This is a genomic window from Ruegeria sp. 6PALISEP08, assembly GCF_001238295.1.
Lineage (GTDB): Bacteria > Pseudomonadota > Alphaproteobacteria > Rhodobacterales > Rhodobacteraceae > Ruegeria.
On the sequence record NZ_LGXZ01000001.1, the window covers coordinates 503,405 to 608,162 of the forward strand.

The window sequence follows — 104,758 nt, forward strand, 5'->3', positions numbered from 1 at the left end:
GATCTTCATCTCATTGCTACCCTTTATCATAACACCTGTGATCGGGGTGCTGTCGGTCAACTGGCTGTTCCGTGGTGACGGTATCCTGACTGCGTTGCTGGAATGGTGGCTGAACCGCGATATAGCCCTGTTTGCGCAGGCCTGGACCATTGAAGTCCTGATGATGCTCTACCGCGTCTGGCACGTAGCGCCCTTTGCCGCCATCGTGTTTTATGCCGGTTTGCAAACGGTCAATCAGGACAGCCTGGAAAGCGCGGTGATCGACGGTGCGACCCGTTGGCAACGGATGAAGTACATTGTCATCCCACACCTGATGCCGCTGATTATCTTTGTGTCGATGATCCACTTGATGGACAGCTACCGAGTGTTCGAAGAGATCGTCGGGTTCGCCAGCCAAGGGTATGTCATATCGCTGCAATGGCTGACCTATGACTTCCTGGTGCCCGATCAGGCGGGCAACCGCTCGATCAGCCGAGCCTCGGCCAGCGCCATGCTGACCATGATCGGCATTGCCATACTGCTAATCTTCCCGCTGCGCCGGACATGGCGCGATCACAAAGGAGGTCACTGACATGTCCTCGCGTGCGCTTCGCCAACCGCTCAGCCTGCGGCTGACCTCGAACATCTTCCTGGCCTTTTGGTGCCTTGTTGCCATCTTCCCGATCTTCTGGATAACGGTGATGAGCTTCAAATCCCCGGTCGACGCCTTTGACAGCAATGCCCTCAACGTGATCTTCGGGCCAACAACTCTGTCCAACGGAAACGGGCTGTCACTGCTGGATATCATCCTCGGCATAGCGGTGATTTGGGGCACTATTGCTCTGGTATTCAAGAAGATGCCGGCAATGATCAGAGCTTATTCCAGGGAAGGTCTGGAATGGTTTGGCTGGGTGATCGGAATTCTGGCTGCCGCAGTGGGCTTTCTGGTCGTATTCTTCGTGATCCTGCCCGCCATTTTGAACGTTTTGAACCCGCTCTTAGGCCCGTTGGGGCGCGACATACTGGGTCTGACAACTGAACACTACAAAACAGTCTGGATCGACCGAGGCTTCTCGAACAACTTCAAGAACTCGCTGATCGTGACCTCGGGCGTCGTCATCCTGTCACTGTCGGTCGGGACTCTGGCGGGTTATGGGCTGGCGCGGTCGGGGTCGAATTTGGCTTTCTGGCTTTTGATCGTCGCTTTGATCTTCCGTGCCTTGCCGCCGTCGGCACTGGTTGCCAGCTACCTGCCGGTCTTCATCAGCTCATCCGAATGGTTGGCCCCGATCCTGGGTGAAAACGCACCGACGCTCTATGGTAAGCCTTTCGCTGTGATCGCGGTATTGGTGGCGATCAACCAGCCGTTCACAATCTGGATGCTGCGCTCCTTCTTCCAGAACATTCCGGCCGAGCTGGACGAGGCCGCACGTGTGGACGGCTGCAACCATTTTCAGGCCTTCCGCCGGGTGATCATGCCTGTGATGTGGCCGGGGGTGATCACCACCGGGCTGTTTAGTTTCCTTTTGGCCTACAACGACATCCTTGTGACTTCGTTGCTGTTGGATGCACAAAACCAAACAATGGTTCCCGCCATCGTCGGCATGTTCAACCGCGAGACGACCACAACAGACCAAGTGGTTGCCGTGGCCGCCGCCGTTTCGATCACCGCGCCGTTGATTTTTCTTGTTCTGATCTTCCAGCGTCAGATCGTGAGTGGCCTGACAGCCGGAGCGGTCAAGGGCTAATGAGCAATCATGCCCGACATAACGCCATGTCGCGCCACCCGGCGCTGAACAGGTTGCCGAGGGACTTTCTGAGTATTGGGGCTGCGACCCCCAAACTCTCCCACTGGCAACCTGAAAGGATATAGGCATGAAAGGTTCTCGCCCCGAACAAGCGGTTCTAACTCGCGGCACGGACATGAGCAAAACCGAAGACACGCGCCGCGTGATCGAAACCATGGTGGATGGTCTAAATGACCACCGCATCAACGATATTGGGGAATTTTTCACCCAGGGCTTCCGTTGGATGGGTAATCAAGGCTGCGGAACCAAAACCGGTCTGAAAGAGTTTCAGGATAACTGGCAGCGTCCATTCCAAGCGGCGTTTTCGGACAAGACCTGCATAGACGAGGCGCGTCTTTACATGGGGGAATGGGCAGCCGCCTTTGGCCGTCAGGAAGCCACGCATTCCGGTGAGTTTCTGGGCATCGCGCCCACCGGCAAGCGTGTCGAGATTAGGTACATGGACTTCTGGAAAGTAGTCGACGGCAAGATTGTCGACAACTGGGTGAATGTCGACTTTGCCCACGTTGCGGCTCAGCTGGGTGTGGACCTGTTCAACGGCGAAGGCTGGGAAGCATTTGACCGGGGTGAAAAACTTCCGCCCCGGCCCGAAAACTGAGGATTGGAAACATGGCAATCGACTATCTAAAACGCGGCAAATCCGATGCGGACCGGGCTGAAGACGATGCCAAGACCCGCGCCGTGGTTGAGGCGACGCTGAAAGACATCGAAACCCGCGGTGATGCTGCGGTGCGTGAGTTGAGTGAGAAGTTCGACAACTACTCGCCCGCCTCGTTCCGCCTAAGCCAACAAGAAATTGATGACTTGATCGGGCAATTGTCCGACCGTGAATTGGCCGATATCAAGTTCGCGCAGGAGCAGGTGCGCAACTTTGCGCAGGCTCAGCGGGATTCAATGCTGGACATCGAAGTCGAGACCCTGCCCGGTGTCATTCTTGGCCACAAAAACATCCCCGTTCAGTCTGTGGGCTGCTACGTGCCCGGCGGCAAGTTTCCAATGGTGGCTTCGGCGCATATGTCGGTGGCGACGGCTTCGGTTGCGGGTGTGCCGCGCATCATCGCCTGTACGCCTCCGTTCAAAGGCAAGCCCAACCCGGCGGTGATTGCGGCGATGCATCTGGGTGGCGCGCATGAGATTTATGTCATGGGTGGCATTCAGGCCATCGGAGCGGTGGCGCTGGGAACTGAGACTATCGACCCGGTTCACATGCTGGTTGGCCCGGGCAACGCATTTGTGGCCGAAGCCAAGCGCCAACTGTTTGGGCGTGTCGGCATCGACTTGTTCGCAGGCCCCACTGAGACGATGGTCATCGCGGATGAGACCGCAGCAGATGCTGAGCTGTGCGCAACAGATCTTTTGGGGCAGGCCGAACACGGCTATAACAGCCCCTGTGTGTTGCTGACCAACTCTCGCAAGCTCGCCGAAGAGACACTGATCGAGGTGGACCGTCTGTTGGGTATCCTGCCAACCGCCGACACCGCTAAAGTGTCCTGGGAAGAATATGGCGAAGTGATCGTCTGCGACACGTATGATGAGATGCTGCAAGTCGCTGACGATATTGCCTCGGAACATGTTCAGGTGATGACGGATCGCGACGATTGGTTCCTTGAGAATATGACTTGCTACGGCGCGCTGTTTCTTGGGCCGCGTACCAATGTTTCGAACGGGGACAAAGTGATTGGTACGAACCACACGCTGCCAACGAAAAAGGCAGGTCGCTATACCGGTGGGTTGTGGGTAGGGAAGTACCTGAAAACGCACAGCTACCAAAAGGTTCTGACCGATGAGGCGGCGACGTTGATTGGCGAATACGGCTCGCGCCTCTGCATGCTGGAAGGTTTCGTGGGCCATGCGGAGCAGTGCAATGTTCGCGTACGGCGTTATGGCGGAATTAACGTACCCTATGGAGAGCCCGCTCCATATCGGGATGCTGCTGAATGAGTGACAGGCATACCCAACACAAAGCCCTGATTGCTCCGCTCAGGGCCGCGATGTACGACTTTTCGGAGGCCGGTGTTCGCACGGCACTGGCCGGGGTGACGGCGCAGGACGTCGTGTTCCACCTGTGCCATCCCTTCGGCGACAGCATCGGCAGCGATGCTTTCTATGACTGTGCCTTCAAGAATCTGTTAACCGCCTGGCCCGATCTGGAGCGCCGCGATTACATCGTCATGGCCGGGCCGGACGAAGATGGCGCGGACTGGGTCGGCTGCGGTGGTTACTACACAGGTACGTTCACTGGCCCGTGGCTGGATATTCCGCCAACTGGCCATCAGGTCACCATGCGGTTCCACGAATTCTATCGGTTCGAGGACGGTAAGGTTGTTGAAATGCAGGCGCTTTGGGACATCCCCGAGGTGATGATGCAGGCAGGTGCATGGCCGATGGCACCCAGCCTGGGGCGCGAATGGCATGTGCCCGGACCGGCCACGCAAGACGGTTTCGTACCCGGTCCCAATGATGCGGCCAAGGGCAGGGCGACCTGCCAGCACATCGTCGACATGCTGGAACATCTCAAGAAACACCCTTCGCAAGGCGGCCCCGAGGTGATGGAGATGGACCGGTTCTGGCATCCGCGGATGAACTGGTACGGTCCTTCGGGCATCGGTACCGGGCGCGGGTACTCGGGCTTTCGCAACTGGCATCAGATCCCGTTCTTGAACGGGATGCCGGACCGGGGACAATACGTGGATGACATCACCTATCACTTCTTCGGTGATGGCGAATACGCAGCCGTGACTGGCTGGCCCAACATGATCCAGACTGTAACTCACGACGGTTGGCTGGGGATCGCCCCTTCTGGCGAGAAGATCACCATGCGCAGCCTCGATTTCTGGCGGTTGGAAAACGGGCGCATCCGCGAAAACTGGGTCTTGGTCGATTTGCTGGATGCCTACCGGCAGCTTGGCGTTGACGTCTTTGCCCGTCTGAGGGAATTCAATAAAGCCCGAAACATGGGTCGCATTGAAATACCGGATGGAATGAGCTGATGACCGAACTGCCGCGCACCCCTTCGTTCTCCCTGACAGGAAAGACCGCCCTGGTGACTGGTGCCTCTTCAGGCATTGGGCAGGGCTGTGCCGTTGCGCTGGCCGAGGCGGGCGCGCATGTCGTCTGTGCGGCCAGAGGCGAAGATCGATTGAATGCAACTGTCACTGCTCTGCGGGCAAAGGGGTGGTCGGTCGAGGCGCTGGTTCTGGATCAGGGCGAGCTGGATGCACTAAAGCAGGTTTTCGAACCGCGCAGCTTTGATGTCGTGGTGAATTCCGCCGGGGTTGCACGGCACAGTGCTGCTATTGAGACAACGCCAGAGGATTTCGATGTTGTCACCGGCGTCAATCTGCGTTCGGCCTACTTCCTATCGGCCTATGCCGCTCGTGCTTTGATCGAGGTTGGCAGGCCGGGTTCGATCATCCACATCTCCAGCCAAATGGGGCATGTTGGAGGGGTCGAACGGGCGCTCTACTGTGCGACTAAGCACGGGCTTGAGGGGATGGTCAAATCGATGGCCATCGAGTGGGGCAAACAGGGCATTCGGATCAACACGGTCTGCCCGACTTTTATTCGAACGCCTCTGACTCAATCTACCTTTGACAACCCGGAACGCGCCGCATGGATCATGGACAAGATCAAACTGGGTCGCGTGGGCGAGGTCGAAGATATCATGGGTGCGGTACGCTACCTCGCCTCCGACGCCTCAGCGCTGGTTACAGGCACCTCGATGTTGATTGACGGAGGTTGGACGGCAGACTGATGGCTGAGAAAGTAACATCACTCCAGGTCGCTCAGCTTGCAGGGGTTAGCCAATCTGCGGTTAGCCGAGTCTTCACGCCCGGGGCTTCGGTCAGCAAGAAGACCGAAGAGAAGGTGCGCAAGGCCGCTGCCGAACTGGGTTATCGCCCCAATGTACTGGCGCGTGCGATGGTGTCAGGCAAAAGCCGCATCATCGGTTTGGTGGTCGCCTATCTGGATAACTATTTCTATCCCGAAGCGCTCGAGAAATTGTCGAACGAGTTGCAGGAGCAGGGCTATCACGTCCTTATCTTCATGGCCTCCAGAACAGCCGGAAACATCGACGACGTGATGGAGGAAATCCTCGATTATCAGGTTGATGGCGTCATTCTTGCCTCGGTCGCGATGTCGTCCGATATAGCAACCCGGTGCCAACAGGCTGGTGTGCCGGTGGTGCTGTTCAACCGTAGTCAGGACATCGATGGGATCACGTCGGTCACTTCCGATAACTATGCGGGCGGTCGAAAGGTGGCCGAGTTCTTTATCGCAGCCGGTCACAGCCGTATCGCTTACATCGCCGGATGGCAGGGTGCCTCAACTCAGCGAGACCGCGAAGCAGGTTTCCGCGCGGCGCTCAGCGATGCAGGCCAGGACCTGTACACTCATGAGATCGGAGAGTTTCACACCGAGAATGCGCGCTTGGCCGCACGTCGAATGTTCGATGTCGAGCCGCAGAAGCGGCCCGACGCGGTTTTCGTTGCCAATGACCACATGGCGCTTGCCGTGATGGACGTCATCCGGTTCGAGTTGGGAATGCAAGTACCCGAAGACGTTTCTGTCGTCGGATACGATGACGTCCCGCAGGCAGCTTGGCTTGCCTATAACCTCACCACCATTCGTCAGCGGGCCAATCTGATGGTTGCCGAGACCGTTGACGCATTGCTGGACCATATTGAAAACCCAGCAGCAGCCACTGCACGTAAGGTCGCGATTGATGGGCCTCTGATCGTGCGCACATCGGCACGGCTGCCCAAAGGCTGGACGCCGCAAAGGATGAAAACATGAAGGGCTTTGATCCCAAGTTTCGGGACTTCCCCGACTATATCATCGGTATCACCAAAGAGATTTGGGAAGACCGGGGTATTGCGACCCTGCACGACTATTACAGCGAAGATATCGTCGTACGCTCGCCCGGTTCGGTGGTTCTGGGCAATCAGAACGTGATCGGCGCGACCATGGCGACGCTGGCCGAGTTTCCCGATCGGCAGTTGCTGGGCGAAGATGTGATCTGGTCCGGCACCCCCGAAGAAGGGATGCTGAGTTCTCACCGTATCCTTTCAACGGCCACGCATCTGGCCGAGGGTGTTTACGGCAAGCCAACCGGAACCAAACTGCGTTACCGGATTCTGGCGGATTGTCACGCTATAAACAATCAGATCAACGACGAATGGCTCATCCGCGATCAAGGCGCCATCGTCCGCCAGATGGGATGGGCCCCGAAGGAATACGCCGCCGATCTGATTACCCGCGAAGGAGGTAAGGAGAACTGCGTCAAGCCTCTGACCCCCGAAATCGATCAGCCTGGGCCGTACAAGGGCCGTGGAAACGATAACGAGTGGGGGCAGCGCTATGCCGAAATTCTGACCCGGATCATGAATGCCGATATGGGTGCGATCGAAGCCGAGTATGACCGGGCCGTTCAGTCGGAATATGTGGGCGGCATGACTGGTCATGGCTGGGATGCGGTCGACCGTTTCTGGATGGGTCTGCGGGCGAGCTTCCCGAATGCTGATTTCAAGATCGAGCATCAAATCGGGCGCGACGACCCGGATATGCCACCCCGCGCCGCGATCCGTTGGAGCCTTTGGGGAAAACATGACGGCTGGGGCGTGTTTGGTGCGCCGACAGGTGCACAGGTTTATGTCCTCGGCATCAGCCACGCCGAGTTTGGCGCCCTGATTGGCGGCCAGCCGCAGTTGCGCCGCGAGTATACTCTGTTCGATGAAACCTCGGTCTGGAAGCAGATCCTGTTGCAGAGCGGTGAGGTCTGAATGGCGCGCCCGGTCGCATATCGCATTCTTGTGGATGGTCTGAATGAGACTAGGGTCCTTCGGCGTTACCATATGCACCGTCAAAGCCTGCGTTCACGCCGATTGAACCTGCGTCCGCCTGGAGAGTGAGAGAGCGTGCCGTACAAGCACGCAACCCACCACTCCAGAAAACGTTGTATCGGAACTTGCAAAATGTCGAAATCAACCATCTCTTCCCGCATTGTTCACTATGGTGAACTCCGGCCGTGCAAAACCGCATTTATCGACGCCCACACGCCGGGCAGCGATCAGAAAGAGAACTTCACAATCGTCGGCGGGGGGGTCTCGGAATCTCCGGATCAGCATGTGCATATCACTGACAAGGTCGGCTTCAACATCGGTGCTGCGGGCCAGCCGCCAAAATGCCGGAACTCTCTGCACAGCCACACGACGGCCGAGGTCTTCTTTGTCGCCAAAGGTCGTTGGCGTTTTTTCTGGGGCCGCTATGGCACCGCCGGTGAATTCATCGCCGAAGAGGGCGATATCTTCAACATCCCGACCGGTATCTTCCGGGGTTTTGAAAACGTCGGTCAGGATTATGGGATGATCATGTCGATCTTGGGCGGTGACGACGCGGGCGGCGGAGTGACATGGGCACCTCAAGTTATTGAAGATGCGCAGGCACATGGGCTGATGCTGGGCGACAACGGCGTGCTTTACGACTCCAAAAAGGGGCAGGAACTGCCTGATAACGTCCGACCAATGCCTTTGCTGACCGAAGAGCAGTTGAAAGGCTACCCCGAGGTTCCGGTTGAAGAGGTCGTCGGTAAATACGTCGCGCGGTATTGGGACCTGATGGCCCTGTCGGCCAACAAACCCGCACAGGTGATCGGGGAAAACGGAATGATCATGGACAAACCCGGGTTCGAGGTTGATTTCCTTGGGCGCGGATCCTCTGTGACCGAACCGGTTGTGGCAGAAAAACCTGTGGTTCTTATGCCAGCCAGCGGCCACTGGCGTGTTTCGATCGACGATCAAGAAACCACTTTGTCCAACGGCGACACGGCTTTGGTTCTGTCCGGTGAATCCTATAGCGTGCAACCTTCAATGACCGGGCAGGCGGGCCTGTATCGGATTACCGCAACCGATGACCCGGCAGGAGCGACCTGGACAGGATGAACGCTGACCCTAACGACACCCATGCCGTCTATGAGCGGCAAGCGACGGAGTATGACAAGCGTCGTTCCAAGGCCCTGTTCGAAGCGCGCTGGCTGGCGCGCTTCTCGGCCAGCCTCAAGCCAGGGGAACATGTGCTGGATCTGGGCTGCGGCACAGGCGACCCGATCGCACGCTGGTTCATGGCTGAGGGGTTCGCAGTAACAGGTGTCGATTTTGCCGATGCGATGCTGGCCATTGCCCGTGACCGCTGGCCTGATGGGGATTGGCGGCATGCTGATATGCGGGAATTCGAGCTGGACCAGCAATTCGATGGCATTATCGCTTGGAATAGCTTTTTTCATCTGACCGCAGGTGAACAAAAAGACTGTATCGCGCGCATGTCGCGTCATTTGCGACCTGGTGGAATGCTCATGCTGACCGTCGGACCTCGGGCCGGAGAAGTCAGCGGCACGGTGGGATCAGAGCTTGTCTATCACGCCTCGCTGTCCCCAGCCGGTTACGCGACGTGTCTTGAGGAAAACGGACTACATATGACCGGGTATCTTGCCGAAGACCCTGATACCCAAAGCCACACGATCCTGATGGCGCGCAAAATTTAGGGAGGTTCTGATGACTATCAAAACCACACATGTTGGGTCTCTGCCCCGAACGCAAGACGTGGTGGATTTCATATTCGCCCGTGAAAATGGTGAAATCTACGACGCGGAGGCGTTTGACGTCTGCATGACCGATGCGGTCTCTGAGACAGTGCGCAAACAGGTTGAAGCTGGTATCGACGTTGTCAGCGATGGCGAGACTTCGAAGATTTCCTACGCGACCTATGTCAAGGATCGATACACCGGTTTTTCCGGTGAGAGCCCCCGAAATGCGCCTGCAGACTTGAAGATGTTCCCAAGTTTTCTGCAGCGATTGGCCGATGACGGTGGCACGCCACAATACGCACGACCGATGTGCACCGGCGAGGTGCGATCAAAAGGGCAGGGTGAGTTGCAGAAAGACATTGCCAACCTCAAAGCAGCAAGGGAGCAGCACGGGGCAGAGCGCGGCTTTATGAACGCCGCGTCACCAGGCGTGATTTCGTTGTTTTTGCAAAACGAATTTTACCCAACACGTGAAGCCTATCTGGCGGCGCTGGCCGATGCCATGAAAGAGGAATACGAGACCATCGTGGCCGCGGGTCTGGATCTGCAACTGGATTGTCCCGATTTGGCTTTGTCGCGCCATATGCTGTTCACTGATCTCTCTGACGACGAGTTCGTCAAGATTGCCAACATGCATGTTGAGGCACTGAACCACGCGCTTCAGAACGTCCCGCAGGATCGCGTGCGGGTGCATATCTGCTGGGGCAACTACGAGGGTCCGCATTGCTGCGATATTGCGATGGACAAGGTATTCAGCACCCTGATGGCGACCAAATCGCGCTATGTCCTGTTTGAGACCTCGAACCCGCGTCACGCCCACGAGTGGACCGTGTTCCGCGACCGCAAATCTGAGATACCCAATGACAAGGTTCTGGTCCCCGGTGTCGTCGACACCACCACCAATTTCGTCGAGCATCCCGAACTTGTGGCCCAACGGATCGAACGTTTTACCGGAATCGTCGGCGCCGACCGGGTGATAGCAGGAAGCGATTGCGGCTTTGGCACCTTTGCGGGCTTCGGCGCGGTTGACCCTCAGATCGCCTACGCCAAGTTGGCCGCGTTATCTGAGGGGGCCAAGCTGGCCTCGGCATGACACCCTTGATCTTCTTGCCGGGTATGATGTGCGATGCCCGCCTTTTTGGTCCGCAGATCAATGCTCTGTCGGGCAGCAGGCCCGTGATGACATTCCCCTTGTCCCGGTACGACAGCGTGCAGGCCATGGCGCATGATATCCTAAAAAATGCGCCACCCGATTTCGCGCTGACCGGCTTGTCGATGGGAGGGATCGTGGCAATGGAAGTATTGCGTCAGGCTCCTGCACGCGTCTCGCGACTGGCTTTGCTCGACACAAACCCGCTCGCTGAAAATCCAGAGGTAAAGGCCCGTCGTACGCCCCAAATGGCGGCTGTTCGCGACGGCAAGCTGAGGTCGGTTATGCAAGACGAGATGAAACCCAATTATCTGGCCGACGGGCCTAACCGGGGCGCTATACTGGATCTTTGCATGGCGATGGCCTCCGACTTGGGTCCTGACGTTTTCTTGCGCCAGTCACAGGCGCTGATGGACCGCCCGGACCAAAGCGCGACTCTGAGGGCTTTTGCCGGAAACGTTCTGGTCCTGTGTGGACGCGAAGACAAGTTGTGCCCGGTTGAGCGCCACCAGATGATGCATGATCTGCTACCACACAGCACTCTGGAGATCATTGAAGGTGCGGGGCATCTCCCGACATTGGAACAACCACAATTAACCACAGCGGCATTGATCCGCTGGTTGGAGGACACATGACGCCATCTCTTTTGTCCCTGCTGCGCAAGGTCGACACCCCCACCGTCTGCAATGCCATCGAAGTGGCGCAAGGCAAGCGCGGGTTCGACGATTTTACGCGCGGCACCATGCTGTGTTCCGCGCCTGATGAGCCCGCGATCGTCGGCTATGCGCGCACGGCCAAGATCGCAGCAGTCAATCCGCCGACTGAACCGTCTGACGTCATCAAAACCCGGCGCATGGCCTATTACAAATACATGGCCGAAGCGCCAAACCCCTGTGTCGCTGTGATTGAGGACTTGGATTATCCCGATTGCATCGGCGCCTATTGGGGTGAGATCAATACATCTGTCCACAAGGGGTTCGGAATTTCCGGTGTTGTAACCAATGGTGTCATGCGCGATCTCGGGGACTTACCTGAGGGGTTCCCGGTTGTTGCCGGCTCCGTCGGGCCGAGCCACGGTTTCGTCCACATCCGCGAGATTGATACGCCGGTTTCAGTTTTTGGCCTGGCCGTCAATCCGGGCGAGTTGGTTCATGCCGACCGTCATGGTGCGTTGGTCGTGCCCGAGGACGTCGTCGATCAGTTAGAAGCTGCAATACAAAAGCTGTTGTCGACAGAACGAATTGTCTTGGATGCAGCCCGTCATCCAGAGTTTGATTTCGAAGCATTCGAAACCGCTTGGACAGCCTTTGAAAAAGCCAGAGTCTGAGTGCCGTTTGAGTGAAAAAGAAACGGCGTACCAAAGGTACGACTGCCTTCTTTTGGTGCCGCAATGACAAACTCTGAAAATGGTACGTCAGAACAAGCCGCGCTGCAGAAAGAAACTCAACTTTGAAAGCTCGGTTTGGGCCCGGAAATAGCCATTGGGAAGGAGGGTCCAGGGCTCAGTAGATTTTTTAGAGAAAAGAACATGAAAACTACTATGATCTATCTGAAAGCAGACCCAACTGTTGTTCTACGACAAGTGCACTCGGTCGTGGGTAGGGCTACGATACTGTATTCAGCGACTATGCTGGTCGCGAAATAATGGCGGAGAGACAGGGATTCGAACCCTGGGTGGGCTTGCACCCACAACGGTTTTCGAGACCGCCCCGTTCGACCACTCCGGCACCTCTCCGCGGGGGTCTGTGAGGGGGGGATTTAGTGAGGAACGGGCAGGGGTGCAAGCAGAAAATTCCAGAATTTGTCAAAGCCGGGTTTTTCCGTTGCCTGCGCGCGGAAAACACCTACTCTAAATGATATGACACAGCATGCACATCGCTTTGCGTTTCTTCTTTTGGCGCCGGTCCTGGCGTTTCTGCTTACTGCTGCTCCTTTGTCAGCGGCCAACCGCGATCGGATCGAGGCTTTTCTGACCACAACCGGATTTGACGTGGCGCTGGAAAGCATCGCACTCAGCTCTCGCTCGGCACCTCAGATGCTGGGCATTGATCCGAACGGGTTCGGCTCGGACTGGGCGCGCCTGACGGATGAGGTGTTTGACATCGAGACCATGCATGAGACCGCCGTTTCCATCCTTGAGGAAACACTGAGTAGCGAGGCCCTGACACATGCGGTTGAATTCTATGCGTCCGATCTGGGACAGCGTCTGGTGGAAGTGGAAAATGCTTCACATATGATTGAGGACGGCGAGGCCAAGCAATTGGAAGGTCAGCAGATCATTTCAGACCTTATCAAAGACGGGTCGCAGCGGGTCGAAAGTTTCAAGCGGATGAATTCGGCAATCGATTCTACCGAAACAGCGGTGCGGGCGTGGCAGGAGATACAGCTGCGCTTCCTTCTGGCGGCAAGCGCGTCGGGGGTGATCGAACTGCAATTGGATGCAGACGGGTTGCGCGCGTTTTTGAAGCGAAATGAGCCTGCGTTGCGCCAGTCGCTGCAACTGTCCAGCCTTGCAGCGGCGGCTTACACCTATCAGGACTTTTCGGATGAAGACGTGGATGCCTATGTCGAAGCGCTTGAACAGCCATTGATGCAGGAAGTCTATGAACTTCTGAACGTCATACAATTCGAGATCATGGCCAGACGGTTCGAGATTCTTGCCTCGCGGATGGCTGATATGCATCCCGCTCAGGATATTTGATGCGGAGTTTTGCGCCGGTCTTGGTCTTTGCCCTTTTGGGGTCGCCCGTGTTGGCCAATGAAAGGATCGACCGGCTGGCACAGGCCATGCATTTGTCCGACGTCATGGAGGTTCTGGTTCTGGAAGGGCAGCTGCACCGACAAAACCTGGATGAAACACTGCTGAACAATTCGGGTGGCGCGTATTTCGAGGCTCAGGTCAACGATATCTACGATCCGCTTTGGATGCAGGACCACCTGACCGATGCGCTTGAGGTCGGTATGTCGGACGCGCAGCTTGATCAGGCCATCGTGTTTTTTGAAAGCGATCTTGGTCAGACCGTCGTGACGCTGGAAAACTCGGCCCGTCAAGCCATGTCGGACCCCGCGATCGAAGATATGGCCCGTGATGCATTTGAAGCGACCGAGCGTACGACCATACAGTTTACTTTGGTCGAGGAATACATCGAAGCAAATGATCTTGTTGAGAAGAATGTTCAGGGGTCGTTGACGTCGGATTACAACTTCTTTCGCGGTCTTGATGTAGAGTCCAGAGCCGACACGCAGGATTTGTTGGCCGAGCTTTTGTCCCAAAAGGAAAGCAGGGCAGAGGACACCGAAGCCTGGCTTTATGCCTTTCTGCTGCTGGCCTATCGCCCGTTGGACGAGACACAGATGCGAGAGAATATTGCCTTTTCCAGAACGGATACCGGACAAGCCCTGAACGACGCGTTATTTGAGGGGTTTGATCGCATGTTCAACGATATTTCCTATCAGTTGGGGCAAGCGGTTGCACGCGCGCTCAGGGCGTCGGACTTGTAACGCTGCTTTGGTGTTGACTTTTCCCTTCAATCTATGGATAAGCGCGCATCCCGGCCGGTAATCCGCGCCGGGTATCGTTATTATTTGACCCTTAAGACATGTCGAAAGGGTCTGTCACACAGCCCGAAAAAAGGGCGCGCTGTTCGAGGTGGCGAAAGCCAGAAACACCCGGAAGGGGACCACAGAACGCGGGAATGAAAAGGAAAGACGCATGTTTGCGGTCCTCAAGACTGGCGGCAAGCAGTACAAGGTTCAGGCGGGTGATATCCTCCGCGTTGAAAAATTGGCTGCCGACGCAGGTGAAAAAGTTCAATTCAACGATGTTCTGATGCTGGGCGGCGATGCTCCGGTTGTTGGTGCACCTTTCGTTGAAGGCGCAGGCGTACAGGCCGAAGTGATCGAACAGATCAAAGGTGACAAGGTCATCAAGTTCGTCAAACGCCGTCGTAAGCACAGCTCGAAGCGTACCGTTGGCCACCGTCAGAAACTGACTCTGGTCAAGATCACCGACATTCTGGCATCTGGCGCAGACAAGTCGGGCCTGAAAGCTGCTACTGGTTCCGCGCCTGCTGGCGAAGCTGCTCCGGCAGCAAAGCCTGCCAAGAAAGCAGAAGCCAAGGCAGAAGCACCCGCCGCTGCTGCTGCGGACGATCTGACCGCGCTGACCGGCGTCGGCCCTGCCGCTGCCAAAAAGCTGAACGAGGCCGGTATCGAGAGCTTTGCCGCTCTGGCCGCCTTGTCGGACGAGCAGATTGCTGCTATCGAAACGGTCAAAGTGAAACCCGAATGGGTTGAGCAGGCCAAAGAGCTGGCTAAAGGCTAAGGAGAGAGAGAATGGCACATAAAAAAGCTGGCGGTTCCTCCCGTAACGGTCGCGACTCAGCTGGTCGCCGCCTTGGCGTGAAACTGTATGGTGGCCAGGCTGCCATCGCAGGCAACATCATCGTGCGTCAGCGCGGCACCAAGTTCTGGCCGGGCGAAGGCGTAGGCATTGGCAAAGATCACACCATCTTTGCAACCGTCGATGGCGCTGTGAAGTTCCACAAGGGGCTCAAAAACCGCACCTTCATTTCGGTCCTGCCAGTGGCGGAGGCCGCAGAGTAAGCCGAAACCCAGAAGGTTTAAGAAAATTTCATGGGGGACCGGCACAAAGTGCCGGTCCCTTTTTCGTTTTAACGCAGTCGTGATCAAACAAACCGATGACAGTCGCAACCACCAGTTTCCTGATCTTTGCCGCCTCTCAGGTCGGCACGCCGGGACCGGCCAATATGGTCCTGCTGGGAACAGGTGCGCGTTATGGGTTTCGGGCAGCATTGCCTTTTGTTGGGGGCGTTATTCTAGGCAAGCAACTGATCATTTGGCCGGTTGGTTTTGGTTTGTTGCATCTCGCTGAGCAGGCACCTGCGGTGTTTACGGCGCTCAAATACGTGTCGGCGGCCTATATAATGTGGCTGGCTTGGAAAATTGCCAATACGCGCTTGTCGCGGCAACAGGCTGACGGGAAAGCCCCTGGGTTTCTTGCCGGATTGATTGTTCATCCGCTCAATCCCAAGGCTTGGGCCATGATCATCGCCGGGTTCACCGGGTTTGTGGCTGCGGGGACACCCACTTTTGAAGCGACGATTACGATCGCTCTCTGTTTGTTGTTTTGTCAGGTGGTTCTTCATCCAATCTGGACTTTTGCGGGCGATAGAATTGCCCACGCGGTTGAAGGACAGCCAGTTGAAAAATATCTGATGTGGACGTTGGCCGGCCTTACGGTTGCGTCCGTACTTTTCGTGTTGTTCGGAGGAGGAACACACCAATGAAGCTTGAAGCAATAATAAATCAGCCGGTCATAGAAACCGAGCGGTTCGATCTGCGTCCTTTGCGTCGGTCGGATATGGGACTGATCGAGCACTACGCCGGTGACGAGCGTGTGGCGCGCATGACGACCAGTATCGCACATCCGCTGGCGCCCGGCTCGACCGAGGCCTTTGTGACCCGTTCAATGGCTGAAGACCGGGACGAGGATGTCTGGGTTATGGATGCCATCAAAGATGGCGGGCCGGAATTGATTGGTCTGATCACGCTGAAGCGGCTGGATAGGAATCAGTCCGAAGTCGGCTATTGGGTTGCTCCGATTTATTGGAATACGGGCATTGCCTCGATGGCTGTCGAAGCTCTGGTAAACGCCAACCCGCTGGAGAACGCCACCATGTTTGCCAGCGTATTTCAGGACAATCCAGCATCAGCTCGGGTTCTGACACATTGCGGGTTCCAGTATCTAGGCGATGCAGAAAGCTATTCGGTGGCGCGCGATGCGAATGTGCCCACCTGGACATACAGTAAAAAACTCTGACTTGTGGCCGATGGGGCCTTTGCAGTAGGGGACACACATGAAATTTCTCGATCTTGCAAAGGTCTACATCCGGTCCGGGGCCGGCGGTGGCGGGTGCGTCAGCTTTCGGCGCGAAAAGTACATTGAATACGGCGGCCCAGATGGCGGGGACGGCGGCAAAGGCGGTTCCGTCTGGGTCGAAGTTGTGGACGGGCTGAACACCCTGATCGACTTTCGCTATCAGCAGCATTTCTTTGCCAAGAACGGCCAACCAGGCCGAGGTCAGCAGCGTACAGGTAAGGACGGTGACGATATCGTTCTGCGTGTCCCTGTGGGCACTGAAATTCTGGATGAAGACGAAGAAACCGTCATCTGCGACCTTACTGAAGTTGGGCAACGGGTTCTGCTGGCCAAAGGTGGTAACGGCGGGTTTGGCAACCTGCACTTTAAGTCCGCCACCAATCAGGCGCCACGCCGCGCCAATCCGGGGCAGGCGGGTATCGACCGAACCATCTGGCTGCGGCTCAAGCTGATTGCGGATGTTGGATTGTTGGGTATGCCCAATGCAGGCAAATCCACCTTTCTTGCGGCGACGTCGAATGCGCGCCCGAAGATTGCGGATTATCCCTTTACCACGCTGCACCCCAATCTGGGCGTTGTGGGTGTCGACAACGTGGAATTTGTGGTGGCCGACATCCCTGGTTTGATCGAGGGCGCGCATGAAGGCCGCGGCATCGGAGACCGGTTCCTTGGCCATGTTGAACGCTGCGCAGTGCTGTTGCATCTGGTTGATGGCACCTCGGAATCGGTTGCCGAAGATTACCGTACGATTATTCACGAGCTTGAAGCCTATGGTGGCGAACTGGCTGAGAAACCTCGAATTACCGTTCTGAACAAGATCGATGCTCTGGACGATGAAGAGCGTGAATTAGCCAAAGCCGAACTGAAAGAGGCTGTTGGCGGCCCCGTCATGACCATGTCGGGTGTTGCGCATCTGGGTGTGACCGAGGTTCTGCGCGCGTTGCGGTCACAGATTGACGACAATCGAGTGCGCAAGAAACCTGCTGAGGAGGCGCAGTCTTGGCAGCCCTGACCTCAGCGCGGCGTCTGGTGGTGAAGATCGGGTCCGCTTTGCTGGTGGATCGCAACACCGGATTGCTTCGGTCGGACTGGTTGACTTCATTGGCTCAGGATGTGACCTGGCTCAAGGGGCAAGGGACAGATGTTATTCTGGTCTCTTCCGGGTCAATTGCGTTGGGGCGCGGTGTGCTGGGCTTACCGATGGCTGCGCTGCCTTTGGAAAAATCACAAGCTGCCGCCGCGGTGGGTCAGATCCGTCTGGCACGGGCGTATGAAGAGGCTCTGACACCGCATCAGATCACAACGGCACAGGTGCTGGTGACGCTGGAAGACAGCGAAAACCGTCGTCGCTATTTGAATTCACGGGCCACTCTGGAAACGTTGCTGGGCCTTGGTGTTGTTCCGATCGTGAACGAGAATGACACCGTCGCTACGGACGAAATCCGATATGGCGACAATGACCGCCTGGCCGCGCAGATTGCGGTAACGGTTGGGGCCGACCAACTGATCCTGCTGTCCGATGTAGACGGGTTCTATTCGGGCAATCCGAACGAAGACGCCTCGGCCACGCGGTTCGAGACTATTGATCGGATCACGCCCGAAATTGAGGCGATGGCAGGTGATGCAGGCTCGGGCCTGTCCAAAGGTGGGATGAAGACAAAACTTCTGGCCGCCAAGATGGCCACCGCGGGTGGGTGCGCAATGGCAATTACTGAAGGATCGACTCTGAACCCACTGAAATCGCTGGAAAACGGTGCAAATTCAACGTGGTTCACGGCGACTCTGGACCCTCACGCCGCCCGCAAACGTTGGATTTCTGCGATGAAACCACGCGGAGAGATCACAGTGGATGACGGGGCCGCGAATGCTCTGGCCAATGGCAAAAGCCTCCTGCCTGCAGGTATTGTCGAGGTGACTGGCGATTTCGGGCGCGGTGATCCGGTTGCCGTTCTCGATCCCAATGCCCGCCGATTGGCACAAGGGATCAGCCGCTATACCGCGCAAGAGGCTGACGCGATCAAGGGGCGCAAGTCTTCCGAGATTGAGGCGACGTTGGGCTACCCGGGCCGCGCGGCCTTGATCCACCGGGATGATCTGGCCCTGTAAGCACTGAGAAAGACGACCTGAAAGGCACGCGACATGAAAGATTTCGACAGCATTCCCGCTCTGATGGCCGATCTTGGGAAACGCGCCAAAGAGGCCTCGCGTGATCTGGCTTTTGCAAGCGCCGAACGCAAGCATGCCGCCTTGATTGCGGCAGCTGATGCGGTTTGGGCCAATCGGGCAAAAATCATCGAAGCAAACCAGAAGGATCTGGCGTTTGGCCGTGAAAAGGGCCTGAGCCCTGCGATGATGGATCGTCTGATGCTGGATGAGGGCCGTGTTCAGGGCATGGTCGATGGGTTGCGCACCGTGGCGGATCAAGCCGATCCGGTAGGTGAGGTTCTGGCCGAATGGGAACGCCCCACTGGATTGAAGATTGAGCGGGTACGTACGCCTTTGGGCGTCATTGGCGTGATCTATGAAAGCCGGCCCAATGTGACCGCCGATGCAGGTGCTCTGTGCCTGAAATCCGGCAATGCTGTCATCTTGCGTGGCGGGTCCGAGAGCTTTCATTCGTCGACCGCGATCCATGAATGCCTGGTCGAAGGGTTGAAGGCCGCCAACCTGCCCGAGGACGCCATTCAACTGGTGCCCACGCGAGATCGCGCGGCGGTGCAGGAGTTGCTAACCCTGACTGATTATGTCGATGTCATCGTCCCGCGCGGTGGCAAGGGATTGGTGGGTCTGGTGCAGCGCGAGGCCCGTGTGCCGGTCTTTGCGCATCTGGAAGGCATTGTTCACATCTACATCGATAAAGCCGCCGATCCGCAAAAAACGCTGGATGTCGTTCTGAATGCCAAGACCCGCCGAACCGGTATCTGCGGTGCGGCTGAATGCCTGTTGGTACATCAGGATGTCGTTGAAACTCTGGGCCGCGAGGTCATCTCGGCGTTGCTGGCTGCCGGTGTCGAGGTGCATGCCGAAGGTGCGCTGGCGGTTGAGGGCACACAGGCCGCGACGTCAGACGACTGGGGTAAGGAATTCCTTGATAGTGTGATTGCAGCCAAACCCGTGGCAGATATTGACGCGGCGATTGCACATATCCGGCAATTTGGGTCCAACCACACCGATTGCATCATGACCGAAGACGGCTCGGCGGCGGCACGCTTCTTTGAACGTCTCGACAGTGCCATCCTGATGCACAACGCCTCGACACAGTTCGCAGACGGCGGTGAATTCGGAATGGGGGCAGAAATCGGGATAGCTACGGGCAAGATGCACGCGCGCGGACCAGTGGGCGCGGCGCAACTGACCAGTTTCAAGTATCTCGTCCGTGGGGATGGAACGACCCGGGCTTAAAACCTGAGCGAAACGCGCGTTGCGGCGGTTTCCACCGCGATGCGCCGTCCTACCGCTTTGGCTGTGTCCGGCAACAAGGCAAACTGTACCTGCGCTGGGGTCAGTTTGTTCGGAAAACGCCCCGTGGTTACGTGTTTCCATAAGTCGCTGTCTACGTTCAGCTTGTCTGCTGAACCTGTGACGGTCCATGCCTCACCCTGGCTTGTGATGTCGACCGTGCCACCCAGCGGCATGGCGCTTTCGCAACACATCAATGCCAGAAAGGCCAGTTTGACCTGATTGCGCGAGACAGGCTTAGTCAGGTGCCAGTTGACCCGCACACGACCCGCGCGTTCGACATCATTAAGCAGTTCGGTGATTTCGGCCCGCCCAAGCGGTTGGTCGCTGGCCGAGCCGAAGGCCACGCGAAAAAAGCGGATGCGCGCGCCCGCACTGCCCACACTGCCCGAGATCAGTTCCATCTCGGGGCCTTGCACCGCGCCAACCATGTCCAACAGCTCAAGCCCGTTGGTGATGGCCCCAATCGGGCTGATCAGATCGTGGCAGATCCGAGAGCCGATCAATTCGGCCAGGTTGACGTCTGTAGCGCCCATGCGTACCTCCTGCTGTATCTGCCACCGGAACCAGGAGCCCCTATGACAGACATGAATGCTATTCTTGCACCGGGCATGTTTGTCCGCCACCCGGATTTTCCCGAATGGGGCGTTGGACAGGTTCAATCCAACATCGCAGGCAAGATCACCGTGAACTTTCGCGAGCAGGGGAAAGTGGTAATCGACGGAACGCGCATCGCCCTGATGCCGGTCTTTGATCCGTGAAACTGGTTTAGGAAAGGTTAACAACTGTGACCAAACCAGCAGTTGTTGCCTTCGACTGACCAACTGCTGTATCAGCGGCGAAAAGAAAAACGGACACACCCCTTATGCCGGATACAGGCCCATCTTTCACTATCAAGCTGGCTGAGACCGAGGCGGAGATACAAGCTGCGCAACGCCTGCGCTATGACGTCTTCGTGCGCGAGCTGGGTGGCGGCGGCGACTTGGTCGATCACGAGGCGGAGTTGGAGAAAGACCGGTTTGACCAGTTTTTCGATCACATGTTGGCCTATGATGACTGCACGGGTGAAATCATCGGTGTTTACAGGATGTTGCCGGGCGAACGTGCGGCGGATTTGGGTCAATTCTATTCGGAAGATGAATATGAACTGACGGTGCTGAAGAACAGCGGCCGCAAGTTGCTGGAACTGGGTCGGTCTTGTGTGCATCCCGACTATCGCGGCGGCACCGCCCTGTATCATCTGTGGAACGGTCTGGCGGCCTATGTCGCCGAGCGCGAGATTGAGGTGCTGTTCGGGGTGGCAAGTTTCCACGGCACGGATGTCACCGCATTGGCGCAGCCGTTGTCCATGTTGCATCACAACCATCTAGCTCCGCCAGAGTTGCGGGTGAAGGCGCAACCTGACGTTTTTCAGCCCATGGATTTGGTCGCAAAAGACTCGTTGGATCGGCGTGCTGCCATGGTTCAGGTGCCAGCTTTGATAAAAGCCTACCTGAGACTTGGCGGTTTCGTGGGTGAGGGTGCCTTTATAGATCATAAGTTCAACACCACCGATGTGTGCCTGATCCTAGACACCGCTCGTATGAACGACCGGCAGCGCCGCATCTATGGCGGAGCCTGACAATCGTGAACGATCCGACTTGGAACAGTGAGGATGCGCCAGATCCGGTCGACCCTGGAGTGATCCTTTGGATTTTGGTCATTGTGCGCGGGGTGCCGCTGGCTCTGCTGGTTTTTGGCGGCTTGATCGTTCTTTTGGCTGTCCGGTTGATCGAGTATCCGTTGTGCGGGGTGCACCGGCCCGTGACGCCGTTCATCTCGCAATTTGTCTGCCGGAATGCATTTCGCATTCTTGGTATGGGACTTCAAACCTCTGGCGTTTTGATGAAAGAGCAGGGGGCAGTGGTGGCCAACCATACTTCCTGGTTGGATATTTTCGCTCTGAACGCGCGTAAGAGGGTCTATTTTGTGTCGAAGGCCGAGGTTGCAAAATGGCCCGGAATCGGATGGTTGGCGCGTGCAACCGGAACCGTGTTCATCCAACGGGAACGGGCGAAGGCCAAAGAACAGACCAAAGTGTTTGAGACCCGTCTGAAAGCAGGTCACAAGCTGCTGTTCTTTCCAGAAGGCACCTCGACGGACGGGTTGCGTGTTTTACCATTTAAAACAACGCTCTTCGCCGCGTTCTTCGCAGATGAATTGCGCGATTTCATGTATATCCAGCCGGTTTCGGTCGTCTTTCACGCGCCCAAAGGGCAGCCCAAACGGTTTTATGGCTGGTGGGGAGATATGGAGTTCGGCCCGCATCTGTTGAAGACGCTCGGGGCGCGCAGACAAGGGTATGTCGAGTTGATCTACCACGCACCTGCGCGGGTCAGCGACTTTGATAGTCGAAAGGCGCTGGCGGCTCACTGCGAAGAGGCGGTCAGGCACGCCCATGCTTTGGCTTTGCTTGAAAAATAGGGGCAATTGGCCCTTGCGCTGCTTTCAATCCTGCCGTATACGCGCGCCATTCAAACCCGCAGGCGGGGTTTGGGCTTTGTAGGGGAGAAATCCCTATCTGGCCCGCCGGTTGGAGCATCCGCTTCTTTCACCCCCGCCGAGGCGTAAACCGGAAAAGGAAAATAGCATGGCTCTTCCCGAGTTCTCCATGCGTCAGCTGCTGGAAGCTGGCGTTCACTTTGGTCACCAGACACAGCGTTGGAATCCCCGCATGGGCCCGTTCATCTACGGCTCGCGCAATGGCATCCACATCATGGACTTGACCCAGACCGTTCCGATGCTGGATCAGGCTCTGCAGGCCGTTCGTGACACCGTTGCAAAAGGCGGCCGCGTTCTGTTCGTCGGTACCAAGCGTCAGGCGGCAAGCCCGATCGCTGAAGCGGCTGAGAAATCGGCTCAGTACTACATGAACCACCGCTGGCTGGGCGGCACGCTGACCAACTGGAAAACCGTTTCCCAGTCGATCAACCGTCTGAACCAGATCGATGAAGCGATGGAATCGGGCGCCGAGGGCCTGACCAAGAAAGAGCGTCTGGGCATGGAACGTGACCAGGGCAAACTGCAGGCTTCGCTGGGCGGTATCCGCGAAATGGGTGGCGTTCCGGACCTGCTGTTCGTCATCGACGTCAAAAAAGAAGCACTGGCCATCGCTGAAGCCAACAAGCTGGGTATCCCGGTTGTGGCTGTTGTCGACACCAACTGCTCGCCCGACGGCGTTGACTACATCATCCCTGGCAACGACGACGCAGCCCGCGCGATCTCTCTGTATTGCGACCTGGCCGCACGTGCCGCTCTGGACGGCATGACCGCTCAGATGGGTGCAGCTGGCGTTGACCTGGGTGCCTTCGAAGAAGCGCCGGTTGAAGAAGCCGTTGCTGAGGAAGCACCTGCAGAAGAAGCCGCTACGGAAGCCAAAGCCGAAGCGTAAGCTGCCCGTCACGTAAATGACATATGGGGCAGGGTATGACCTGCCCCAATTCCGTTTGAATTGAGGAGAGCCAAAGATGGCAATCACAGCAGCAATGGTTAAAGAACTGCGCGACTCGACCGGCGCAGGCATGATGGACGCAAAAAAAGCGCTGACCGAAACCGGCGGCAACATGGACGAAGCCGTTGACTGGCTGCGTACCAAAGGTCTGGCCAAAGCGGCCAAGAAATCGGGCCGTACCGCAGCCGAAGGTCTGGTCGCTGTTCACGTTAACGGTGGCAATGGTGTTGCTGTCGAGGTGAACTCGGAAACTGACTTTGTCGCGAAAAACGCAGAGTTCCAGGAAATGGTTGGCAAGATCGCTTATGCAGCTGAAGGCGTGGACAACGTCGAAGCTCTGCTTGCAGCTGATCTGGGCGGCAAGAACGTTGCTGACACGCTGACCGACAAGATCGCCACCATTGGCGAAAACATGTCGGTGCGCCGTATGGCCAAACTGTCTGGCGACACCGTTGTGTCCTACGTCCACAACGCTGCTACCAACGGCATGGGCAAAATCGGTGTTCTGGTTGCTCTGTCGGGCGGTGACGAAGCCATCGGTAAACAGGTTGCAATGCATATTGCAGCTGTAAACCCGGCGGCTCTGTCCGAAGCGGACATGGACCTTGCGGTTGTCGAGAAAGAAAAACAGGTTCAGATGGACATCGCCCGCGAATCCGGCAAGCCGGAGCAGGTGATCGAAAAGATGATCGTTGGCCGCATGAAGAAATTCGTCGCCGAATCAACTCTGCTGAACCAGTCCTTCGTTGTGAACCCTGACCTGACCGTTGAAGCCGCGGCCAAAGAAGCTGGCGCAACCATCACCGGTTTCATCCGTCTGGAAGTTGGCGAAGGCATCGTAGTCGAAAAAGAAGACTTCGCAGCCGAAGTTGCAAAAGCCGCTCAAGGCTAAACGTTTTTCGGAAACGCACCGCTTGGGGCCTTTTCCCGAAAAACAAAAGGGTTACGCCATGCGTGACCCTTTTTTGATTTCTACAAGCTGTGTCGGATCTGAGATTTAGGAAGTTTAAATGGAGGGCCCCGCTTGATGGGGATGGTCGGGGCCCCCCAAAATTCCGACACTGATGCGCTGACGAATAGACGCCCCTTTGTCAGAGTGATTGGAGAGCTCTGGTATTGCAAAGATCCAACCGAATGTTCCCAGGCTAAAGCCACCACTCACGGAACACTCTCACTTTGCAACTTTTGGGCTAGTCTTGAAAAGTAGTGTTTTCCTTACCTAGGGTAAACTGACGCGGGATGGCGTCAAAATGTAGCGATCAGGCTTCCATTATGAACATCTGATTGTGTAGCGATGCCTTTAGAACGGCTTGAGCCGTTGTTTCGACAGACAGTGCTTCTCGTGCGAGTCGCAGATGCTTTTCCACTGTGGCCGATGTCAGCCCCATCAGCAGCGCGATGTCCTGGGTGGTTTTTCCATCGCCGACCCATTGCAGAGCTTCCCGTTGCCGTTTCGTCAAAGCCCGGTTTGGCGGGTTGAACGGCAAGGTCAAAATTTTCAGATGTGCCACATTGTTCATCAACAGGATGTCTTCGCCATGCTCTTGCCAGATGGCGTCAATCTCTTCCTGGCTCATCCCGTTCTTTGCTGAAAGGGAAATCGCACCTTTGGAACGCATTGAGACGGAATTGAAACTAACCGTATAGCCAGCCACCACGTCCATAGATTTGTTGAACTCGAATACTCTGCGCTCTTCGTTGGTCAAAGTGCCGCTGGACTTCATGTCTTGCAGCATCTTCCAGCTTGCAGCGCCTTCATTGTTCAGCGCCCATTTCAGCATGGGGGCGTGAAAATAAAGTCCGTCTTTCAGAAACCCGTCCACATACGTGCGTTTGTGGTTGGTCAGGATCACAAAATCCTCGGGGTCGCCCAAGGACGTCGCCGTTCTATAAACCGTATAGCCGTAGATCAGTCGCCCAAACCCATACTCATTCATTTGTCGGCAGTGCGCATCCCAAAGATCTTCCAAAGTCTTGGTGTAGCTGACAAACCGCAGGTATTCTTTCAGGGTCATGCCGCACCACCTGCTCTCAAGTGCACGGCCAGCGCGTCCAGGGCCAGGATGTAACCCTGCGCGCCAAATCCGCAGATCTGGCCCAGAGCGACCGGAGCGATATATGATTTGTGACGGAACGCCTCACGGGCATGTATGTTTGACAAATGAACTTCGACCACTGGCAATTCTACTGACGCAATGGCGTCCATCAGCGCGATTGATGTATGCGTGAACGCACCTGCGTTCAGTACCAGACCGCTTTGAACTCCGCGTGCAGCGTGAATTGCGTCAAGCAAGACACCTTCGTGGTTGGATTGCAGATGCGTCACTTCCAACCCAACAGACACGCCATGCTGAACGCAGTGTTCTTCGATCATATGTAAAGTCGTGCTTCCGTAAACCTCGGGCTGACGTGTGCCCAGAAGATTGAGGTTTGGGCCATTTAATACCAGTACTTTATGCATGTCTTCACAATCCCCATTAATGGTTCATAGACGGCAAAAGGCCAGAATGTCCACCAGTCTCAACGCAACCAGGCCAGCGTTGAGGCTTTAAGGCCAGCCTTGGTAACACGCATCTATTCCATCGTTATAACCAGTTTTCCAAGGACCGAGCGCTTCGACACATGCTCTAATGCGTCAGGGGCCCGCGTCAGTGGGAAACGCGCACTGATGTGGGGTTTGATCAGCCCGGCGGCATACTGCGCGAACAGCTCACTGACGTTCCTGGCATGTCCTTTGGGATCACGGAAGACAGATGCGCCCCAGAAAACACCAACGATCTGGCAGCCTTTCAACAAGGGCAAGTTCAGCGGAATCTGCGGAATGCCTGCAGGGAACCCCACAACCAAGTACCTTCCATTCCAGGCCATACAGCGTAAGGATGGCTCGGCAAGGTCTCCTCCCACTGGGTCATAAACCACATCCATTCCATTTGGGCCCGCAATTCTTTTGACCTCCGCCGAAAAGGCTTTTTGTGCATCTTTGTCCAAATCATGCGGGTAAATCACGACTTCATCCGCACCAATCCGGCGGCAGAACTCTGCCTTTTCCGCTGAAGAAACACCCGCTATCACTTTGGCGCCCATAGCTTTTCCAAGTTCGATGGCGGCAGATCCCACTCCACCAGCTGCGCCCAGCACCAAGAGTGTTTCGCCTGTCTTCAGATTGGCCCGATCCTTGAGTGCGTGATAAGACGTACCATAGGTGAAGATGAAGCAGGCGGCCTCATCATAGGGCATTGCGTCAGGTATCTTGATGGCACTGTCGGCCCGGATTGTTGCGTGGGTCGCAAAGCCATCATGTCCTGTCAAAGCTAGAATGCGGTCGCCGACCTTGAACCCAGTGACATTTTCACCCAACGCCAACACGTCGCCAGCAATCTCACCCCCCGGAGCAAAGGGTCGAGGTGGTTTGATCTGATACAGATCCCGGATGATCAGCGTATCCGGGAAGTTCACACCAGCCGCTTTGACAGCAACCAACAACTGTCCCTTACCGGGTTGCGGATCGGGCAAGGTGGTGAGTTCCAGTGTTTCGGGCCCGCCCGGTGCGACGCTGAGTAACGCTTGCATACGACCTCTGTTCTGCCTGTAACTTGTCTTTGGGAAGTTTTGGTGCCGACGATGAGTTTGTCAACGTGAACGACCGCCGTTTGCCGTAACGGCAATAGGTGGGTCATAACAGGCTCTAACAGGCACAAACTAAAGCGAGGAGTACGATCATGACGCCAGACACCCTGTTTTCTCTTGAGGGCAAGACCGCACTCGTCACAGGTGGCGCGACAGGGATCGGGCGCATGGCGGCCGAGGCGCTGGTCAGGGCTGGCGCGCGCGTTTTGATCGCGTCGCGCAAAGGGGATGCGTGCGCCGAGGTGGCGGCTGAGCTGAACGCATTGGATGCACCCGGCAGGGCTGAGGGTTTTACCGGAGATATCGGGTGCGAGGAAGGTATCGCAAGCCTTGTCTCTGACATTCGAAAGCGTACGGAAAATCTTGATATTCTTATGAATAACTCAGGCGTGTCCTGGGGCGCTCCGCTGGGCCAGTTTCCCTATGACGCTTGGGACAAGGTGATGTCTGTCAATGTCGCAGGGATTTTCGAACTGACACAGCGGCTTTTGCCTTTGTTGATGAAATCGGGAACAGCCGATGATCCTGCCAGGATCGTCAATGTGGGGTCTGTGATGGGTGAAGTGCCTATGGGGGACGGAGCGTATAGCTATGCGGCCTCAAAAGCCGCAGTTCTGCATCTGACCAAGATCATGGCTAAAGAGCTTTCGCCATACCACATAACGGTTAACGCATTGGCGCCGGGACCGTTTGTCTCTCGCATGACAGCATTTGCCACGGCGGACGAGGGCACCCGCGAAAAGGTCGGCAAATCGGTTCCGCTGGGCCGGGTCGGGCGCGACGAAGACATTGCAGGTTGCATGCTGTTTCTGTGCGGGCGTGGCGGCAGTTATGTGACCGGAGCAGTGATCCCGGTTTCAGGCGGAATCAATGTGGTGACGGCGGGCAACATCTTTGCAGAAGCCTTGTGAGTGGAAGACAGGCCATGAGCACTGACACCAATCTGGATCTTGCTGCGGTAGACAGGTATCTCAGCGCAAATCTTTCCGGTTACGAAGGCCCGCTGGAGGCGAAGAAGTTCGCGGTTGGGCAGTCCAATCCGACCTTTGAGCTTCGAACGCCCAGCAACACCTATGTGCTGCGGCGAAAGCCACCCGGCGTTCTGCTGAAATCGGCTCATGCAGTCGATCGCGAGTTCAGAGTTCAAAGCGCGCTGGCAGGCAGTCAGGTGCCCGTGCCCAACATGTTCCTGCTGTGCGAAGATGACAGAGTTATCGGCTCAGCCTTCTATGTGATGGAGCGTCTGCACGGCAGGATCTTTCCTGAACCAACCCTGCAAGGCGAAAGCAACGAAACGCGCACGGCTGTAATGGATGAGATGAACAGGGTTCTTGCTCAGTTGCATATGGTCGACATTGATGCCGTGGGTTTGTCCGACTATGGGCCGTCGGGCAATTACTATGAACGCCAGATCGCACGTTGGACCAAGCAATATCGCGCGTCAGAGACTTCGGTGATTGAAGACATGGACGCTCTGGTGTCCGCGCTGGGTAATTCGGTGCCCGAAGATGATGGGCAGCGTACGCTTGTGCATGGGGATTATCGTATCGACAACCTGATGTTCGCATCAAATGGAACTGGCTGCATCGGTGTTCTGGATTGGGAACTGTCTACGATAGGTCATCCGTATGCGGATTTGGCGGCCGTGATCATGCAATGGCAGCTGCCTCCGGGAAACCAAGGACGCGGATTGGCAGGAATTGATCGCGAAAGCTTGGGCCTGCCCTGCGACCAAGACTTTGTCGCCCGATATTGCAAACGACGCGGCTTGGGAGGCATCGACAATTTCGGGTTCTACTTGGCTTTCAATTTCTTCCGCATGGCAGGAATATTGCAGGGTGTATACAAGCGGGCGCTGGACGGAAATGCCTCAGACCCGGAACGCGCCAAGGCGTATGGTGCCTACGTACCACTCTTTGCTCAGCATGGTTTGAAAGCGCTGCGCGGCACATAAGAATAACGTCGTAACAGCCTGATGTTAATCACTACTATTCTTCGAAAGCTCTGTCTCGACATTCGTTAGACTGTTCTTGCCAAAAAACATTTCAGACCCAACTAAAAGGCTGGGAACACCGAACACCCCGCGCCGAACATTGGCCTTGGTTTGTGCCTTCAAGTCTTGTTTGACTTCAGGATTGGTCATGGCCTCACGGATTTTGCGAGCGGGCAATTCGTTTTCCTGCAAAATGTCGATAAGCACGGCCATTTCGTCAGCCTTTTGCCCATGCACCCAAATAGCATCAAAAACAGCATTTATATATTTGGTTTCCCATGATTTTCCTCGCGCAAAATGTGCGCCACGCATCGCAAATTTCGTGTTTATCGGGAAATGTGGGCTCATATGAAAACTCAACCCGCGCCGCCGCGCGAAACGGTGTAGGTCATGAGTCAAATAGGCCGTTTTCTGGCGGTTCTCTGAGAAGGCTTGAAAAGGGCTTTGGTTGTGGGTCGCCTTGAAAACGATAGGTAGAAGAACAGGAACAAAGGTGATCTGAACATCGTGCCGCGCCGCAAGATCGGGCAGCATTTTGAACGCCAGAAAAGCGTTTGGGCTGCAAAAGTCATAAACAAAATCGATATTTTGCGTCATGTTTTACCTTTCCGGTTGTCTGGAGTGATCGTCCCAAAACACACCCTGCGAATCTGGGTTAACACAGTCTAACATTTCAACGTGTGGCAGGCTTGCTTCGTCTGAGACGAAACCAGTTTTGGCGTAAGATATCACTGTTAATTCAACTCTCAAGCCGACACACTCAGCACGGACAACCGGATGGAAAAGGTCTAATGCCGCAACAAGAATTGATGTTTGATCAGGCGCGTTTGGATCGGATTCGGATCTGGATGGACCGCTATGTTGAGCAACGGAAATACGCAGGTTCGTCTTTTCTGCTGCGCCAAAACGGGTCCGAGGTCTTTTTTCACAAAAGCGGCCTGCGCAATCTGGAAAGCAACCTGCCATTTCAACGCGACACGCTGGTCCGCATCTATTCCATGACCAAGCCGATCACGTCGGTTGCCTTGATGATGCTGGCTGAACGCGGATTGTTCCATCTGGATGCTCCGTTATCGGAATTCCTGCCTGAATTCAAACACATGCGCGCGCTTGTTCCAACGGCCGAAGCCTTGGATCAGACGGAACACGCGCCGTCGCCAACCTTGCATCAGGTGCTGACACATACCAGCGGTTTCAGCTATCCCTTCAACCCCGGAACTCTGCCCGAAGCCATGGATGAGCAAGATCTTATGTTCAAGCCTGATCGAGGGCTTCTGGAAGATCGCGTGCGAGACCTGTCAAAGTTACCATTGGCCTTTCAACCGGGGACGCGTTGGGAGTATTCGGTTGGCACAGATGTTCTGGGGCGCGTGATAGAAGTAGTATCAGGTCAGACGCTGAAGCAGTTCTTTCAGCAGCACATTTTTGAACCGCTGGATATGCGCGATACCGGCTTTTCAGTGCCATCTGGGGCAGGGGACCGATTTGCGTCGCTCTACACACCTCTGGCGGGAGATGCCATGGCGCTCAATTCGGTTGATCAGGGGGGTGACAGCCTGCGATTGGTCGACAGCTATAGAGGGTCGCCATTCATTCGCACAACGACCTTTTCGGGTGGCGGCGGGCTGATTTCAACACTTGATGACTACGCCAAGTTTGCAGACATGCTGCGCAATCGCGGCACTGCGAACGGGCACCGCTTGTTGGGTCCTAAGACCGTAGAGTTTATGATGCGCAATCACTTACCGGGCGATATCGCATCAATGGGCCCCAAGAGTTTTGCGGAACAACCGATGGAGGGCATGGGCTTTGGCCTCGCAGGATCGGTTGTTTTGAACCCCGGACGGGTGCGGGTGCCCGGTTCGATAGGGGATTTCAGTTGGGGCGGCATGGCCTCGACCTACTTCTGGGTCGACTGGCAAAACGATCTGACGGCCGTGTTTTTCACTCAATTATCGCCGTCAAGTTCCTACCCATCTCGGGCCGAGCTAAAGGCGTTGGTTCACGCTGCCATGATTGAATGATCGCAACCGGACTGATACCCGGGGGTCGAGTAACTGACTGTGCGAGCACAACATGACCGAAGCGGAACGTATCTTACTGGATCTTCTGGATATTGAACGGCTTGAAGTCGATTTGTTCCGTGGAACGGGGTCCGGCGGTGAAACGCCAACGCGCATTTTCGGTGGGCAGGTCATCGCGCAGGCTTTGGCCGCGGCGTACCGGACTGTGGAAGACCGTCTGTGCCATTCGCTCCATGCTTATTTCATTCGACCTGGTGATCCTGAACAACCTGTTATTTATCAAGTTGATAGAGCGCGAGATGGAGGTTCCTTCACAACCCGCCGCGTCGTTGCCATTCAGCACGGCAAGCAGATCCTGAACATGTCTGCGTCGTTCCACGTTCAGGATGAAGGTTGGGATCATCAGCACCCGATGCCACCCGTAAACGCGCCCGAGAACTATCCGTCCCGTTCCGAATTGCGGCAGTCCTATGTTGACCGAGTGCCCGAGCACCTGCGCGGCGAGTTGTTGCGCGAAAGACCAATAGAAGTACGCGAAGTGGACCATTTAGACCCATTTACTCCTAAAGTTTCTGATGACCGGAACCAGACCTGGTTTCGTATGGCCGCTGCGGCCTCCGCCGATGCGAGAACACAGCATCTTTTATTGGCCTATGCGTCCGACATGAACCTCATGTCCTCAGGCTTGCGACCACACGGCCTGAGTTGGTTTACCGGAGAGTTCAATGGCGCAAGCCTCGATCATGCGCTTTGGTTTCATGCGCCCGTCCAGTTTCAGAATTGGCATCTGTATGTGATGGATTCACCTTGGACGGGGCAGGGGCGCAGCTTCAATCGCGGCTCCATCTATTCTGAAGATGGCACTTTGATTGCCTCTGTGGCTCAGGAAGGGTTAATGCGTAAGGTTCAGAAGATTCGTTAAGAGATACTGTTAAACTTTTGATTTAACTTGCTCATTCCAGATAGCCACCTGTCATAATTCGCTGATTTATGCTGCATGTAGTCCAAAACTTGCGGATGCGGCAGAACCAGAAACTGTTCGGCGTTTATAGCTTCTATACAAGCCTCGGCGACATCACTGGGGTCAAGCATTCCGTCAATCGATGCTACTGACACTTCGTGTCCTTCGGTCATTTTTGACCGGACACCTTGTGGGCACAAAACCGAGACCCGTATCCCGTGCGATCCGTATGTTAACGCAAGCCATTCTGCGAAGCCAACGGCGGCGTGTTTGCTTACAGCATACGGAGCTGCACCTGGTTGGTTCAGCAAACCGGCGGCTGACGCGGTCGTCAAAATGTATCCGCCGCCGCGCGCAATCATGCGTGGAACCATATGCCGCGCTGTCCAAATATGCGACATCACATTGATTTTCCAAATCCGTTCCCAGTCTTCATCCGGTACGTCGAAACCGCCAAGCGTCAGAATTCCGGCATTTGCGCAAAACAAATCAATTGGGCCGACAGTGTCTTCTGAAAAGTCGATCAGTGCTTTGATTTGATCTTCGTCGGCCACGTCGCAGGGAAACGCATGGCCACCGATTTGATCCGCCAAAGTATGCGCGCCGGCATCGTCGATATCTGAACACACGACCTGTGCACCTTCATGGGCAAAGCGTTCTGCCATTCCTCGACCAATGCCGTGCGCGGCACCAGTTACGACAACAGTTTTGTTTTTTAAGTCCATTTACGTTCCAGGGCGCTCAGCTTGAGTGCAGGAACAATGTCTGCTTGCATGAAGTTTATCAAGTTTGCCAGACTTTACCATAATACCAATTATCCGTTACATCCGGTTGCAGCTGCAATGTTAGAATGTCTCACATTAGCAAAGTAGAAATGGCACACTTCCCTGTCGAGCAGGCAGGATCGGAGCGGACAGCTGGTTCTGTGACCCGCAGGCTCCCTGGCAGAAAGGCACCGTCGACAACACAAACAACAGGCTGAGAAAGTACCTGCCTCGCGCCACCGAACCGTCGCTCATTGTACTCGAACCAATGCCGCTCAGCCCAAAGCATACCCTGCGCCGCGTACGGTACGCACAGGATCTTCACCACCATGTTGTGTCAGCGCTTTGCGCAGCCGCCCGATGTGAACATCAACCGTTCGGGTATCCACATAGATGTCGCGGCCCCAGACACGGTCCAGCAACTGCTCGCGGCTCCAGACCCTGCCCGGCTTTTCCATGAAAGTGCTGAGCAGCCGGAATTCGGTTGGGCCCAGTTTCAGAGGTTTGCTGTCGCGACTGACTTTATGGGTCTCAGAGTCCAGAACGATGTCGTCAAACTCCAGCCGAATGCCAACCGTTGCCGGACGAACCCGGCGCAGCTGAGTGCGGACACGTGCCATCAATTCGACAACGGAATATGGTTTGACCACGTAATCGTCCGCACCCGTTTCCAGGCCACGCACCTTGTCGACTTCTTCGGTGCGCGCCGACAGCATGATGATCGGAATCGAACGTGTCTCGGGCCGGCTTTTTAGGCGACGGCAAACTTCGATGCCGCTGAGATTAGGCATCATCCAATCCAGCACGATGATATCCGGGCAATCTTCATCCACCAGCAACATGGCCTCGTCGCCGCTTGCGGCCTTGGACACGCGAAAACCTTCTGCTTCAAGGTTGTACGCCAGGACTTCACGCTGTGCCAGCTCGTCCTCGACCACCAGAACCGTGGGTTGTTCTGCGGACATCTTGATTGTCTCCTACAAGGTTTGCGAGGTGGTGTCAGCCTTCGGGCGCGCCTCGGCCGGACGTTCGCCGGTGACCAGATAAACCACCTGCTCGGCAATAGAGGTCACGTGATCGCCCATGCGTTCGATGTTCTTGGCAATGAAATGCAGGTGCATACATGATGAGATGTTACGCGGGTCTTCAGCCATGTAGGTCAGGAACTCGCGAAACAGACCATTGTACATCTGGTCGACATCTTCATCGCGATTAATGACATCGGTGGCCAGCTCCGCATCACGTTGAATATAGGCATCCAACGCGTCGCGCAGCATCCGTTCGACCTCGCGCGCCATGCGGCGCAGCGCTGCGGCACTACCGTTGATCTCTCCGGCATCAACCAACACCGTAGTGCGCTTTGCGATGTTCTTGGCATAGTCTCCGATCCGCTCAAGATTGCTTGAGACTTTCAGCACAGAAAGCACCAATCTCAGATCGCTGGCTGTGGGTGCACGCAACGCGATCAAGCGGGCCGTTTCCTCGTCGATGATATCTTCCAACGCATCGATGGCTTTGTCGCCCTGCCGCACTTGCTGCGCCAATTCCGCGTCGCGGGTTTCCAGCGAGCGCGCCGCGCTCATGATAGCGGCCTCGACCAGACCGCCCATCTTCATGATATGCGCTTGGATCGCTTCGAGATCGCGGTCGAAAACGGATGCAATATGTTGTTCGGTCAAATCGGACATTTGTGAATACCTGTGTTCAGCCGATGCGGCCGGTGATGTAGCTTTCCGTGCGCGGATCTACGGGGTTGGTGAAGATCTGGCCAGTCTCTCCGAACTCGACCAGATTGCCGAGATGGAAGAAGGCGGTTTTCTGACTGACACGCGCTGCCTGTTGCATCGAGTGGGTCACGATCACTACCGAATAGTTTGCTCGCAGTTCGTCGATCAGTTCTTCAACCTGCGCGGTCGCGATCGGGTCCAATGCCGAGCACGGCTCGTCCATCAACAGAACCTCAGGTTCAGTCGCAACGGCACGGGCAATACAAAGGCGTTGCTGCTGACCACCAGAAAGGCCGGTCCCGGGTGCGTACAGGCGATCCTTAACCTCATCCCAGATGGCGCCACGACGCAGGGATTTTTCAACGATACCATCCAGATCGGCTTTGTTTTTCGCTAAACCGTGAATGCGCGGTCCATAGGCCACGTTGTCATAGATCGACTTGGGGAATGGGTTGGGCTTTTGGAACACCATGCCCACCTTGGCGCGCAACTGAACCGGGTCAACGCGCTTGTCATAGATGTCTTCGCCATCCAGCAGGATATCGCCTTCAACCCGGCAGATGTCGATCGTGTCGTTCATCCGGTTCAGGCACCGCAAAAACGTGGATTTGCCGCAGCCCGACGGGCCGATAAAGGCGGTTACGGTCTTGTCTTCGATCGCTACATCCACGTCCTTGATGGCATGGGTGTCACCGTAATAGACCTGAACCTTTTTGGCGTTGATCTTGATATCTTTGGAGTCCACGGCTCTCTCCACTCGTGTCATGTCGTTCATTGTTGCCCCCTCTTACCAGCGGCGTTCAAAGCGGCGGCGCAAGATGATTGCGATGATATTCATGGTCAGCAGGAACATCAAAAGGATGATGATGCCGCCCCAGGCTTTCTCGTAGAACCCGACATCGGCGCGCGAGGCCCAAGTGTAGATCTGCGCGGGCATGGCCGAGTTCGGCTCGGTAAAGCCTGCGAGGAAGCCATCGGGATAACCGCGGGCCACGAAACCAACCATACCGATCAGCAGCAGTGGCGCGGTTTCACCCAGAGCTTGTGCCAGACCGATGATAGTACCGGTCAGGATGCCCGGCGCGGCGAGTGGCAGTACGTGATGGAACACAGCCTGCATTTTCGACGCCCCTACCCCAAGCGCCGCATCGCGGATGGACGGTGGAACCGCCTTCAGCGAGGCGCGGGTCGAAATGATGATCGTTGGCAATGTCATGAGTGTCAGGACCAGACCACCAACCAGTGGTGCAGATTGCGGCAAGTGCATGAACTGGATGAACACGGCCAGACCCAGAATACCGAAGACGATGGATGGAACCGCAGCCAGATTCGAGATGTTCACTTCAATCAGGTCGGTAAACCTGTTTTGCGGAGCGAACTCCTCGAGGTAAATCGAGGCGGCCACGCCAATCGGCAGCGACAGGCCCAGCACCACCAGCATCATGAAGAACGAACCAACGACCGAGGCACCGATACCTGCACCGCCCGGATTGTCCACACCCGAGTCAGCGCCAGTGATGAACGGCCAGTTGAACGCTTGTTTGATGATACCGGCCTCTTCCAGAGCGTCAACCAGATCCAGGTCACTTTTCTGCAAAAAGCGGCTGTCTTGCATGGTGTCACGGGACACGCGGCCTTTGAAATACCCATCAACACGGCTGGAGGCCGCCAGATCGAAATTGACCGGCTCACCCAGTTTGTCTGGATTGTCGGCATAGTATGTCCGGATCGTGCCGCCAACCTTACCCAGAAGACGCTCGATGGCGGCTTCGTCAAAATCGACGCTGATCCCGCTTTCTGCCAGTTCCTGATTCAACTGAGCGATGAACAGATTGGAATAGGCTTTGGTTTTGAACAACGTCCCTTCGGCCTCGTCCCGCTGAGGCTCGTTCAGGGTGAAGTCTACGCTGACAACAGTACGCTGAAAGGCCGGGATACCCTGCGACAGAATCGAGGTGAACAGAACAACCAGAAAGAACAGACCGGTTGCGATTGCGGCGATGCCATACGCGCGGAAACGTTTCTCAGCTTTGGCACGTTTCTTCGTGTGCTCGTCAGCAGCTGTGAGCGAGACCCCATGGCGACCGGTTTCGGGGCTTTGCATGCTTGCGTCGGTCATTCGTACTGCTCCCGGTACTTGCGCACGATATACAGGGCAAACACGTTAAGCCCCAATGTGAGAATGAAAAGTGTCATGCCAAGTGCGAAGGCAACCAGAGCCTCGGGCGAGGCAAAGTCGGCGTCACCAGTCAACTGACTGACGATCTTGGCGGTTACGGTTGTCATGGCTTCGAACGGGTTCAGGCTCAGGCGGGCTGCGGCCCCTGCCCCAAGAACCACGATCATTGTCTCACCAATGGCGCGCGATGCAGCCAGAAGGATCGCACCCACGATACCGGGTAGTGCGGCGGGCAGAACAACCTGACGGATGGTTTCAGATTGCGTTGCGCCAAGGCCGTAAGACCCGTCGCGCATCGCCTGCGGGACCGCGTTGATAATGTCGTCAGACAGTGAGGACACGAACGGGATCAACATGATCCCCATCACCAGACCCGCCGTCATCACGGCAGTACCCGCTTTCATCCACCCCAGGCCACTGTCACCGAAGATGTCCAACAGCAGCGGGCCAACGGTCAACAGCGCGAAGAGACCGTAAACAATGGTCGGAATCCCGGCCAAGACCTCTAGCAAAGGTTTGGCAACGGACCGCAAGCGGGGTGAGGCGTATTCACTGAGATAGATCGCGGCAAACAATCCGATCGGCACTGCAACCAGCAGCGCAACTATCGAAATGTAAAGCGTACCCCACAGCAGCGGAATGATCCCAAGTTCGGACAAACCTCCGCGGCCCGAGAAGCTGGGTGCCCAGGTCATGCCAAAGAAGAATTCTGATGCCGGGTATAGCTTGAAGAATTCCCAGGTGTTGAAAATTAGGGACAGGACAATGCCGACCGTTGTCAGAATGGCAATGGATGCAGCGGCCAGAAGAAGGACACCGACCCCTTTTTCGACAACGTTGCGGGCGCGGTAATCGGCGTTGGTTTGCAACCAGCCTATCGCGGCCCCGATCAATGCGACCACCAGAACGGCAACGGACATCATGGTATAGCCGGTTGAGCTCATGGCCCGATAACTCTGAGCCGCGCGCAGAACCGGCTGAGTGATGTCTGACGTCACCACCTGCCCTGCATCCTTCAGGCGCTGGGTCACGTCGACGACGTCTACTTGCGCATCACTGGCGGCACTCTCGGTCAGATTTCCCTGAGCGACCGCGTTGTCCAGACCGAAGGCGGTGCGGCGCACCTCGGCCATAACCAGACTGCGGGAAGAGCCTTCCTTGATGGCCGATTCCGGGATCATGCCCGAGACTTGCGAGTTGACAAAGAACGGCTGTGCCAAAAGCCAGACAATCAAGAGACCAACGGCTGGGACAAGTGTCTTCAGTGTAACGTTTGCACCATAAAATGATGGCAACGAATGCAGGTTCCGACTGTCACCGCCGGCGCTTTGCAGGGCGCGCGCTCGTCCAAGAACATAGCCGACAGCTGCGATCGCAGACACGATCAGAATGAGCCAAAGTATCGGCATGACACCCCCGTTTGCTCTCGATTGCGAATAGAATAAGAGACGATGAAGGGGCGACTGAACCGTCGCCCCTGATGCATTCCACCAGCGTCAGGCTTAGCTGCCCGAACCCATGGTGACTTCGTTGGCAATGGCGTCCTGAGTTTTTGCCAGCTCGGGATCTGCAACCAGACCATAGTTTGCCAAAGGACCTGAACCGCCAGCGATTTCGTCAGCAGTGAAGAACTGAGCATATTCTTTCAGGCCTGGGATCACGCCGATATGGGCTTTCTTCACGTAGAAGAACAGCGGGCGCGAAACAGGGTACTCACCGGTCGAGATGGTTTCGGTCGACGGTGCGACACCCGACATGGTGCCCACTTTCAACTTGTCTGTGTTGTTCTCATAAAACGCCAGACCGAAAATACCGATGCCGTTCGGGTTGGTGTCGATACGTGCCAGAGTCTCGGTATAGTCACCGTCGATGTCGACCGACTTACCGTCGGTGCGAACGGCCAGACATGCATCTTCTGCATCATCTTCGCTCATACCGCCCGAAATCATGGCTTCCATTGTGCCGGTTGCTTCACAACCGATCAGCAGGACTTTTTCTTCGAACACTTCACGGGTGCCGTGCTTGGTGCCCGGAATGAAACCAGCGATTTCTACGTCAGGCAGATCCGCGTTGAATTCAGACCAGTTGTTGTAGGGGTTATCAACAACTTCGCCGTCTTTCAGAACCTTCGCACCCAGAGCGTTGAATATGTCAGAAGGTTCAAACGCGGTGAAGGCGGGACCTGTCTGTTGGCTTGCAAAAACGATGCCGTCATAGCCGATGCGGACTTCCATGATGTCAGTCACGCCATTTTCGGCACAAGCTTTGATCTCTTTTTCGCGGATCGCGCGCGATGCGTTCGCAACGTCAATGGTGTTTTCGCCAACACCTTCGCAGAAACGCTTCAGACCAGCCGACGAGCCTCCCGATTCAACAACCGGGGTCGGGAAATCCGTGTTTTCACCGAACAGTTCCGCAACGATCGAGGCATAAGGCAGAACGGTCGACGAACCGGCAACCTGAACGTTGTCACGAGCTGCAGCAGTGGTTGCCGAGACGGCAGCGATTGCCAGCGCAGATGCCGACAGTTTTACAAAGGACATTTCAGTCTCCCTGAAAAAGGTATGCTTGATCACCCCCATGATGATCCTGTGGGCACCCCTATGGGGCGTGCGTAAGCCTTTTGTGACAAGTGTGTAACGCTTTTATGACAACCTGGGTTTTTTCGCTCTTTACCCGCCGTAAAGATTTCGAGCTTTGTGAACTGGGACTTCAGAAAATTCAGGCCGACAAGGTGTCACCTTGGTAAAATCACTGTAAAAACCGAGCCTTTACCCAATTCGCTCTCAACCCTTAACCGTCCTCGATGCCGGTTGACGATATGTTTGACAATGGCAAGACCAAGCCCGGTCCCGCCCAATTGCCGGGATCTATGGCTGTCCGCGCGATAGAATCGCTCGGTCAGACGTGGCAGGTGAATCGGATCTATGCCGGGTCCCTTGTCGATGACCTGAACTCGCACAGACGGACCCCTCAGCGCTGTGTCACGTTCCGAAGACAAAACGCAAACCGAAACGATCCCGCCACTGCCGCCATATTTTATTCCGTTCTCGATCAAGTTGGTGAACACCTGACGCAGCTGATCGCTGTCGCCGGTCACCGACACTGGCCCGTCCTGAGCCTCGAGCGAAAGGGCCACACCTGCGTCCTCGGCCAGTGGGCGCACCGAGTTCAGAATGGATTGTAGTAGGCCAGTAAGCTCCAGCTGTTCACTGGGTCGAACACGTTCTTCGCTTTCGACCCGGTTGAGGGACAGCAGATCGCCGACCAATCGGTTCATCCGATTGGCTTCGTCTGTCATGATCTGAAGAAACCTGTCGCGCGCGCTCGGGTCGTCGCGCGCCGATCCGCGTAGGGTTTCGATAAAGCCCATCAACGCGGTCAGCGGAGTGCGCAACTCGTGACTGACATTCGCCACGAAATCCCTCCGCATCTGACTGGCATGTTCCAGATGGGTGATGTCCTGAAATGTGACCAGAACAGCCCCGCCAGACACGGCGCCAACTCCGTTCATGTACCGGCAATCCACCTCGAACGTTGTGTCCTGTGCACCGTCATTGGACAGGTGACGCGTCTTTTTTGCGCCTTTGGACTGTAAACTTTGCTCAATGGCTTCCAGCACCTGAGGTTGCCGCAGGATGGTGGCGAAATGGCGTCCGACGATATTCTGGCCAAGCAGAGTCTTTGCATCGGTATTGGCGGTAATGATCCGTTCCGTATGATCCACCATCAGTGCGGGCATCGGAATCGCGCGGATAAATTCGTCTATTAGGTCTGTGGACATGCTTTGTTTCTCAAGTGGTCCAGACGCCTTAGGAGACGGATTTTAAAGTTTTGCGAAAATTGCGCATGTTTTCCTGATAGTGAAGCGCGCTGAGGGTGATGCGTTGCGCCGCGGTCTCATCCAACTGGCGTACAACCTTACCCGGCGCGCCCATGACAAGCGAATTGTCAGGAATCTCTTTACCTTCAGTGATCAGGGCACCGGCCCCAATCAAGCAATTCCTCCCGATCTTTGCGCCGTTCAAAACAATCGCACCCATGCCGATCAGAGAGTTGTCGCCAATAGTGCAACCATGCAGCATCACTTTGTGCCCGATTGTGCAATTTGCGCCTATGGTCAAAGGAAAGCCCGCGTCGATATGCATGACGCAGTTTTCCTGAACGTTGCTACCTGTGCCCACGCGGATTTCTTCGTGGTCGGCGCGGATCGTGCTGCCAAACCAAACTGAGGCCCCCTGCTCCAGCACCACCATGCCGATCAGGTTGGCGTCGGGCGCGACCCATGTGTCCTCGTGAATGACCGGTGTGTGATCCCCCAAGGCATAAATGGTCATGACAGGCCCTCGAATTCATTTTGCAGTTTGCGCACATGCTGTTGCAGCTTGGGTTGTTGGATACGGCGCATTCGTTCGGCGCTGACGATGGTCTTCAGCTTTTCTTCTGTCGCCTCAAGATCGTCGTTGACCAGGACATAGTCGTAATAACCCCAATGGCTGATCTCATCCCAGCTTTTGAGCATCCGCTTGCCGATGACGTCATCGCTGTCCTGCCCGCGGGTTTCCAGACGGCGGCGCAGTTCCGAGATGGACGGTGGCAGTATAAAGATCGACAAGGCGTGTTTGCCTAGGTCCGAGTTTCTGATCTGCACCTCACCTTGCCAGTCTACATCGAACAGAACATCCTTTCCGGTGTTGATCGAATTGCGCACGGGTTCAGCGGGTGAGCCGTAGAAATTGCCGAAAACATGGGCGTGCTCCAGCATCTGCCCTTCGGCCACGTGTTGCTTGAATTCGTCTTCTGACAGGAAGAAATACTCGCGCCCATGTTCTTCACCCGGGCGCGGTGCACGGGTCGTGGCCGAAACCGAGAATTTCAGATCCGTATCCCAGGCCATCAGCCGTTTGGCCAACGTGGATTTGCCCGCCCCGGACGGAGAAGACAGGATGATTAAAAGGCCGCGGCGATCCGCCATGTCAGGTATTCCCATTCTATTCTACGTTCTGCACTTGCTCGCGCATTTGATCGATCACCGCCTTCAGCTCTAGCCCAACCGCTGTCAGATCCGAGCTTTGGGCTTTGGAACACAGCGTATTGGCCTCGCGGTTGAACTCCTGCATCAGGAAATCCAGCTTTCGGCCCACTGCTCCGTTTTGTGCCAATAAGTCACGTGCGGCTGTGACATGCGCCGTCAATCTGTCGATCTCTTCCGTGATATCGGCCTTGACCGCGATCAGGGCAAGTTCCTGTGCGACACGCTCGGGGTCTGCACCCTGAGAATTGTCCAGGACCCGCGCCAGATTCTCCCGTAGGACCTGTGCGATCTTATCCCTGCGTTGTTCTGCCAGTTCAGCCGCCTTCGCGGTCAGCGTGGCGACCTGATCCAGTTGAGTGTTCAGAACTGCTGCCAGGGCGTCGCCCTCAGTTCGACGCATGTCGAGAAACGCGTCCACAAGGACGTCGAATTCAGCGGTAAGGTGTGCAACCAGTGGACCCGGGTCATCTGAGTCCGAACCAGTATCCAGCATTCCCTTCAGCGCCAATAGATCCGACGCCCGAGATGGCGCCAGAGTTATGCCACGCGCAGACGCCATCTGCTCTGTTTGCTCAACAGCCGTCAGTGCGGCGTTCATGGCGGCCTCATTCAAGGCCAGTTCCGTGGCCGAGTCCTCGCGACTTAAACGCATCGAAAGCGTAACGTTTCCACGGTTGAGAGATTTGGACAACTTTGCCCTCAGCGCGGCCTCAAGCCCGGTCAGCCAATCCGGCACGCGCAGGCGCATATCAAGCCCCTTGCCATTGACACTGCGCAGTTCCCACGTCCAGCTATGCGGGCCGTGCTGCCCCTTTGCCGAGGCAAACCCGGTCATGGATCTGATCATACCTGCCCTTTCTTCTGGTCCTGCCGCATCACACACATGCCGCACCTAATGCCATTGGCCGGTGCAGAGCAAGTATTTGCTGAAACCGCAATTGTTTGGTGCGAGTTAACCATTCGTTAAAGAATTGCTCCAAAATTGAATTAACCCGAGTCAAACTGCCCAAAGCAATGGTTTGCAGGCTGCGGATGCTCCCAATGTGTAGCATTTTATGAAAATGGCGGCCTTTTGGCGTAAGGGTAAAGAAGATGAAAACCTTTTTCGGGATTGGTTCCGGGTCAGAATTTGGAAAGATCGTCGCAATGGATCGCTTTGACAGTGGGCGCAGCCTTTCGCCGATCCGCCAGGCCGAGGCGTATTGGACCGCATTGCTGAGCGGTGACGGCGTTCCCACGCGGTCTCAGATCGATCCGCGTGGTTTGGAAAACATCCTGCAATATACATTTATACTGGAGCGCATTGCCCCCGGGTTGGCCCGGTTTCGTCTGGCTGGCAGCCATTTGAACGCGCTTACCGGGATGGAGGTACGGGGGATGCCTTTGACAGCGTTCTTTCAGCCCGATGACCGTGGAGGCGTCATGAATGTTCTCGAGCAGGTGTTCGCCGCCCCGGCCGTTGCAGAGCTGGGCGTGATCTCGGGTGGAATACTGGGCCGTACACGAATGCAGGCCCGGATGATCTTGTTGCCACTGAAAAGTGATCTGGGCGATGTCACCCGCGTTCTGGGTGTCATGGTCGCTGACGGGGCAATCGGAAAAACGCCGCGCCGGTTTTCGATCTCGGATACACGGATCAAACCGGTGGCTGACATTCAGGTCCAAACCCCTGCGGCACCGAAACCGGCCCATGGGTTTGCGGAAAAGGAAGACGAATTCAAACGCCCTGCCAAGCATCTGCGATTGGTCGTGTCACGCGACGACTAACGGTTCCTGAAACCAAGAACAGCGGACCAATGGCCCGCTGTTCGAAACAGTTCATCGGCGCTTAGCTTACGGCGCGTTTGCTGCCATTGCGGCGCAGATTTGTCAGTTCCTCTGCGACCAGGAAGGCCAGTTCCAGCGACTGAGACGCGTTCAAGCGCGGGTCGCAGGCGGTGTGATAGCGATCAGACAGATCCTCTTCGGTCACGGCGCGTACGCCGCCGGTGCATTCCGTCACGTCCAGACCGGTCATCTCGAAATGCACGCCGCCGGGGATGGTGCCCTCAGACTGATGCACACCGAAGAAGTCACGCACCTCGCGCAGGACCGAATCGAACGGACGAGTCTTGTAACCAGTCGCCGATTTGATTGTATTGCCGTGCATCGGGTCGCAGACCCAGGTGACATTGGCGCCTTCTTCCTTCACGGCTTTGACCAGGCGCGGCAGGTGCTCCCCCGCTTTGCCGGCACCAAAGCGCGCGATCAGGGTCAGGCGACCCTCTTCGTTCTCGGGGTTCAGTTTGGACATCAGAACCTTGAGGTCTTCCGCAGTCGTTGTCGGACCACATTTCAGACCAATCGGGTTCAGAACACCGCGGCAGAATTCCACATGTGCACCGTCGGGCTGACGTGTACGGTCACCGATCCAGATCATGTGGCCAGAACCAGCCAACCAGTTGCCCGAAGTTGAATCCAGACGGGTCAGCGCCTCTTCATACTCCAGCAGCAGCCCTTCATGGCTGGTGTAGAATTCAACGGTCGAGAATTCATGCGTGGTATCCGCCGTGATTCCCGCCGCTTCCATGAAGTCGATGGTGTCCTGGATACGATCTGCAATTTCGGAGTATTTCTGTACATCCTGTTCATCGGTGAACCCGAGCGTCCAGGAATGCACCATGCTCATATCCGCGAAACCGCCGGTTGAGAATGCGCGCAGCAGGTTCAAGGTCGCTGCGGCTTGCGTGTAAGCTTGCAGCATCTTCTGAGGATTCGGAATCCGCGCTTCGGGCGTGAAGGCCAGCTCGTTGATGATGTCGCCGCGGTAGCTTGGCAGCTCCACACCATCCACCACCTCGGTCGGTGCGCTGCGTGGCTTGGCGAACTGACCTGCCATGCGGCCAACTTTCACCACCGGCACCTTGGCGCCGTAGGTCAGAACCATCGCCATTTGCAGCATCACCTTAAAGGTGTCACGGATCGCATCCGCGCTGAATTGTTCAAAGCTTTCAGCACAATCCCCGCCCTGTAGCAGGAAGGCTTCGCCGCGACCGGCGGCACCCAAATGTTGCTTGAGACGCCGCGCCTCACCGGCGAAGACCAGCGGGGGATACTGTGAAAGCCGGGCCTCGACCTTGGCCAGAGCGGCCGCGTCGGTATAATCTGGCATCTGAACCCGGGCCTTATTGCGCCAGTTCGATTTTTGCCATTCGGTCATAGCTTTGATCTCCGCTGAAGTATTCAGGTGGCTTCTATACAAAATGCTTCGCAGAGTGGCCATATCCCATTTGCGCCTCTTGACGGCGTAAACAAGCTTTGATCATGGTGATTGGCAAATCTGTCGCTGGACCCGCATGAGTTCGGCGCCGAAGTAAGGACAACCCGCCATGCAAGTTCAACGCCAGGCAGTCACCGTGGAAGGCGCTGACGCCACTCCACGCCATTATGTTTTTATTCTCTTGGAGGGATTCTCATTGCTGTCCTTCGCTTCGGCGCTGGACAGTTTGCGGATTGCCAACCGCATGGCAGACCAAGAGCTGTATTCCTGGACGCTTTCTGGCGAAGGCGGTAATACGGTGACATGCTCGGCCGGGACCGAGTTCAAGCTCGACAAAGATCTGGAAGAATTGCAGCGGGATGATGTCGTCCTGATTTGCGGCGGCGTAGACGTTCAATCAGCGACCACCAAACGCGTCCTGAACTGGGTTCGGCGCGAGGCCCGGCGCGGGCTTCGAATCGGTGGTTTGTGCACTGCAGCCTATACGCTGGCAAAGGCCGGGTTGCTTGACAACAAGAAGGCTACGATTCACTGGGAAAACTCCGACAGTTTTATCGAGGAATTCGATGAGGTCGAACTGACGAAATCGGTCTTTCAGATTGACGGCAACCGTATGACTACGGCGGGTGGTACGTCGTCGATCGACTTGATGCTGAAACTGATCGCAGATGACTATGGCGAAGATCTTGCCAATGCTGTTGCAGATCAGATGATTTATTCGTCGATACGTACTGATCAGGACACCCAACGTTTGTCGACACCCACGCGGATTGGTGTGCGACACCCAAAACTGAGCCAGGTCATCCTGATGATGGAAAAGAACATCGAAGAACCGATCTCACCTTCGATTCTGGCCAAGGATGTCGGCATGTCGACGCGCCAGTTGGAACGTCTTTTCCGTAGGTATCTCAGCCGTTCGCCGAAACGCTACTACATGGAGTTGCGACTGCACAAAGCGCGGAACCTCTTGATGCAGACGGATATGAGTGTGATCAACGTTGCGCTTGCCTGTGGCTTTGCCAGCCCTTCGCATTTCTCAAAATGCTATCGGGCGCATTACAACACCACGCCCTACCGTGAACGTGGCGCACAAAGCGGTCGTTTGTCGGTCTAACGCTGCGGGGTCATTCGATACACCGCGCCCTGCCCGACTGAAATGAACCAGATCGATCCATCCGGACTCTCTACGATGTCGCGCACGCGTTCGGTTTCCCGCCCTTTGATCTGTTCAACCTCACGAAGCGGATTGCCTGCAAGTCGGGCGATGTAGTCGAACTTCAGGGAACCGACGAAGATATCACCCGTCCATTGCGGCCAGAGTTTGCCGGAATACACCAGCAAACCCGAAGGCGCGATGGATGGGTCCCAATACAACTTGGGCTGTTCCATCCCGGCTTTGGACGTACCCTCCCCGATTTTTTGGCCGGAATAATGTGTGCCATATGAAATGACCGGCCATCCGTAATTCCGGCCTGCGCGAGGTTGATTAACCTCGTCACCGCCCCGCGCCCCATGTTCCGACACCCATAACCGCCCCCGCGTGTCCAGCGCAGCCCCTTGAGGGTTGCGGTGGCCGAAGGACCAGATTTCAGGTTTGACGTTCGATTGCCCGACAAAAGGATTGTCCGCAGGGATCGATCCATTCCGGTTGATCCGAATAACCGACCCCATCGGGGAAGATTTGTCCTGAGCACTGTCGGGTTGGCCACGGTCACCGATGGTGACAAACAGCGTCCCATCCTGTGCTTCGACGACGCGGCTGCCAAAATGCCGCCCACCGGCTCCGCCGGGTGACGCTTCGTAAATCACCTTCAAATTGGTCAGGCGCTTTCCGTCTTCCGACAACCGTGCCACGGCGACTGCAGTGCCTGCCCCCCGATTCTGCGGTTTCGAGAAGGTCAGGAAAACCTCACGGCTTTGCCTGAAGTCGCGTGGAATCGTTACATCCAGCAGACCACCCTGACCCGTGGTCGCAACTTTCGGCACGCCCTGCACTGAATTTGCGGTACCGTCTTTAACGTATAGAAGGTCGCCCTCCCGCTCTGTCACAAGGAACGTCTCATCCGGTAGAATGCCTACGGCCCAAGGCGTATCCAGTCCGCTGACCATTTCGGTCAGTTCAATGCTTCCGGCTGACGTTGGCAAGGTCTGGGCCGCAGTCGAGATAGCACTGAGGACGAAAAACAAAATCGCAGCTGCACGTAACATGTCGGCCCTTTTCGGTGATCGTCACAGAAGAATTCTATCAAAACAGTTAGTTTCGCGACCGGTAAAAACACGTTTCCGTTTGGACTTTTCTTTTTGGACCAGCTTGCCTAGGGTCGAGATCAGAACAAAGACGTTCAAAACAGGGAGTAACCGTATGAAAAAGCTGCTTACTGCAACTGCAGCAACCGCACTTCTGGCCGGTGCGGCCATGGCCGAAGACGTGAAACTGGGCATTCTGCTCGGCTTTACCGGCCCGATTGAATCGCTTGCCCCAGCGATGGGATCCGGTGCCGAATTGGCGATTGCCGAAGTTAACGAATCTGGCAAGTTCATGGATGGCGCCAGTGTATCCGGTATGCGGGCCGACACGGGCTGTATCGACAATGGTCTGTCCACGTCGAACGGCGAGCGTATGATTGCGGATGGCATTGCCGGAATCATTGGCGGAGACTGCTCGGGCGTTACTGGCGCGATTCTGCAGAACGTGGCCATTCCAAATGGCATGGTCATGATCTCGCCGTCGGCCACCTCACCGGGCCTGTCGACTATGGAAGACAACGGTCTTTTCTTCCGCACCGCCCCGTCGGATGCGCGTGAAGGTCAGGTGATGGCGGACATCCTCAAGGATCGCGGCATCGAATCGATCGCTTTGACCTACACCAACAATGACTATGGCAAGGGCCTGGCAGACGCGATCCAGTCGTCGTTCGAAGCCGCCGGTGGCGAAGTGACCATCGTGGCCGCACACGAAGACGGTAAAGCCGACTATTCTGCTGAAGTTGGCGCTCTGGCTTCCGCCGGTGGCGACATCCTGGTGGTTGCGGGCTATCTGGACCAAGGTGGTCTTGGCATCATCCAGTCTGCGCTGGACAGCGGTGCATATGACACATTCGGTCTGCCGGGTGGCATGATCGGTGACTCGTTGCCAGCAAATGTTGGTCCCGACCTGAACGGTTCCTTCGGTCAGATCGCGGGTGCAGGTGGCGAAGGCCCCGAGAAGTACTTTGCCCTGGCCGAGGCTGCGGGTTTTGATGGCTCCTCGCCCTATTCACCTGAATCTTACGACGCTGCAGCGCTGTTCATGCTCGCCATGCAGGCAGCGGGCTCGGCGAGCCCTGCCGATTATGCAGGCAAAGTTCTGGAAGTGGCCAATGCACCGGGTGAAAAGATCTATCCGGGTGAACTGGCCAAGGGTCTTGAGCTTCTGGCAAGCGGTCAGGACATCGACTATGTCGGTGCGTCCGGTGTCGAGCTTATCGGCCCCGGCGAAAGCGCGGGTTCCTATCGTGAGATCGAAGTGACCGACGGCGAGAACAAGACCGTCAATTTCCGTTGATCCAGCATAAAAAGCCATAAGAACAAGCAGCCCGGGCCTTGTGTCCGGGCTGTTTCAATGACAAAAGGCTGCACCTCGTTTTTGCGAGGAAAAGGCAAGGGGATAACATGATCGTCGTCGAAGACGTGCACAAGCATTTCGGCGGGTTTCACGCGGTGGACGGGGCATCGCTGGAAATCCAGAAAGGGTCGATCACCGGCCTGATCGGGCCGAACGGGGCCGGAAAAACCACTCTGTTCAACGTGATCGCGGGCGTTCTGCCCCCAACCAGCGGCAAGGTCTTCATGGATGGTGAGGATATCACCGGCCTGCCCCCACATGAGTTGTTTCACAAGGGCCTGCTGCGCACTTTCCAGATCGCGCATGAGTTTTCTTCAATGAGCTGCCGCGAGAACCTGATGATGGTGCCCGGTGCACAATCGGGTGAATCGCTGTGGAACACATGGTTCGGGCGCAAGCGCATCGCGAACGAAGAACGCGCGCTGAGGGCCAAGGCCGATGAGGTGCTTGAGTTTCTGACCATCGAACATCTGGCCGACCACAAGGCCGGTCAGGTCTCGGGCGGGCAGAAAAAGCTGCTGGAACTTGGCCGCACCATGATGGTCGACGCCAAGATCGTGTTTCTGGACGAGGTCGGCGCGGGCGTGAACCGCACCCTGCTGAATACCATCGCCGATACCATCCTGCGCCTGAACAAGGAACGCGGCTATACCTTCGTGGTCATCGAACATGACATGGATTTCATCGGCAAGATCTGTGACCCGGTCATCTGTATGGCCGAAGGCAAGGTCTTGGCCGAAGGCACTCTGGACGAGATCAAGGCGAACGAGCACGTGATCGAGGCCTATCTGGGCACCGGCCTGAAGAACAAAGACAAGCTGGAGGCAGGCGCGTGAGCGACAATCCTTACCAGGACGACAAGGGGAACAAGGACGCTTCGATCACCAACACGCACGGCGTTGGCTCGATGACACCAGCGCATGCGAAAAGCGGTGAATCGCACTACGTCGGTGGCGGTCCCTTCCTAATCGGGGACACGATGACCGGCGGTTACGGAAAGGGTCCGGACATCCTGCACGACTGCACAATCGGCGTTGATAAGGGTGAGATTGCGGTGATCGTTGGCCCCAACGGAGCGGGCAAATCCACGGCGATGAAGGCGGTGTTCGGAATGCTGGATGTGCGTGCCGGTTCGGTACGACTGGATGGCGAAGACATCACCAATCTGTCTCCGCAGGACCGTGTGATCAAAGGTATGGGCTTTGTGCCGCAAACCTCGAATATCTTCACCTCGATGACGGTGGAAGAGAACCTGGAAATGGGCGCCTTCATCCGCCGCGACGACATCAGCCAGACAATGGAGCAGGTCTATGACCTGTTCCCCATCCTGCGCGACAAGCGCAATCAGGCCGCCGGAGAACTGTCGGGTGGTCAGCGCCAACAGGTCGCAGTGGGCCGCGCGCTGATGACCCAGCCCAAGGTGTTGATGCTGGACGAACCGACCGCCGGTGTCTCACCCATCGTGATGGATGAGTTGTTCGACCGGATCATCGAGGTGTCCCGCACCGGGTTGCCGATCCTGATGGTCGAACAGAACGCCCGCCAAGCGCTGGAGATCGCGGACAAGGGGTATGTGCTGGTCCAGGGTCGGAATGCTTATACGGGTACTGGCAAGGAACTGCTGGCCGATCCGGAGGTCCGGAAGAGCTTTTTGGGGGGGTGAGGGTGCTGCGGTTCGCCTAGCTTATCTTGATCGCAGTATTAACGCCATCGGCGATCTATGCAGTCACGGCAGCCGGACCTTCTCCATACTACTGCCATGTATCAGCAGTTTGCGACAGCGAAGGTTATTGCCTGTCCCCACAAGGCGTTCCAACGAAGTTTCTTGCCCTTCAAGTGCATAGTTTTTATGGGGAATCGTATCATTTTGAGGGCTTTGGAGGAGCCACAATAAAGGCACTGCTTTTCGATCACATTGACGAAGCAGAGGCATTCATCAACGCCACTGATGACGACATTGGAATTTATGCAGTCGCAATTCCTCGCAAGGACATAGCAGACGGCGTTGGCTTTATCGTTCATGGAATTTCGTTGCGCACAAACAAACGTGAAATTTCTAGCAACGCCACATTGGTTCATTGCAGTTCACTTTCCGACGGGGCGTACTAACGGGCACCGTCAATACCCTTGTAGCGATCTCCAACTTTGCCCTTTTTCCCGCTATCGCCTTTTGCAGAATCTGACCGTTCGGACGTATTGCAAACAAGTAAGCATGACTGACACACTATGTCAGCCTCTTCCGATGTTCGGGCATTTGGGACAGTTAACCCTCTCGCCCGTAGTTCCAGACGAACGTTGAAGGCGGCTACGACTTGCTTTTGGCCAAGGGTAACCGCCTTGCCAACCTTCACCCCGCCGGGTTGCTACAATACCCGGAGTCATTCACCGCGTGTGGGCCTTTGATCGACATGTCATAATGCAGGTTGTCGAAGTCCACCACAAAGGTCACGACGTCCTGATCCATGATATGCAGGAAGGTCAAAGAATTCAGGCCGGGAATGATCTGAGCCTCGCCCTTGATGTTGTCGGCCACAATGAACCCTTTGTCGGTCGCCCCGGACCGCGCCAGAGTCACCGCGCCCCCGTTGCCGTCCGACATGCAATTTACCACAAAGTCAGCGCCATTCAGGGGATCGCTTGTTGCGGAATGCGCCACCACCGGCAAGATCGCTCCCAGGGCAAAAGCCGCGAAAATCTTCATGTCGAACCTCTTTCATTTCATTCTGCGCCCCCACGCCTTGGACAAAATTCGTTACGAATCCGAAGGTTGCAATAGGTTGGACCTGCAACTTCACTTAACCTTGAAATCCGGTGATAAGGCGTGTGAACCAAAACCCTTGGTCAAAGTGCCTGACTTTGCCGCGGGGATGGATCGGAGATCCGTAACGAACCGTCACCTATGCGACACGAGCTAAAGGCTGCGAACGGGTTTAAAGCGCGTCTTGGTCGTGTTTTCCATGCCAAACACGACGTTAAGCACATAGGAAATATTGTCATTTCACCTGACCGCGTGCCATAAGATCGCACCCGGACAAAGAGATGGATTCATGGACTTACTCAACGCGCTTGTAGCGCTTGCAAATTTTGTGTTGGTGCCTGCTGTGGCCTATGGCAGCCAACTGGCGCTTGGGGCGCTTGGGGTCACGTTGATCTACGGCATCCTCCGGTTCTCGAACTTCGCCCATGGCGACACGATGGCCTTTGGCGCAATGATCGCCGTGCTGGTCACGTGGGGTCTGCAGGCTGCCGGGATTAGTTTTGGCCCGCTGCCAACCGCTCTGCTCGCCCTGCCCTTCGCCATTTTGGGCTGTATTGTTCTGGTGCTGATCACCGACCGGCTGGTCTATCGCTTTTATAGGGAACAAAAGGCCAAACCAGTGATCCTCGTGATCGTTTCGATGGGTGTGATGTTCATCTTGAACGGCCTCGTGCGCTTTATCATCGGGCCGGATGATCAGCGCTTTTCGGATGGCGCACGGTTCCTGATCAAAGCGCGGGATTTCAAAGAGATGACTGGCCTGCGTGAGGGGTTGGCGATCAAGACCTCGCAGGGCATCACGGTTGTCGTGGCTGTTGTTGCCGTGGTGCTTTTGTTCTGGTTCCTCAACAAAACCCGTACCGGCAAATCGATGCGCGCTTATTCAGATAACGAGGATCTCGCGCTGTTGTCCGGTATCAACCCGGAACGCGTGGTTATGATCACGTGGATCATCGTTGCGGCCCTCGCGACCACGGCGGGTGTGCTTTATGGTCTGGACAAAAGCTTCAAGCCCTTTGTCTATTTCCAGTTGCTGCTGCCGATCTTTGCGTCAGCGATCGTTGGAGGGCTGGGAAACCCATTGGGAGCCATCGCAGGTGGGTTCATCATCGCGTTTTCCGAAGTGACGATCACCTATGCCTGGAAGAAGGTACTGACCTATGTCGCGCCGGAAGGTCTGGAGCCGTCGGGATTGGTGCAGTTCCTGTCCACTGATTACAAATTTGCGGTCAGTTTCGTGATTTTGCTGATTGTGCTTCTGTTCAAGCCTACGGGTCTGTTCAAAGGAAAAGTGATATGAGCGAGCCCGTCAAAAACACGCTGCTGTTTGCTGTTGTTGCCGGTCTGATCCTGCTGACTGGATTCACGCAAAGCTGGAACACGGCCATTCTTATCCTAAACATGGGGCTGATCTCGGCCATCATGGCGATTGGGGTCAACCTGCAATGGGGCTTTGCGGGCCTGTTCAATGTGGGTGTCATGGGCTTTGTCGCGCTTGGCGGTCTGGCGGTTGTGCTGGTGTCAACACCACCTACGCCGGGGGCCTGGGTTGCAGGCGGTTACGGGATTGTTTTGTCGCTGCTGCTGGGGGCCGCAACCGTTGTGGCCGCCGTTCTGGTTGCTACGAAGATGCCTAAAGGCCGGATGCAGACCTTGACGATCATCGCCGTTCTGCTCGTTGGGTTCTTTGTCTATCGCGCGGTGTTTGATCCCAATGTTGCAGCGATCGAGGCCATCGATCCAGCAATTGCTGGCAATATCGGCGGTCTGAACCTGCCGGTCCTGCTGGCATGGCCTGCGGGCGGTTTGCTGGCTGCCGGTGCCGCGTGGCTGATCGGGAAAACCGCGCTGGGTCTGCGGTCGGATTATCTGGCCATCGCTACACTGGGCATTGCCGAGATCATCATCGCCGTCATGAAGAACGAAGACTGGCTGGCCCGAGGTGTGAAAAACGTCTACGGCATACCGCGCCCGTCCCCTGTGGTGGGGTATGAGGTCGATTTGCAGCAAGATCCAGCTTTCCTGGCGCGTGCGGATTGGTTCGGGCTTGACCCGATCACGGCCTCGACCCTGTCGGTCAAGCTTGGTTATTCCTTGCTGTTCATGATCGTGCTTCTGGTGCTGCTCTGGATGGCTCAGATGGCACTGAAAAGCCCGTGGGGCCGCATGATGCGCGCGATCCGCGACAATGAGGTTGCGGCTGAAGCCATGGGCAAGGACGTCACGCGCCGGCATCTGCAGATTTTTGTTCTGGGATCGGCCGTTTGTGGTATCGCGGGCGCGATGATGACCACGTTGGACGGCCAATTGACACCAAGCGCCTACCAACCGCTGCGTTTCACCTTCCTTGTTTGGGTGATGGTGATCGTTGGTGGATCAGGCAATAATTTTGGGGCTGTGCTGGGCGCATTCTTGATTTGGTTCCTTTGGGTTCAGGTTGAACCGATCGGCTTGTGGCTGATGAGTTTGATTACCTCAGGTATGCCCGATGGCAGCTGGTTGAAGGCGCATCTGATCGACAGTGCTGCCCACATGCGCCTGTTCACCATGGGCCTGATTCTGTTGATTGTTCTCAGATTCAGCCCGAGGGGCCTGATTCCAGAGAAATAGACCACAACGCTACGTAAAAAAGTTCAACCGCGCCTGAAAACGGGCGCGGTTTCTTGATTCTTGAAGGTATTGTGACTAAACGGGCACACCGCAGTGTTTTTCTTATGCGGTCTGTTGCTGGCACTCACACCCGCTCAAGCCGATCTTAAACGATCATTCTAACGTGTTGATACGAGTATAAAAATGAAAGCACCACGCTTCGGAACAGTTCTTTTGCTTTTGGTTGTTGTCGCCACAACAGCCGCCTGTATACCCAGACCCGAAGATCTTGAAACAACGCCGGTCAAGGTTCAGACGCCCCAAGGGGTCGTGACCTGCCAGTTGTATCGCCAGGATCGAGTGACTTGGGACCGCGCAATCGATTTTCCGGCCACAAAAATGTCGGTACCCCAGGCCGACGCTTATTGCCGCCAGGAAGGTCTGCGTCGTTTGAAATAATTGCGTCGGCGCCCGTTTTGGGCGCCGCGCCATTATCTGTTTTTGAATAAACCGCCCAGAATACCGCGCACAAGACGTCGCCCGGTTGTTCCTTTTAGTTCCTTGATCACGGCTTCGGTCATCGCCGTTGCAAACGTGTCTTTCCTGCGCTGCACACGAGAAGACGATCGACCCACCCGGCTGCCTGAGTATCTGCGTGCGGCAGAAAATTCGCGTTCCATCGGCGATTGCGCTTCAAGCACCTCATCAGCTTCTGCCTGTTCTGCAGCTTTGGCGGCCGCATCTGCCCGCGCTTGCAAGATTTCAAAAGCAGATTTTCGGTCTACGCCTTTGTCATATTTCGCTGCCATCGGGGACGCGGCTAGGATTTCTTTGCGTTCCGCCGCTGAGGCCGGCCCGAGCTGAGACCCCGGCGGGCGGATCAAGGTGCGCTCGACAATGCCCGGAACGCCCTTCTTTTGCAGCATCGAGGTCACGGCCTCTCCGACGCCAACCTCTCGGATCGCGGCTTCGGTGTCGAAAGCCGGGTTCTCTCGGTAAGTTTCGGCTGCCATGCGTAGGTTCTTGCGGTCACGTGCGGTGAAAGCCCGCAAGGCGTGTTGGACCCGATTGCCCAGCTGGCCCAGAATATCTTCGGGGATATCCGCCGGGTTTTGCGTGATGAAATACACCCCAACGCCTTTTGATCGGATCAGACGCGCCACCTGTTCAACCTTGTCCACCAAAACCTTGGGGGCATCGTCAAACAGCAGATGTGCTTCGTCAAAGAAGAACACCAGTTTGGGTTTCTCGGGGTCGCCCACTTCAGGTAGTTCCTCGAACAGCTCGCTCAGCAGCCAAAGAAGGAAGGTGGCATAGAGCCGGGGCGAGGCCATCAATTTGTCCGAGGCCAGGATGTTCACCATCCCCTGCCCGTTTTCATCTGTGCGCATCAGATCGGCCAGATCCAGCGCGGGTTCGCCAAACAGTTTCGTGCCACCCTGGTTTTCCAGCACCAGCAAACGTCTTTGGATTGCGCCAATCGAAGATGTCGACACGTTGCCATAGCGCAGCGACAGTTGCGCGCGGTTCTCTCCGATCCAGACCAGCAGTGCCTGAAGGTCCTTGAGATCCAGCAGCGGCATCCCTTCTTCATCAGCCACACGGAACGCGATGTTCAGAATACCTTCCTGCGCCCCGCTCAGTTCCATCAGGCGCGACAGCAGCAGGGGCCCCATTTCCGTGATCGTTGTGCGCACCGGATGGCCCTGTTCGCCAAACAGATCCCAGAACGTTACCGGACAAGCGGAATAGCTGAAATCCGAAAAACCGATACGTTCAGCACGGTCCAGAAATGCCTGATGCAATTTATGTTCTGGGCTTCCAGCCAAAGCCAGACCCGACAGGTCCCCTTTGACATCCGAAAGAAACACCGGGACGCCTGCTTGTGAGAATCCTTCAGCAAGTATTTGCAGCGTTACGGTTTTACCCGTTCCAGTGGCACCGGCGATCAATCCGTGGCGGTTTGCGTAGTTCAATGCCAATTCCTGCGGTGCGCCATACCCTTCGCCACCGCCGCCCAAAAAAATAGTCTTGCCCATTAACACTGCCTTATTGTTCACCGATCCGTGACCAGCATACAAAGTTAACCTTTGACTGCGATAGTCAATTTGCTCTGCGGTGGTTTTGATCTCGTGGGGCAGACTTCCTCCCTGTCGACTGGCCGTGCCTTCGGGCACGGCTTTTTTGCTTGCGTCAAGACATGTGCAAGTTCTGACGAGCAGATTAAAAATTCAGGATAGCTGTTGACCCACCTGCGCCGCTCTCGTAGGGTTTGCGCATAAATAAGTCGGCCAGTCCGACGGGGAGAACCTTTTGGGAAAGGGAGCTGATCAAACGGCTCCCTTTTTCTAATGAAAAAGGGTCTTGTCTCACATTCAGGCAAAAATCCGTTCACGTTCACAGAGGATGCTCTGTTAGTGCCTGACACCGGTACAGAAGAATGCTAAACGAGGCAAAAAGCTCAATCATCACACCGAGGCATTCATGATCAAGAAAATCCTCTCGTTTAACACAGTGGCAGCCCTTTTGCTTTGTGGTACGGCCTATGCTCAAGAGACACCAACAACCGAACCAGAGACTGGGCTTGACCTGGGTCAGGAAGGGCCACGCGTTGGTGAACAGTTTGTTCGCGAAGAATTCGGCGATTGGGATGTGTCCTGCATCAAAGCGCAGGCTGGGGAAGACCCTTGTGCCGTCGTTCAGGTGTTGAATGGCCCCGCAGGAGACCCGATTGCAGAAGTTTCAATCGGAAAATTGCCGGAAGGTGGAGCCGCTGTTGCTTGGGCAAATGTGATCGTTCCATTGGAGACGCTGCTGCAAGCCCAGCTCGCCTTGTCCATCGATGGCGCGCCACGCAAGCTGTACAACTATCATCATTGCCTGCCGGTTGGCTGCGTTGCACAGCTTGGCCTTAGCCAAGGTGACATTGACGCCATGAAAGCAGGCAGCAAGGCGACATTCTCGCTGGTTCCGGCCCGGGTTCCCGATCAGGTACTGGAAATGGACATGTCGCTGTCCGGCTTTACATCCGGCTATGACGCCCTGAACATCAACACGAACTAATCCGCGTTAACGCTTGCGCCGCTGCACAAAGTGCGGCGGCGTTTGTGTCTGTCATATCCGCTTCAATGCCAGAACGGCATTTAGCCCGCCAAACGCAAACGCGTTGCTCAGCGCGACGTTGACTTTCGCTTCTCGCGCTTCATTCGGCACCACATCCAACGCACATTCAGGGTCTGGTTCTTCGTATCCGATGGTCGGTGCAATGACGCCGTCTCGAAGCGCCATGATACACGCCAGCAGTTCAACGGCCCCTGTGCCACCAATCAAATGCCCATGCATGGATTTGGTGGATGAGATCATCAGATCATCTGCATGGGGACCAAAGACACCTGCAACTGCCGCGCATTCAGTTTTGTCATTCGCCGCCGTGCCCGTGCCATGTGCGTTGATATAGCAGACATCACTGGCATTCAGTTTGGCATCGGCAAGGGCGCCCGCCATGGCCCGCGCAGCGCCCTGTTTGCTTGGCATCACAATGTCCGCTGCATCAGACGACATGGCAAAGCCGGCAACTTCACACAGTATCTCGGCACCGCGCGCACGCGCGTGTTCATATTCTTCGAATACAAAGATGCCTGCACCTTCCCCCTGAACCATTCCGTTGCGGTTGGCGCTGAAGGGGCGGCAGGCGTCTTTGGACATCACGCGTAAACCTTCCCACGCTTTGATCCCGCCGAAACACAGCATGGATTCCGACCCACCTGTGATCATCGCCGGGGCGGCCCCGCTGCGCACCATCTGAAAGGCTTGCGCCATGGCGTGGTTCGAAGAGGCACAGGCGGTCGAGACCGTAAAGCTGGGGCCTTTGAGGTTGTACTCTATGGACACGTGGCTGGCTGCCGCGTTGTTCATCAGCTTTGGAACAACAAACGGGTGAACCCGGTTTTTACCATCCTCATAGACCGAACGGTAATTGTCATCCCAGGTCGAGACGCCCCCACCCGCCGTTCCAAGTACAACGCCGGATCTGGCAGCCAATTCACCGTGGAATTCAATGCCCGACTGCTCAATCGCTTCTTTGGCGGCTGTCAGGGTGAACTGAGTGAACCGGTCGTACAGAGACATCTGCTGGCGGTTAAACCGCCCTTCTGCCTCAAACCCACGAACTTGACCGCCGATCTTGATGGCCAAACGATCTACGTCCCGGAATTCCAGCTCCGAGATGCCGCAGCGACCTTCGCGCATGGCTTCCAAAGTGTCAGGAACCGAGTGGCCCAGCGAATTGATCGTACCTGCGCCGGTAATGACAACACGTTTCATGAGCGCTGATCAGACCTTTTCCGACACAAGCTTTTCGATCCCGGTAATGATCGCAGCCACATTGGAAATGTCGAAATCATTGGCCTCGGGTTCGTTTGCGTTGAACGGAACAGATATGTCGAACTCTTCTTCGATGGCGAAGATGCTCTCAACCAAACCAAGGCTGTCGATGCCCAGATTTTCAAGCGTGCTTTCGGGCGTCACATCCGATGGCTCCAGCACTGCCTGCTCTGCAATGATTGCGATGACGCGGTCGCTGATGCTCATGTCGATCCCCTGGTTTCCAGTTTGAGGATGATTTAATCGCTTGGGGTCTGTTTGAAAACAGCCTTTTTGAGTGCCTCAACGTCGCGTGCCATACGCGGCAGCCGCCGCTGCGCCTTGTAGACATCAGTATGGGTCTCCATTTTGATGGCTGGATACCCCATAATAACGCGCCCGGCGGGAACATTTGAAAGAATCTTTGTGCCTCCGCCCGCAATGACACCATCCCCGATGAAAATATTGTCGGACACTCCGGTCTGCCCGCCCAGAACAACGTTGTTGCCAATCTCGACGGACCCCGACACGCCTGTCTGTCCACACAACAGGCAATCCTGCCCAACGCGGGTATTGTGCCCTACATGAACAAGGTTATCCAGTTTCGAACCATCACCGATGCAGGTGTTGCGGATCGTGCCGTTATCCACTGTGCAGTTTGACCCAACTTCGACGTCATCTCCGATCTCGACCGCGCCCAAAGAATGGATGCGCAGCCAGCTCTGGGCTTTGGCTTCGCCCTGATCGCCCAAGGTTTTGCGGGCATTTTCGGTTCCGGATATTTCGGGCGTCACAAAGCTGAACCCGTCACCTCCGATCCGAGCACCGGGTTGCGCGATAAAGCGGTCTCCGATCTGGGCCCGTGCACCAATGCTGACCATTTCCCGCAAAAGCGCCTGTTCACCAAGAACCGTGTCCATCCCAATCACGCAATGCGCCCCAATGACCGAACCCGCACCAATCCGCGCGCGCGCGCCGATAACTGTCAAAGGCCCAACAGAAACATCCGCACCAATCTCGGCTGTAGGATCGACCACGGCAGATGGGTGGACGCCAGGTTCAACCCCCTGCCCTCGATCCAGCATTGCGGTGATACCGGCCATTGCCATACGCGGTCGTTTTACAAAAATCGCAGCGCGCAGCCCCAGGGCCTGCCAATCTGCCCCTTCCCACAAAACCGCCGCCCGCGCCTGGCCGTTGGAAAGTTCGTCGGCATATTTCGGAGACATGGCCATAGCCAGATCAGTCGGACCCCCGTCACTGGGTTCCGCAGCCCGTACAATTGTCAGGCCAGTGTCGCCCTGACATTCAGCGCTCAGAGAGTCGGCGATTTGTTGTACTGTAAACTGCATGACGGGTTTCCTTTTGGCAGGATTTGACCCGTGCTTACCCCTGAACGTCCGGCAGGGCCACCCCTGCCTTTTGCAGAGCCTCCCAAATCTTGGCATCGCGATTATAGACATCGCGACGATACTGCACTTCGCCCTTCGACCCGATATAGGCCGTCCGATAAATCAGATGTACCGGAACATGTTGTTCCAGTTCGACCTTGGTTTCCTTCCCGCTCTTGAGGACACGGTGAAAGAATGCCTTGGGGTCTTCTTCCTGTTTCGCCAGCAAAGCATAAGCGAACTCGAATGGTTGCGCCAATCGGATACAGCCATGCGAAAACGCACGCACCTCGCGCGCAAACAGGTTTTTCTGAGGCGTATCATGCAGATAGATGTTGTACTTGTTGGGGAACATGAACTTCACCAGCCCCAGTGCATTGCTTTTGCTGGGCGGTTGGCGCATTGCAAACGGGAAATTCCGGGCCGTGAACTGGGTGAAATCCACCGCTCCACGATTGACCTGCCGGCCGCTGCGGTCGGTGATTTCAATGTGCCCCACTGCATTTGGATTGGATTGCAGTTTCGGCAGGTATTCCTTGGTAATGATCGAGCGCGGCACATACCAACTTGGGTTGATTACCATATGCTCCATCACATCCGAAAACTCGGGGCTGCGTCGATCACTGGTGTTCTTGCCAATCACCGTGCGGGTTTCAAAAGTGACCCGGCCGTCATCAACGATCTTGGCCGAGAAATCGGCCTGATTCACCAGGATATGACGTGCGCCCCGCTCTCTTGGCAGCCAACGTTCACGCTCGAGCGCCACATAAACGGCTTTCAACCGGTCTGAGGCTGGGCGATTCAGTTCCGTGATCGTGCCTTGGCCTGCGACACCATCAGACGCCAGTCCATGCGCGGTTTGAAACGCTTGAACCCCGGCCAGAAGGGCATCGTCAAAAACCGGGCTGGCCGAAGGTTTCATAAACCCCATCTCAACCAGTCGGTTACGCAGTTTCACAACATTGGGGCCGGTATCGCCGAATTCCAGCTTGCTTACGGGCACTGTTGCGCCCCATCCACCTTGATCCACCAGCGCTTCAAGTGCCAGTTTCTGCTTCATCAACGCCCGGTATTGAGGGGTTTGCGGTGGCAACTGCTCAATATACTGCGCGCCTTCCGCATTCAAACCTGCCAAGTGCGCTGCGGCGCTGCGGCGTTCAACGCTCCGAACCAGACCCTCGTCCACACGCCCAGGCTGAACCGTACCCGAAAATAGCGTGTCAGCATATTCAACGAAAACCCGACTAAGCTCTGCTTCGATTGCGCCAAGGTCGCGCACGGATCGCGCTTGCGCCATCTCTTCCAACACGACTGCCACCGTAGACTCGGATTGTGGCAAACCATGCAGATGTGCGTTTGACAATGCCAAGATCAGCGCGGCCCGGCGCTGAGTATGTTCCAGCGTATCCCCAACCCAGATCGGCGCGAATCCATTGGCGCGATAGAACGCGGAAATCTCTGAATTTAGCGGTGTATTCTCAGCGATTGCCATCTGAAACGCGGTGTTTGGCGCTGGTTCAGAGGCGGTGTTGGCGACACTGGCCGTTGCCGCAAAACATGCGGTGAGAAGGATACTGGTACTGGTTCGAAAAACAGAAAGCATTGGATGGCCTTGAGTATTCAATAGCTTGAGGTGGGATATTCGCGTCGAGCCACTATGGATTTGAGGTCCAATGCTTGTCTATTCACAAATACCCTACCATAACGCTTCTGTCCGCGCCTGATGCGCGTTTGCATCGGCAGGGTGACCCGATCCTCACAACTGCATAAAAAATGCGAGACCCTGTGTCATTTGCGCAAAAAACTGCCGAAAATTCCCCCTTGAAAAGGTGAATGTGAAACACTTCTTGGCCGCTGATTCCGATTGTGCCATACATTTCGCATCTGGGGTGGAAAAAAAATTAAGACAGCGCGCGTAACATCGTGTGCAGGCAGGAACAGTACGGGACGAACCAAAAATGACCAAGAGCAGTTCCTCGGGCTTGACCCGGCGTGCCCTATTGGGTGCGTTTGCAGCAACCGCAGTCGCGGCAGCACCCTCTTATTCCAATGCAGCAGGCTTCTTGCGCGGTGGCGGTGATATCCGTCGCATTCGTATGTATTCCGGTCGCACGGGCGAACGGTTGGATATGATTTATTGGGTCGATGGTAAATATATCAAGGACGCTGTCAAAGAAGTGAACCACTTCATGCGTGATTGGCGTACAGATCAGACAAAATCCATCGATTTGCGCGCGATTGATATCATGGCGGCATCACACAACCTTCTGGATGTGAATGAACCCTATATGCTGCTGTCGGGTTATCGCTCGCCGCAGACCAACGCGATGCTGCGGTCCAGGTCGCGCCGCGTTGCGCGCAAGTCGCTTCATATGGAAGGTCAGGCTGCTGACCTGCGTTTGGCGTCTCGCTCGGTGTCGCAGATGGCCAAGGCCGCGATGTCTTGCCGCGCCGGGGGCGTTGGGCAGTATTACGGTTCGAATTTCGTTCACATGGACTGCGGCGTTGTCCGCACCTGGCGCGGTTAAACAAAAAAACCCTGCGTTTTTAACTTATCTGAGGGCGCTTGCAGTGGATCGACTGGCTGTACCAGCTACATCCCTGCATCTCCGCCTCCGCCGCCTCCTCCACCGGCGTCACCGCCGCTGGAATCGCTTGCGGCTGCGGTTTCCGCAGTAGCGCTCCCGGTCTCACGCGCCTTTTCATCGTCGACGCCAGATTGAACGTTAGACCCAGAAGCACTTTCATCTTCCAAATCATCGCTGCCCCAGTCCTCATCAGTCAGCTTGCCGAGGATCAAAGCGGCTACAATTCCGACCAAAACCCATATAATGATGCTTATAGATGAAAAGCCTGTGACAAACGAACAGCCCAAAACCGTTACAATCGCGACCACGGTAAGAAACATCTTTTTTGAAGAGATGACTTGCAAGTTCTTTCCTCCTTCAAAGGTGAACCGAACCAAACTCATCCAGAGAGTGTACAGGAAAACGTGCTGTTGGAGAAATAACCGCCTCAATGAAGGCGTCTACAGTCGCTTTGTATACCGGGCCAACTGAAAACAGTGCTCACTCAATATATTCAATAATATGTAAAGTGATGGCGCACCTGAGAGGTCTACGATTATCGTTACTTTTCAATGGCATACATTGGAAACTAGGTTCACACCCCGTCACCAAAAATCAATGACTTACATACCGTTTTGGAAACTGTTTTGGGGCATTTTCACCCCATCTCAGGCCACCCCGGCAGATTGTCCGGCGCGGGAACGTCCTTGCGCTCCAGCCACTCTTTGATCGCCATCCAGTGATCTTGAGGCTTGGCCACGTATCGGCGTGAATGCAGGTCTGAGATGGCGCGCTGTAGCTGTGGATACCATTGGACCTTGAGTTTCGGCCCGTGCGCCTTTGCCAGACGCGCAAGGCCGCTTCCCAATCCGGGATGGGTCGGGCTTCAAGTTCTTTATGGAGGTCAAAGGGGAATCGGTTGGGCCAAGTCGTCATGCGGAACAACTAGCGAACTCAGAATACTTGTCCAAATGAGTTTTGGCACCTACCGTCTTTGCTATGTGCAATTTGTATTCCAACACGATTCCAGCCGATGCTATGCGGCAATTGTTCGATATACCCGCAGAGCGGGACAAGCTGGGCAACGCCGAGCCGCTGCCCGCGATCTTCCCGAAGCACATGGCTCCAGTTGTCCGCAAGAGCGAGAATGGCGGTCGCGAATTGGTCCCGCTTAGCTGGGGCTTCCGCACCACGAAGAAATCGAAAAAGACCGGGGCAATAATCCAACCCAACGCGTGGAATAATGCCCGTGACGACAAGGTCAGATCGAGCGGGCTTTGGAAGGGAAGTTTCGAAGGGAGGCGTTGTCTCGTACCCGCCAGCTCATTTTGCGAGGCCAAAGTAGTGGCCCAGTTTTAGGGGGCAAAGACAGCGGCATCTCCTGACGTATGCCATGCACAGATAGTGATCTTTACAATTTCTAAGTCGCTTTATCGCTGATGGATTTGCATTCAAAGAGGTTATCAACGAAGCCTTGTACGCAACGTATAAATTTGGTGTCCCTTTATGTAAAAAATAGTGTATCGAACTTCACAAGATACTATTACAACCCTGTTTTTGGTGGATCACCATGGCTCGAACCTTTGTCGATAAGCTTGAAGCAATCGTGCTACCAACTCCCAAGATGGGTATCGAAAGCTTCGAACGCGACCCCAATATTAGCTACGTCTCATCTGATAGCCCATTGAGCCAAGGCCCGTTGCATTCAGAAATCGCACGTACAGGGCGACTAAACTCAAAACAGTTTCGTGCCTGCATAAACGAACTTCGGCTTTCACATGTTCACCATCGTAAGCATTGGGAGTTTGCTTTCATATTGGAAGTTTTGCGCGAGCGCGGCCTTCTCAAGCGTGGGATGAAAGGCTTAGGTTTCGCAGTTGGGAAAGAAAGAATCCCTGCTTACCTTGCGGCGCACGGTTGCGAAGTTTTAGCGAGCGACCTTGCGGATGATAACAAGGGAAACAAAGGCTGGGATGTAACTGGGCAATGGAGTGCGGCAGTTGAAGATTTAATGTTCCCGGATATCTGTTCGAACGAAATCCTTCGAAAGAACGTCAAGTTTCGACCCATAGACATGAACCATATTCCGAACGATGTATCTGGTTTTGACTTTACTTGGTCCACGTGTTCTTTCGAGCATTGCGGTTCTCTCGAACTAGGCATTCGTTTCTTGGAGAATCAGATGAATTGTCTGCGTCCCGGTGGGGTCGCTGTACATACAACGGAATTTAATCTCTCATCGAACTCCCGGACTTCAAAAGGCGGTAAAACTGCAATCTATAGGTTACGTGACATTGAAGACGCTGTGAAACGCCTCCAAGACAAAGGACACACTGTGGAACCGCTGGACATTCGTTTAGGTGACGACCCGCTTGATCGTACCGTTGACAGGCGAAAAGGAGATCCAAGGCAATACTCTGACACCAAGCACATGCGATTGCTCTTGAATGGATATGCTACAACGTCGATAGGACTGATAATCGCAAAGTCGACATAGTCGATGCTACTTGGGATATCTAAATACGCCACAAAACTGCACAGAGTAGAACCGAGCATCGTTATCAATTCGCAATTTCACTGGTCTATGCTGGCTGGACCCCTCACAAGATTGGCGCGTGGACAGGTCACGACAGCCTAAAAAAGATCGAAGAATACACCAAGGGCGTGAACAAAAGAGCACTCGTTTCGAGTGGAAATGGGAAACTGGTTCAAATCGGTTTCCAAAAAGGCCAAAAAACCTAATGATATCAATGGCGTTTTAGGGAAATGGCGCACCTGAGAGGATTCGAACCTCTGGCCTCTGCCTTCGGAGGGCAGCGCTCTATCCAGCTGAGCTACAGGTGCCTTGGCCGTTAGCTAACCTTGTTCCGATCCGGGTGCAACTGCAAATCGCGGGTGTTACACCCAGTTTAAGTCCAAAGTCAGGCGAACAGATCATGCGCCAATTCCAGCGCATCGATCAGCGTATCGACCTCGTCCGTGGTGTTATAAAGACCAAAGCTGGCACGGCAGGTTGCGGTCACGCCCAGATGGTCCATCAGCGGCCCGGCGCAGTGATGACCAGCGCGGACAGCCACGCCTTTTTTGTCCAGGATGGTCGAAACATCATGTGCATGGCCGGCCCCGTCCAGTGTAAAGCTGAAGATCGCGGCCTTGTCTGGGCGTGTGCCTTGCACCTGCAACCAGTTCAATCCTGTCAGTCGCTGCATGGCATAGTTACGCAGGTTGGATTCGTGGGCCGCGATGTTCGCCATTCCCAGATCCATCATGTAGTCCAGCGCAACGCCCAAGCCTATGGTCTGAACGATACCGGGCGTACCGGCTTCGAACTTCATTGGCGGGTCGTTATAAATGACCTCATCCTTGCTGACCTCTTTGATCATGTCTCCGCCACCGATGAAGGGGCGCATCTCGGCCATGCGTTCGGATTTGATGAAAATCGCGCCAGACCCGGACGGGCCATACAGCTTGTGACCGGTGATTGCATAGAAATCACAACCGATCTCTTCGACATTCACCGGCATATGGACCGCGCCTTGGCTGCCATCCACCAGAACTGGAACACCTTTGGCATGGGCACCCTCGGTGATGGCTTTGACATCCACAACCGTGCCTAGCACATTCGAACACTGGGTCACAGCAACCAGCTTGGTTTTTGGTCCAATCGCATCAATTACGGCCTGAGGATCCAGCCCCCCGTCCGCGTCCACATCCACCCACTTCAGAACAACGCCTTGCCGTTCCCGCAAGAAATGCCAGGGTACGATATTGGCGTGATGCTCCATGACGCTCAGAACGATCTCGTCCCTGGCCTCAAGTCGCGGCATCGCCCAGCCGTAAGCGACAAGGTTGATCCCCTCGGTCGTGCCCGAGTTCAGGACGATCTCATCCTCATTCGAAACCCCTAGAAAACGGGCAATGGTGCCGCGCACGGATTCGTACTTCTCGGTGGCCAGATTGGACAGGTAATGCAGGCCGCGATGAACATTCGAATATTCCTCGGCATAGGCGCGAGTCACGGCATCAATAACGACCTGAGGTTTCTGGGCCGAAGCGCCGTTGTCCAGATAGGTCAAAGGTTTACCATTGACCTGACGCGACAGAATCGGAAAGTCAGAGCGGATTTTCTGCACATCATACATAAGCGTATTTCCTAGACAGGTCCGGTTGGGGTGAACATGAGGACTATGGGCAAGGCGACAATCGCCGCCAGCAGGATTACGGCAAACGCCTTGCCGAGCGAGCCGAACTGATGCGCCTCGTTCAGGAAATGGAGCGTTATGTAAAGGCTCCACCCCAGGGTCGCCAGCAGCAGCAGAAACGTCAGGGCGGGTATGGTCACGCTGGAGATGACCATGGCCAGCAACGCACCGCTTTGTAAAAAGCTCAGCCAGATCATAAGGGTCAACAGGCCCGAAAGCGTTGCATTCCCCCCAAGCACTCGCCCGACCAACAGAAAGGCGGCGACGCTCAGCAGCATTGCACCAGCTGATCGGATCAGAATGAAAGGGATGCCTTCCGCCTCGGGGTTCAACTGGGCGTCCGGCGTCGGGATGATCAGATCGGTGCTGAGTTGGATCAGGCAATTGAAGACCACCACCAGGAAAAAGCTCAGCCAGACGGCTTCCCGCCCCAGATCAAGGGTCAAAATCTGACGGGCCGCTTCGGCAGGCCGTCTGAGCGTCAGAACGACCAGGGGACCCAAAGGTGGAATATTCATTCAGCTGACCTTTGTACTTGTCTGAGACCGGATAACCAGAACCAGACAAAAACAGCAACCCAAAGGAAGCCCACAATCGACAAAGCAGGTCCGGGCCCGATGAATCCGGCCACCAAACCGTTCAGCAAGACCAACGGCGCCGACGAAAGTAAGGCCCAAAACAGGGCAAGCCTTGCCCCGTAGGCGGTGCCCTTGCCACCAACCAGTCGCGCGGCCCAATGCGAGACCAAGGCCAGCGTGTAGAAAAACAAAGGCAAAATGAACACAGTACCCAGCAGCGCACCACCCAGCAGCATGTTCAGTTCAACGCCTTCCAGATGCGCCTGACGCGAGAGCCCAGGCATCTGCGCAATAAACGCGACGATGCAAAAGCCCATCACAAAGACTAGCGCCCGGTCTTCTCGTGGCCCCAAGTCCAGAAGCCGGCGCACAACACGCCCCGGCCCCCGGTATGTTGCCAAAATATCCGACGAAAGAGCCATTAACTGCGGCGGGCGAGCCACCCCTCCAGACGGCTGACAATCTCATCAGCCAACGCTCTGTCTTCGATTTCGTCCACCGCTTCGGCCAGGAACGCAAGTGTTAGCATATTGGTCGCGTCCTTGGTCGGAACCCCGCGAGACCGCAAATAGAACAGTGCGGTTTCGTCAATCGCACCCGACGTCGAGCCATGCGAGCATGCCACATCATCGGCGTAGATCTCAAGCTCGGGCTTGGCGAGAAACTGGCTGTCACCGTCCAGAAGCAGCGATTGGCTGATCTGATAGCCGTCGGTTTTCTGAGCTCCTTCTTTCACAAGGATCTTGCCCTGAAACACGCCGGTCGCCCCATTGCGCAGCACTTTCTTGAAAACCTGACGACTTTCACAGTTCACTGCGTCATGGGTGACGAACACAGTGTCGTCATGATGGAAGTCGCCATCACCGACACAGGCCCCGGCCACATGGGCCATCGCGTCATCACCGGTCAATTCCACGACCTGTTCATTGCGCGTCAGCATGCCATTTACAGTCAGAGTGAAGGATTTGTAGACCGACTCAGTCCCCAGGCGCGAGAACATATGGGTCGCGGCGCGACGCTCATGGTCCCTGCCCTGCGCACGTACATGATGCAGCGTGCCCTTGTCGGCAATGTCGATTTCCATGCACTTGTTGAAGCGTGACGCCGCCGGGCCGGTTTCCAGAATGGTTGCCTCGGCCCCGCTTTCCACACGCACAACATGGTGCATGATCACGTCAGAGGTTGGCGAGGCGTGGCGATAGATCAGGTTAATCGGCTTGGACGGTTTGCCTGTCACGTGAATGGCCACACCATCCGAAGCAAAGGCCGTGTTCAATGCCGCGAGCGGACGCTGCACCGGAGTTTGACCGCGGGCTTCCAGAACCCCATAAAGGTCCTTGGCCCAGTGAATATCCTTGCAGCAGATATCCTCGAGCCGGTCGATACTTACACCTTCCAGTGACAAGTCGTCCGACTCCTCGGCGCTGAAAACACCGTCTACGAAAACGATACTCAACCGGTCGAGCGCATTGAACATCAGGGGTTCATCATCTGCAAAAACTGCAGCCGGGATAGCATCTGGCGAAACCAGCGAATCCGGTTGAGTGTACTTCCAGTATTCATCACGCCGGTTTGGCACACCAGTTTCAAGCACACGTGCCAGCGCATCTTCGCGCGCGGCACGGGTGCAGCCTGCGTCGGGCATGGTCAACGTAGACAGCCGTGCCTCGGTTGCGGATTGTTTGGCTTCGGGCAAGGCCATCAGTTCACCTCGGCAAGAATGTCGGCATAACCATTGTTTTCAACCTCAAGCGCCAGATCCGGACCGCCGGTTTTGACGATGCGGCCATCGGCCATAATGTGCACCACATCCGGTTTGATGTGGTCCAGCAGGCGCTGATAGTGCGTGATCACCAGGAAACCACGGCCTTCGTCGCGCAGTGCGTTTACACCTTCGGCCACCAACTTCATCGCATCCACATCAAGACCCGAGTCGGTCTCGTCCATGATGCACATTTTGGGTTCCAACATGGCCATCTGCAGAATCTCGTTGCGCTTTTTCTCACCACCTGAGAAGCCCACATTGACCGGACGCTTCAGCATGTCAGCGTCGATCTTCAGAGTTTTTGCCTTGGCGCGCACTTCTTTCAGAAAGTCGGCGGCTGACAGCTCTTCTTCGCCACGTGCCTTGCGCTGCGCGTTCACGGCGGTCCGCAGGAAGGTCATGTTGCCAACGCCCGGAATTTCGACCGGGTACTGGAATGCAAGGAAAACACCCGCCGCGGCGCGCTCTTCCGGTTCCATTTCCAACAGGTCTTCACCGTTCAACGTGGCCGACCCTTCGGTAACCTCATAGCCGTCGCGACCGGACAGAACATAGCTGAGCGTCGACTTGCCCGACCCGTTCGGTCCCATGATTGCATGCACTTTGCCGGCTTCAACCGTCAGGTCCACACCTTTGAGAATTTGCTTTTCTTCTTCTTCAAGCTGCACGTGCAGGTTTTTGATTTCCAGCATGTTTTGTCCTTTTGCGTATCGCAAGGGGCGTCACGGCCCCATCAATTTCCTAACCCAGAATTCTGCGGATCAGCCGCGCGACGATCCAACCAAGGATCGCCCCTCCGCCCACTGCCCAAACCGGGTTGATGAACTCCATATGATTGACATTGACGAATGCGACGCCCAGCAACCCACCCAGAACAGGAAGGATGTATCCAACCCAGGTCAGTACATCATTCTTCTGGATGCGAGTACGGCGTGCACGTGTCATCAGCCAACCGAACCTTCCAGCGAGATTGCCACCAGTTGCTGTGCTTCCATGGCAAATTCCATCGGCAGCGCTTGCAGCACGTCCTTGCAGAACCCGTTGACGACCAGTGCCACGGCTTCTTCTTCGTCCATGCCGCGCTGACGGCAGTAGAACAGCTGATCGTCATCCACCTTGGATGTCGTCGCCTCATGCTCAACGCGGGACGAGTTGTTCTTGACCTCGATATAAGGAACCGTATGCGCACCGCATTTGTCGCCAATCAGCAGACTGTCACACTGGGTATAGTTCCTGCTGTCCTTGGCTTTCGGGTGCATCGAGACCAGACCGCGATAGGTGTTTTGGGCCTTGCCCGCGCTGATGCCTTTGGACACGATGCGCGATTTGGTGTTCTTGCCCAAGTGAACCATCTTCGTGCCGGTATCGGCCTGCTGATAGTTGTTGGTGATCGCAATCGAGTAGAACTCACCCTGACTTTCGTTGCCCCGCAGAATGCAGGACGGGTATTTCCAGGTCACGGCCGAGCCGGTTTCTACCTGCGTCCACATCACCTTGGACCGATCGCCTCGGCAATCGGCGCGTTTGGTAACGAAGTTATAGATGCCGCCCTTGCCGTTCTCATCCCCAGGGAACCAGTTCTGAACGGTCGAGTATTTCACTTCAGCGTCTTCCTCGACGATGATCTCGACCACCGCGGCGTGCAGCTGTGCGGTATCACGCTGAGGCGCCGTGCAGCCTTCCAGATAAGAGACGTAAGACCCCTTGTCGGCAATAATCAGGGTGCGTTCGAACTGACCTGTGTTTTCCGCGTTGATGCGGAAATAGGTGCTCAGCTCCATCGGGCAGCGGACGCCCGGTGGGATATAAACGAAGGATCCATCCGAAAACACGGCCGAGTTCAGAGTGGCATAATAATTGTCCGATACGGGAACAACAGTACCAAGATACTTCTTCACCAGTTCAGGATGCTCTTTGATCGCTTCCGAGATGGAACAGAAGATCACGCCTGCTTTCTTCAATTCGGCCTGAAAGGTCGTCCCCACAGAAACCGAGTCGAAAACCGCGTCTACAGCGACCTTGCGACCCTCGGCAGGAGCGTCTTCAGCGCCTTCGATGCCAGCCAAAATCATCTGTTCTTTCAGAGGGATACCAAGCTTTTCGTATGTGGCCAAAAGCTTGGGATCAACCTCATCCAGTGACTTGGGCTTTTCTTGCATCGATTTCGGACGCGCATAATAGTATTGGTTCTGGAAATCGATCTCAGGGTAGTCGACCATCGCCCATTTGGGCTCGTTCATCTTGGTCCAGCGCTCGAACGCAGCCAACCGCCATTCGGTCATCCATTCCGGCTCTTCGTTCTTTTCCGAGATCAGACGGACGATATCCGGGTTCACACCCTTCGGCGCGTACTCCATCTCAATGTCAGTATCCCAGCCGTACTTGTAGGTTCCGACTTCGCGTACCGCATCCACGGTTTCCTGATCGACACCATCTTTCACCTGGGTCTGGTCCAAAGCGGCCATAACTTACCCTCCGTCAGATCACGCGGCACGCGCGCGATGCTTTTTCTCTTTCTCAAGCCACGTTTCGGCGAAACGCAGCACATCTTCTTCCGTTGTCCGAGGGCCCAGCGACACGCGAATAGCGCTGCTGGCTGTCACCTCGTCATAGCCCATTGCGGTGAGAACCGCGCTGGCACGAACCTTGCCGCTGGAACAGGCAGAGCCCGCACTGATCGCGAATCCCGACAGGTCCATCTGCATGACCTGGGTTTCGCCCTTCCAACCAGGCGCAACAAAACACAGGGTGTTCGGCAGGCGTTGCCGCCCTTTCCCGACAAAAATAGGTGATTTTACAGCGGCCTCAAGAGCGTTTTCTAGAATATTTCTAAATTCTTCGATCTGCTCCCAAACGCCGTTGGCCAAGTCCCGTGCCGCAGCTTCAGCTGCGGCCCCGAAGCCCGCGATTCCAATGACATTTTCGGTACCAGATCGACGCCCCATTTCTTGGCCGCCCCCCTTGATCTGCGCTGGCAGATCAGTACCGCGCTTCATCACAACGGCACCAACGCCTTTCGGCCCGCCCAGTTTATGCGCGGACACCAGCGCCATCTGCGCATACATCCAGTTAAACGCAATCGGCAACTTTCCAAATGCCTGAGTGGCATCCGTCACCGCTAAGCCAGGTGGCAGTGTTTGAACGATGCCTGTCTCGGAATTCGCCAATTGAAGGGTCGAATCGCCCGGCACTGAAATCAGAACCTCTCCGGTCGCGGAAACTGGAAGACCTTCATTGATCCAAGCTCTTACCGCATCATGTTCGACTGCCGCGCCGTGCAGGTTACGCCCGGCCAATGTCAGCGCAGCGCCTTCGGTCGACCCAGATGTGAAAATGATATCTGCCCCATCGGCACCAAATGCCGTTGCAACCTGTGCCCGCGCGCGTTCAACAAGTGCCTTAGCAGCACGGCCTTCGGCGTGAACAGAAGACGGATTTCCGCATACATCCATCGCCGCAATCATCGCCTCTCGCGCCTCGGGGCGCAGCGGTGTTGTTGCGTTATGATCTAAAAAAACACGATTCATGGATGCATCTTTTTGCCAACGGATTTCATATGCCTGTTCCGCCTATTCGTATTAATCGTCTACGACCGAGAAAAGGCTCGGCACTGCGGGGCATGGGGCGAGATCGTTCTTGATCACATCGGACAGGCGCGTCTGATGCAAGAACACATAAACATGCGCGCTGAGGCTTTCCCAAAGACGATTGGTCAGCGATTGCGCCCGGCTACCTGAGGATGCACCCGAAGCTCCGGCCCCTTTTTGCAAGGCATCCACCGTTTCATCCACGGCTGCCAGAATCTCAACCACACGGATTTCAGACGCAGGGCGCGCTAGGCGATATCCACCACCCGGTCCGCGTACCGAGGAAACCAGCTCGGCCCTGCGCAGTTTGACAAAAAGCTGTTCCAGATAAGGCAGCGACACGTCCTGGCGTTCCGAGATCTCGCCAAGGGTCACAAGACGGTCGGTTGGCTGCAACGCAATATCTGCCAAGGCAACCATCGCATATCGGCCTTTGGTCGACAGCTTCATATTTAGCCCCTTCTTTGCAGGATTTGCGCGAAATCATTGACGCCGACGCTGCCAGTGCGTATCTCCGACTGACAGCGCAAATAGCGCCAAGCAATGTAATTAGAACCGTTCTAAGGTGCCCGACGATTATCGTCAAGTATATCCGGGCACCCGTACGAAAAAGACAGGACCAAAGCACACATGCCCGAGGTGATTTTTCCCGGACCCGAAGGCCGCCTGGAAGGCCGCTACCACCCGCAAAAGGAAAAAGACGCACCGATCGCAATCGTGCTTCACCCACATCCTCAATTTGGCGGGACCATGAACAACAAGGTGGTCTACAACTTGCACTATGCCTTCTACAACATGGGCTTCACCGTGTTGCGCTTTAACTTCCGCGGCGTGGGTCGCAGTCAGGGCGAGTATGACCAAGGCGTGGGTGAACTGAGCGATGCGGCCTCGGCGCTGGATTACCTGCAATCAATGAACAACAACTCGAAACACTGCTGGGTTGCCGGGTTTTCGTTCGGGGCTTGGATCGGAATGCAGTTGCTGATGCGCCGCCCAGAAATCACTGGCTTCATCAGCGTGTCGCCACCAGCCAACATGTATGACTTTTCGTTCCTGGCCCCCTGCCCGTCTTCGGGCCTGATCATCAACGGATCAGCTGACCGCGTGGCCCCTCCGGCAGACACCACCTCGTTGGTGAACAAGCTGCATGAGCAAAAGGGCATCACGATCACTCATACCGAGGTTGAGGGCGCGGATCACTTCTTCCAAGATCGCCACATGGACACGCTCATCACGGATGTCAGCGACTATGTGAAGCGCCGCCTGACCGAGACCACCCGCTGATGTCTGACACCATCATATCTCTTGCGGCCAAACTGGCCGAAGACACGATGAAGGTTATGGATGAAACCGGGGAAGACCGTTTTTTCGTTGAGGTCGGCGAAGTTCTTGGGGCCGCGTCACAATCGCTGGAAGAGGCGTTCTTGACCGAGATCCGCGTGCGGCTGGCCGAACGCAAAGCCAGACAGTTTGTGATCAAGCGCCTGACCGCGCATCGCTCGAAACAAAAAGCGATAGAAAAACAATGACGGATCGCTTGTCGGCGCAAATTGCGTTTTTGAAACGGGCCGACATGCTGAAAATGGTTGAGCGGGCAAATGTTCTGATCGATCAATCCCGGCTCGAGAATTCTGCCGAACACAGCTGGCATCTTGCATTGTGGGCTTTGGTTATGGCCCCCTTGGCCGAGCCAGATGTATCAATTGACCGCGTCATCCGTATGTTGCTGCTGCATGATCTCGTCGAGATCGTTGTAGGCGACCATCCGATCCACTTGGAAACCGACTGGGATCATCTGGCTGATGCGGAACAGGCTGCCGCGTCAGAGCTGTTCGGCTTGCTGCCAAAGGATCAGGCACAAACGTTCCTAACTTTGTGGCAGGAGTTCGAGGCGGATCGGACGCCAGATGCGCGGTTTGCCAAGATCCTGGATCGGTGTCAGCCGCTGTTTCAGGTTCTGTGCGCTTCTGATCCTCACCCGGACCACGTGAAAATTGCGCGCGCCAATCTGGACGGTGGTCGCGCCGCCTATCTCGCGCAGGTCTTCCCGCTGGCCTACCACCATGCCACCAACCTACTGACCGGATCTGAAACGCAAGACAACGCGTTCACAACGCGGCTTGAGTTTCTGACTGAAGCGGACCAGTTGAAATCGATCTTGCGCGCGTCGCGTCTGATGGCGGGTGATCGGTTCGAAAACTCTGCCGAGCATTCGTGGCACATCATGCTGTATGCTTGGGTTTTGGCCGAACACGCGCATTCTGAGATTCGGATGGATCGCGCGCTTCAGATGCTCTTGTTGCATGATGTTGTTGAAATCGATGCCGGAGATCACCCAATTCACGGGCAAGTGGATCATGCCGCCCAAGAGGCCAAGGAACAAGCCGCGGCACAGCGGTTGTTTGGTTTGTTGCCGGATGCACAGAGAAGTTTTTTCAAAGACTTATGGCAAGAGTTTGAAGCCGCAGAAAGTGCGGATGCCCAGTTTGCAAAAGCTGTGGACCGGTTTCAGACACCGATTGCAAATCTGGAAACCGGCGGCGGTTCTTGGGTGGACTACAATGTCACCTATTCCCAGCTCGAAGCGCGCGTGCGTCCTGCCATAACAGGTGGGGCACCGGCACTTTGGAATTGGCTTCAGCCCCAACTTGTGATGCATTTCCAGAGTTGCGACGTTACACCGTTAGACGCTTAACGAAAAAAGGAGCCCAAAGGCTCCTTTTTCCTTCTTGGTTCTGAGTGGCGTTAAAAAACACGACTACCATCAAACTGTTGAACCACAATGGCTGCTTCATTTTTGACGGACCCCCCGTCAGCAAGCCACCCAATTGCCACTATCAGACCAGAAACAAAAACGATCGATTTCGCGAATTTCGTCATCGAACAATACTCTTTAACAATTCATAAAATATGAGGTATATCTTACACTTATTCTAAGTCGGGAATAGTAAGGTATACCTGACCCAACGGAAGTTAAGATGTGAGACTGTTCTTGCCTTTTTCGCGAATTCTGTGTTCAAGGCGATGACACCACAAAACTCCCGAAAGACCATAATGCCTCAAGCTTACCTGTTTCTGTTGCTGGCCGTTTTGGCGGAAACCATCGGCACAACCGCCCTGCAGGCCAGCCAGCAATTCACCCGGTTTTGGCCGTCCGTTCTTGTTGTTTTGGGCTATGGTGTTGCTTTTTATTTGCTGGCACTGACCCTAAAATCCATGCCCGTGGGCATCGTCTATGCAATCTGGTCCGGGCTGGGTATCTTTTTTATCGCCCTCATCGGGTTCCTGGTTTTCGGGCAAAAACTGGATTGGCCTGCGGTGTTTGGACTGACCATGATTCTGGCTGGAATTCTGATCATTCACCTGTTTTCGAAGACTGCCGGCCACTGATCCTCGGTTAGGGCTGGTATATTTTGTCGCGCCGCGTTATGCGCGCGGCAACTTCCCGTTCAAAGGCTGACCTCTCATGGACCTGCGCAATATCGCAATCATCGCTCACGTGGACCACGGCAAAACGACCCTGGTGGATGAGCTGCTCAAACAATCCGGTGCGTTCCGGGAAAACCAGGCCGTGGCGGAACGCGCCATGGACAGCAACGATCTGGAACGCGAACGCGGTATCACCATTCTGGCCAAAGCGACGTCTGTCGAGTGGAAAGATACGCGTATCAACATCGTCGACACGCCAGGCCACGCCGATTTCGGCGGCGAAGTCGAACGAATCCTCAGCATGGTCGATGGTGTTGTCTTGCTGGTTGACGCTGCCGAAGGTCCAATGCCGCAGACAAAGTTTGTAACCTCCAAGGCGCTCGCGTTGGGCCTGCGCCCGATCGTTGTTCTGAACAAGGTCGACAAGCCCGATGCCGAGCCTGACCGCGCCCTGGACGAATGTTTCGACCTGTTCGCCAACCTTGGCGCTGATGACGACCAGCTCGACTTCCCGGCGATGTACGCGTCTGGCCGCTCTGGCTGGGCTGACATGGAACTTGACGGCCCCCGTAAAGACCTGAGCGCTCTGTTCGATCTGATCGTCGATCACGTCCCTGCCCCCAAGCAAATTGATCAAAAAAGCGAACCGTTCCGGATGCTGGCCACCACACTTGGCAGCGACCCGTTCATCGGCCGCATCCTGACTGGTCGCGTAGAAAGCGGAACACTGAAAGCGGGCGACAGCCTGAAGGCGCTTAGCCGGGATGGCACGCTGATCGAAAACTTCCGGGCCTCGAAAATCCTGGCCTTCCGCGGTTTGGGGCAGCAGCCCATCGACGTCGCCGAAGCTGGTGACATCGTGACCATCGCAGGCATGAGCAAGGCCACCGTGGCGGATTCGCTGGTCGCCCCACAAGTGGAAGAGGCGCTGCCCGCACAGCCCATCGACCCGCCGACCATCACCGTGACCTTTGGCATCAATGATTCACCGCTGGCTGGCCGCGATGGAAAAAAGGTTCAGTCGCGCGTCATCCGTGACCGCCTGATGAAAGAAGCCGAGTCGAACGTTGCAATCCGCATCACCGACACTCCGGGCGGTGAAGCCTTTGAAGTCGCTGGACGCGGCGAATTGCAGATGGGCGTTCTGATCGAGAACATGCGCCGTGAGGGTTTCGAGCTCAGCATCTCGCGCCCGCAGGTTCTGTTCCGAGAGGAAAATGGTCAGCGGCTGGAGCCGATCGAGGAAGTCACAATCGACGTCGATGATGAGTATTCAGGCTCGGTCATCGAAAAGATCACGGGTGCCCGCAAGGGTGAACTTGCCGAAATGCGCCCTGCCGGTACTGGCAAGACGCGCATCATCGCACATGTCCCGTCGCGCGGGCTGATTGGCTATCACGGTGAATTCCTGACCGACACACGTGGAACCGGCGTTCTGAACCGCGTGTTCCATGATTGGGCACCGCACAAAGGTCAAATCCCGGGCCGTCGCGCAGGCGTTCTGATCTCAATGGAGAACGGTCAGGCCGTGGCCTATGCGCTCTGGAACCTGGAAGAGCGTGGCCGCATGTTTGTAAGCCCTCAGACAGATGTCTATCAGGGCATGGTGATCGGAGAGCATTCTCGCGACAATGATCTGGAAGTGAATCCGCTCAAAGGCAAGAAACTGACCAACGTCCGCGCCAGCGGTTCGGACGATGCAGTACGCCTGACGCCCCACATTCGGTTCTCCTTGGAAGAGGCGATTGCCTATATCGATGACGACGAGTTGGTCGAGGTGACGCCAAACGCAGTGCGGCTGCGCAAACGCTTTCTGGACCCGCACGAACGCAAACGGATGGCGAAATCGGCCTGATCAACCTGCGCCTGAATCTGTTTCAATTGGAAACAATGGCGCAACTGTGGCATATTTGCTTCCAGCTGATCAAAAAACGCAAAATCGAAAGCCGGGCATTGCGCCCGGCTTTTTATTGTAATTACTATAATTTCTTCTTTAAATTGCATTAATTCCCAGTAGCTCTCTCAATCCACATCTTGCGATTGCGACAAAGGCAAGGTGTAAATATGCCGGAAGTGTGACGATGTTCACTCACACCAGCGTCCACACGGTGCATAGAGATGAACATAAAAGGTACCGAGTTCCGAGGAGTTAATGATGGTTGTTCCTTCCCTTAAGTTGCCAGTTTTTTTGGCCGCAACAGCATTTGTCGTCGCGCCCATGACCGAAGCCCTTGCAAGCGGAGCGTGTACAGTAAAAACCGCTCGCCAGTCTGCTGGGTCTCCTGGGGTCCTGTGCGAATGCGATAGTGTTACATCCGGAATGTTGCGTTATATTCAGCGTCGCGCAGATTTTGACCAGATCGTTGCGCGGCTGGGGGCTGAGTGTTCTCCGCTGGCCGACTTGCTGACAGACCTTCCGACGGCGTCGACCGGATCGTCGGACTCCCGGTCGGGTGATGGGCCGTCCCAAGAAGGTGACACCGGCGGCACCCCCGGAGGCACAAACAATCCCGGTGGAAACAGCGCCCCTGATGGAAATGACTCTCCTCGGGGCGGTGATCCCGACCAGGGCGAGCCTGAACGTGAAGAGCCCGATCGAGGCGAGCCTGAACGTGACGAGCCCGATCGAGGCGAGCCTGAACGCGAAGAGCCCGATCAGGAAGAACCTGAGCGCGAAGAGCCCGATCAGGAAGAACCTGAGCGCGAAGAGCCCGATCAGGAAGAGCCTGAACGCGAAGAACCCGATCAGGAAGAACCTGAGCGCGAAGAGCCTGAAGAACTGCGCTGACAGTTGGCAGCGGCATAAGTGTACGTGCTGCGGTAACTGGCGGTCTATTTGAGACAACGGTTCCGAGAACCGTCAGGCCGAGTATGCAGTTGCGATGAAGACTTGGATACCAAATCCAGCAACGAAAAAAGTGGGCGCAGTCAAAACTGTGCCCACCTAGCTTTCAAAGCGACCGGTTTTCAGCTGCTTCCGTAGACACCAACCCAACGACCGGGTTTTTTAGGGTCCTGCATGCGAAGGAATAAATACCGAGTCTTGGACCATGGTTTGATGCGGTTGGTCAGGTTGTCCAAGACCAAGTCGCCCTGCGTCGAACGATAGATCAAAACCGCATGAGCAGTCCGGCGCGTATCCAGAACCGTAGCAATAAAGAGCTTGCTTGGATCCACTCCGGCGTGGATGAGGTCTCTTTTCTTCAACAACGCAAAGTCTTCACAATCCCCACCTCTGGCCGTTGGGAGCGCCCAAAGCTCGCGCGTCTTGTACTGCGACTGATCCGTCACGTCGCGCGTTGAGACATTCACCCGCCGGTTAATCTCTTTCACTAACTGCATTTCGGATTGAATGGTCAGTGTCGAAGATCGTGCCGCAGTACACGCCCAACTATATTGGCGGCACAGGTTTCTTGCCCCGGTTGGCGGTGGTGAGGATGTTACGGTGGGAATAAATCGACCTTCAGAGGCATGCGCTTCAGTCGCGACAAAGCTACTTGCCATGACTGCCGCTGCCATGCCAATCGCGCAGACTGAAGCTGACAAAACTCCGGTAACTCGGTAGCCGACCGTTTTGACCAATGACATCATGCCCATTCCCCGATCCAGTATCATCCAATAGATTGCCGATACTGCAGACCCACATTCCGCTTCTTGAAACTATTCGCGAAAGGGCCTCAGTCGCAATCATCTCGAACGTGCCGAGGAAAAAGGGCGAAAATTCGTTCTGTAATTTGACAATTTCGGGCGGGAATTAGGACGACTCTGCCACATTTCCAGGCAGCACCTTTGAAAAAGGAACTTTAGAATCTCATGGCAAGCGTTTGTTAAAGAACCAAAAATACGAAGGCCCGCAGATCGCAGGCCATTCTTAGTGTGTGGTAAGGGCGTATAAGCTGAAAATCGCTGAAACCAGCCCAAAGGCGGTCTGTGCGATAACTATTCAGTGATCTCAACCACAAGCAGCTCTCTCTCGCTAGCATTGCGGGCATAATTCAGCGCCTGTTGGTAATCATCCGAGTTGTAACACTCGACCGCTGCCTCAAGCGAGGGGAATCGGGCGACCACGTTGCGTGGCCGTTCTTTGCCTTCCAACTGAACATAGCGTGCAGCACGCGCGATGAACTCACCACCGTACTTAGCTAAGGCTGGTCCTGCCAGCTCGGCATATTTTCCATATGCATCGGCGTCCGTTACAGTAACATGTGCAATCCAAAGTGCAGCCATCTTATCCTCCCAATATCTGTTCTGCGGCCTTGATCGCAGCATCCGCATTCGATGCGTCCTTGCCGCCACCCTGGGCCATATCAGGTCGGCCACCGCCGCCCTTGCCGCCCAATTCAACCACGGCCGCTTTGACCAGATCCACCGCCGAAACGGTTCCCGTCAGGTCCTCGGTCACACCAGCTGCGACCGCAGCCTTGCCGCCTGTATCTGCAATAAGAAGAACAGCACCTGATCCAAGACGCGTCTTGTGTTCATCGATCAGCGCTGGAAGATCCTTGCCTGACACACCGTTGAGGGCTTGCGCCAGGAATTTAACGCCATTGATATCACGCGCCTCGGCCCCACCGCCCTGCCCGGCCCCGCCGGCCATGGCCAGATCGCGGCGCAGCTGAGCCACTTCGTTCTGCAATGACTTGCGCTCATCCAACAGGCTCTTAACCCGGGCGACCACGTCATCCGGTTGTGCCTTCAGTTCCAGCGCAATCTGAGCCAGCCGGTGATCTTGAGCCGAGAGGTAACGGTTGGCCTCATCTCCGGTCAGCGCTTCGATCCGGCGCACACCGGCACTGCTGGCGCTGTCCCCCAGCAAGACAAACGTACCGATATCCCCGGTCCGGCGCACATGAGTTCCCCCGCACAGTTCGATTGACCAGGTTTCACCATCCTGACCCTTACCCGTAGGGGCTTTGCCCATCGAGACAACACGGACCTCATCGCCGTACTTCTCACCAAACAACGCCTGTGCCCCCAGTTCCCGCGCATCATCCGGTGTCATGATCCGGGTTTCGACGGTTGAGTTCTGGCGGATGAAGCTGTTCACTTCGCGCTCGACCTTCTGAATTTCATCATGGCTCAATGCTTTGGAATGGCTGAAGTCGAAACGCAGACGATCCGCTGCATTCAGCGAGCCACGCTGCGCCACGTGATCCCCCAGAGCTTCTCGCAGCGCTTCGTGCAGCAGGTGGGTGGCCGAGTGGTTGGCGCGAATGGCCGACCGGCGGGCATGATCCACCTCAAGCTCGACCGCGTCCCCCTTGGACAGCGTGCCGTTTTCGACCGACACTTTATGCGCATAGACTTTGCCGTCGGCAAACTTCCTGGTATCCTCTACTCGGCTGAGGTCATCGCGATCGTCGACACGGCGCAATTCACCGGTATCACCGATCTGACCACCGGCCTCGCCATAAAATGGGGTCTGGTTTACGACTACCCAACCGTTTTCCCCAGCGTTGATTGTGTCCACCAAAGCGCCGTCTACAATCAAAGCAGCAACCTGAGCTTCAGCCTTCTCAGTCTCATAGCCCAGGAAATCCGTCGCACCTGCCGAATCCAACACATCAAACCACACGGCTTGATCCGCAGCTTCGCCAGAACCGGCCCATGCTGCCCGCGCCTTGGCCTTTTGTTCGGCCATTGCGGAATCAAACCCTTCGGTATCAACAGCTCGACCCTTTTCGCGCAACGCATCCTGAGTCAGGTCCAGTGGGAAGCCATATGTATCATAGAGTTTGAAGGCCGCGGCACCCGGTAAAGGCGCGTCCTCGGCAAGTCCCGCAACCTCGTCATCCAGCAGTTTCAAACCGCGATCCAACGTTTGCTTGAACTTGGTTTCTTCAAGCAACAAGGTCTCTTCAATCAGGGGCTGGGCCTGCGTCAGTTCCGAGTAATGCCCACCCATCAGCTGTACCAGAGTTGGCACAAGACGGTGCATGACGGGATCCTTGGCACCCAACAGGTGCGCATGGCGCATGGCGCGGCGCATGATCCGGCGCAGAACATAACCGCGCCCATCATTGCTGGGCATGACCCCATCCGCAATCAGGAACGATGTCGACCGCAGGTGGTCTGCAATGACGCGATGATGCACGTTCTGATCACCAAAAGGATCCACACCGGTCGCATCCGCAGACGCTTCGATCAGGGTTTTAAACAGGTCGGTGTCATAATTGTCATGGCTGCCCTGCAGCAACGCTCCGATCCGTTCCAGCCCCATACCAGTGTCAATGGACTGCATATCCAGCTCGACCATCGAGCCGTCTTCGAACTGTTCGTTCTGCATGAAGACGACGTTCCAGATTTCAATGAACCGGTCACCGTCTTCTTCAGCAGACCCCGGAGGGCCGCCCCAGATGTGATCGCCATGGTCATAGAAAATCTCAGTACACGGGCCACAAGGACCGGTCGGGCCCATCTGCCAAAAATTATCGTTGGTGGCGATACGGATGATCCGATCTTCCGGCACGCCGACCTTTTTCCAGATTTCAAACGCCTCGTCATCGGTGTGATAGACCGTGGCCAACAGGCGGCTTTTGTCGATGCCGAATTCCTTGGTAATCAGGTTCCAGGCGAACGGGATCGCCTCGGACTTGAAGTAATCACCGAACGAGAAATTGCCCAACATCTCGAAAAACGTGTGGTGGCGCGCGGTATAGCCCACATTGTCCAGGTCATTGTGTTTTCCGCCTGCACGCACACATTTCTGCGCTGTTGTGGCGCGTGTGTAGTCGCGGGTCTCCAAGCCGGTGAACAGGTTCTTGAACTGGACCATGCCCGAGTTCACGAACATCAGTGTCGGGTCGTTGCGCGGCACCAGCGGGCTGGATGCCACAACCTCATGCCCCTGTTTTTCAAAGTAGTTCAGAAAGGTCGATCGGATATCGTTCAGGGTTGGCATAGGGCTCTCTCGGCGCGCAAAAATCTTGGTCTCCGCAGGTTTATCCCCCTGTCCGAGCAGTGTCCACAGTGGAGGCGCCCCGGAACGAAACAAGGCGGCCCGATGGACCGCCTCTTTCATAGTCTTTTCAATTTACAACCGGAAACCGGAGAGCTTCCGAAGCTCTCGTCAGCGGCTGTCAGGCTTCGAGGATGTCATCATCCTCGGCGGCACCCGGAGGCATGTCAAATTCCAGCCCATGAGCGGCGCGAATCTTGTCTTCGATGTCCAGCGCAATACGGCTATTGTCACGCAGGTATTGTTTAGCGTTCTCACGCCCCTGCCCGATCCGTTCATCGCCATAGCTGAACCATGAGCCTGACTTTTCAACCACGCCTGCTTTGACACCCAGATCCAGCAACTCACCCATTTTCGAAATGCCTTCGCCATACATGATGTCGAATTCGACCTGCTTAAACGGAGGTGCCACCTTGTTCTTCACGACCTTGACGCGGGTCTGGTTGCCGACAACCTCGTCCCGGTCCTTGATCGCACCGATACGGCGGATGTCTAGACGAACCGAGCTATAGAATTTCAGTGCGTTACCACCAGTAGTGGTTTCGGGGCTGCCAAACATGACGCCGATCTTCATCCTGATCTGGTTGATAAAGATGACCATGCAATTCGAGCGGCTGATCGAACCCGTTAGTTTCCGCATCGCCTGGCTCATCAGGCGGGCCTGAACGCCAACACTGCTGTCGCCCATATCGCCTTCAAGCTCGGATTTCGGCGTCAACGCCGCAACCGAGTCGACGACGACCATATTCACTGCACCTGAACGAACCAAAGTATCGGTAATCTCAAGCGCCTGTTCACCGGTGTCAGGCTGCGAAATCAGCAGTTCGTCCAGATCGACACCCAACTTACGGGCATATTGTGGGTCCAGCGCGTGTTCCGCATCCACAAATGCACAGACACCGCCGCGCTTTTGCTGCTCTGCAATGCAATGCAGCGTCAGCGTCGTTTTACCTGAGCTTTCAGGGCCATAAATCTCGACAATTCGCCCCATTGGCAGACCTCCAATTCCCAGCGCAATATCCAGCCCCAGCGAACCGGTCGAGCTTGCCTCGATATCCTGCGTGGCACCTTCGCCCAGCTTCATGATCGAGCCTTTTCCGAACTGCCGTTCGATCTGGGCCAGCGCACTGTCGAGCGCCTTTTGCTTGTCTGCGTTTTTCTTGTCGCTCATTGTCAGAAGATCCGCCATTGTCCTGTCGCCTTCCCTTTTGTCACACCCTTGAACGGGCGGCAATCGCTGCTTTGTTCGCCTCTTGTTCCTTATGGGACCAAAAAGAGAACATTTCAACTAAAACTTACAAGACTCACTCTTCTGCAATTGTGTTAAAGAGTCGTTTACGACAATCTGCCAAAAAGATCAGGTCGAAGCGGAACGCGATATATGCTAGTTTTTTATGAAGAACGCCTGGCTTTTCTTGCGGTTCCCAAGACCGGCAGCACAGCGTATCATACAGCGTTGCGCGACCGGGCCGATCTTGTCGTGACCCATCCGCCCGAATTGAAACATGCCACCGTGCGCCGATATGATCGGTTTTTTCAGAATATTTTTCAAAAAGTCTGCCACACCGAAATGGAAATCATAGCCATCGTGCGTGAACCGATAGACTGGCTGGGCAGTTGGTATCGTTTTCGCGGCCGCGACGATTTGCAGGGTCATCCCCGTTCCACTCGCGACATGAGTTTTGATAGGTTTGTTCAAGCCTACATGCAGTCGCCGCGCCCCGACTTTGCCGATGTCGGCAGCCAGAGCAAGTTTTTTCAAACTCGCAGTAGCAGCACCGGGACGATCCTTACTTTTAAATACGATCATCAGGACAAGATCCTGGATTTCCTGCAAACCCGTCTGAACACGCAGATCGCGTTACAGCAGGAAAACGTATCCCCCCTTAAAGATCTTAGCCTATCGCCAGAGACCGAGGTGCAGTTCCGGGAGACTCACGCGGCGGAATTTGCGCTCTATGATGCGGCCCTCTGAGCCCGTCAATTCAGCTGTTGGAACACTGCTTCTGTCAATTGATTGAGCGAAAAGGGTTTCGGCAGGAAGGTGGAGTTGGCGATATCCGGCCCCGAATCTCCGAACGCCCCTTCGGTGTACCCAGACACAAAGACCACGCGGGCATCCGGGCGTGTTTTTTGCGCTTCGCGCACCCAGGTCGGACCGTCCATGCCCGGCATCACCACGTCGGTGACAAAGACATCGACATTCAACGCTGGATCCTCAAGCAATTTCAACGCCTCTTCCGCCGAGTCCGCTTCAAGCACGGTATACCCCTTCAAGCGCAAGGCGCGCGTTGCAAAGGCACGGACCGGAGCTTCGTCTTCGACCAAAAGCACCACCCCTTCCCCTTGCCGCGCATAATGCGTTTCGGGTTGCTTTGGCGCATCGACCTCAACCTCGGCTGCGGTCACGCAAACGGGCAAAAAGACTGTGAATTCAGTGCCGCGCCCCACAACGCTGTCTACAAAGATGAAGCCGCCCGTTTGTTTCACGATGCCATAAACCGTGGACAGCCCGAGCCCGGTGCCCTCACCCGTGCGTTTGGTTGTATAAAACGGTTCAAACACCTTCTGCAGCTTGTCCGCTGGGATGCCCGTTCCACTGTCGACAACCCGGACTGTCACATATTCACCCGGTTGCACAGTTGCCCGATCGCGGCTGAACGGTTGCGATAAATTCACAACCTCGGTTTCAATGCGGATCTCGCCGCCGTCCGCCATCGCGTCGCGGGCATTGACGACCAGATTCATCAGCACCTGCTCCAATTGGCGCTTGTCGGCGCGCACCGGTTTCAATACCGGATCGTGGCTCAGCGTCAGTTGAACTTTCTCACCGACCAGCCGGTTCAACAGGTGAATCAGGTCCGAGATCGTATCTCGCAGATCCAGCACCTCGGGTCTGAGGGTCTGCTTGCGGGAAAACGCCAAAAGCTGGCTGACAAGTGCGGCCGCGCGATTTGCGTTCTGATTGATCTGAACGAGATCGCCGTAATCCGGGTCATTTTGATCATGCCGCAGCAAGAGCAAATCGCAGTGACCCGAGATAGCCGTGAGCAGATTGTTGAAATCATGCGCCACACCCCCGGCCAATTGGCCGACAGCCTGCATCTTTTGACCCTGAACGAACTGAGCCTCCAGCGTTTTCAGTTCGGTGGCGTCATTCAATACAGCAATCAGCCCCGCTTTGCCGTCTGAAACGACTTTGCTTAACGTGACCTGCACAAAGACCTCTTTTTCGCCTCGGATCAGCTGCAGAAACTCCGTGCGTTGGACGTCCTCTTCAGACGCTGTGCGCGCCAACCAGTCCGGAATAGGTATACGCAGTCCCCGCATAACCTGGTCGATATTGGTGCCTTTCAGCGTATCCTTCCCCAGCAGTCTCGCGGCCAATCTGTTAGTGTCGAGGATCGTACCATCTGTCGACAGGTTCAGAATTGGAACCGGAAGATCTGCAAAAGATGTCCCGGCCTCTGACACGGCGGGTTTCAGCAGCGGGACCAACCCCAGACATCGTTTGGTCCCGGTTTGCGACAGGTCTGCCACTGCGACTGACACCACCCCATCACGAGATCGGACAGTGTTTACGGACCCGTTTACGGGAGCTTCCCCACAGAAGATGTCCTGAATATTGTTGGGTGCGTTGCCGAACATGCGCGTGGCGGCCAAATTTGCGTGTTGGATTTCACCCCTGTATCCAATTGTCAGTACTGGTATGCTCAGCTCTGCATTGACAGCTGCCTCTCCTTCCTGAAAGCGCCAGCAAAATACATCAGCGCTTAGCCGAAACGCGGTCACGGACAATATATTCCCGCCGTTCGGAAACTCTTCAAACGCGCGTCCGTTTGATTGAACTTGAGATTGCAACCTCAACAAAACCGCCTGAGGGTTCGAAAACGTGGACCGCAAACACAAGGTCAGCGGAATACCTTGTACTGCCCCGAACCTTTTCTTGGCCCGCGCGTTGGCGGTCAGAACTTCCCCGAATGTGTTGGCGACCACAAACGGAGCATCTTGGTGTTCCGCAAAAGCACTCATGACCGCCACATTGTTTTGTGCGGTGACATTGGCCATATGTACCTTGATCGCGACGCAGATCGCCACAACAAGCAGGGATATACCTGCAACTGTCAGACCCGCGTTCCAGTCCGACGACAGAATGCCCGTCATCGGTGTCAAAATGATCAGAAATGCAAGACACAAAAGTGAACCGATGCGTGTGGCTGATGGCAGGTTGGCTAGGGAAGGATTTCGAACAAATACGGCAGTGTCAGACATAAAATAGGCTCAGACGAAAAGGTGGCAGCAGTAGAGGTTAAATAGGTTAACGCACGCTTAACGGATTTCGACAAGCGTCAATCTACCCTGGGTTGCTTTCGCCAAAGTCTTAAGATGTCAGGTGTGACGTGAAAAACCCGTCCGACTGGCCAGTAACCGGCCATGATTTCCGGAAGGTTTCATTCCAACCCGAATGCTGTGCCAAAAATCGCGTGACAACTGCGCTGTTTTCATCGTCGAGAACCGAACAAGACGCATAGGCCAATACGCCTCCCGCACGAACCAAAGGCGCGATATCCTTAAGAATACCGGATTGAATGCGCGTGAGTTCTGTCAGACGTTCCTCGGTCAACGCCCATTTTCCGGCAGGCGCTCGCCGCCATGATCCGCTGCCCGAACAAGGCGCATCCGCCAAAACCACATCAAAAGGGGTTAAACCCGCAAGATCTGAACTGTTCAGAACAGTTATTCTGGCCCCTGCCCGCTCCGCTCGGATCGGGATGTCTTTCATGCGTCCCTGATTTACGTCATGCGCAAAGACATTGATGCTCTTATTCGCTGCAAGCGCAAGTGCCTTGCCACCACCGCCTGCGCAATAATCCAGGACACGCATTCCCGGCTTTAGCTCCAGCGCTGAGACGACAGCCTGACTCGCGGCATCCTGAAGTTCGACCAGACCCTCGGCATAGGCCCGGCTTTGTGCGATGCGTCGCGCGCCTTCCGTGACCTCTAGCGCCGTGTGACACACAGATGTTGGACGGGCGATAATCCCCTCACCTTTTAACGCCTCAGATGCCTTAGCGACATCCGATTTTAAAAGATTGACTCGCAGATGAACGGCTGCCCGACCCTGCAATGCCTGTGCGCATGGCACCGCTTCGCCGCCCAGAGATTGGGTAAAACGCGGCCACAGCCATTCCGGGATGTCGAACCTTTCCGCTTCGGTTTCAAAACCCCGCGCTGCCTCTGCATCCTGCACGGGCAATGGCGCATGGCCGTCGCCGGTGAACAAATCGGCCGGATCCGCGTCAGAGGCACGGATCGCCCCGATCATCAATCCGCGACCGCTATTGCTTCCGCCAAGCGCCGCATATGACCGTCTGCATCGCAACGCGTCGAAAACATGGTCCCGTACGGCCGCGCGATCTTTGGAGCCTGCAAACCGGCTGCGTCGCGCCCAACCGGTCAACGCCTTTTCCACCGGAGCTCCGGTCAGAATCTCATCCAGAATTTCTATAGATGCCTGAACGCGGGCGGCGGGTGTCATTGCAATTATACCTTGTAACGAAACAGCCCGTTCGCTGTTTCAAACGTAAACGACGCTCGTATTCGAGCGCCGTATATGGTTCTCAAGTTCTCACATCCCCCGGTAATTCGGGCTTTCGCGGGTGATCTGAACGTCATGCACATGGCTTTCCTTCAGGCCCGCGCCGGTAATTTTAACGAAATGGCAGTTTTTTCGCATCTCTTCGACAGTCGCACAGCCGGTATAGCCCATCGCAGCCCGTAAACCGCCCACAAGTTGGTGGATCACGGCGCTGGCCGATCCTTTGTAGGGCACCTGCCCTTCAATGCCTTCGGGCACCAGCTTGTCGTTGGCCGCGTCCTTCTGAAAGTACCGGTCCGCCGACCCGCGCGCCATGGCGCCCAGGCTTCCCATACCCCGATAGGACTTGAACGACCGACCCTGATACAGGATCACTTCGCCCGGGCTTTCATCGGTGCCCGCGATCATCGAACCGACCATGGCGCAGGATGCCCCCGCGGCGATCGCCTTGGCAAAATCGCCTGAGAACTTGATGCCACCATCCGCGATGACCGGAACGTCACCTGCAGCGGCGGCGCAATCTCCGATTGCCGTCAACTGAGGTACACCCACGCCCGCCACCATCCGTGTGGTACAGATCGAACCCGGGCCGATGCCCACCTTGATTGCATCAGCTCCAGCATCGATCAGCGCCTTGGTGGCCTCAGCCGTGGCAACGTTTCCTGCGATGATCTGGACCTCGTTCGACAGGGTTTTGGCGCGTGTAACCGCGTCCAGAACGCCCCGAGAATGGCCATGGGCCGTATCGACCACAATGATGTCGACACCGGAATCCACCAGTTGTTCGGACCGCTCAAAGCCCGCATCACCCACCGACGTCGCGGCAGCCACGCGCAAACGACCAAGCCGGTCTTTGCAAGCGGTTGGGTTCAGGACGGCCTGTTCTGTGTCCTTCAAGGTCAAAAGACCGGTCAGTTTCCCTTGGCGGTCTACCACAAGCAGTTTTTCGATGCGTCTGGCCCGCATCAGGCTTTTTGCTTCTTCCAGATCAGCCGGCTCTTGCAGCATGGCCAGATTGTCAGCGGTCATCATCGCCTTGATCGGTGTGTCGTCCGAAGTCGCAAAACGCATGTCCCGGTTGGTCACAATGCCCACGACACGACCTTCCGCATCCACGACGGGGAAGCCGGTGAAGTTATAGCGTTCCACCAAAGCCTGTGCATCCGCCAGCGTCTGATCTGCGCGCAACGTCACCGGGTTGTAAACGATACCCGATTCAAACCGCTTGACCCGCCGCACTTCACGGGCTTGCTCTTCAACCGAAAGGTTCTTGTGAATGACCCCGATGCCACCGGCTTGTGCCATGGCGATGGCCATTCGGGCTTCGGTCACGGTATCCATAGCTGAGCTCAGCAGCGGGATGTTCATGGTGATTTCACGCGTCACACGCGTGGTGGTATCCGCCGTCGCCGGAAGCACAGAAGATGCGCCCGGAACCAGGAGAACGTCGTCAAAGGTGAGTGCCTCACGAATCTGCATCTGATAACCCCATGCAAAAGCCCGTTTGACGGCGACGCTATCGCATGGATTGAACCAAAGGGAAAGCCCCCCAGCGCAACTCTGGGCTATGGTGGCGCAGAAAACGCCGCAAGCCGAGCAAATCGTGCCGCTGATAGCCCTTTCCCTTTCCGCTCAACATCATATCTTGCGCCACATACGCGCGAATATGAAAAGGTATGTCACTAATGACCACCGACCCTCTTGTCGTCTTTACGCCCTCTGGCAAACGCGGGCATTTTCCCGTCGGCACCCCGATATTGACCGCGGCCCGCCAATTGGGCGTGGATCTGGATTCGGTCTGCGGCGGGCGTGGAATCTGCTCCAAGTGTCAGATCACCCCAAGCTATGGCGAGTTTCCCAAGCATGGCGTCACTGTGTCCGAAAACGCGCTGAGCGAATGGAACGCGGTTGAACAGCGCTATGACGAAAAGCGTGGCCTGAAACCGGGTCGTCGTCTGGGATGTCAGGCGTCGGTTCAAGGCGATGTGGTGATCGATGTCCCGCCCGAAAGTCAAGTGCACCGTCAGGTTGTGCGCAAAGCCGCGGCGGCCCGCGCCATCACCATGGATCCCGCGACACGCCTGTATTTCGTGGTCGTCGAAGAACCCGACATGCACTCACCCACCGGTGATCTGGAGCGGTTGGAACGTGCCCTGCGCGAACAATGGCAGATCGAGGCTATCACAGCAGATCTGTCGCTGTTGACCAAGCTGCAACCGGTTCTGCGCAAGGGGAAGTGGGAGGTCACGGTGGCCGTTCACAAAGGTCACAACGACAACGTCGCCCGCATTGTCGAAATCTGGCCCGGCCTGCATGAAGGTGGGCTTTATGGTCTGGCGATCGACCTCGGTTCGACCACGATTGCGGCCCACCTGACCGATCTTGAAACGGGTGAGGTCAAGGCGTCGTCGGGTCTGATGAATCCGCAAATCCGGTTTGGCGAAGACCTGATGAGCCGTGTTTCATATTCGATGATGAACCCGGGCGGCGATCAGGAGATGACCAGGGCCGTGCGCGAGGCGATCAACGACCTGACCACTTCAATCGCCGAAGAGGCCGAGATCGACGCTGCACTGATCGTGGAAACCGTGTTTGTCTGTAACCCGGTCATGCACCATTTGCTGTTGGGTCTGGATCCGGTCGAATTAGGGCAAGCACCTTTTGCTCTGGCCACTTCGGAAAGCATGTCCCTGCCCGCGCGTGAAATGGATCTGACCACCATGAACCCCCGTGCGCAGGTCTATATACTGCCCTGCATCGCAGGCCACGTGGGTGCGGACTGTGCCGCTGTGGCGCTGTCGGAAGAGCCAGGCAAATCCGAGGATCTGGTGTTGATTGTGGACGTCGGCACCAATGCGGAAATCCTGCTGGGCAACACCAGCCGCGTTCTGGCCTGTTCCTCGCCCACCGGGCCAGCGTTTGAAGGTGCTCAGATCAGTTCCGGCCAGCGCGCCGCGCCTGGCGCCATCGAGCGGATTGAGATTGACCCTGTCACAAAAGAACCCCGCTTCAGCGTGATCGGGTCCGAGAAATGGTCGGATGAGGACGGGTTTGACCTCGACATCGCCACCACGGGCATCACCGGCATCTGCGGTTCCGGTATCATCGAAGCCGTGGCCGAAATGCGTATCGCCGGTTTGCTGGACGAAAGCGGATTGATTGGCTCGGCCGAGCAGACCGGAACCGCGCGCTGCGTCCCCGAAGGCCGCACCAATGCCTATCTTATCCACGATTCCAGCGCTGAAGGCGGCCCGCGCATCACGGTCACCCAGGGCGACATTCGCGCCATCCAGCTTGCGAAATCGGCGCTCTATGCCGGTGCGCGCCTGCTGATGGATGAGATGGATGTCGACCGCGTGGACCGTGTGGTTCTGGCCGGCGCGTTCGGGGCGCATATCTCGACCAAACACGCAATGGTTCTGGGGATGATCCCGGATGCGCCGCTGGACAAGGTCTCAAGCGCGGGAAACGCCGCAGGGACTGGTGCGCGTATTGCACTGTGCAATATCGGCGCACGGTCCGAGATTGAACGCGTGGTGCGCGAGATCACGAAAATCGAAACCGCCATCGAACCCAAGTTCCAGGATCACTTCGTCGCGGCCAACGCAATCCCGCATAAAACTGATCCGTTCCCGGAACTGGCACAGGTTGTCACGTTGCCCCGTCCCAGTTTCAACACCGGGGGGGGTGAAACCGAAGGGGGCGGCGGGCGTCGCCGCAGGCGTCGCGGCTAACCAAGAAATGGAACGACCCGGGAATCCTCTCCGGGTCGTTCCATCATTTCATTTCGGTATCCTTGGATCTTTAGGCGCGGAAGCCGCTATTGCCTTCGATGCACGTGAACAGCGCAAGGTGCGTGACGGACAACACGTGAAGCTGTCGATCCAAGAAAATAGTCGCTCAGCCCCGGTTTGTGAGAACCGATGACAATGCAATCCACCTCATTGTCGACTGCATAATCGATGATTGTTCGGGCTGTATGACCTTTGACGATCACGGGTTTAACCCCCGACAACCCTTCGACCTTTTTCAGCAATGTCAGTCGCGCACGATCAAACCCTTCGGCAACAACGGATTTGTCCAGAAAGGCGCTGACCGACCCATGTGGCATCTCGTAAACGTGCAAAGCAATGATCTCGGCTTCGTTTTCCGTCAATGCGCGCGCAACATCCAGCGTGTGTTGCGATAGGCCATGATCCAAAGCCATCGGAACAAGGACTTTCTTATACATAGAGGCCTCCAAATGTGGCGGGGCTATGCCCAGGGTCTCAGGATAATCTTAGGAGCGGCCACAGTACCAGAGCGGATATCACGAAATGCCTGTGCGCCGTCTGCCAAGGCACGCTCCTCTACCCAGTCCAACGCGCCAAGCCGCCCGTCAAAGATAGCGTCGGCAGTCTGGCGGAAATCCTGCGCGGTGTAGGTATACGAGCCGATGAAGGTGATTTCCTGCAAGGTCATGCGGCGCACGTCCAAACCGCCGGTATCTTCGCCCAGGCCAACATGAACAATCACGCCGCCGGGATCTGCAACGGCAGATGCAACAGATCGCGTGGCCGCATACCCCACGGCATCAATGACAAGCGAATAGTTCCCTATCGCGGCGTCCGTGACTTCAAAATCTTCAATGCGCTGCAAATGCGATCTTCGCAAAGCATTGGGTTCCGTGATGGTGACATCATCGGCCCCCATCGCGCGCAAGGCCAGTGCAGCGGCCAATCCAATCGCGCCTCCACCAATGACCAGGGCCTTACGGGACATCGCCGGATGCAACGACTCAAGTCCCAGCCGTACCGCGTGCCAGCTAACGGCCAGTGGTTCCGCCAAAGCGGCTTTGGCGAACGAGACATGATCTGGTACAACAACCAGATTTCTGTCCGGCATCGAGACAAACTGCGCAAAGGCCCCTTCCCGCGGCGGCATCGAGATGATTTGACGATCGGGGCACAGGTTTTCCCGGCCCGCGACGCAAGCTGGACATTGACCGCAGTTCACCAGCGGATTGATCGTCACTCGATCTCCGGCGCGCAAACCTTCGACAATCATCCCGGCGGCCTCGTGGCCTAGGATCAAAGGGGCCGGACGACGCGCATCATGGCCAAGATAGGCGTGCATGTCCGATCCGCAGATACCGGCGGCCTCGACCCGGATCAAATGCTCAGACGCGTCAGGCACGGAATTTGGGACATCGCCGAATTCCATCTGCTCCACGCCTTTGTACACCAGTGCTTTCATTTGGCTGTAAACCCTCCGTCCACCATCAAGACTTGTCCGGTTACATAGTCAGAGGCTTGCGAGCACAAAAACAAGATCGGCCCATCTATGTCCTGCATCCGACCATTGCGCCCAATGCAGGTTTGCGCGGCATTCCGCTTGGAACGCTCGGGGTCGTCAAAAACGGCTTGCGTAAGCTCGGTGGGAAAGAACCCGGGACCAATGGCGTTGGCGGTAATCCCATAAGGCGACCATGCCTCGGCCATGGCTCGGGTCAATTGCCCGACACCCGCCTTCGTCGCGCCATAGGCGATACCACCGGGAAAAGCGCGCGTTGTTTGCAGCGAGGCGAAGTTTACAATGCGGCCCCAACCTTTCACCCTCATCGCAGGCACCATGGCCTGACTTAGAAAAAAAGGCGCGCTGAGGTTCAGCGCCAGCGTGGCATCCCACCCGTTTGGTGTTACATCATCAGCGACCTCGCGCGTGTTTATCCCGGCTGCATGGACCAGAATGTCAGGCGCGCCGAACTTTGCGTCCACAGCTTCGACCAGGCCATTGATCCCGTCTCGGTCCGCGACATCGGCCACCACCGAAGCAGCCCCGGACCCAATCTCGGCCCGCATCTGCGCCAACGCATCTTCACGCCGCGCTACGCCGACAATCTGCGCGCCTGCGGCAGCAAGCGCGCGCGCAACCTGCCGACCCAGCCCCGAACTTGCCCCGGTAACGCAGGCCACCCTGCCCGTCAGGTCAAACAAAGCGCGCGGGTCATCCATCGGCGGTCAGATCAAACTGTTCGTCCGGAAAATACTTGGCCAGACGCACATCCGCGGCGCGTGCGTGCCCCTCCATCCCTTCCAGCCGCGAAATCCGCGCTGTCGCAACGGCAATGGGTTTGGACCCTTCCCGTGTTGCGCGCTGCCACGTCACGATCTTCATGTACTTATGGACACTCAGACCGCCGGTATAGCTGGCCGCGCCAGAGGTCGGCAGAACGTGGTTGGTTCCGGTGGCTTTGTCGCCATAAGACACAGTGGTCTCTTCACCCAGAAACAGCGAACCATAGCAAGTCAGCCGGCCCAACCACCAGTCGAGATCCTCGGCCTGAACGGTCAGGTGTTCGGGCGCGTAGTCATCGGAACAAGCGGCCATTTCTTCGCGATCACCGCAGACGATCACTTCGGCATAGTCTCTCCAAGCGGCGGCGGCATTTTCCCTGTTCAGCTCGGGCAGGTCGTCGATCAATTGCGGCACCAGTTCCATCACGTTCTGAGCCAGAGTGCGATCGTCCGTCACCAGCCAAACCGGCGAGTTGTATCCGTGTTCGGCCTGACTGACCAAATCGGTTGCGACCACGTGGGCATCAGCACTTTTATCGGCCAGGATCAGGCTGTCGGTTGGCCCCGCGATCATGTCGATGCCTACCTTGCCGTAGAGGATGCGCTTGGCCTCGGCCACGAACTGGTTGCCGGGACCCACGAGGATATTCGCCCGTGGCAGGCCAAACAGGCCATAGGTCATCGCGGCCACGCCCTGCACACCGCCCATCGCCAGAATACTGTCGGCCCCGCAAATATGGGCAGCATAGACGATCGCAGGTGCCACGCCTTCGCCCGGACGGGGTGGAGAGCACGCGGTGATGTGGCGACACCCGGCCACCTTGGCCGTGGTTACCGTCATGATCGCGCTGGCGACATGGCTGTAGCGCCCGCCTGGCACATAGCAACCCGCCGCATCAACCGGGATAGCCTTTTGCCCTGCAACAACGCCGGGCACGATCTCAGTCTCGACATCTGACACGGTGGCCTTTTGCGTCTCGGCAAAGCGGCGTACGTTGTCATGGGCAAAACGGATATCGGCCTTCAACTTCTCGGGCACCAGGGCGATGGCGGCGTCGATCTCCTCCTGGGTCATCAGGACATTGCCTTCGAACTTGTCGAATTTGACGGCGTATTCCAATGCCTTGGCGTCGCCTCCGGTCTCGATTTCAGACAGGATAGTCTTAACCGTATCATGCACCTCGGTCGCATGAGACTCCGCCGTCAAGGTTGCCTTTTTCAGATAGTCACGCGGCATGTTCAACAGGTCCTATTGGTAGATTTCAGGAAGCAAGGTGGTCGAGACAGCTGGTACGTAGGCAATCAAGAGCACCACGATCAGCATGGTCAATACGAAGGGCACAGCCCGGGCGGCAATCTTCAGAATCGACTCTCCGGTAATGCCAGATACAACGAACAGGTTCAGACCCAGCGGAGGCGTGATGAAACCAACACCCAGCGCGGTGATCATCATTATGCAGAACTGAATCTCATTCATTCCGATATTATCCGCCAGCGGTTTCAAGATCGGCGCCAGGATCACAATATTGGGCGTCGTCTCCATAACACAGCCCGCAGCGATCAGAATGCCGATCATCAACAGGATCAGCAGATAGGGATCGTCGGTCATTGCCGTTATCGAGGTCACAAAACCCTGCGGAACCCCCATGATCGCCAGCGCCTCGGCCAGTGGTGCAGAGAAGGCGATGATCGGCAGGATTACCCCGTTTACCTTGGCAGAACTGACCAGCATCGACGGAAAATCGGCCAGTGTCAGTGTGCGCAGGATGAACCCCATGATGATAGTGACAACAACTGCAGTCGCACCGGCCTCGGTCGGCGTCAGGCGGCCCGAGAAGATGCCGTAGAAAATGATACCCGGCACGATGAAGGCGTACCAACCAGATTTCAGGGCCTTGCCCAGATTGGACAACCATTCACTCATGGTCATCAGTCCACCACCTTCATAAGCATATAGACGGTTCATGATGATGTTGGTGATCAGGATCGACACCAGAATGGCCAGACCGGGGATCAATGCGGCCAGAAACAGGGTCGAGGCGGAAATACCCAGTACAAGCCCGATGATGATGTATGCAATCGACGGTGGGATCAGAATACCGGTGCAGGCCCCTGCCGCGACCAGAGCACAGGCATAAGGGCGCGGATAACCGCTTTCGACCAGACGATTAATGGTCATTCGTCCCACAGCTGCAGCCCCTGCAGCATCCGAACCCGAGATTGCAGCAAACATGCCGCAGACCAGCACCGTAGCCGACCCGAAGCCGCCTTTGGCAAAGCACGTCAGTGCCTCGGCCACGTCCAGAAATTTACGCGACAATCCTGTTCGAACCAGAACGTCCCCGGTTAGAATGAACAGGGGCACGGCAGTTAGAGCAAAGGCATCGATACCAGTGAACAGGCTCTCGCCCACCAGGCTTAGCGGCAGGTCGCCGGACATGATCAGCATCACGATGGCTGCCGACCCAATGGCGGCCCATACGGGCACAGCCATGGCGATCAAAGCAACGAACAGGATCACCGGGACATAAAAGTCCCAGCCCAGTTCAACGGTTTGATTGAGTGAGTTCCAAAGCATTGCGCGTCTCCTCAGTCAAACAACTTGTCGCCTTCGAAGACGGGGGTACCGTCTCGCAGACATTTCAAATCACGCATCAGGGATTGGATCAGTCGCCAGATCATCAGCGCAAATCCGGTAGGTACAGCCATCAGGAACCAAACTTTTGAAACCCGCAGACCATCCGTCACCGAGCCGAATTTTGCTGAAACATGCACCGCTTCATAAGACCAGTAGAGTGCAATAGCAGCCACGGCGAACATCACCAGATCGCCGAAGATATACAGCACCGCCTTGGGACGAGGACTGAGGTAGTGCATGATGACATCAATACGGATATGGGCGCGTTCCTTGACCGCCGCAGCCGCGCCAATCCAGGCGAGGTAGATAAAGGAATAGCGAACGATCTCTTCGCCCCAGATTGAAGAATAGGCGAATATCTCACGCCGCAGCACTTCGATCGCCATGGTGATCACCAGCATCACGTAGAACACGAGCAGCAACCAGCGCTCTGCGTTTCGGTCAAGGTTTTGAAGAATGGTCATCAGATCCCCCGGCGATAGGACAGTGATCCCCTTACCCGGAACGGCAAGAGTATTGCAGTCGGTCTGTGCGACAAGGTTGTGGACGCCAAAACGGCGTCCACAGTTTGGGTACTATGCGTCGTGAACGTAGTATTTGCCCTGCGTTCCGGCGGCTTCGACCAGCTTTTCGAAGTTTTCCATCGACCCGGCCAGCTCGGTCTTGAACGGGTCCCAATCGGCGTTCTGATAGCCACCCGCATCCTGCCATTCGGCCAGTTGATCATCGCTGAGCGAGTGGAATTCTACGCCCGCCTTGTTCAACTCGGCCATGGCATAAGCACGAGCAGACGGAACCTTGGACAGGTTTTGATGCGCGGTCATTTCAGACCCCCACATGATACCGTCCTGAACGTCTGCAGGCATTGAGTTGAACCACTCAAGATTACAGGAATAAACCTGACTGTCCGGCACCGCCTGCGTGAAGGTCACGTGGCTCAGGATGTCCTTGAAACCGAAGACAAACAGCGCGCCGACAGAAGGATCAAGCGCATCCGCGACACCTTGTTTGATGGCCGAAGGTGTCTCACCCCAGGCGACAGGTGTCGGGTTGGCGCCAACCATGCGATAATATTGCTGAAGCATCTTTGAGCCGGGAACACGGAACTTGATGCCGCTCATGTCGCCTGGAGTAATAACGGCGTTACCACCCTGACGAACTGCAACAACACGCGGATCGATATTCACGTAAAACAGGGCCTTGAAGCCCGCAGCCTCGACCTTGGGATGAACCTCGTTCTCCCAGGTGTCCGAATGGACAAGGTTGGTGAAACGCTGGTTCGAGCCACAAAGGTACGGCATGTTGATCAGGTCAACGGTCGACGCAAAAGGCGCGAAGTTCGACAGCGAATGCTGCGCAGCCTGAATGGTTCCGCCCTGCACTTTCTGCACCAGTGAACCACCTGCACCCAACTGCCCGCCCGGTGCCAGTTTGACATAGATCTTACCGTTGGTGGCGTTCTGAATGTTCTCTTTCAGGTCCAGTTGCATGATCGGATAGCTGCGTGATGCGCCCAGCACATAAGCCGTGGCCACAGTCATCACATGTTCTGCCGCCTGCTCGCGCTCGCGCTCTTCCTTGGCGGTTTGCGCGGCGGCCTCGGACGACCACAACACCCCGCCTGCCCCGGCTACCAAAGCGGCGGTAAACGCACCACTTGCGCTCAACTTCAGGAAATTACGGCGTTCAGCGGACGCCAGTTCGGTCTTGTCGTTGTTCATGAATTGCCCTCCCAAGCAAAAAATTCAGCTGCCGTCTGTTGCGTCGCGGTCAGCTTCCTTTTTCAGAATTGCGACAACGAACAAGATCGACGCCGCGAACAGAACCAACATCTCTCCAACGTCCCCAAGAAACGCGCTGTTCGCATAGGCACCCAGGGCGACGTTGGCGAAGTAGATCGCAAAAACGACAGCAGATGCTGCGACAAACATATTTGGGACTCCCTACAGAATCGGCTCACCAATCTATTTGTAAGCGCTTACATGTTAAATGCAAGCGCTTACATAGGCACTACCATCGCCCCCAAAAAACGCATAACTTAAGGCAAACGGAATAACGGGTTTGAAAATGTCAAAACATCGATCCGCACCGACGTTGGATGACGTTGCCAAGGCTGCGGGGGTTTCAACCGCCACTGTGTCGCGGTGTCTGAACAATCCGCAACAGGTTGTTGAAGCCACGCGCCAGCGTGTTTTGTGCGCGGTTGATGAACTGGGATATACGCCAAACTTCGCAGCCCGCGTGATGGCGGCAAAACGGTCATTCACTATTGGAGCAATCATTCCAACGATGGAAAACGCCATTTTTGCGCGCGGATTGCAGGCGTTTCAGGAAGAGTTACACAAACGCGGTTACACGCTGCTCGTCTCAAGCTCTGCCTACAGACCCGAAGCCGAAGAAGAGCAAATCAGAACACTGGTTGCCCGCGGCGCTGATGGGCTTTTGCTGATCGGTCACGATCGTGAAGAGCAGATATATGATTATCTCGAACGGCAAAAGGTGCCAGCGCTGGTTGCCTGGTCTTTCAACCCGACCAACCGCACACCCTCGGTCGGATTCGACAACCGGCAAGCCATGAATACCCTCGCTCAACAGGTCATCGCGCTGGGGCACAGGCATCTTGCGACAATTTCGGGCATCAGCAAGGGTAACGATCGCGCGCGGTTGAGAATCACGGGTATCAAAGACGCGATGGCCGAGAACGGACTGGCGCCGGATGATCTGTTCGTTGTCGAAACCACCTATGAAATCGAAAATGGCGCTGAAGCCTTCAGGGATCTCATGTCTTACGCCCCTGCCCCGACCGCAGTTCTTTGCGGCAACGACGTTCTGGCAGTGGGTGCAATACGCCAGGCGCAAGAGATGGGGCTGCGCGTGCCTGACGATGTTTCGATCACAGGGTTCGACGACATCGAATTGGCCCGTATCGTTTCGCCCGCGCTGACCACGGTTCATGTCCCTCATCGTGAAATGGGGCAAAAAGCGGCGCTGGAATTGATTCACATGATCGAAACAAGCGCGTCCGGTCGTTCAGTTGAACTATCTACACGACTGATAAACCGAGAATCTTTGCAGGCAGCAACAGTTTAAGCGCCGGGAAACCACGTAACACATGAGACTGGATTCTGGAGCGGGTAGCGCGCACCATGTTGCTGTTGCAACATGTCGCAAATAGAACGTAACCCACTGTCCGTGTTGCATTTTGCAAATTTCACTTGTAGCTAATTGTGTCATCATGTGGCAAATCAACCCAACGCACGTGGGGGGCAGAATGTGGGGCAGATATGGCAAGAGGAAATAACCAACTTTCCGCAACACAAGTAAAGAACGCGCCTCCCGGCAGCGTCGTGCAGGATGGCGGCGACCTATCCCTAAAGCGGTCGCAGAGCGGCGGGCGCTGGACATTCCGTTTCCAGATCAATGGAAAGCGGCGAGATATGGGCTTGGGCTCTTACCCTGACATGTCCCTGCATGATGCACGTAAAGAACGATCTAAGTGGACCGCCTTCGCGGAACGCGGCGAAGATCCGATTGCGGAACGTGAGCGTCGGCGCTTAGAGGAAGAAAACAGCTAGAACGACCCTACGTTTGAGGAAATGGCACAACTGGTGTTTGATGGGCGCAAGGAGCGTCTGCGCGGCGATGGCAAGCGAGGCATGTGATTTTCGCCGCTCAAGAACCACGTAATCCCCAAGATCGGCAATCGCAGAATCAGCACCCTGCACCAGCGCGATATTCACGATGCCTTGAAACCGATCTGGCGCACCAAGCACGAGACTGCCGACAAGGCGATGTACCGCACTCGCATGGTTCTGCGGCAGGCAAAGTTGATGGGCTACGAGGCGGAACCGTTCATCTGTGACGCGGCCCGTCATATGTTGGGTTATGTCGAGCGCGTTCAAAAGCCCCTGCCCGCAACGCCTTGGCAAGAGATCCCTGATCTGTACTCGCGGCTGGATCAACATCATCCCTCTGACCTAGCTCTGCGTTTCACGATCCTGACGGCGGAGCGCGGGATGCCCGTTCGCGGGGCTCGAGTCGATGAGATTGACGGCGACGTGTGGACGGTCCCAAAAGAGCGCATGAAAGGCGAACGAGGCAAGGTGCAGGATTTCCGTATCCCTCTATCGACCGAGGCCATGAACGTGGTTGAGATATGCCGCGAACTACGCCGCAATGACTTCCTGTTTCCAAGCCCGAGGACGAATAAAGGCGTCAGCGACGTTGCCATGGCGAAGGTACTGAACCATCTGAATGAAGTGGGTCGCATACACGGCTTTCGGTCGTCGTTCAGGATGTGGATTCAGGACAATGAAACGGCAAGTTTCGAAACCGCGGAAACGGCCTTAGCTCATGCCATCGGCAATAAGGTGGAGCGGTCCTATGCGCGCTCGGATCTGCTGGATAAGCGACGCGTCCTCATGCAGAAATGGGCCGATTTCGTAGCCCAGACCGAAAGCAAGATATTGCAGCTTCGCGGTTAGATAGGCAGCGGCTCGGTTCGTTTATTAAACAAATTTTGCGTACTCTGGGGGCAAGACCCGAAAACAAGCATATATTCAACTGCAGCTTCACACCAAATTGCAGACGTTCGTCAAAATTTGGGCCGTGACCGTTGTGCGGACGGAGCAGACATTCAAAGCAAAGGCCGTTGCCGCCAGCGGCCCTTCGGATTTAGAGAGCTTGCAAGGCGGAACGGCAGCGATGCACAGTGGACGCATGTCAACCTTTCAACGGATCATTCTACCTGCAACCACTCTGATGCTTGTTGGTACTGCGGCAGTGTCTTTGGAGATGTCCTGCACTCACCCTGACAGGCCAAATCACACGTATAGCATTGACGGTGATCAGGGTATTTTTACCTGGGATGACCACGACATCGAGCGCACTTGGTTGCTCAAGTGCAATGACCAACGAAACGGCTTTCATGCTTGCCACAGGTCAGAGAGCTTCGGCGAGCGCGGCGCTAGCGTGATTACTTTCGTGATGCTTCCAGATGGAATCTTAGTCGAAAGCGGCTATTGGGCTCTGCTCGATACCAGCCGCGTCAGCGTAACATCAGGCTTCGTTTGTGAGACCGAAGGCAATTGACCGCTTTGCGGACAATGCCTCTGTTTTCGTGGCTTCGAAACTCTAGCCGTTTAGGCAAACAGAACAGAAGGCTGCTCTTGCTTCAAGGCGGAGTCTCACCTGGCGAGTTTGGCATATTTTGTTGCGGGCGTGCCGGCCTATAGCCATAGTCCTGACCGAACGAAGTAGGAGACGCACCTCATGCCCGCCCGCAACAGATTTGCCGAAATGCATGCCGAGATCACTGAGTGGCGGCGGGACATTCATGCTCATCCCGAACTGCGGTTCGAAGAACATCGAACTGCTGCAAAGGTGGTCAAATTGCTCACTGAGTTTGGCTGCAATGATGTGGTCTCTGGCGTCGGCCGGACCGGGGTCGTGGGCGTGATTCACGGTCGAACGCAGACATCAGGCAAGGCGATTGGGTTTCGAGCGGACATGGATGCATTGCCAATTCCGGAAACCACAGGTTTATCGTACGCCTCGACTAATCCTGGTGTTATGCACGCATGCGGTCATGACGGACATACTGCAATGCTGCTTGGTGCTGCGAAATACCTAGCCGAGACGCGCAATTTCAACGGTACCGTAGTGCTGATTTTCCAGCCCGCTGAAGAAGGTAGCGGTGGCGCGCGCGCGATGCTTGACGATGGATTGATGGACCGTTGGGGCATTCAGGAAGTTTATGGTATGCATAATTGGCCGGGCATTCCAGCTGGTCAGTTTGCAGTGCGCGACGGACCGCAAATGGCCGCTACTGCGTTTTTCGAACTCACAATCAAAGGCAAGGGAGGCCACGCGGCGCTACCTCATATTGTGGTGGATACAACCGTGGCTGCTGCGCAGGTGATTACCGCGCTACAGACCATCGCGGCACGCAATATCGATCCGTTAAAATCCGTTGTTGTTTCCACCTGTGGACTGCGCAGTGACAGCAATACCTTCAACGTTATCCCGGAAGAGAAAAATTGCGTGGTACGGTGCGCTATTTCGATGCTGACGTACATGAGATCGTGCAAAAACGCCTACGCGAGCTTGCCGAACTGACGGCGCAAGCAAACGGCGCAAAAGCACATCTAGATTACACTTCACGCGTGCCACCCACCATCAACAACCCAGAAGCCGCTGCGCGCGCTGCTAAGGTGGCACAGGCAGTTTCCGGCAATGTAATCCGTGAATTCGACCCGGTCATGCCCGGCGAGGATTTCTCTGAAATGCTGGCCGAACGGCCCGGGGCTTTTCTCTTCATCGGCAATGGTGACAGCGCCGCCCTGCACAACCCGGCGTACGAATTCAACGACGACATAATCCCGGCAGGCAGTACATGGTACGCGGAGATGGCGGAGAGGCGCATGCCAATTTGATCAGGAGTAGCTGACCCAATACGACAACCGCTGTACTAAGAAACCGATTTCCTGGTTAGATGGTTTGCCGTCAGTTGGTTAGTAGGAAGAGATTACTTTGCACTTAAGTCATGCTCTTTCTTGCGGCTACTCATGGGCCCTGTGCCGCTTCGATCGGCAGCAGATCTTCTCGAAAATTGCAGTTATGCCGCGGGCAGCAGTCGCCGCTTGTAGCGGGCCTTGCGCTTCCGCAAACGATTGGCAGATCGAATACGCATAGGCCACGATTTCTGGCAAGACGGTTTCGAATTTTGAGAGGGTAGCCACAGTTAGAAAGCGAGCCACGCCTCGCATGAACAAATGATCAGGTTGAAGAGGGTTCTTCACTTCGCGCTCGATCAAACGGGAAAGGCAGTATCCGCGTAGTCAACGGCACCTTCCCGCGTAGGAATCTGTCCTTACAGTTCGTAGTTTTCCAAATACGTCGGATTTAGCTCCGCGCTGCGCTGATTGGCACGATTTGAGTCGTCCGGTTAGACCGTTTGAGCGGTTTGGATAAATGACGAACAGATTGCCGTTCAGATTTGGATAACAAGCGGAATCTGCCAATCGACTAACGGTCTATTGGACAAGGTTTAAGAAATCCTATGGTTTAATCGACCAAACCTTGTGCGGCACATGCTTGAGCATGAAGCTAATCAGCGAAAACTCGACCGTCTGTTTTAATCAAAACGCATACCCACCATCACCCGTGTATTGAATTTGTGAGACAATACCGCAAAAAATGCCCCGCGCAGAGGCAGGAGTTATTTGACCGCTAGCCCATTGTTGCGAGAACTGCGACGCGCCGAACTCGTACCCCCTCATTAAAATCGTAAATCCCCATCAGGGCGCGCCGCCTCACTCTGATAGATTTGCCGTTTGTTCAAATTGCGCCCATGGGATGAAAGGTGCGGTAGCCCCCTGACATTCAAAAATCGCAATTCAATCTTCGAACAGATAATGAAAAGCTCGTGGGGCGACACGCCGAACTCAACAACCCCCTAAAATCCGGCTAGTAAGACCGGATCACCCAAAAACCTTCACGTGCCGCCCACGGGAAGAGGATCGCATTGTGGCAAAGTTGTGTCCACGGCTCATTCTGAAACTTACCGTTCGCACTTTGGAAACAGACTATTTCGACTGAGCTTGCTGCATTACGGGAATCCCCCAATTTTGGGCAAGACGCCAATTGAGTAGTGTGGGATCAAATTATCGACTTACCCCCTCGTGATGAAGATAGGGGCTGGCCCGACCCCCCTCAGCCAGCCCCTACGATTGCTC

General features: G+C 55.9%; 106 protein-coding genes, 2 tRNA genes and 2 pseudogenes (1 of these 110 only partly in view). 58 read left to right on the forward strand and 52 right to left on the reverse strand.

Annotated elements, in window-relative coordinates; genetic code table 11:
• From ALB80_RS02570 to ALB80_RS02630, 13 genes are all read left to right on the forward strand, one after another.
• Window positions 1-571: the 3' portion of a carbohydrate ABC transporter permease gene (locus tag ALB80_RS02570; RefSeq protein WP_050602436.1), read on the forward strand. 452 nt of this gene lie to the left of the window's left edge; the window shows 571 of its 1,023 coding nt (coding positions 453-1,023); its start codon lies off the left edge, out of view; the stop codon is at window positions 569-571.
• A 1-nt stretch (window position 572) separates the two neighbouring features.
• Window positions 573-1,727, forward strand: a complete 1,155-nt coding sequence (locus ALB80_RS02575) for a carbohydrate ABC transporter permease (protein ID WP_050602437.1) — start codon at window positions 573-575, stop codon at window positions 1,725-1,727.
• Window positions 1,728-1,854: 127 nt separating this feature from the next.
• Window positions 1,855-2,385: an ester cyclase gene (locus ALB80_RS02580; protein WP_050602438.1), complete on the forward strand. Its 531-nt coding sequence runs from the start codon at window positions 1,855-1,857 to the stop codon at window positions 2,383-2,385.
• 11 nt (window positions 2,386-2,396) lie between these two features.
• Window positions 2,397-3,728: a histidinol dehydrogenase gene (gene hisD, locus ALB80_RS02585; protein ID WP_050602439.1), complete on the forward strand. Its 1,332-nt coding sequence runs from the start codon at window positions 2,397-2,399 to the stop codon at window positions 3,726-3,728.
• Window positions 3,725-4,777, forward strand: a complete 1,053-nt coding sequence (locus ALB80_RS02590; RefSeq protein ID WP_050602440.1) for an ester cyclase — start codon at window positions 3,725-3,727, stop codon at window positions 4,775-4,777. Before hisD (ALB80_RS02585) ends, ALB80_RS02590 begins: the two co-directional genes overlap by 4 nt.
• Complete coding sequence (locus tag ALB80_RS02595; RefSeq protein ID WP_050602441.1) at window positions 4,777-5,541, forward strand: SDR family NAD(P)-dependent oxidoreductase; 765 nt, start codon at window positions 4,777-4,779, stop codon at window positions 5,539-5,541. The genes ALB80_RS02590 and ALB80_RS02595 overlap by 1 nt, the downstream gene beginning before the upstream one ends.
• Complete coding sequence (locus ALB80_RS02600) at window positions 5,541-6,584, forward strand: LacI family DNA-binding transcriptional regulator (RefSeq protein WP_216597656.1); 1,044 nt, start codon at window positions 5,541-5,543, stop codon at window positions 6,582-6,584. The genes ALB80_RS02595 and ALB80_RS02600 overlap by 1 nt, the downstream gene beginning before the upstream one ends.
• Window positions 6,581-7,570 carry an ester cyclase gene (locus ALB80_RS02605; protein WP_050602442.1) on the forward strand — a complete coding sequence of 330 codons (990 nt, stop codon included), beginning with the start codon at window positions 6,581-6,583 and terminating at the stop codon, window positions 7,568-7,570. The genes ALB80_RS02600 and ALB80_RS02605 overlap by 4 nt, the downstream gene beginning before the upstream one ends.
• A 192-nt stretch (window positions 7,571-7,762) precedes the next feature.
• On the forward strand, window positions 7,763-8,728 hold the full coding sequence (locus ALB80_RS02610; RefSeq protein ID WP_050602443.1) for a cupin domain-containing protein: 966 nt from the start codon (window positions 7,763-7,765) through the stop codon (window positions 8,726-8,728).
• Window positions 8,725-9,327, forward strand: coding sequence for a trans-aconitate 2-methyltransferase (locus tag ALB80_RS02615; RefSeq protein WP_050602444.1), 603 nt, complete (start codon window positions 8,725-8,727; stop codon window positions 9,325-9,327). Before ALB80_RS02610 ends, ALB80_RS02615 begins: the two co-directional genes overlap by 4 nt.
• Before the next feature lie 10 nt (window positions 9,328-9,337).
• Window positions 9,338-10,462, forward strand: coding sequence for a cobalamin-independent methionine synthase II family protein (locus ALB80_RS02620; protein WP_050602445.1), 1,125 nt, complete (start codon window positions 9,338-9,340; stop codon window positions 10,460-10,462).
• Window positions 10,459-11,154, forward strand: coding sequence for an alpha/beta fold hydrolase (locus ALB80_RS02625; RefSeq protein WP_050602446.1), 696 nt, complete (start codon window positions 10,459-10,461; stop codon window positions 11,152-11,154). The genes ALB80_RS02620 and ALB80_RS02625 overlap by 4 nt, the downstream gene beginning before the upstream one ends.
• Entirely contained in the window at window positions 11,151-11,846 is a 696-nt protein-coding gene (locus ALB80_RS02630) for an RraA family protein (RefSeq protein WP_050602447.1), read from the forward strand. The genes ALB80_RS02625 and ALB80_RS02630 overlap by 4 nt, the downstream gene beginning before the upstream one ends.
• A 318-nt stretch (window positions 11,847-12,164) precedes the next feature.
• Here the strand turns inward: ALB80_RS02630 and ALB80_RS02640 are convergent.
• Window positions 12,165-12,254, reverse strand: a tRNA-Ser gene (locus tag ALB80_RS02640).
• A 123-nt stretch (window positions 12,255-12,377) separates the two neighbouring features.
• Between ALB80_RS02640 and ALB80_RS02645 the strand changes: the two genes are divergently transcribed.
• The 9 genes from ALB80_RS02645 (at window position 12,378) to ALB80_RS02685 (ending at window position 19,823) form a co-directional block, all read left to right on the forward strand.
• Window positions 12,378-13,220, forward strand: coding sequence for a DUF2059 domain-containing protein (locus tag ALB80_RS02645; protein ID WP_050602449.1), 843 nt, complete (start codon window positions 12,378-12,380; stop codon window positions 13,218-13,220).
• Window positions 13,220-14,020 (forward strand): DUF2059 domain-containing protein, encoded by an 801-nt coding sequence (locus ALB80_RS02650; protein WP_050602450.1) that lies wholly within the window; start codon window positions 13,220-13,222, stop codon window positions 14,018-14,020. Before ALB80_RS02645 ends, ALB80_RS02650 begins: the two co-directional genes overlap by 1 nt.
• Before the next feature lie 211 nt (window positions 14,021-14,231).
• A complete protein-coding gene (locus tag ALB80_RS02655; RefSeq protein ID WP_050602451.1) occupies window positions 14,232-14,843 on the forward strand; it encodes a 50S ribosomal protein L21 in 612 nt (203 codons plus the stop codon).
• Window positions 14,844-14,854: 11 nt separating this feature from the next.
• On the forward strand, window positions 14,855-15,124 hold the full coding sequence (rpmA, locus tag ALB80_RS02660; protein WP_050602452.1) for a 50S ribosomal protein L27: 270 nt from the start codon (window positions 14,855-14,857) through the stop codon (window positions 15,122-15,124).
• Window positions 15,125-15,219: 95 nt separating this feature from the next.
• Entirely contained in the window at window positions 15,220-15,828 is a 609-nt protein-coding gene (locus tag ALB80_RS02665) for a LysE family translocator (RefSeq protein WP_050602453.1), read from the forward strand.
• On the forward strand, window positions 15,825-16,361 hold the full coding sequence (locus ALB80_RS02670; RefSeq protein WP_050602454.1) for a GNAT family N-acetyltransferase: 537 nt from the start codon (window positions 15,825-15,827) through the stop codon (window positions 16,359-16,361). The genes ALB80_RS02665 and ALB80_RS02670 overlap by 4 nt, the downstream gene beginning before the upstream one ends.
• Window positions 16,362-16,398: 37 nt before the next feature.
• The gene (gene obgE / locus ALB80_RS02675) at window positions 16,399-17,433 is read left to right on the forward strand and encodes a GTPase ObgE (protein ID WP_050602455.1); all 1,035 of its coding nucleotides are present in this window, start codon (window positions 16,399-16,401) and stop codon (window positions 17,431-17,433) included.
• Window positions 17,421-18,527, forward strand: a complete 1,107-nt coding sequence (gene proB / locus ALB80_RS02680) for a glutamate 5-kinase (protein ID WP_050602456.1) — start codon at window positions 17,421-17,423, stop codon at window positions 18,525-18,527. Before obgE ends, proB begins: the two co-directional genes overlap by 13 nt.
• A gap of 33 nt (window positions 18,528-18,560) precedes the next feature.
• A complete protein-coding gene (locus ALB80_RS02685; RefSeq protein WP_050602457.1) occupies window positions 18,561-19,823 on the forward strand; it encodes a glutamate-5-semialdehyde dehydrogenase in 1,263 nt (420 codons plus the stop codon).
• Here ALB80_RS02685 and ALB80_RS02690 read toward each other — a convergent pair.
• A complete protein-coding gene (locus tag ALB80_RS02690) occupies window positions 19,820-20,416 on the reverse strand; it encodes a histidine phosphotransferase family protein (RefSeq protein WP_050602458.1) in 597 nt (198 codons plus the stop codon). The two genes, ALB80_RS02685 and ALB80_RS02690, sit on opposite strands and share 4 nt — an antisense overlap.
• A 42-nt stretch (window positions 20,417-20,458) precedes the next feature.
• Here ALB80_RS02690 and ALB80_RS02695 point away from each other — a divergent pair, with 42 nt between their 5' ends.
• The 5 genes from ALB80_RS02695 (at window position 20,459) to tsf (ending at window position 24,262) form a co-directional block, all read left to right on the forward strand.
• A complete protein-coding gene (locus ALB80_RS02695; RefSeq protein ID WP_050602459.1) occupies window positions 20,459-20,641 on the forward strand; it encodes a DUF3553 domain-containing protein in 183 nt (60 codons plus the stop codon).
• A 104-nt stretch (window positions 20,642-20,745) separates the two neighbouring features.
• Complete coding sequence (locus ALB80_RS02700; RefSeq protein WP_050602460.1) at window positions 20,746-21,501, forward strand: GNAT family N-acetyltransferase; 756 nt, start codon at window positions 20,746-20,748, stop codon at window positions 21,499-21,501.
• Between the two features lie 5 nt (window positions 21,502-21,506).
• Entirely contained in the window at window positions 21,507-22,343 is an 837-nt protein-coding gene (locus ALB80_RS02705; RefSeq protein WP_050602461.1) for a 1-acyl-sn-glycerol-3-phosphate acyltransferase, read from the forward strand.
• A 166-nt stretch (window positions 22,344-22,509) separates the two neighbouring features.
• Complete coding sequence (gene rpsB / locus ALB80_RS02710) at window positions 22,510-23,310, forward strand: 30S ribosomal protein S2 (RefSeq protein ID WP_050602462.1); 801 nt, start codon at window positions 22,510-22,512, stop codon at window positions 23,308-23,310.
• Window positions 23,311-23,386: 76 nt separating this feature from the next.
• Window positions 23,387-24,262, forward strand: coding sequence for a translation elongation factor Ts (tsf, locus tag ALB80_RS02715; RefSeq protein ID WP_050602463.1), 876 nt, complete (start codon window positions 23,387-23,389; stop codon window positions 24,260-24,262).
• Between the two features lie 367 nt (window positions 24,263-24,629).
• On the opposite strand, the gene ALB80_RS02720 is transcribed toward tsf, so the two are convergent.
• The 3 genes from ALB80_RS02720 to ALB80_RS02730 form a co-directional block, all read right to left on the reverse strand.
• Window positions 24,630-25,385, reverse strand: coding sequence for an autoinducer binding domain-containing protein (locus ALB80_RS02720; protein WP_050602464.1), 756 nt, complete (start codon window positions 25,383-25,385; stop codon window positions 24,630-24,632).
• A complete protein-coding gene (gene aroQ, locus ALB80_RS02725; protein WP_050602465.1) occupies window positions 25,382-25,831 on the reverse strand; it encodes a type II 3-dehydroquinate dehydratase in 450 nt (149 codons plus the stop codon). The genes ALB80_RS02720 and aroQ overlap by 4 nt, the downstream gene beginning before the upstream one ends.
• A 113-nt stretch (window positions 25,832-25,944) precedes the next feature.
• Window positions 25,945-26,940: an NADPH:quinone oxidoreductase family protein gene (locus ALB80_RS02730; RefSeq protein WP_050602466.1), complete on the reverse strand. Its 996-nt coding sequence runs from the start codon at window positions 26,938-26,940 to the stop codon at window positions 25,945-25,947.
• A gap of 149 nt (window positions 26,941-27,089) precedes the next feature.
• Here ALB80_RS02730 and ALB80_RS02735 point away from each other — a divergent pair, with 149 nt between their 5' ends.
• Both ALB80_RS02735 and ALB80_RS02740 read left to right on the forward strand, forming a co-directional pair.
• A complete protein-coding gene (locus ALB80_RS02735; RefSeq protein WP_050602467.1) occupies window positions 27,090-27,908 on the forward strand; it encodes an SDR family oxidoreductase in 819 nt (272 codons plus the stop codon).
• Window positions 27,909-27,922: 14 nt separating this feature from the next.
• Entirely contained in the window at window positions 27,923-28,951 is a 1,029-nt protein-coding gene (locus ALB80_RS02740; protein WP_050602468.1) for a phosphotransferase family protein, read from the forward strand.
• Window positions 28,952-28,975: 24 nt separating this feature from the next.
• On the opposite strand, the gene ALB80_RS02745 is transcribed toward ALB80_RS02740, so the two are convergent.
• A complete protein-coding gene (locus ALB80_RS02745) occupies window positions 28,976-29,587 on the reverse strand; it encodes a 2-hydroxychromene-2-carboxylate isomerase (protein ID WP_050602469.1) in 612 nt (203 codons plus the stop codon).
• A 194-nt stretch (window positions 29,588-29,781) separates the two neighbouring features.
• On the opposite strand from ALB80_RS02745, the gene ALB80_RS02750 reads away from it, so the two are divergent.
• Window positions 29,782-31,014 carry a serine hydrolase gene (locus ALB80_RS02750; RefSeq protein WP_172677850.1) on the forward strand — a complete coding sequence of 411 codons (1,233 nt, stop codon included), beginning with the start codon at window positions 29,782-29,784 and terminating at the stop codon, window positions 31,012-31,014.
• Between the two features lie 52 nt (window positions 31,015-31,066).
• Window positions 31,067-31,936: an acyl-CoA thioesterase II gene (locus ALB80_RS02755; RefSeq protein ID WP_050602470.1), complete on the forward strand. Its 870-nt coding sequence runs from the start codon at window positions 31,067-31,069 to the stop codon at window positions 31,934-31,936.
• On the opposite strand, the gene ALB80_RS02760 is transcribed toward ALB80_RS02755, so the two are convergent.
• Window positions 31,933-32,700, reverse strand: coding sequence for an SDR family oxidoreductase (locus ALB80_RS02760; protein ID WP_050602471.1), 768 nt, complete (start codon window positions 32,698-32,700; stop codon window positions 31,933-31,935). The two genes, ALB80_RS02755 and ALB80_RS02760, sit on opposite strands and share 4 nt — an antisense overlap.
• A 178-nt stretch (window positions 32,701-32,878) precedes the next feature.
• Between ALB80_RS02760 and ALB80_RS22575 the strand changes: the two are divergent.
• Window positions 32,879-32,989: pseudogene (locus ALB80_RS22575) on the forward strand (IS30 family transposase); the annotation flags it as partial.
• A 25-nt stretch (window positions 32,990-33,014) separates the two neighbouring features.
• Here the strand turns inward: ALB80_RS22575 and phoB are convergent.
• From phoB to ALB80_RS02810, 10 genes are all read right to left on the reverse strand, one after another.
• The gene (phoB, locus tag ALB80_RS02765; protein ID WP_050602472.1) at window positions 33,015-33,704 is read right to left on the reverse strand and encodes a phosphate regulon transcriptional regulator PhoB; all 690 of its coding nucleotides are present in this window, start codon (window positions 33,702-33,704) and stop codon (window positions 33,015-33,017) included.
• A 12-nt stretch (window positions 33,705-33,716) separates the two neighbouring features.
• Window positions 33,717-34,418: a phosphate signaling complex protein PhoU gene (gene phoU / locus ALB80_RS02770; RefSeq protein ID WP_050602579.1), complete on the reverse strand. Its 702-nt coding sequence runs from the start codon at window positions 34,416-34,418 to the stop codon at window positions 33,717-33,719.
• A gap of 25 nt (window positions 34,419-34,443) precedes the next feature.
• Entirely contained in the window at window positions 34,444-35,241 is a 798-nt protein-coding gene (pstB, locus tag ALB80_RS02775) for a phosphate ABC transporter ATP-binding protein PstB (protein ID WP_050602473.1), read from the reverse strand.
• A gap of 12 nt (window positions 35,242-35,253) precedes the next feature.
• Window positions 35,254-36,585 carry a phosphate ABC transporter permease PstA gene (gene pstA / locus ALB80_RS02780; protein WP_050602474.1) on the reverse strand — a complete coding sequence of 444 codons (1,332 nt, stop codon included), beginning with the start codon at window positions 36,583-36,585 and terminating at the stop codon, window positions 35,254-35,256.
• On the reverse strand, window positions 36,582-38,054 hold the full coding sequence (pstC, locus tag ALB80_RS02785; protein ID WP_050602475.1) for a phosphate ABC transporter permease subunit PstC: 1,473 nt from the start codon (window positions 38,052-38,054) through the stop codon (window positions 36,582-36,584). Before pstC ends, pstA begins: the two co-directional genes overlap by 4 nt.
• A gap of 93 nt (window positions 38,055-38,147) precedes the next feature.
• Entirely contained in the window at window positions 38,148-39,188 is a 1,041-nt protein-coding gene (locus ALB80_RS02790) for a substrate-binding domain-containing protein (protein ID WP_050602580.1), read from the reverse strand.
• A gap of 194 nt (window positions 39,189-39,382) precedes the next feature.
• Window positions 39,383-40,429: an ATP-binding protein gene (locus tag ALB80_RS02795; RefSeq protein ID WP_050602476.1), complete on the reverse strand. Its 1,047-nt coding sequence runs from the start codon at window positions 40,427-40,429 to the stop codon at window positions 39,383-39,385.
• Window positions 40,430-40,457: 28 nt separating this feature from the next.
• The gene (locus tag ALB80_RS02800; protein WP_050602477.1) at window positions 40,458-40,982 is read right to left on the reverse strand and encodes a gamma carbonic anhydrase family protein; all 525 of its coding nucleotides are present in this window, start codon (window positions 40,980-40,982) and stop codon (window positions 40,458-40,460) included.
• Entirely contained in the window at window positions 40,979-41,620 is a 642-nt protein-coding gene (gene gmk / locus ALB80_RS02805; RefSeq protein WP_050602581.1) for a guanylate kinase, read from the reverse strand. The genes ALB80_RS02800 and gmk overlap by 4 nt, the downstream gene beginning before the upstream one ends.
• 16 nt (window positions 41,621-41,636) lie before the next feature.
• Window positions 41,637-42,527, reverse strand: coding sequence for a YicC/YloC family endoribonuclease (locus ALB80_RS02810; RefSeq protein WP_050602478.1), 891 nt, complete (start codon window positions 42,525-42,527; stop codon window positions 41,637-41,639).
• Between the two features lie 245 nt (window positions 42,528-42,772).
• On the opposite strand from ALB80_RS02810, the gene ALB80_RS02815 reads away from it, so the two are divergent.
• Window positions 42,773-43,447 (forward strand): PAS domain-containing protein, encoded by a 675-nt coding sequence (locus ALB80_RS02815; protein WP_050602479.1) that lies wholly within the window; start codon window positions 42,773-42,775, stop codon window positions 43,445-43,447.
• A 61-nt stretch (window positions 43,448-43,508) separates the two neighbouring features.
• Here the strand turns inward: ALB80_RS02815 and ALB80_RS02820 are convergent, their stop codons facing one another.
• Window positions 43,509-44,879, reverse strand: coding sequence for a class II 3-deoxy-7-phosphoheptulonate synthase (locus ALB80_RS02820; RefSeq protein ID WP_050602582.1), 1,371 nt, complete (start codon window positions 44,877-44,879; stop codon window positions 43,509-43,511).
• 169 nt (window positions 44,880-45,048) lie between these two features.
• Between ALB80_RS02820 and ALB80_RS02825 the strand changes: the two genes are divergently transcribed.
• On the forward strand, window positions 45,049-46,053 hold the full coding sequence (locus tag ALB80_RS02825) for a GlxA family transcriptional regulator (RefSeq protein ID WP_050602480.1): 1,005 nt from the start codon (window positions 45,049-45,051) through the stop codon (window positions 46,051-46,053).
• Here the strand turns inward: ALB80_RS02825 and ALB80_RS02830 are convergent.
• Window positions 46,050-47,147 carry a PQQ-dependent sugar dehydrogenase gene (locus ALB80_RS02830; protein ID WP_050602481.1) on the reverse strand — a complete coding sequence of 366 codons (1,098 nt, stop codon included), beginning with the start codon at window positions 47,145-47,147 and terminating at the stop codon, window positions 46,050-46,052. The two genes, ALB80_RS02825 and ALB80_RS02830, sit on opposite strands and share 4 nt — an antisense overlap.
• Before the next feature lie 154 nt (window positions 47,148-47,301).
• On the opposite strand from ALB80_RS02830, the gene ALB80_RS02835 reads away from it, so the two are divergent.
• From ALB80_RS02835 to ALB80_RS02850, 4 genes are all read left to right on the forward strand, one after another.
• Window positions 47,302-48,483, forward strand: coding sequence for an ABC transporter substrate-binding protein (locus tag ALB80_RS02835; protein WP_050602482.1), 1,182 nt, complete (start codon window positions 47,302-47,304; stop codon window positions 48,481-48,483).
• A 107-nt stretch (window positions 48,484-48,590) separates the two neighbouring features.
• Window positions 48,591-49,379, forward strand: coding sequence for an ABC transporter ATP-binding protein (locus ALB80_RS02840; protein WP_050602483.1), 789 nt, complete (start codon window positions 48,591-48,593; stop codon window positions 49,377-49,379).
• Complete coding sequence (locus ALB80_RS02845) at window positions 49,376-50,206, forward strand: ABC transporter ATP-binding protein (protein ID WP_083445166.1); 831 nt, start codon at window positions 49,376-49,378, stop codon at window positions 50,204-50,206. Before ALB80_RS02840 ends, ALB80_RS02845 begins: the two co-directional genes overlap by 4 nt.
• A 26-nt stretch (window positions 50,207-50,232) precedes the next feature.
• Complete coding sequence (locus ALB80_RS02850; RefSeq protein WP_157054127.1) at window positions 50,233-50,652, forward strand: hypothetical protein; 420 nt, start codon at window positions 50,233-50,235, stop codon at window positions 50,650-50,652.
• 238 nt (window positions 50,653-50,890) lie between these two features.
• Here ALB80_RS02850 and ALB80_RS02855 read toward each other — a convergent pair whose 3' ends face one another.
• On the reverse strand, window positions 50,891-51,244 hold the full coding sequence (locus tag ALB80_RS02855; RefSeq protein ID WP_050602485.1) for a hypothetical protein: 354 nt from the start codon (window positions 51,242-51,244) through the stop codon (window positions 50,891-50,893).
• 346 nt (window positions 51,245-51,590) lie between these two features.
• Between ALB80_RS02855 and ALB80_RS02865 the strand changes: the two genes are divergently transcribed.
• The 3 genes from ALB80_RS02865 to ALB80_RS02875 all read left to right on the forward strand — a co-directional run bounded on the left by ALB80_RS02865 (window position 51,591) and on the right by ALB80_RS02875 (window position 54,349).
• A complete protein-coding gene (locus ALB80_RS02865; protein WP_050602487.1) occupies window positions 51,591-52,601 on the forward strand; it encodes a branched-chain amino acid ABC transporter permease in 1,011 nt (336 codons plus the stop codon).
• Window positions 52,598-53,911, forward strand: a complete 1,314-nt coding sequence (locus tag ALB80_RS02870) for a branched-chain amino acid ABC transporter permease (protein WP_050602488.1) — start codon at window positions 52,598-52,600, stop codon at window positions 53,909-53,911. The genes ALB80_RS02865 and ALB80_RS02870 overlap by 4 nt, the downstream gene beginning before the upstream one ends.
• A gap of 183 nt (window positions 53,912-54,094) precedes the next feature.
• Entirely contained in the window at window positions 54,095-54,349 is a 255-nt protein-coding gene (locus ALB80_RS02875; protein ID WP_050602489.1) for a hypothetical protein, read from the forward strand.
• Window positions 54,350-54,381: 32 nt separating this feature from the next.
• On the opposite strand, the gene ALB80_RS02880 is transcribed toward ALB80_RS02875, so the two are convergent.
• Window positions 54,382-55,929 (reverse strand): helicase HerA-like domain-containing protein, encoded by a 1,548-nt coding sequence (locus tag ALB80_RS02880; RefSeq protein ID WP_050602490.1) that lies wholly within the window; start codon window positions 55,927-55,929, stop codon window positions 54,382-54,384.
• Window positions 55,930-56,374: 445 nt separating this feature from the next.
• On the opposite strand from ALB80_RS02880, the gene ALB80_RS02885 reads away from it, so the two are divergent.
• Window positions 56,375-56,953 (forward strand): invasion associated locus B family protein, encoded by a 579-nt coding sequence (locus ALB80_RS02885; protein ID WP_050602491.1) that lies wholly within the window; start codon window positions 56,375-56,377, stop codon window positions 56,951-56,953.
• A gap of 51 nt (window positions 56,954-57,004) precedes the next feature.
• Here ALB80_RS02885 and ALB80_RS02890 read toward each other — a convergent pair whose 3' ends face one another.
• Genes ALB80_RS02890 through ALB80_RS02905 form a run of 4 tightly spaced genes read right to left on the reverse strand, consistent with a single transcriptional unit; the run spans window position 57,005 to window position 61,246 of the window.
• Complete coding sequence (locus tag ALB80_RS02890; RefSeq protein ID WP_050602492.1) at window positions 57,005-58,213, reverse strand: beta-ketoacyl synthase; 1,209 nt, start codon at window positions 58,211-58,213, stop codon at window positions 57,005-57,007.
• A gap of 9 nt (window positions 58,214-58,222) precedes the next feature.
• Window positions 58,223-58,480 (reverse strand): acyl carrier protein, encoded by a 258-nt coding sequence (locus ALB80_RS02895; protein ID WP_050602493.1) that lies wholly within the window; start codon window positions 58,478-58,480, stop codon window positions 58,223-58,225.
• A gap of 32 nt (window positions 58,481-58,512) precedes the next feature.
• Window positions 58,513-59,604 (reverse strand): UDP-3-O-(3-hydroxymyristoyl)glucosamine N-acyltransferase, encoded by a 1,092-nt coding sequence (lpxD, locus tag ALB80_RS02900; RefSeq protein ID WP_050602494.1) that lies wholly within the window; start codon window positions 59,602-59,604, stop codon window positions 58,513-58,515.
• Window positions 59,605-59,638: 34 nt separating this feature from the next.
• Window positions 59,639-61,246 carry a murein L,D-transpeptidase gene (locus ALB80_RS02905; protein ID WP_050602495.1) on the reverse strand — a complete coding sequence of 536 codons (1,608 nt, stop codon included), beginning with the start codon at window positions 61,244-61,246 and terminating at the stop codon, window positions 59,639-59,641.
• Window positions 61,247-61,601: 355 nt separating this feature from the next.
• On the opposite strand from ALB80_RS02905, the gene ALB80_RS02910 reads away from it, so the two are divergent.
• Window positions 61,602-62,171, forward strand: coding sequence for a DUF882 domain-containing protein (locus ALB80_RS02910; protein ID WP_050602496.1), 570 nt, complete (start codon window positions 61,602-61,604; stop codon window positions 62,169-62,171).
• Window positions 62,172-62,236: 65 nt separating this feature from the next.
• Here the strand turns inward: ALB80_RS02910 and ALB80_RS02915 are convergent, their stop codons facing one another.
• Window positions 62,237-62,575, reverse strand: a complete 339-nt coding sequence (locus ALB80_RS02915; protein ID WP_157054128.1) for a hypothetical protein — start codon at window positions 62,573-62,575, stop codon at window positions 62,237-62,239.
• Between the two features lie 634 nt (window positions 62,576-63,209).
• Between ALB80_RS02915 and ALB80_RS02925 the strand changes: the two genes are divergently transcribed.
• Both ALB80_RS02925 and ALB80_RS02930 read left to right on the forward strand, forming a co-directional pair.
• Window positions 63,210-63,569, forward strand: coding sequence for an SOS response-associated peptidase family protein (locus ALB80_RS02925; protein ID WP_050602499.1), 360 nt, complete (start codon window positions 63,210-63,212; stop codon window positions 63,567-63,569).
• A gap of 211 nt (window positions 63,570-63,780) precedes the next feature.
• Window positions 63,781-64,707, forward strand: coding sequence for a class I SAM-dependent methyltransferase (locus ALB80_RS02930; protein WP_050602500.1), 927 nt, complete (start codon window positions 63,781-63,783; stop codon window positions 64,705-64,707).
• Window positions 64,708-64,977: 270 nt separating this feature from the next.
• Here ALB80_RS02930 and ALB80_RS02935 read toward each other — a convergent pair.
• From ALB80_RS02935 to ALB80_RS02980, 10 genes are all read right to left on the reverse strand, one after another.
• Window positions 64,978-65,054 (reverse strand) — tRNA-Arg (locus ALB80_RS02935).
• Window positions 65,055-65,131: 77 nt separating this feature from the next.
• Window positions 65,132-66,352 (reverse strand): cysteine desulfurase, encoded by a 1,221-nt coding sequence (locus tag ALB80_RS02940; RefSeq protein ID WP_050602501.1) that lies wholly within the window; start codon window positions 66,350-66,352, stop codon window positions 65,132-65,134.
• Between the two features lie 11 nt (window positions 66,353-66,363).
• Complete coding sequence (locus ALB80_RS02945) at window positions 66,364-66,930, reverse strand: YIP1 family protein (protein ID WP_050602502.1); 567 nt, start codon at window positions 66,928-66,930, stop codon at window positions 66,364-66,366.
• The gene (locus ALB80_RS02950; protein WP_050602503.1) at window positions 66,927-67,412 is read right to left on the reverse strand and encodes a YIP1 family protein; all 486 of its coding nucleotides are present in this window, start codon (window positions 67,410-67,412) and stop codon (window positions 66,927-66,929) included. Before ALB80_RS02950 ends, ALB80_RS02945 begins: the two co-directional genes overlap by 4 nt.
• Window positions 67,412-68,692: a SufD family Fe-S cluster assembly protein gene (locus ALB80_RS02955; RefSeq protein ID WP_050602504.1), complete on the reverse strand. Its 1,281-nt coding sequence runs from the start codon at window positions 68,690-68,692 to the stop codon at window positions 67,412-67,414. The genes ALB80_RS02950 and ALB80_RS02955 overlap by 1 nt, the downstream gene beginning before the upstream one ends.
• Entirely contained in the window at window positions 68,692-69,447 is a 756-nt protein-coding gene (gene sufC / locus ALB80_RS02960) for a Fe-S cluster assembly ATPase SufC (protein ID WP_050602505.1), read from the reverse strand. Before sufC ends, ALB80_RS02955 begins: the two co-directional genes overlap by 1 nt.
• 49 nt (window positions 69,448-69,496) lie before the next feature.
• A complete protein-coding gene (locus tag ALB80_RS02965) occupies window positions 69,497-69,700 on the reverse strand; it encodes a hypothetical protein (RefSeq protein ID WP_050602506.1) in 204 nt (67 codons plus the stop codon).
• Complete coding sequence (sufB, locus tag ALB80_RS02970) at window positions 69,700-71,220, reverse strand: Fe-S cluster assembly protein SufB (RefSeq protein ID WP_050602507.1); 1,521 nt, start codon at window positions 71,218-71,220, stop codon at window positions 69,700-69,702. Before sufB ends, ALB80_RS02965 begins: the two co-directional genes overlap by 1 nt.
• Before the next feature lie 18 nt (window positions 71,221-71,238).
• Window positions 71,239-72,282, reverse strand: coding sequence for a cysteine desulfurase family protein (locus ALB80_RS02975; protein ID WP_050602508.1), 1,044 nt, complete (start codon window positions 72,280-72,282; stop codon window positions 71,239-71,241).
• A 51-nt stretch (window positions 72,283-72,333) separates the two neighbouring features.
• The gene (locus ALB80_RS02980; protein ID WP_050602509.1) at window positions 72,334-72,792 is read right to left on the reverse strand and encodes an Rrf2 family transcriptional regulator; all 459 of its coding nucleotides are present in this window, start codon (window positions 72,790-72,792) and stop codon (window positions 72,334-72,336) included.
• 180 nt (window positions 72,793-72,972) lie between these two features.
• Here ALB80_RS02980 and ALB80_RS02985 point away from each other — a divergent pair, with 180 nt between their 5' ends.
• The 6 genes from ALB80_RS02985 (at window position 72,973) to ALB80_RS03010 (ending at window position 78,559) form a co-directional block, all read left to right on the forward strand.
• Window positions 72,973-73,626 (forward strand): alpha/beta hydrolase, encoded by a 654-nt coding sequence (locus tag ALB80_RS02985; RefSeq protein WP_050602510.1) that lies wholly within the window; start codon window positions 72,973-72,975, stop codon window positions 73,624-73,626.
• Window positions 73,626-73,871 (forward strand): hypothetical protein, encoded by a 246-nt coding sequence (locus tag ALB80_RS02990; protein ID WP_050602511.1) that lies wholly within the window; start codon window positions 73,626-73,628, stop codon window positions 73,869-73,871. Before ALB80_RS02985 ends, ALB80_RS02990 begins: the two co-directional genes overlap by 1 nt.
• Window positions 73,868-75,037 carry an HD domain-containing protein gene (locus ALB80_RS02995; protein WP_050602512.1) on the forward strand — a complete coding sequence of 390 codons (1,170 nt, stop codon included), beginning with the start codon at window positions 73,868-73,870 and terminating at the stop codon, window positions 75,035-75,037. The genes ALB80_RS02990 and ALB80_RS02995 overlap by 4 nt, the downstream gene beginning before the upstream one ends.
• Window positions 75,038-75,396: 359 nt before the next feature.
• Complete coding sequence (locus ALB80_RS03000) at window positions 75,397-75,732, forward strand: multidrug efflux SMR transporter (RefSeq protein WP_050602513.1); 336 nt, start codon at window positions 75,397-75,399, stop codon at window positions 75,730-75,732.
• Window positions 75,733-75,808: 76 nt separating this feature from the next.
• Window positions 75,809-77,626 carry a translational GTPase TypA gene (gene typA, locus ALB80_RS03005; RefSeq protein ID WP_050602514.1) on the forward strand — a complete coding sequence of 606 codons (1,818 nt, stop codon included), beginning with the start codon at window positions 75,809-75,811 and terminating at the stop codon, window positions 77,624-77,626.
• A 465-nt stretch (window positions 77,627-78,091) separates the two neighbouring features.
• A complete protein-coding gene (locus tag ALB80_RS03010; protein ID WP_050602515.1) occupies window positions 78,092-78,559 on the forward strand; it encodes a hypothetical protein in 468 nt (155 codons plus the stop codon).
• Between the two features lie 179 nt (window positions 78,560-78,738).
• On the opposite strand, the gene ALB80_RS03015 is transcribed toward ALB80_RS03010, so the two are convergent.
• The 4 genes from ALB80_RS03015 to recA all read right to left on the reverse strand — a co-directional run bounded on the left by ALB80_RS03015 (window position 78,739) and on the right by recA (window position 83,918).
• The gene (locus ALB80_RS03015) at window positions 78,739-79,362 is read right to left on the reverse strand and encodes a transglutaminase-like cysteine peptidase (protein WP_253276803.1); all 624 of its coding nucleotides are present in this window, start codon (window positions 79,360-79,362) and stop codon (window positions 78,739-78,741) included.
• 348 nt (window positions 79,363-79,710) lie between these two features.
• Window positions 79,711-79,998, reverse strand: a complete 288-nt coding sequence (locus ALB80_RS03020) for a DUF1330 domain-containing protein (RefSeq protein ID WP_050602516.1) — start codon at window positions 79,996-79,998, stop codon at window positions 79,711-79,713.
• A gap of 1 nt (window position 79,999) precedes the next feature.
• The gene (alaS, locus tag ALB80_RS03025) at window positions 80,000-82,672 is read right to left on the reverse strand and encodes an alanine--tRNA ligase (protein ID WP_050602585.1); all 2,673 of its coding nucleotides are present in this window, start codon (window positions 82,670-82,672) and stop codon (window positions 80,000-80,002) included.
• Between the two features lie 178 nt (window positions 82,673-82,850).
• The gene (gene recA, locus ALB80_RS03030; RefSeq protein WP_050602517.1) at window positions 82,851-83,918 is read right to left on the reverse strand and encodes a recombinase RecA; all 1,068 of its coding nucleotides are present in this window, start codon (window positions 83,916-83,918) and stop codon (window positions 82,851-82,853) included.
• A gap of 192 nt (window positions 83,919-84,110) precedes the next feature.
• Between recA and ALB80_RS03035 the strand changes: the two genes are divergently transcribed.
• Window positions 84,111-84,704, forward strand: coding sequence for a sulfotransferase family 2 domain-containing protein (locus ALB80_RS03035; RefSeq protein WP_050602518.1), 594 nt, complete (start codon window positions 84,111-84,113; stop codon window positions 84,702-84,704).
• Window positions 84,705-84,709: 5 nt separating this feature from the next.
• Here ALB80_RS03035 and ALB80_RS03040 read toward each other — a convergent pair whose 3' ends face one another.
• The 3 genes from ALB80_RS03040 to guaB form a co-directional block, all read right to left on the reverse strand.
• The gene (locus tag ALB80_RS03040; protein ID WP_050602519.1) at window positions 84,710-87,001 is read right to left on the reverse strand and encodes an ATP-binding protein; all 2,292 of its coding nucleotides are present in this window, start codon (window positions 86,999-87,001) and stop codon (window positions 84,710-84,712) included.
• 109 nt (window positions 87,002-87,110) lie between these two features.
• Window positions 87,111-88,268, reverse strand: a complete 1,158-nt coding sequence (locus tag ALB80_RS03045) for an RsmB/NOP family class I SAM-dependent RNA methyltransferase (RefSeq protein WP_050602520.1) — start codon at window positions 88,266-88,268, stop codon at window positions 87,111-87,113.
• A gap of 90 nt (window positions 88,269-88,358) precedes the next feature.
• Window positions 88,359-89,807, reverse strand: a complete 1,449-nt coding sequence (gene guaB / locus ALB80_RS03050; RefSeq protein ID WP_050602521.1) for an IMP dehydrogenase — start codon at window positions 89,805-89,807, stop codon at window positions 88,359-88,361.
• 206 nt (window positions 89,808-90,013) lie between these two features.
• Between guaB and ALB80_RS03055 the strand changes: the two genes are divergently transcribed.
• Window positions 90,014-92,062, forward strand: coding sequence for an ASKHA domain-containing protein (locus tag ALB80_RS03055; RefSeq protein ID WP_050602522.1), 2,049 nt, complete (start codon window positions 90,014-90,016; stop codon window positions 92,060-92,062).
• A gap of 86 nt (window positions 92,063-92,148) precedes the next feature.
• Here ALB80_RS03055 and ALB80_RS03060 read toward each other — a convergent pair whose 3' ends face one another.
• From ALB80_RS03060 to ALB80_RS03095, 8 genes are all read right to left on the reverse strand, one after another.
• Window positions 92,149-92,559, reverse strand: coding sequence for a universal stress protein (locus ALB80_RS03060; protein ID WP_050602523.1), 411 nt, complete (start codon window positions 92,557-92,559; stop codon window positions 92,149-92,151).
• Between the two features lie 23 nt (window positions 92,560-92,582).
• Window positions 92,583-93,563, reverse strand: coding sequence for an alcohol dehydrogenase catalytic domain-containing protein (locus ALB80_RS03065; RefSeq protein WP_050602524.1), 981 nt, complete (start codon window positions 93,561-93,563; stop codon window positions 92,583-92,585).
• Window positions 93,560-94,321 (reverse strand): SDR family NAD(P)-dependent oxidoreductase, encoded by a 762-nt coding sequence (locus ALB80_RS03070; RefSeq protein ID WP_050602525.1) that lies wholly within the window; start codon window positions 94,319-94,321, stop codon window positions 93,560-93,562. Before ALB80_RS03070 ends, ALB80_RS03065 begins: the two co-directional genes overlap by 4 nt.
• Complete coding sequence (gene hisD / locus ALB80_RS03075) at window positions 94,314-95,621, reverse strand: histidinol dehydrogenase (RefSeq protein ID WP_050602526.1); 1,308 nt, start codon at window positions 95,619-95,621, stop codon at window positions 94,314-94,316. Before hisD (ALB80_RS03075) ends, ALB80_RS03070 begins: the two co-directional genes overlap by 8 nt.
• 12 nt (window positions 95,622-95,633) lie before the next feature.
• Window positions 95,634-96,962, reverse strand: a complete 1,329-nt coding sequence (locus ALB80_RS03080; RefSeq protein WP_050602527.1) for a TRAP transporter large permease — start codon at window positions 96,960-96,962, stop codon at window positions 95,634-95,636.
• 11 nt (window positions 96,963-96,973) lie between these two features.
• A complete protein-coding gene (locus tag ALB80_RS03085) occupies window positions 96,974-97,486 on the reverse strand; it encodes a TRAP transporter small permease (RefSeq protein ID WP_050602528.1) in 513 nt (170 codons plus the stop codon).
• A 111-nt stretch (window positions 97,487-97,597) separates the two neighbouring features.
• Window positions 97,598-98,743, reverse strand: coding sequence for a TRAP transporter substrate-binding protein (locus ALB80_RS03090; RefSeq protein ID WP_050602529.1), 1,146 nt, complete (start codon window positions 98,741-98,743; stop codon window positions 97,598-97,600).
• Window positions 98,744-98,767: 24 nt separating this feature from the next.
• Entirely contained in the window at window positions 98,768-98,953 is a 186-nt protein-coding gene (locus tag ALB80_RS03095; protein ID WP_050602530.1) for a hypothetical protein, read from the reverse strand.
• A 136-nt stretch (window positions 98,954-99,089) separates the two neighbouring features.
• Here ALB80_RS03095 and ALB80_RS03100 point away from each other — a divergent pair, with 136 nt between their 5' ends.
• Both ALB80_RS03100 and ALB80_RS22860 read left to right on the forward strand, forming a co-directional pair.
• Entirely contained in the window at window positions 99,090-100,112 is a 1,023-nt protein-coding gene (locus ALB80_RS03100) for a LacI family DNA-binding transcriptional regulator (protein ID WP_050602531.1), read from the forward strand.
• 194 nt (window positions 100,113-100,306) lie between these two features.
• Window positions 100,307-100,597 carry an Arm DNA-binding domain-containing protein gene (locus ALB80_RS22860; RefSeq protein WP_083445167.1) on the forward strand — a complete coding sequence of 97 codons (291 nt, stop codon included), beginning with the start codon at window positions 100,307-100,309 and terminating at the stop codon, window positions 100,595-100,597.
• On the opposite strand, the gene ALB80_RS22360 is transcribed toward ALB80_RS22860, so the two are convergent.
• A complete protein-coding gene (locus ALB80_RS22360; protein WP_172677839.1) occupies window positions 100,577-100,762 on the reverse strand; it encodes a hypothetical protein in 186 nt (61 codons plus the stop codon). The genes ALB80_RS22860 and ALB80_RS22360 overlap by 21 nt on opposite strands.
• On the opposite strand from ALB80_RS22360, the gene ALB80_RS03105 reads away from it, so the two are divergent.
• The 3 genes and pseudogenes from ALB80_RS03105 to ALB80_RS03115 all read left to right on the forward strand — a co-directional run bounded on the left by ALB80_RS03105 (window position 100,742) and on the right by ALB80_RS03115 (window position 103,456).
• Window positions 100,742-101,506, forward strand: coding sequence for a tyrosine-type recombinase/integrase (locus ALB80_RS03105; RefSeq protein WP_371255945.1), 765 nt, complete (start codon window positions 100,742-100,744; stop codon window positions 101,504-101,506). The genes ALB80_RS22360 and ALB80_RS03105 overlap by 21 nt on opposite strands.
• A 97-nt stretch (window positions 101,507-101,603) precedes the next feature.
• Window positions 101,604-102,113: a hypothetical protein gene (locus ALB80_RS03110; protein ID WP_157054129.1), complete on the forward strand. Its 510-nt coding sequence runs from the start codon at window positions 101,604-101,606 to the stop codon at window positions 102,111-102,113.
• Window positions 102,114-102,293: 180 nt separating this feature from the next.
• Window positions 102,294-103,456: pseudogene (locus ALB80_RS03115) on the forward strand (M20 aminoacylase family protein).
• Window positions 103,457-104,758: the final 1,302 nt, after the last annotated feature.

Excerpts from the sequence above, each read along its gene's own strand:
- ALB80_RS02575 (WP_050602437.1), top strand. The coding sequence starts at position 573 with ATGTCCTCGCGTGCGCTTCGCCAACCGCTCAGCCTGCGGCTGACCTCG.
- ALB80_RS02580 (WP_050602438.1), top strand. The coding sequence starts at position 1,855 with ATGAAAGGTTCTCGCCCCGAACAAGCGGTTCTAACTCGCGGCACGGAC.
- hisD (WP_050602439.1), top strand. The coding sequence starts at position 2,397 with ATGGCAATCGACTATCTAAAACGCGGCAAATCCGATGCGGACCGGGCT.
- ALB80_RS02590 (WP_050602440.1), top strand. The coding sequence starts at position 3,725 with ATGAGTGACAGGCATACCCAACACAAAGCCCTGATTGCTCCGCTCAGG.
- ALB80_RS02595 (WP_050602441.1), top strand. The coding sequence starts at position 4,777 with ATGACCGAACTGCCGCGCACCCCTTCGTTCTCCCTGACAGGAAAGACC.
- ALB80_RS02600 (WP_216597656.1), top strand. The coding sequence starts at position 5,541 with ATGGCTGAGAAAGTAACATCACTCCAGGTCGCTCAGCTTGCAGGGGTT.
- ALB80_RS02605 (WP_050602442.1), top strand. The coding sequence starts at position 6,581 with ATGAAGGGCTTTGATCCCAAGTTTCGGGACTTCCCCGACTATATCATC.
- ALB80_RS02610 (WP_050602443.1), top strand. The coding sequence starts at position 7,763 with ATGTCGAAATCAACCATCTCTTCCCGCATTGTTCACTATGGTGAACTC.
- ALB80_RS02615 (WP_050602444.1), top strand. The coding sequence starts at position 8,725 with ATGAACGCTGACCCTAACGACACCCATGCCGTCTATGAGCGGCAAGCG.
- ALB80_RS02620 (WP_050602445.1), top strand. The coding sequence starts at position 9,338 with ATGACTATCAAAACCACACATGTTGGGTCTCTGCCCCGAACGCAAGAC.
- ALB80_RS02625 (WP_050602446.1), top strand. The coding sequence starts at position 10,459 with ATGACACCCTTGATCTTCTTGCCGGGTATGATGTGCGATGCCCGCCTT.
- ALB80_RS02630 (WP_050602447.1), top strand. The coding sequence starts at position 11,151 with ATGACGCCATCTCTTTTGTCCCTGCTGCGCAAGGTCGACACCCCCACC.
- ALB80_RS02645 (WP_050602449.1), top strand. The coding sequence starts at position 12,378 with ATGACACAGCATGCACATCGCTTTGCGTTTCTTCTTTTGGCGCCGGTC.
- ALB80_RS02650 (WP_050602450.1), top strand. The coding sequence starts at position 13,220 with ATGCGGAGTTTTGCGCCGGTCTTGGTCTTTGCCCTTTTGGGGTCGCCC.
- ALB80_RS02655 (WP_050602451.1), top strand. The coding sequence starts at position 14,232 with ATGTTTGCGGTCCTCAAGACTGGCGGCAAGCAGTACAAGGTTCAGGCG.
- rpmA (WP_050602452.1), top strand. The coding sequence starts at position 14,855 with ATGGCACATAAAAAAGCTGGCGGTTCCTCCCGTAACGGTCGCGACTCA.
- ALB80_RS02665 (WP_050602453.1), top strand. The coding sequence starts at position 15,220 with ATGACAGTCGCAACCACCAGTTTCCTGATCTTTGCCGCCTCTCAGGTC.
- ALB80_RS02670 (WP_050602454.1), top strand. The coding sequence starts at position 15,825 with ATGAAGCTTGAAGCAATAATAAATCAGCCGGTCATAGAAACCGAGCGG.
- obgE (WP_050602455.1), top strand. The coding sequence starts at position 16,399 with ATGAAATTTCTCGATCTTGCAAAGGTCTACATCCGGTCCGGGGCCGGC.
- ALB80_RS02685 (WP_050602457.1), top strand. The coding sequence starts at position 18,561 with ATGAAAGATTTCGACAGCATTCCCGCTCTGATGGCCGATCTTGGGAAA.
- ALB80_RS02690 (WP_050602458.1), bottom strand. The coding sequence starts at position 20,416 with ATGGGCGCTACAGACGTCAACCTGGCCGAATTGATCGGCTCTCGGATC.
- ALB80_RS02695 (WP_050602459.1), top strand. The coding sequence starts at position 20,459 with ATGACAGACATGAATGCTATTCTTGCACCGGGCATGTTTGTCCGCCAC.
- ALB80_RS02700 (WP_050602460.1), top strand. The coding sequence starts at position 20,746 with ATGCCGGATACAGGCCCATCTTTCACTATCAAGCTGGCTGAGACCGAG.
- rpsB (WP_050602462.1), top strand. The coding sequence starts at position 22,510 with ATGGCTCTTCCCGAGTTCTCCATGCGTCAGCTGCTGGAAGCTGGCGTT.
- tsf (WP_050602463.1), top strand. The coding sequence starts at position 23,387 with ATGGCAATCACAGCAGCAATGGTTAAAGAACTGCGCGACTCGACCGGC.
- ALB80_RS02720 (WP_050602464.1), bottom strand. The coding sequence starts at position 25,385 with ATGACCCTGAAAGAATACCTGCGGTTTGTCAGCTACACCAAGACTTTG.
- aroQ (WP_050602465.1), bottom strand. The coding sequence starts at position 25,831 with ATGCATAAAGTACTGGTATTAAATGGCCCAAACCTCAATCTTCTGGGC.
- ALB80_RS02730 (WP_050602466.1), bottom strand. The coding sequence starts at position 26,940 with ATGCAAGCGTTACTCAGCGTCGCACCGGGCGGGCCCGAAACACTGGAA.
- ALB80_RS02735 (WP_050602467.1), top strand. The coding sequence starts at position 27,090 with ATGACGCCAGACACCCTGTTTTCTCTTGAGGGCAAGACCGCACTCGTC.
- ALB80_RS02740 (WP_050602468.1), top strand. The coding sequence starts at position 27,923 with ATGAGCACTGACACCAATCTGGATCTTGCTGCGGTAGACAGGTATCTC.
- ALB80_RS02745 (WP_050602469.1), bottom strand. The coding sequence starts at position 29,587 with ATGACGCAAAATATCGATTTTGTTTATGACTTTTGCAGCCCAAACGCT.
- ALB80_RS02750 (WP_172677850.1), top strand. The coding sequence starts at position 29,782 with ATGCCGCAACAAGAATTGATGTTTGATCAGGCGCGTTTGGATCGGATT.
- ALB80_RS02755 (WP_050602470.1), top strand. The coding sequence starts at position 31,067 with ATGACCGAAGCGGAACGTATCTTACTGGATCTTCTGGATATTGAACGG.
- ALB80_RS02760 (WP_050602471.1), bottom strand. The coding sequence starts at position 32,700 with ATGGACTTAAAAAACAAAACTGTTGTCGTAACTGGTGCCGCGCACGGC.
- phoB (WP_050602472.1), bottom strand. The coding sequence starts at position 33,704 with ATGTCCGCAGAACAACCCACGGTTCTGGTGGTCGAGGACGAGCTGGCA.
- pstB (WP_050602473.1), bottom strand. The coding sequence starts at position 35,241 with ATGAACGACATGACACGAGTGGAGAGAGCCGTGGACTCCAAAGATATC.
- pstA (WP_050602474.1), bottom strand. The coding sequence starts at position 36,585 with ATGACCGACGCAAGCATGCAAAGCCCCGAAACCGGTCGCCATGGGGTC.
- pstC (WP_050602475.1), bottom strand. The coding sequence starts at position 38,054 with ATGCCGATACTTTGGCTCATTCTGATCGTGTCTGCGATCGCAGCTGTC.
- ALB80_RS02790 (WP_050602580.1), bottom strand. The coding sequence starts at position 39,188 with ATGTCCTTTGTAAAACTGTCGGCATCTGCGCTGGCAATCGCTGCCGTC.
- ALB80_RS02795 (WP_050602476.1), bottom strand. The coding sequence starts at position 40,429 with ATGTCCACAGACCTAATAGACGAATTTATCCGCGCGATTCCGATGCCC.
- ALB80_RS02800 (WP_050602477.1), bottom strand. The coding sequence starts at position 40,982 with ATGACCATTTATGCCTTGGGGGATCACACACCGGTCATTCACGAGGAC.
- gmk (WP_050602581.1), bottom strand. The coding sequence starts at position 41,620 with ATGGCGGATCGCCGCGGCCTTTTAATCATCCTGTCTTCTCCGTCCGGG.
- ALB80_RS02810 (WP_050602478.1), bottom strand. The coding sequence starts at position 42,527 with ATGATCAGATCCATGACCGGGTTTGCCTCGGCAAAGGGGCAGCACGGC.
- ALB80_RS02815 (WP_050602479.1), top strand. The coding sequence starts at position 42,773 with ATGAAAACCTTTTTCGGGATTGGTTCCGGGTCAGAATTTGGAAAGATC.
- ALB80_RS02820 (WP_050602582.1), bottom strand. The coding sequence starts at position 44,879 with ATGACCGAATGGCAAAAATCGAACTGGCGCAATAAGGCCCGGGTTCAG.
- ALB80_RS02825 (WP_050602480.1), top strand. The coding sequence starts at position 45,049 with ATGCAAGTTCAACGCCAGGCAGTCACCGTGGAAGGCGCTGACGCCACT.
- ALB80_RS02830 (WP_050602481.1), bottom strand. The coding sequence starts at position 47,147 with ATGTTACGTGCAGCTGCGATTTTGTTTTTCGTCCTCAGTGCTATCTCG.
- ALB80_RS02835 (WP_050602482.1), top strand. The coding sequence starts at position 47,302 with ATGAAAAAGCTGCTTACTGCAACTGCAGCAACCGCACTTCTGGCCGGT.
- ALB80_RS02840 (WP_050602483.1), top strand. The coding sequence starts at position 48,591 with ATGATCGTCGTCGAAGACGTGCACAAGCATTTCGGCGGGTTTCACGCG.
- ALB80_RS02855 (WP_050602485.1), bottom strand. The coding sequence starts at position 51,244 with ATGAAGATTTTCGCGGCTTTTGCCCTGGGAGCGATCTTGCCGGTGGTG.
- ALB80_RS02865 (WP_050602487.1), top strand. The coding sequence starts at position 51,591 with ATGGACTTACTCAACGCGCTTGTAGCGCTTGCAAATTTTGTGTTGGTG.
- ALB80_RS02870 (WP_050602488.1), top strand. The coding sequence starts at position 52,598 with ATGAGCGAGCCCGTCAAAAACACGCTGCTGTTTGCTGTTGTTGCCGGT.
- ALB80_RS02875 (WP_050602489.1), top strand. The coding sequence starts at position 54,095 with ATGAAAGCACCACGCTTCGGAACAGTTCTTTTGCTTTTGGTTGTTGTC.
- ALB80_RS02880 (WP_050602490.1), bottom strand. The coding sequence starts at position 55,929 with ATGGGCAAGACTATTTTTTTGGGCGGCGGTGGCGAAGGGTATGGCGCA.
- ALB80_RS02885 (WP_050602491.1), top strand. The coding sequence starts at position 56,375 with ATGATCAAGAAAATCCTCTCGTTTAACACAGTGGCAGCCCTTTTGCTT.
- ALB80_RS02890 (WP_050602492.1), bottom strand. The coding sequence starts at position 58,213 with ATGAAACGTGTTGTCATTACCGGCGCAGGTACGATCAATTCGCTGGGC.
- ALB80_RS02895 (WP_050602493.1), bottom strand. The coding sequence starts at position 58,480 with ATGAGCATCAGCGACCGCGTCATCGCAATCATTGCAGAGCAGGCAGTG.
- lpxD (WP_050602494.1), bottom strand. The coding sequence starts at position 59,604 with ATGCAGTTTACAGTACAACAAATCGCCGACTCTCTGAGCGCTGAATGT.
- ALB80_RS02905 (WP_050602495.1), bottom strand. The coding sequence starts at position 61,246 with ATGCTTTCTGTTTTTCGAACCAGTACCAGTATCCTTCTCACCGCATGT.
- ALB80_RS02910 (WP_050602496.1), top strand. The coding sequence starts at position 61,602 with ATGACCAAGAGCAGTTCCTCGGGCTTGACCCGGCGTGCCCTATTGGGT.
- ALB80_RS02925 (WP_050602499.1), top strand. The coding sequence starts at position 63,210 with ATGTGCAATTTGTATTCCAACACGATTCCAGCCGATGCTATGCGGCAA.
- ALB80_RS02930 (WP_050602500.1), top strand. The coding sequence starts at position 63,781 with ATGGCTCGAACCTTTGTCGATAAGCTTGAAGCAATCGTGCTACCAACT.
- ALB80_RS02940 (WP_050602501.1), bottom strand. The coding sequence starts at position 66,352 with ATGTATGATGTGCAGAAAATCCGCTCTGACTTTCCGATTCTGTCGCGT.
- ALB80_RS02945 (WP_050602502.1), bottom strand. The coding sequence starts at position 66,930 with ATGAATATTCCACCTTTGGGTCCCCTGGTCGTTCTGACGCTCAGACGG.
- ALB80_RS02950 (WP_050602503.1), bottom strand. The coding sequence starts at position 67,412 with ATGGCTCTTTCGTCGGATATTTTGGCAACATACCGGGGGCCGGGGCGT.
- ALB80_RS02955 (WP_050602504.1), bottom strand. The coding sequence starts at position 68,692 with ATGGCCTTGCCCGAAGCCAAACAATCCGCAACCGAGGCACGGCTGTCT.
- sufC (WP_050602505.1), bottom strand. The coding sequence starts at position 69,447 with ATGCTGGAAATCAAAAACCTGCACGTGCAGCTTGAAGAAGAAGAAAAG.
- ALB80_RS02965 (WP_050602506.1), bottom strand. The coding sequence starts at position 69,700 with ATGACACGTGCACGCCGTACTCGCATCCAGAAGAATGATGTACTGACC.
- sufB (WP_050602507.1), bottom strand. The coding sequence starts at position 71,220 with ATGGCCGCTTTGGACCAGACCCAGGTGAAAGATGGTGTCGATCAGGAA.
- ALB80_RS02975 (WP_050602508.1), bottom strand. The coding sequence starts at position 72,282 with ATGAATCGTGTTTTTTTAGATCATAACGCAACAACACCGCTGCGCCCC.
- ALB80_RS02980 (WP_050602509.1), bottom strand. The coding sequence starts at position 72,792 with ATGAAGCTGTCGACCAAAGGCCGATATGCGATGGTTGCCTTGGCAGAT.
- ALB80_RS02985 (WP_050602510.1), top strand. The coding sequence starts at position 72,973 with ATGCCCGAGGTGATTTTTCCCGGACCCGAAGGCCGCCTGGAAGGCCGC.
- ALB80_RS02990 (WP_050602511.1), top strand. The coding sequence starts at position 73,626 with ATGTCTGACACCATCATATCTCTTGCGGCCAAACTGGCCGAAGACACG.
- ALB80_RS02995 (WP_050602512.1), top strand. The coding sequence starts at position 73,868 with ATGACGGATCGCTTGTCGGCGCAAATTGCGTTTTTGAAACGGGCCGAC.
- ALB80_RS03000 (WP_050602513.1), top strand. The coding sequence starts at position 75,397 with ATGCCTCAAGCTTACCTGTTTCTGTTGCTGGCCGTTTTGGCGGAAACC.
- typA (WP_050602514.1), top strand. The coding sequence starts at position 75,809 with ATGGACCTGCGCAATATCGCAATCATCGCTCACGTGGACCACGGCAAA.
- ALB80_RS03010 (WP_050602515.1), top strand. The coding sequence starts at position 78,092 with ATGTTGCGTTATATTCAGCGTCGCGCAGATTTTGACCAGATCGTTGCG.
- ALB80_RS03015 (WP_253276803.1), bottom strand. The coding sequence starts at position 79,362 with ATGATGTCATTGGTCAAAACGGTCGGCTACCGAGTTACCGGAGTTTTG.
- ALB80_RS03020 (WP_050602516.1), bottom strand. The coding sequence starts at position 79,998 with ATGGCTGCACTTTGGATTGCACATGTTACTGTAACGGACGCCGATGCA.
- alaS (WP_050602585.1), bottom strand. The coding sequence starts at position 82,672 with ATGCCAACCCTGAACGATATCCGATCGACCTTTCTGAACTACTTTGAA.
- recA (WP_050602517.1), bottom strand. The coding sequence starts at position 83,918 with ATGGCGGATCTTCTGACAATGAGCGACAAGAAAAACGCAGACAAGCAA.
- ALB80_RS03035 (WP_050602518.1), top strand. The coding sequence starts at position 84,111 with ATGCTAGTTTTTTATGAAGAACGCCTGGCTTTTCTTGCGGTTCCCAAG.
- ALB80_RS03040 (WP_050602519.1), bottom strand. The coding sequence starts at position 87,001 with ATGTCTGACACTGCCGTATTTGTTCGAAATCCTTCCCTAGCCAACCTG.
- ALB80_RS03045 (WP_050602520.1), bottom strand. The coding sequence starts at position 88,268 with ATGACACCCGCCGCCCGCGTTCAGGCATCTATAGAAATTCTGGATGAG.
- guaB (WP_050602521.1), bottom strand. The coding sequence starts at position 89,807 with ATGCAGATTCGTGAGGCACTCACCTTTGACGACGTTCTCCTGGTTCCG.
- ALB80_RS03055 (WP_050602522.1), top strand. The coding sequence starts at position 90,014 with ATGACCACCGACCCTCTTGTCGTCTTTACGCCCTCTGGCAAACGCGGG.
- ALB80_RS03060 (WP_050602523.1), bottom strand. The coding sequence starts at position 92,559 with ATGTATAAGAAAGTCCTTGTTCCGATGGCTTTGGATCATGGCCTATCG.
- ALB80_RS03065 (WP_050602524.1), bottom strand. The coding sequence starts at position 93,563 with ATGAAAGCACTGGTGTACAAAGGCGTGGAGCAGATGGAATTCGGCGAT.
- ALB80_RS03070 (WP_050602525.1), bottom strand. The coding sequence starts at position 94,321 with ATGGATGACCCGCGCGCTTTGTTTGACCTGACGGGCAGGGTGGCCTGC.
- hisD (WP_050602526.1), bottom strand. The coding sequence starts at position 95,621 with ATGCCGCGTGACTATCTGAAAAAGGCAACCTTGACGGCGGAGTCTCAT.
- ALB80_RS03080 (WP_050602527.1), bottom strand. The coding sequence starts at position 96,962 with ATGCTTTGGAACTCACTCAATCAAACCGTTGAACTGGGCTGGGACTTT.
- ALB80_RS03085 (WP_050602528.1), bottom strand. The coding sequence starts at position 97,486 with ATGACCATTCTTCAAAACCTTGACCGAAACGCAGAGCGCTGGTTGCTG.
- ALB80_RS03090 (WP_050602529.1), bottom strand. The coding sequence starts at position 98,743 with ATGAACAACGACAAGACCGAACTGGCGTCCGCTGAACGCCGTAATTTC.
- ALB80_RS03095 (WP_050602530.1), bottom strand. The coding sequence starts at position 98,953 with ATGTTTGTCGCAGCATCTGCTGTCGTTTTTGCGATCTACTTCGCCAAC.
- ALB80_RS03100 (WP_050602531.1), top strand. The coding sequence starts at position 99,090 with ATGTCAAAACATCGATCCGCACCGACGTTGGATGACGTTGCCAAGGCT.
- ALB80_RS22860 (WP_083445167.1), top strand. The coding sequence starts at position 100,307 with ATGGCAAGAGGAAATAACCAACTTTCCGCAACACAAGTAAAGAACGCG.